The sequence below is a fragment of the Ochrobactrum teleogrylli genome, assembly GCF_006376685.1.
In the GTDB taxonomy this organism is placed as follows: domain Bacteria; phylum Pseudomonadota; class Alphaproteobacteria; order Rhizobiales; family Rhizobiaceae; genus Brucella; species Brucella teleogrylli.
In genome coordinates this window covers 56,749-172,091 of record NZ_VEWL01000008.1, presented here as the reverse complement: position 1 = coordinate 172,091, position 115,343 = coordinate 56,749, and the positions used below count along the sequence as shown (strand labels likewise).

Below are 115,343 nucleotides of genomic sequence, written 5' to 3'. Positions count from 1 at the left end.
GATGCAATCTCGCCGGTGTGAATTATCGCGCGAGAAATAGGACAAACATTGTGCGGGCTGATCCCATAGACGAGCAAAAGCCCGTGCCGTGGCAACGAGTTCTCCTGTTACAAGGACCGGTTGGGCCTGCGTTCCGCCTGCTTCGGAGATATCTGACGCAATTACGCTATCATTGCATTCAAGTGTTGTTCAATCCGGGTGATCGGCTATTTGCCGGGCGACGGAACGGCACACTCGTTTACACGGGCGGTATACATGGTCTCGAAAACTGGCTGTTCGTTCAGGCGAGCACACAGAAAATCACACACATGGTTCTCTTCGGTTCAGAACGTCCGGTTCACATCATCGCGCGCCGAGTGGCCGCGCAACTGAGCATAGTCGTGATATCTCTTGAAGAAGGATATATCCGCCCCGGTGCGATCACACTGGAATTCGGAGCAAACAACGCCTTTTCTCCAATTGCCGGGCAGCTTCCGCCGCGCAGCTTCCGAATTGATCGTGAAGATACTTACCCTGACAATCGGGGTCATTTCTCCGCTATGTGTATCTATGGTGGGCTATATTACGCGTCTGTCGCGCTTTTTGCGAAACGCAGACAACGGCAGCTTTTGCACCGTGATATCGGCATTCTCCGTGAGTTGCCCCACTGGGTCAAAAATTTCCACCGTTGGTTTTGGGGGCAATCGAAGAATAGCGCAATCATCGAACGCCTGCTGGAGCACAGTGTCGGTCAATATTTTGTGGTGGCTTTGCAGGTTTCACAGGATACCCAGTTGAAACGCTCCGCCCGAGGGTGGAACAATGCGCGTCTGATAACTGAAGTGCTTGATAGTTTTGCGGCATCGGCTCCGCAACATCTGCGGCTGGTTTTCAAAATACATCCGTTGGAGCGCGGTTATGACAATGATCGCAAGCTGATAGACGAATTGTCGGTTAATCTCGGCATCAGGCATCGGGTCGATATTGTGGATGTGGGCTCTATCGGTTCTCTGACACGCCATTCAGCAGGCATGATCACTATCAATAGCACATCCGGGTTTTCGGCCATCCATCACGGCGTTCCCCTGCTGGTGATTGGCGAGGCCGTTTATGCAAATCAAAGAATTGCCACTTGTGCATTCGGAACGCCCGACTTTGATGCCTTTTGGAAAGGCGGGCTGATTGCTTCCGCGCGGCTTCGAAAACGCTACATTGCATGGATTAGAAAGCGCTGTTTGCGACCGGGCGACTTTTTTACCGCACGCGGAATAGCAGCAAGTTACAAGGCAATCATTGATGCAATCAACACATCGGCTGTGCCGCATGACGACATGAGGAGTGCAGCGTGATGATCAAGACTGCGCCTCTCATTTTTGCTGCGATCGCTATTCCTGGCTTGTTAGGGTGTACCGCTGTTCCTGGCAGCGGTCCATTAACTTCGACCGTGAAAACCGAAACGACGAATAGAACGAACGGTAGCAACTATGCTGTCGTGCCGCTCGATACCACCATCCTGTCGGTCTTGAGAAATTACCGTTTCAGCGGCATTCCGGAGAGTTTCAAAGGCAAACTGGGCAACCGCCAATCCATGACCATCGGTGCGGGTGACGGGCTTGCCGTGAATATCTGGGAGGCCGCCCCTGACGGGTTGTTTTCGACGGCGGAGCGGAAAAGCGCCACCCTTCAACTGATTGTCGACGAACGCGGAATGGTATTCATTCCCTATGTCGGTCAAGTGCATGCTACGGGCCTGACGACCGAAGCGCTGCGCAAATCGATTGAGGCGGGTTTGAAAGGAAAGGCGGTTGAGCCGCAGATACAGGTCCTTGTCAGTGAAAACCGAAGCAAGGTGCTGATTGTGGTGGGAGATGTGACCAGTCCCGGTCCATTTCCGGTGCCGCTGCGAGGGTTGAAACTTCTGGATGCGGTCGCGCTTGCAGGCGGAACCCGAAAAGCGATGTTTGAAAGTACGGCGACAGTGACCCGTGGTTCGACCAGTGCGACCCTGCGACTGGAAGATGCTGTCAGCCATCCGAGCGAAAACATCTGGCTTGCATCGGGGGACAATATAACCGTAACGCACCAGCCACGCAGCTTTTCAGCCTTTGGCGCGGTGAAGAGCAGTCAACTTGTTCCGTTTCCCACAGAAAAGCTCGTTCTATCTGAAGCACTGGCGCAAGTCGGAGGGCTGAGTGACCGATCAGCCGATGCGGGTGGTGTCTTTATCTTCAGGTTCGAACCGCACGATCTTGTGCAACAACTGATAGGTAAGCGCGCCGACCATTTGCCCACGGACGATACGCGACGCTTGCCAGTTATATACAGGCTTGATTTCAACAAGCCGGAATCCTTCTTCCTTTCCCAATCATTTCAGATACGGGACAAGGATGTTCTCTATGTCGCAAACCATCCTGCTGCGGAGTTGAGCAAGTTTCTAACGCTGATCGTCTCACCGCTTCTCGGTGTCACTCGAACGGCTGAGGCGCTTTGAAACACGCGCCCGTCAGGCAGGCATAAACAAACTTAAGAGAAAACAAAGCGCTTCCACAATCCGGTTTCGTACGGAAACGCTCCGACAATCTATGTGGGGGCTCATGAAGGTACTAACAGTCTTCGGTACGCGGCCGGAAGCGATCAAGATGGCGCCGGTCGTGCGACGTCTTTCAAACACCGAGGGATTTCAAGCGCGGTTATGTGTTACCGCCCAGCACAGGCAGATGCTGGATCAGGTGCTTCAGCTTTTTGAGCTGACGCCGGACTACGATCTCGACATCATGAAGCCGGGCCAGACGCTTGGCGACATCACCAGCGCCATTCTGCATGGCATGGACGCTGTATTCGAAGATTTTGCCCCTGATATTATTCTGGTACACGGCGATACGTCCACCACCTTCGGTGCAAGTCTGGCTGCCTATTTCCACCGCACGCCCATCGGGCATGTCGAAGCCGGTTTGCGCACTGGCAATCTCTATTCTCCTTGGCCGGAGGAGGCCAATCGCAAACTGACCGGCGCATTGGCCGCACTTCATTTTGCACCGACCGAAAGCGCGCGAACAAATCTTTTGCTGGAGGGTATTCCGGCGCGAACAATCGCGGTTACAGGCAATACCGTGATTGACGCGCTCGTCCATACCGAGCAGCTATTTGGCAGGGATGCCGAGCTGGAAGGCACAATGCGCCAGCGCTTCGATTTCCTGCGGTCAGAGGCGCAACTGGTCCTCATAACCGGCCACCGACGTGAAAACTTCGGTACGGGTTTTGAGAACATATGCGAGGCCATATGCGATCTGGCCCGACATTTCCCGGACGTGGATTTTGTCTATCCGGTGCATCTGAACCCCAGCGTTCGGGAGCCGGTTGGGCGGCTTCTTTGCGGGATTTCAAACATTTATCTGATCGAGCCGCAGGACTATCTCCCATTTGTCTGGCTGATGAAGCGATCATACCTGATATTGACGGATTCCGGTGGCGTACAGGAAGAAGCGCCGACTTTCGGCAAGCCGGTTCTGGTGATGCGCGAGACAACCGAGCGGCCCGAGGCAATAGCTGCGGGAACTGCCAGACTGGTCGGCGCAGAGCGAGACCGCATTTTCAACGGCGTTAGTCAGCTTCTGCTTGATCCAGTCGCCCACGCCCAAATGGCAACCGCCCAGAACCCCTATGGCGACGGACTGGCGGCTGCAGAGATCGTCAAAACCCTTCAAGCATTCTCGACTGGTCTTGGTCGCAAACATGCCTCCGCATTGCTTTCCTGACAGGACCACTTTCATGCAGCGTTCTTTTGCCTATGAAACCCTATGTGTAATCGGCCTTGGTTACATTGGACTCCCCACTGCCACAGTCTTTGCCCAACATGGGCTCAAGGTACAAGGGGTGGATGTCAATGCAACCGTGGTCGCGACGATCAATAGGGGGGAGGTGCATATTGTCGAGCCCGGTCTGGAAAAATGCGTCAAACAAGTGGTGCTGAACGGAAACCTTCGAGCGTCAACTTTGGCTGATCCCGCCGATGCATTTCTGATTGCTGTGCCAACGCCTTTCAAAGGGTCTGATCACGAGCCGGACTTGTCTTATATCGAAGCCGCTGCGCGGGCAATTGCACCTGTTTTGAAGGCTGGCGATTTGGTCGTTCTGGAGTCGACTTCACCAGTTGGTGCAACACAAAAGATGGCGGACTGGCTGGCGGAATCTCGACCCGATTTGACCTTCCCACAGGATGCGGCTGAAGCTTCCGACATCAGGATTGCCCATTGCCCGGAACGGGTTCTGCCCGGCAAAGTTCTGGATGAACTTGTACATAACGACCGCATTATCGGCGGAATGACACCGCTATGTGCGGCGGCTGCGCAAGCGCTCTATGAGGTGTGTGTGACAGGTGAATGCATCGCCACGGATGTGCGCACCGCCGAAATGTGCAAGCTCGCCGAAAATGCGTTTCGCGACGTGAACATTGCATATGCAAACGAGCTTTCGCTGATTTGCGACCGAAGCGGGATCGATGTCTGGGAACTGATCCGTCTGGCGAACCGTCACCCGCGTGTCGATATTCTCCGGCCCGGTGCGGGCGTCGGAGGGCATTGCATTGCCGTCGATCCCTGGTTCATCGTCGCAGGGGCGCCAGATTTGGCGCAGGTTGTGCGCACGGCGCGCAATGTGAACAACGCAAAGCCCGAATGGGTCCTGCAAAAACTGCGCATCGCAGCTGAGCACTTTGAACTGGCCCATGAGGGACGAAAGCCCATCATCGCCGTATGTGGCCTTTCCTTCAAACCTGACATCGACGATCTGCGCGAAAGCCCGGCGCTGGAAATAGCGGTTGCACTTCAGGAAGAGTTCGACGCGCAGGTGATGGTCGTCGAACCCAATATTGAAGAGCTTCCGCCGCGCCTGTCAGCGGCCCGACTGGTGGACATTGCTGTGGCAATGGAAGAAGCCGACATATTGCTCGTTCTGGTCGGGCACCGGTCGTTCCAATACCTCGCGGACCATCCTCTTCGCCCTAACCAGAGCATCATTGATGTGGTGGGATTGCTGGCGAACAAGCGAACCGCCTTGCACGATAATGCGCTTTTGAACTTGATCGAAGGCTGAACACGACATGTCCCTTCCATCGTCAGATGCTGCTGAACAAACCACGGTCAACGAGCTTCCTGCCGGCAAGCCGTTGCCCGACCTGCATGATCGCATCACCGAAGCCTATCTCGGGCAGCTGGGAAAAGATTTTGCCCAGTCCACGCGGGAGCGCATCCATTGGATATGTGCCCGCGCCATGGGCATGCGTATTCTTGACGTCGGCTGCAGCCAGGGGATCACATCGATCCTGTTGGGGCGGGAAAGACGGTCCGTCGTCGCTCTGGATATCTCCAAGAGAGCCATCGACGAGGCGCGGCAGTTCATCTCGCACGAACCGGCGCATGTGCAGAACAGCGTCAAATTCGTTCATGGCGATTTTATCGGCGCGGATTTCGGAGCCGAAACATTCGACACCGTCATCATGAGCGAAGTGCTGGAGCATCTGACGAAGCCGGAGGAATTCGTCGGTGCCGCCGCCCGCCTTCTCAATGAATGCGGAACCGTCATCGTCACCGTGCCCTTTGGCGTCAATGACTGGCCGGACCACAAACATACATTCTATCTGCTCGAACCGTGGCGTCTGCTGGTTGCCTATTTCATAATCGAGGAAGTGAAATTCTTCGGTAAGTGGATCGGTTTTGTTGGCCGAAAGCGCCAAGAGCAGCTTTTGCTGGACGAAGTGCCATCGGTGGCTTTGCTTGCAGAGGTGGAGCAGGCCTTCCAGTATGTCGAACGCGATCTGATTGCAAAATCAGGGACCTTGTCCTCCAAGATCAGCAAGTTGAAGGCGCGACTTCAATCCGCCAATGAACAGAATGCTACCCTGATAGACACAATTTCCCAGGCAGAGATAATCCAACTGCTTGCTGAGGAGCGTGTTGCGACGCTTAGCGCCGAGATCGATTTTCACCGAAGCAAGGACGCCGAAATAGCCGACAGTGTTGATGTGTTGGAAGACAGTTTGCAGAAAGCAAAACTGGAGAAAGCGGCATCCGCGCAGGACATTACGCGCCTCAAGGCAGAACATGCAGCCCTTGAAACTCTGACTGAACGTTTCAGGCGCGAAGCGGAAGGACTCGCCACAACGCTTGAGAGCGAGCGCCGAGAACGGCTTGTGGCAGAGAAAAAAGTGGTCCTCGCCGAAGGTCGCCTTGAAGCGGTCGAGACCTTGCTGAAGGAAGCAAACGAACGGCTGGCCGCTCAGACAAGCGAGGCCAATATCGCCGCAAGCCGGTTGAAACAGCTTCGCGCTGAGCGGGACGATCAGGATCAGGAAATCGCCCGCCTTTCGGGAGAGTTGAAAGATGCTCTGGCTGCGGTCAGTCAAGGAAAAGCCGAACTGGAGCTCTTCGCAAAACTACAGGAAAGCGAACGATTCCAGCGCCGGGTTCTTGAATGCAAAATCAGTGAGCTACAAATTGATCTTACCGAAAAGGATGAGAAGATCGCATCGCTGACATCCAGTCTAATGGATGCGGAACACGATCTTGTTCGATTGCGTACGGATGCGGTACAGCGGAAGCTTGTCCACGACCAGACTCAAAAAGAGCTGGAGGCCGAAAAGGACCTCCATAAGGAGACATTCGGCAAGCTGGAGGCCGCGCAACTGGATATGCGCAGCGCCGGTATCCGCAATGATGAATTGCAGCGGCAGGTGCAGCGCTCCAGCGCCCACATCATGAGTTTGCAAAATAAGGTTGAAACCGCAGAGCGAGCTCGTGTCCTGGCGGAAGCGAAAGCCTTGCGAACGCGCAATATGATTTCGTTTCAGCTTGGCTATGCGCTCATCCAGGCCAGTAAATCGTGGCAAGGCCTTGTTCTCCTGCCGCAGCGCCTTCGGGATATATCGAAAGACGCAAAGCGCCGGACCAAGGGTGAAGCCAAAACGGCCCGTTTGGTTCCCGCAGCCCCTAAATTGCCGTCGATTACCTTTGATAAGGCAGGCTACAGCGCTCAACAACTTAAGGCCCTGAAAATTGCCTGCATCATGGACGACTTCACCTATGCATCCTATGAGCATGAAGCGGTCCTCATGCAGTTGACACCGGATGAATGGCGTGAACAGTTGGATACGTTTCAGCCCGAAATTCTGTTTGTGGAATCCGCATGGCGCGGAAAAGATGGGCTTTGGGGCAATCAGGTCGGGCATCGCAGCAATCAACTGGTCGAGCTGGTGGAATGGTGCAGACAACAACACATACCCACCGTCTTCTGGAACAAGGAAGACCCTGTCCATTACGAGACCTTTCTGAACACCGCTGTGCTGTTCGATCACGTTCTCACGACGGATATCGATTGCATTGGCCGCTATAAGGCAGCGCTTGGGCATGATAATGTCTGGCTCCTGCCTTTTGCTTGTCCGACTGCCCGGTTCAATCCAATTGAAACCTATGCGAGAGAGCAGGCGTTCTCATTTGCAGGGGCTTATTATGCCCGTTATCCGGAACGCAACGGAGACTTGGCCAGTGTCATTTCGGCGCTTGCCGAAAATCATAAGGTCGCAATCTATGACCGCAATTACGGTCAGGATGATCCGCGATATCAGTTCCCACCCGAATTTCAGCCATTCATTGTTGGGCATCTCCCCTATGATCAGATCGAAAGAGCCTATAAGGCCTACACCCATGCCATCAACATGAACTCGATCAAGCAGTCACAAAGCATGTTTGCGCGGCGCGGTTTCGAACTGCTTGGCAGCAACACAATAACGATCAGCAATTTTTCACGTGGCGTGCGCAATCTTTTCGGCGAACTGGTTGTGTGCAGCGACAATGGTGCGGAAATCATCCGGCGGCTCGACAAAATTTCAGATGGAACGACGGAGCGAAAATTCCGGTTGGCGGGTCTTCGCAAGGTTATGAGCGAACACACCATGCAGGATCGTCTCGCTTACCTTGCCTCTAAGGCACTGAAAACCCAGCAGGCCCAACTCCTGCCGGATATTCTGGTGGTTGCCTATGCAAGCGACAGAGACGAATTCGACCTGATACTGGCGAATTTCCACCGTCAGGCATACCGACAAAAGCGCCTTATGGTCGTGACCAACGAATTTGAGGTCGAGTCCAAGGTGGATGATATCGTTCATGTGGTTGCGAGCGAACGTCTAAACCACGCGCAATTCGCATCGCTCACCGGCAGCGCACGCTATGTCGCGGGCATGGTTGCAGCGGATTATTACGGGCGCCATTACCTCACCGATCTTGCTCTGGCGACGCGCTATTTCGACGGTGAAGCTATCGGTAAACATGACCATTATTATTATGGGCAGGATTCCGCCGATGGGATCATACTGAACGACACCGGCCAGCGCTATCGTTGCGGTCATAAGGTGATGGCGAAGGCAGCCCTGATTGCGGTTTCGGTGATTGAGAGTGAAGCTGTTTGCGACTGGACGGTCAGCCTTCCCAAAAAGGTCGTCACCGTCGATCGCGCTCTGTTTATCGATGAATTCAATTATTGCGAAAACGGAGCATCGGTCAGCGCGGATAATTTGAAACAGGTTGACGATGGGAGTTTCGATACCGGGTTCGACATGGCGGCCATTATCGCAAGTGCCGAAGCGATCGAAGCTGATGCGATGCCGTTTGGATCAGACGCGGTGATTGGGGCTCCAGAACTTGCCAGTCTTTTCAAGACAACCGGTAGCGAATGTCTTGCACTCGCAGTTGAGGGCCAAAGCTGGCACATATCTTCAACGCTACCAGATGGAAAACATGAATATGTTTATGCCGCCAGGGAACTGGAGCCAGCAGCGCTTGGCTTTGCGGGTTCTGCAAAACTCCATCTGGAAACGACGCCGGGACTAAACGTGCAGTGTGTTCTGGTCTATCTGGATGCAAGGAAACAGAAGCTGAGCCATGAAATATTCCATGCGAACCAGAACGCCACTTGCACCTTGCCCGAAGGCGCAGCGCTTGTCCGTATCGGTTTGCGCCTTTACGGTCCCGGAACCACCGAAGTCAAAAGGCTCTTTAAAGGTCACAAAGCAATGGTGCCCGGTGCGCTGCTGGGAAAAGCGCGCCACCTCGTTTTGACCAATCATTATCCCCGCTATGACGATCTGTACCGGAACGGCTTCGTCCATAGCCGGGTGAAACACTATTTCAAACACGGTGTACCGGTCGATGTCTTTCGGTTTCAGCCGAACGCGGTTCTTGGCTATTACGAATTCGAAGATATTGACGTAACGACCGGTGGCGCTGAGGCGCTGGACAAGCTGATCGGGAACCGGCAGCTTGAAAGCATAGCCGTGCATTTTCTCGATCCGGCCATGTGGCAGGTGTTGGAACGTCATATTGATAAAGTCAGGGTAAATGTCTGGATTCACGGTGCCGAAATTCAGCCCTGGCATCGCCGGGAATTCAATTTCCGCAACGATATGGAGCGTCAGGCCGAGAAGGCTAAAAGCGAGCAAAGGTTGACGTTCTGGCGGAAGCTTTTGGCCAAGCAGCACGACAATCTGCACATCATCTTCGTATCGAAGAGTTTTTCCGAAGAGGTGATGGAGGATCTAGGGTTTCGTCTCGCAGAGTGGCGATATTCCATCATTCACAATCCGATTGACACAGAGCTTTTCGCCTATCGCAAGAAAGATATTTCTCATCGGCAGCGGATTTTGTCGATCAGAACTTATGCATCCAAGAAATACGCCAATGACCTATCCGTCGCAGCGATACTGGAGCTGCAGAAGGAGCCCTTCTTCTCGGCTCTCGAGTTTCGCCTGATCGGTGACGGGCAACTGTTTGATGAAGAGACATTGCCCTTGCAGGGTTTCAGGAACGTGTTTCTGGAAAAGCGCTTTGTTTCTCATACGGAAATTGTCGCAATTCAGGAGAATTATGGAGTTTTTCTGACGCCTACCCGGTGGGATTCACAGGGTGTTTCCCGCGATGAGGCCATGTCTTCCGGGCTCGTTCCGGTCACCACCGCAATATCGGCGATACCTGAATTTCTGGATGAAACCTGCGGCTATCTGGCCAAGCCGGAAGACTCTGCTGGATTGGCAGGGGCAATAGCCGACCTATACCAACATCCGCAGAAGTTCCTGGACATGTCGCGGGCTGCGGCCAAACGCGTCCGCAACCAAAGCAGTGCCAACGAGATCATACGCCGGGAATTGGCGCTTATCTGCCGCCTTGATGCAGAGGCGTTCGCATGAACTCGCCGCGCTCCATTTTCGCGAGCCTTAAGGTTGCCCTGATTGCGGACGAACCGACGCGCATCTGCCTTTCCCATGAGTGCCGGGTGATGAATCTCACCCCATGGAACAGCCTTTACATTTTTGACCATTGGAAGCCGGATCTTCTGTTGGTTGAATCCGCCTGGGAAGGATACCGGGGCAGCTGGAGATATGGCATTGCGTCTTATCCTGATCACCCGGAGCGCAGCAACGCCTTGCTGGACTGTGTGGTGGGCCGTGCGCGGGACGAGAGTATCCCGACTATATTTTGGAACCGCGAAGACGGCGTGCATTTCGACCGCTTCGTCGCTTCAGCGAGGCTGTTCGAGTATATCTTCACGGTCGACGAGAATACGCTTCCACTTTACCGCGTCGCACTAACGGACGCGGCAACGCTAGGTGTGCTGATGTTTGCAGCGCAACCAGCAATCCATTTTCCAGCACCAGCCGAACCGGTCCGGCGACTTGCTTTTGTCGGCAGTTATAGCCGACATATTCACGCCCAGCGCCGCCGCTGGCAGGACATGGCTTTTCAAACGGCGAACGATATCGGGCTGACAGTCTACAATCGCAATTCCAATCGACGGTCAGAACAGTATTGCTTTCCAAACGAGCCCTGGATTCGCGTCAGGAAGGCCATAACACATAGGCGCACCGCGAGTGTCTATCGCAGTTATGTTGCCAGCCTTAATGTCAATACGGTCGAAAATTCGCAAACGGCTTTCTCGCGGCGACTGGTGGAAATCATTGCAAGTGGTGGTCTCGCCGTGACCAATACCACCCCATCCGTTATGCGCCATTTTCGAAATTTCTGCGAAACAATCGATTCCGAGGATGAGGCGCGGGGATTGTTCGACAGGCTTGCAAGGGATGGCTGGTCACGTTCAGATCGCGAGCGCATGCGGGCGGGCGCGGACCATGTGCTACAGCATCATACCTGGCGGCATCGGCTTGGACAAATCATGGAGAGAGTGAGTTGATGGCCCCCTCCTTGAGAAGAGTAGGGCTCCTTTCCGTAAGGGCTTCGCGATTGCCAAATCTCGCCGCACTCCTCAATGGAGAACCGCACTATCTTCCGCTCAGCGGATTGCGAGATATCAATGTTATTGCAGGGTGGGGCAGGGGATTGCATGCGCGTGCTGCGAAGCAATTGGCCGCGTGTTGCGGTCTGCCTTACGTAACACTGGAAGACGGCTTTATACGCTCGGTTGAACGTAGCGAGCCGCCTTTGTCCATCGTGCAGGATGATTTAGGCATCTATTATGACGGGACGAAGCCAAGCCGCTTTGAACATTTGATTTCGAAGCCACTTTCGGCGCCCGAGGCGGCTCGCGCACAAAAACTTATCCAGTTATGGCGTCAAGGGCGCGTCTCTAAGTATAATTCGGCGCGTGAGTATGACGGCGATCTACCAGATCGCTATGTTCTTGTGGTGGATCAAGTATATAGAGACCGATCGGTGGCTTATGGCTGCGCCGGTGATCAAACGTTTCAGCATGTGCTCTTTGCAGCACTGAACGAAAACCCCGATTGCATGGTTCTGATCAAGACGCATCCAGATGTCTTTGCGCGCAGACGGAGAGGCTATTTCAGCGCTTCACGGCTTTTGGAAAATCCGCGTGTCTTGATGATTACGGAAAACTGCCACCCCGTTCGCCTGATTGAAAAATGTGAGCGGGTTTATACAGTTACATCCCAACTCGGTTTTGAGGCACTGATATGGGGCAAGAATGTCCGATGTTTCGGTATGCCTTTTTATGCGGGTTGGGGCCTCACGCAAGATGGGTTGCCGCGGCCGAGCAGACGACAGAAAGAAAGCATCGAACAACTCGTCCACGCGGCGCTGATCGACTATGCGCATTATGTCGATCCTGAGACCGGGCGAAGCTGTGACGTGGAGCGCGTCCTTGATTATATCGCATTTCAACGTCGCATGCGGGAACGGTTGCCCAAAAAACTTCACGCCATCGGGTTCAGTCGATGGAAGCAGCCGGTTCTTCGCCGTTTTACCGCTGGTGCTGAAATCGAATTTCATAGGACCGCGAGAACAGTTCCGGCCAATTCGCATATTCTTGTATGGGGAAATCAACGGGTTAGAGATGCGCCTGCACCGTCGTCCATCCGCCATGTTGAGGACGGCTTTCTTCGATCTGTGGGGTTAGGGGCGGAGCTGACACCTCCGCTCTCATGGGTGCTCGACGATGCAGGCATTTATTATGATGCAACGAAAGCATCTGGCCTCACGCGTACTCTGGAGAGCGTGGATGCAGATGAAAAACTTCTGCAGCGAGCCGCAGCATTGCGCAGCAGCATAGTTGCCGCCGGACTCACCAAGTACAATGTTCAGCGATCGGCGTGGCGTCGCCCCGATGGACCTTCACCCATCATTTTGGTGCCGGGGCAAGTCGAAAACGATGCATCGCTGCGATGCGGCGCTCCGTATATATCGACAAACATAGAATTGTTGAAAGCGGTGCGTCTATCGAGACCAGATGCCTATATTATCTATAAGCCCCATCCTGATGTAGCCGCTGGTTTGCGTGATGGAGGAACCAGTGGCGAACAGTTCAGCACCTACTGCGACGAAATCGTGAGGGATGCTGGAATGCCTCAACTGCTTGGCGCGGTTGACGAGGTCCACACAATAACGTCGCTCGCGGGGTTTGAAGCGCTGCTCAGAAACATTCCTGTCACCTGTTATGGACTGCCATTCTATTCCGGTTGGGGGCTTACTACTGATATCGTCCCTTACGCAAGGAAAAGACAGTTAAGCTTAGATGAACTTATTGCCGGAACCCTGATCCTTTATCCAGTATATGTGAGCCGCGTGACGGGGCATTATACAACGCCGGAGCGCGTCGTGCTGGAACTGGTCGCATGGCGCGATGAGCCTCCATGCCACGTTCCATTGTGGCGTCGTCTGTACAGGCTGGGTGTGCAGACACTAAGAGCCGCAAAGGCAAAGTCCTTATCTTTGAACTCGGTAAGGGTTTGCCACCGAGAGGTCACACGGTGGTAACGAAAATTGAGCGAAGCCCTCAATAGAGTTGTATCTCTCAAAGTACAGCAACCGTCTGCGGCGGGAGAAACTCCTATGGCTAAGCAAACCCGCCCCCAAAAGCGAAGGCGTCGCTTACTGGCGATTTCTTTCGTTCTATGCGTGATTATCCCTTCCATTCTCGGAGCGCTATACTTCACATTCATCGCTTCTGACCGTTATGTGGCGGGCGTTGGCTTCGCCGTCAGAAGCATGGATGCGGGTAGTGGTGGCGACTTTTTTGGGACATTCACCGGTATAGCAAATGCCGGAAGCACGACGTCGGATTCATACATTCTGCTCAAATATATCAAGAGCCGAAGCCTGGTCGAGAAGCTTGAAAAGGATTTTCCGTTGCGGTTGGCTTATGCTTCCGACGGTCCTGATATTATCTCGCATCTACGTCCACAGAGCGATATTGAACACGTCGTTGAATATTGGGGTGGGATGATCCAGACATCCTACGACAATATTTCGGGTGTCATCACGTTCAAAGTCAATGCTTTTACGCCGGACGACGCCAGGAAAGTAGCAGATCTGGTTTTGCGCTATTGTACGGATCTGGTGAACGAACTGTCGGAACGCGCAAGAACCGATGCTGTTTCTTTTGCCAATGGCGAGGTGGCTCATGCCGAAGAGCGACTTCGTAATGCTTTGGGGAAATTACGATCTTTTCGCGACGATGAACAATCGATCGACCCAACGCGAAGTGCCCAAGTCCAGATTGAGATTGTTGGAGGGTTGGAGAAGGAACTGGCTGACCGGCGGGCGAGAATTTCCGCACTTGTGGGAACCGTCGATGAGGGTTCACCGTCACTCAAAATCCTCAGACGTCAGACAGACGCGCTTGAGCAGGAAATAGCGGCAAAGAAGCTCGAAGCAACGAAAGGCGAGGGCAATAAAAGCCGGTCTTCCAACGCGTTATCTGGGCTTCTGGCCACCTATGAAACCCTCGAAGTCGAACGAAACTTTGCGCAACAAGCCTATGCTTCGGCGCTTTCGTCGCTGGAAAAGGCGCGTGTGGAAGCTGGCCGACAACAGCGCTATCTGGCGATCTATGAAGCGCCACTCCTGCCGGAATATCCGCTTTATCCCAAACGCTTTCTCAACAGTCTCCAGCTTGGCGCCATACTCACAATGCTGTGGGGGCTTGGTTCCCTCATAATCTATTCCATCAGGGATCATCTCTCGTGATGACACTGTTGCGGTTGCAGATACATGTGATGGGAGCGCTAGTTCTACGTGAGACGCGTGCCGCCCTTGGCGCCTCTCATATAGGCTATCTATGGGCAGTAATTGTCCCGTCCACCAGTATAGCGGTTCTGGTGGCCGTGTTTACTTTCGCAGGGCGAAATCCACCTTATGGATCGAGCTTTGCACTGTTCTTTGCAACAGGCGTTCTGACGCTGCAGTTCTTCAGCAAATTGTCGTCTTCATTGATGGTGGCGTTCGAAGCGAACAAAGCGCTCCTGACCTATCCGCCGATAAAAGAGCTTGATGTTTTGTCTGCTCGCGCCATGCTTGTAACAGCAACATATGCTGTTATTTTCATGGTGGTATTCTGGGGCATCATGGTTTGGGACGGCGGCGACATGCCGGCTCATCCGGGACGAACTATGGGAGCATTTGTTGCGACCGCGTCGTTGGGCACAGCTTTTGGCGTTGTGAACGCCGTCATTCTGTCGATGTGGGATTCGTGGCGCCACATTGAGAAGATTCTCACCAGCCCGCTTTTTTTCCTGTCAGGAATTTTCTACGTGCCGAGCCTGCTACCGACGGTGTTGATAGAATATTTATCCTGGAACCCCATCTTGCATGCAGTTGAATGGATGCGTGATGGTTTCTATCCAAACTATGACAGCACAGTTCTCGATCGCACCTATCTGATGAAAACCATCCTTGTCCTTATGGTGGCGGGCTTATCTGGCGAGCGGCTTTTCAGGAAAAGGAGAGCGGTTTGATTGATCTGATCAATGTCTCCAAATCCTATAAGACGAACGGGATAAGGAAAATCATTTTCGATGATCTTAGTTTTTCTTTTCCGGAGAACAGGAATGTCGCCATTGTCGGCCCCAACGGAGCCGGGAAGTCGACCTTGATACGGCTGATTGCCGGGACTGAATTGCCGGATCGAGGGCGCATTGTAAGGCGTGGTCGCGTATCGTGGCCGCTGGGGTTCTCAAGCGGATTCAATGGGGGAATGACGGGCCTCGAAAATATTCGTTTTGTTGCCCGGATATATGAACAAGATACGGAGGCGATGATCGACTATGTCAGCGATTTTTCCGAACTGGGTACTTCGCTTCATCTTCCGGTTAAAACATATTCCAGTGGAATGAAAGCGCGTCTGGCTTTCGGTATGAGTCTTGCGATAGATTTCGATTGCTATCTGATCGATGAAATTATCGCAGTGGGTGATGAACGTTTCAAGGCGAAATCCAAAGCGGCGCTTGACTCTAAAATCTCGCATGCACGGGTGATTATGGTTTCGCATTCAATATCGCAGATCACGCATTATTGTGATTGCGGAATTATCATCCGCGAGAGCCATATCGTCTATTATGATGATATCGCGACGCTGCGGACCAGCTTTGCAGAGGCTCGATCTTGAAAGCCGGCCCTTCCGGCCCGACTTTTGCTTCCGATGGCAAGTTGTTAGCTTGCCTTTTTTGTAATCAGCGTCAAAGCGCCATTTTCCGAAAGACTGGCTGCAATGACATCTTGTTCGTTCATGCCCTTCTTTTGTAGGGCGTCGCGCGCCTCGGGGAACGTCTTCACTGATGTGCGCAGTTTGGTGAGGTCATCGGCGCTGCGTTTATCGACAACGGCTTGAACCTCTTTCTGGCTTTCAGCCGGGAGTTCCTTGATATCTACCACAGATACAGTCTGTATGGTTGGGGCTGTTGAAGGTTGCTGAGCCGCTGGCGCTGAGTTGGCCGGAGGCTGTGGCGCCTGTTGCTGAGCCATTGCGGAAGGGGTCAGGGCGACGAGAGTTACGAATGCAAGCGATGCAATTCTTGGCATCATCTTTCCTTTCCAGAAATTCTGCTAGAGGCCATTTGGGCGACGAAGCCAGTGCACAGGTCGAATGTGACCGTAAAGAGTTTCTTTCGGGGCGATTCCGAGGTTAAACCATGGTTCGGCCAAGGCGCCCGCGTCTTAACAAATTATGTGGGCGACATTCATTGCGTCGTATTTGACCTGTATGTCATGACAAAAATTGCTATAACAGTTCAATCGACACTTTGTCATGATGGAGCCGGTAAGCCTATGTGGAAACCTGTATTGGAGCTGCGCAAAGGCGCAACCAAACACCGACTTCTAACAGAAAAAATTGTCGATGATATCGAGGGCGGTATTCTGCAACCGGCAGCACGGATGCCTACGCATCGCGAACTTGCGCATCAACTCGGACTTTCTGTGCAGACTGTCAGTATCAGCTATAAGGAAGCAGAACGACGCGGTTATCTGCGTGGTGAAGTTGGACGCGGAACTTACGTTTGCAATCGCGTCACCGAACGTGCGGACCGTTTCATGCTCGATCGTGATCCAAGCGGCACCGCTGATATGTCGATCATACGAGCTGTCTATACGGAGGCGCATGAGCGGGCTTCCAAACATTTGTTTGAACAATTGAGCCAAACGGAAAACGCCAGTTTCATGCGTCCATGTCGGCCAATCGCCGGGCTGGATCACCATCGCGCTGTTGCTCAGGAATGGCTGCGTAGCTTATCTGTTGATGTTGATCCGGGCCGTATCGTCATTACCAATGGAGCGGCACATGGCCTGTTTCTTGCGGTCGCGACAATTGTTCAGCCGGGCGAGGTGGTGCTGACGGAACGCTTGACCGACCATGGCATTATTGGGCTCGCAAATGTGCTGGGATTTACCCTGCGCGGCCTGCCAATCGACGAACAAGGTGTCATGCCGGATGCTTTTGAGATGGCGTGCAAAGCTGGTGATGTCCGCGCGCTCGTACTGATACCGACACTGGGCAATCCTACAAGTCATCTCATGTCTGCGCAACGGCGTATGGCGATCGCGGAAATCGCTGCAAGATACGATGTTTGTGTTATCGAAGACGAAGTTTACAAACCGATCCTCGAAGAACGGTTGCCTTCAATGCCGGAATTGCTGCCGGATTTGGGCTTCTTCGTAACAAGCTTCACGAAGACTGTTATGACGGGGCTTCGCACCGGTTATCTCGTTGTTCCATCGCAATATTCCATTCGTGTTGCATCGATTTTGCGCGTGACAAGCTGGAGCGGGGTCAATCTTCTGGGCGAGATGGCAAGCCGATGGATTGAGGATGGCACCGTCAAGGAACTCATCGAAATCCAACGGGGCGAATTGCGTACAAGACAGGCGCAGGTGAGTGACGTCTTGGGGCCTCTGATCGCAGGGAGTAACCCGTTGTCTCTGTGCGCCTGGCTCAAAATCCCGCGCCACTGGTCGGAAGACGGGTTGGTAAGAGCGCTGGCCAGTAAGGGGGTCGCAGTGACGCCATCCGATCCGTTTGTAGCCGGGGCCGACCGCGGCCAAGGGGGCATTCGAATTTGCCTTGGCGGACGGCTGTCACGCACAACCTTGCACAAGGCTCTTGAAACCATCCGTGAAACCGCTGCACAACTTCCACCAGTTTATGATGTTGGCGCTATAGCCTGACCCTAAAGGACAGACTGGAGAAACTCCTTGGTGCGCGCTTCTTTCGGTGCTTGAAATATCTGTTCGGGCGTGCCCTGTTCGCAGATGCGCCCTTTGTCGAAAAAGCACACACGATCAGAGACTTCTCGCGCAAAGCGCATTTCGTGGGTAACCAGCAGCATGGTGAGATCATGCTCCTGCGCAAGACTGCGGATGACTGACAACACCTCGCCAACAAGCTGCGGATCCAGCGCCGATGTCGGTTCATCAAACAGCAGGACACGCGGACGCATTGCCAGTGATCGTGCTATGGCAACACGCTGTTGCTGACCGCCCGATAATTGGGATGGATAGTGATCCTTCTTGTCCGAGAGGCCGACAAGAGAAAGCAGGTCCAGCGCGCGTGCTTCGGCTTCCGCACGTTTAAGACCAAGGACATGGACGGGCGCTTCGATGACGTTGCGCAATACGGACATGTGGGGGAAGAGATTGAAGCTCTGAAACACCATCCCGACATGCGATCTGATCTTCCGCAAATGTGCTTCGCTGGCATAAAACGGTTCTTTGCCGCCGGTCTCATGATAGGGCACGCCACCCAATTCCAGCGTGCCTTCCTGAAAGGGCTCAAGTGTCATGAGAATGCGCAGCACGGTAGATTTGCCGGATCCGGATGGGCCAATGAGCGTAACTTTTTCGCCTGTTGTGACCGAGAAATTGAACTGATCCAATACGGTCAGTGCTCCAAAGCGTTTGACGACGTTCTGAAAGCGAATGATTTCCTGCGTCATTTGAGAGCGATCCCGTTCTTTGGAAGTGTTCGTTCAAGCAGACGGATGGCTGCTGAACAGATGAGTGTTAAAATGAGGAAGATCAGGCCGACCATCGATAAAGGTACGAGATATTCAAAGGTACGGTCGCCGATAAGGTTGGCAAGATTGAGCATGTCGACGATGCTGACGACCGAGAGAACCGGCGTTTCCTTTAGCATCGAGACCAGATAGTTGCCCATGGCCGGAATGATCCGGGGAACCGCTTGCGGTATGACGATATCGCGATATGTCCTCCACGGCGTCAGATTGAGCGCGCGGGCCGCTTCCCATTGTCCACGAGGAATGGCCTCAATGCCGCCGCGATAAACTTCGGATGTATAGGCTGAGTATTGCAGGCCGAGCGCCAGAGCGCCGGTTAAAAATGCTGGCAAGACAATGCCATAGACTGGCAGTACGTAATAAAGAAAGAAGAGCTGCACCAAGAGCGGCGTATCCCTCAAGAACTCCACCACAACAGCCGTGGGCCAGGAAACGATTTTGTAACGGCTGCGCCGTAAAAGCGCAAAGACCAGTCCAAGCGCCAAGGCGATGGCAAAACCGGTTGCTGCAGCTTTCAGCGTTACGGTCAGACCGATAGCCAGGATCGGCAAGATCGATATGGCGAAGGACAGTGTGGACGTGGTGTCCCAGGCATAACCATAGATCATGCGAAACCTCCAGCCATGGTCTGGCGGCGAAGGCGTCGTTCCAGCCATCTTATTGCAGTCGCAAGCAAAAGAGCCATCGCGAAATAGCCAAGCAGTGTCAGGGAATAAATGGTCACGCTATCCAATGTCAGGTTGCGCAATCTTTGGGCCTGAAATGTCAGGTCGCTGATAGCGATCAGGGACGCAAGAGCGGTATCCTTGAGATTATGGATGGCGAGATTGCCAAATGCAGGCATCATCTCGACAATAGCCTGCGGCAAGACAATGTGGAACAGCGTGTGTTTTTTGCCAAAATTGAGCGCGCGTGCCGCTTCATGTTGGGCTTCTGGTACGGCCTGCAGCGCACCGCGCACGACCTCGGCACCGTAAGCACCGATATTCAGGCCAAGACCCATGACGCCCGTGGTGATTGGGTCAAAAGAAATGCCGATCAGCGGCAAGGCATAGTAGAGCCAGAACAGCTGTACCAGAAGCGACGTGCCCCGGAAGACTTCGATATAGACCACGGCGATCGCCGACAGGACTCGCCCGCCTGCAAAGCGCGCTATTCCCGCCGCAAACGCGAATATGGTGCCTATCACCATCGAGCTCAGAGCAAGTACGATGGTGACTTGGGCACCTTTGAAAAGGGCGGGTAAATATTCCGTCCAATGCATAGGGTCGTCTCCCGGGCAGAGAAACCCGCCGATATTATTGAGATCGGCGGGCGCTGATAAGCTTACTTTGCGTTGCACAGTGCTGCTGTGTCTACAGCGCGTGCAGCTTCTACGCTTTCTTCGCTAAGTCCATATGTTGTCAGGATTTTCTTGTAGTCGTCGGTCTTCTTGAATTCGATAAGCTCTTTGTTAAAAGCTTCAAAAAAGTCCTTGTCTTCAGGGCGGAAACTAAAGGCGCCGAAGCTTCGCGCAGATTTCCCGTCAACGACAGGGTCGGTGAATGGATGAGCCTGTTCCAGCTGAGGGGAGTTTTCGACAAGCTTTGCAACCGTCAATTCGGTTGCAGCATAAGCATCGGCTCGTCCTGTCTGTACGGTGGAGGGCGCATCGGCATTGCCCTGGATCATTACAATTTGGGATTCGTCAATCCCCATTCCATGCAGGAAATCGATTTGGTCGGCTCCCGATACGATGGCAACCTTCAGGGATGGGTCCTTCTTGATGTCGTCATAGGAGTGAATTTTTTTGGGGTTTCCTTTAGGCACCAGAAGACCTTCACCATAGCTGGAATTGGCAACGGTAAACTGCACCTGCTTGCATCGTTCCGGCAAGACATTCTGTTCGGCAGCGACGAATTCAAAACGCTTGGCTTTCAAGCCCGGGATAAGCGAGCCGAATGGCGTGACCGTCCAGTCGACTTCTTCAATGCCAAGCTTTTTGAAGATCGCTGCCGCCACGTCGGGGCCAATACCCTTCGCCGCCCCGCTTTCGTCCATGTAACCGTAGGGCATCTCGTTGGCGGTTGCGCCACGAACAAAGCCAGCGCTTTTCAGGTCGTCGACTGTGACGGCCTGAGATGGCAGGGTGAGGGCAATGGTTGCCGCCGCAGAAAGCAGGGTAGAAATCGTATAAAGTTTCATGCGCATTGTGTTCACTCCTCTTTGAAATTACCGGTTTGTTTTACTCCGGCTTATTGCTTCGGTAGCTCAATGGGTTTCGGTTAACGCACTACGGGTTCCTCGCAGATTGTGGCAATGACCGCGAGGCAGTCACCCATCTTGACGAGCCCCGGAAAGTGGCGGGCAGCCAGAACACCGTCGAGCTTGGCGCGGTGTTCCTGCGGTGCACTGCCGGTCCGCATTATGTTATGGACTCGGGCGATGAGGTCACCCTTCCGAATTTCGGAACCCAGATCGACGAGCGGTTCCAATAGGCCGTCTGTGTCTGCAAAGCCGAAACAATCCTCTGACGGCATATCGAGCCAGACCGTCGGCGACTGTTCAATCTCACCTTCCAGAATGCCGGAATGGCGCAAAAGGTTGCGCACGCCGCGTTTGGCAATGGCAGCCGTGCGGGCGGATATGGTTCCACCACCTGCGAGCTCGGTTGTCACAAAGACCTTCCCAGCTTCTTCCGCAGTGGTGTCATACATGCCCACCGCATCTATCTCGATCATGCGCATGGAATAGGGCGCGGAGAAGGCCTTGACTGCGGCAAAGCAGCGGCTTTCCTGTACCTTGTCGGGCAGAGCATGTGCAGCCGCATAGGGTAGGAAATCCAGCGTGCGCCCCCCTGAATGGAAGTCCAATACGATGTCGGCTTCTGGCATAAGATAGCGCGTGAAGTAGTCGGCGATTTTCTCCGTGACCGTACCGTCAGGACGGCCCGGAAAACTGCGATTGAGATTGCCCTTGTCGATTGGGGAGGTGCGGGTGCCCTTCTGAAAGGCTGGGAAATTCATCGCAGGAACGATGATGACGCGACCATTGATTTGCTCCGGCTTCAGACTTGCTGCGAGATCATAGAGCGCCACAGGCCCTTCATATTCGTCGCCGTGATTGGCGCCGGTCAGCAGTGCCGTCGGACCATCACCGTTGCGGATCACGCAGATTGGGATCATCACTGAGCCCCATGCGGAATCGTCCCGCGACCACGGCAGCCGCAAATGGCCATGCTGGATTCCATCCCGCGTAAGATCGACAGTGGGTGTGATCGGGGAGGGGCGTGGAGGTGGCGTTGTGTGTATCATGAAACTAGTCTTTGACCACCAGCTTGCGTGGTACGTTTGAAAGGCATTCGACGCCGGTTTCGGTGATGACGATGCTTTCTGTGATTTCCAGCCCCATGGTTTCAAGCCAAAGCCCCGTCATGAAGTGAAAGGTCATGCCTGGCTGCAATTCAGTGCGATCACCAGGTCTCAGGCTCATCGTGCGCTCACCCCAATCTGGCGGATAGGAAAGACCGATCGAATAGCCTGTGCGATTATCTTTAATGATGCCATATTTTTTGAGAACACCGAAAAATCCAGAAGCAATGTCTTCACAGGTGTTGCCGGGCCGGGCAGCCGCGAGACCAGCCTCCATCCCCTCCAGTGTGGCCTTCTCGGCATCGAGAAATGCCTGTGTCGGCTTGCCCAGGAAGACAGTTCGAGACAGCGGGCAATGATAGCGTTTGTAACACCCTGCAATCTCGAAGAACGTACCTTCGCCGGATTTCATCGGCAAATCGTTCCATGTGAGGTGGGGGGCGGAAGCATCTGCGCCAGAGGGCAAGAGCGGTACGATGGCTGGATAATCACCGCCAAATTCGCCCACACCACGTATTCCGGCGTCATAGATTTCTGCCACAAGATCGCATTTGCGCATGCCCGGTTCTATCGTATCGACGATGCGTTTGTGCATGGCTTCGACAATGAGGCCCGCCTTGCGCATGTAATCAATCTCCGTGGGGCTTTTGACGGCACGTTGCCAATTCACCAGTCCCTGAGCGTCCTTGAACCGTGCATTCGGCAAGTGCCTTTGCAGAGCGTGATGGGCCGCCGCCGTATACCAATAATTGTCGAACTCCACCGCAATCGTCTTGTTGCCCCAACCCTTATCGTCAAGGATGGACGCCAGTAAATCCATAGGATGGCGTTCCAGCGACTGCACATAGTGATCCGGATAACCAATAATACTGTCGTGGCTGATCCAGGCCGTGCGTTTTGCGCCGTTTCCGTCTTGACGGCGCCCATACCAGATTGGTTCTCCATCCATCGCAAGGACAACGCATTGATGAACATAAAAGGACCAGCCGTCATAACCGGTCAGCCAATGCATGTTGGACGGGTCGGTTACAATGATGATGTCGAAACCAGCCTTCTCCATGGCGCGTCTGGTCTTGGCAATTCTGGCGTCATACTCGGCGCGGATGAAATTGAGTTCAACGCTCATTATTTGGCTCCAGCAGATTTGTTCGAGTCGATTTTGGCGCCAGCGTCGCGCTTGGTTGCGCGTTCCGTGGCAAGACGTGCAATGGCCGTGTCCTGAACGCCGGTGCCCGTCAGGTCGCAAAATGTGATGTCTTCGGCATTACGGAGGAAATTGCCCCCCTCTGAAATGATCTGTCCGAGTTCAGGGAAATGGGCATCGGCAGCAACGATCCCGGCGTCGATTGCGTGATGCAATTCCCCCAACCTGCGCGTCTGGCTGAGGCTGTCCGCGACATACAGGATCGGTCGGCGAAAGATCGCGGGTTCTATTTCGTTCTTGTGTTCGGCATCCGAACCCATGGCGGTGAGATGTTGCCCCGGCTCCAGCCAGTCAGCCTCGATGAGTGGCTTTTCTGACGGTGTGGTCGTGACGATGATATCGGCCCCCGCACAGGCCTTTCGCGCATCTTCAACGGGAACGACCGGGATTCCTAGCTTCTGTTCCAGGACCGCCGCTGCGCTTGTCGCTTTCTTGAAATCGCGTGCCCAGATGCGGGCTTCCCCGATCCGGCGCACCAGAGTGAGGGCTTCGAGCTGCAATTGGGCCTGTATACCCGCGCCAAAGATTGCGGCTGTGTTGGCGTCTTCTCGGGCCAGATATTTTGCAGCGACCGCGCCCGCTGCTGCGGTGCGCAAGTCAGTCAGATATCCATTGTCGAGCAGCAGGGCTTCGATCAGCCCGGTTTTTGCAGAAAACTGGATCATCAGGCCGTTGGTCGAAGGCAAGCCAATGGAAGGATTGTTGAAGAATCCAGGGCTGATCTTGATCGCGAAACTATCGAGCCCCGGAATATAGGCGGTTTTAACATCGACTTCCCCGCGCTCGGCGGGAATGTCGAGCCGTAGGATCGGCGGCATACGGACGTCCCCACCTGCAAGCGCGCGAAACGCATCTTCGACACAGGCGACTGTTTCCAGATCGAGCGCAATGAACTGACGAAGATCTGCTTCGCTTAATATCCGCATTTCAGCCATCAGCTCGCTCCCCCACAAAGCCATTCATGATCATGCGATGTTGTTTGGGATCGATATTGCCACCAGAAACAATAATCGCGGTTGGGGTTGAAACCTCAAGTTTGCCACTAAGAAGCGCACCAACACCAACGGCGGCTGCGCCCTCGATGACTTCATTTTCGTGAAGGGCCATGTGTTTCACACCTGAGGCAATCTCTTCTTCGTCAAGCAAAAGCACGTCATCCAGCAGATCGCGGCACATGGCGAAGGTCCAGCGATTATCAAGACCGATGCCGCCGCCTAGCGAGTCCGCCAGCGAATCCACTTCTTCTACATAGACAGGATGGCCGACGGCGAGACTTGCCTGCATTGCAGCGCCCCGCCGCATTGAGATACCAACTATTCGGGCTTTGGGTTTATGTGCTTTGACTGCGGCGGCGATGCCTGCCGCCAGCCCACCACCGGAAAGCGGGATAAGCACGGTTTCCATGTCAGGCATAGTTTCCAGCAACTCAAGCCCGATGGTTCCTTGGCCCGCGATCACGTGTGGATCATCGAAAGGCGGAACCGCATTCATGTTCTCATCGCGCACAAGACGGACGACTTCCTCCATCGCGTCATCTTGAGACTTTCCGACAATGCGAATATTGGCACCCAGTAGCTCAATCGCCTCGACTTTGTTTCGCGGAACGAGTGAGGAGAGGCAGATAGTGGCTGTGAGACCTTGCAGAGAAGCCGCATGGGCCAATGCGCGGCCATGATTTCCTGTGGAAGCGGTGACAAGTCCAAACTTTCGCTTGGAAGCAGGCAAGCTGAGAACGGCGTTCGTTGCACCACGCAACTTGAAGCTGCCGGTGGTTTGGTGATTTTCAAGTTTGAGGAAGATCGGTGCCCCGGACATTTCACTGAGGCGTTTTGTGCGAACGAGCGGGGTCCGCACAATTTGGCCACGCAGCCTGTCGTGCGCCTGTTCGACTTCCCGGATACTCACCATTGCGGACACGTCTTTCGCCTCTCAAAACTAGTCGAGGAACGGAAAGGCTGCGGCCAATTGCATTGGTGCTGAAATGCAGGACGCAATAATGCACCATATGCGAAACCGTGTGGTCGCAAGCTCGTTCCCCATGTCTTGATTATTTTCGTTGCAATATGTGTGAAAGACAGGAAAGATCATGTCAATGATTATATTGGATCATTACAATTAGATTTGCGCACTGTTCTGGCGGCTAGCCTTGCCAGCCCTGTCTGCTCATGCAAGGAAGAGCGCACTGAATTCTCACTGGAACCGGATCAACCGAATGAAATCTGCCCTTAAGCTCGATGCTGTTGATCTGCGTATTCTCGATGCGGTGCAGGAGAATGCGAAAATCACAAAACTTGCATTGGCGGAAAAGGTCGGGCTGTCGCCGACGCCGTGTTGGCTGCGCCTTCGCAAACTGGAAGAAGCTGGCATAGTGACCGGTTATCATGCGCATATCGCCTACCGTAAAGTCGCTCCCATCGCGCATGTCATTGTGCAGATTACACTTGGAAATCATCGTCAAAGTGACTTTGATCGGTTTGAACGTGTCGTTGCGGCGTTGCCGGAAATCATTTCGTGCTGGTCGGTTGGTGGTGGTGTGGACTATTTCCTGATGGTCGCTGCGCGCGATATTGATGGCTACCAGCGGCTGATCGACCGGCTTTTGGACCAGAATATCGGTATCGAGCGCTATTTCACCTATATCGTGACCAAGCTGGTCAAGGATTGGAAGGGCGCTGCGCCACTATCGCTTCTTGCCGACGATCAAGCGTAGACCAAGCGGACTATGCACTGGGCCAAGTTTGGTCCAAATAACCAGTGGCGTCGGTCGCTTTGGTCCAAATCAACGGTGCTCCTATGAGATGCTTTTCCTGAATTGGGAGAAGCACGATGAATGCCGTTCTGGATCATCCGATACAACATGACGGGCTCAAAAGGCTGCGTGACAAACATCTCTTTCGCGAGCTGGCCTATATCAACAGACGTTGGGTGGCTGGAGAGAAGGCGGAGACATTTCCGGTTGTGGACCCCGCGACAGGACAGCGCCTGGCACGGGTCGCAAGCCTGAATGAAACCCAGACGCTTACAGCAATAGATGCGGCGGAAAAGGCATTTCCCGAATGGGTGCAACTGCTCCCACAGGAGCGGGCGCGAATTCTGCGGCGATGGTACGAACTGATCGTCCAGAACCGGGATGACCTGGCAGTACTGATGACGCTTGAGCAGGGCAAGCCGTTTCCGGAATCCCTCGGTGAAATCGATTATGGCGCGTCTTTCGTTGAATGGTTTGCAGAAGATGCAAAACGCCTGAACGGTGAAACAATAGCGAGCCATCTGCCGGATGCAGAGATGCTGGTACGTCGCGAGGCTCTCGGCGTTGTGGGGCTGGTAACGCCATGGAATTTTCCAAACGCGATGGTTACGCGGAAGGCCGCTGCTGCTATTGCAGCGGGTTGTCCGGTCGTTGTTCATCCGTCATCCGAGACGCCGCTTTCCGCACTTGCTCTCGCGGAACTTGGCGAAAGAGCGGGCTTTCCCGCTGGCATCTTCAACGTTGTGACAGGTAAGGCGGCGCCAATCGTCGATACGCTTTGCAATGATACGCGCATACGCGCTTTGAGCTTCACGGGTTCTACTGAGATCGGTAAGCTGATCGCTTCCAAATGTGCGGCAACGGTCAAGCGCCTTGTCATGGAACTTGGCGGGCATGCACCATTGATCATTTTTGATGATGCCGATCTGGAGCGAGCTGTAGACGTGGCCATGGCCGCGAAATTCGCAACCTCCGGTCAGGACTGTTTGGCTGCAAATCGTATTTTTGTTCAGCGCGGCATTCTCGTGTCATTCACCGAAGCCTTTGCGGCGCGCATTGCAGCGCTCAGGGTGGGCCAAGGCTTTGAAGCGGGAGTGGATATCGGGCCGCTGATGCATAGCCGAGCGGTCGAGAAGGTCGAAGAACACGTGGCGGATGCGCGTACGCGAGGAGCGCGGGTACTCGTTGGCGGCAATCGCATCGGTGACAATACGTTGTTTTATGAACCGACATTGCTTGTCGATGTGCCGGACGGTGCGGCTATCATGCACGAAGAAACCTTTGGCCCGGTTGCAGCTATTGCTGCATTCGATCAGGAAGATGAGGTCATCGCGCGGGCCAACGATACAGAATATGGCCTTGTCGCTTATGTCGTGACCGCCAATGGTGCACGGCAGCTGCGGATGGGGCGTGCTCTCGAATACGGCATGGTCGCCATCAATCGCGCCAAGATCACTGGTGCGCCCATACCCTTCGGCGGCTGGAAACAGTCCGGATTGGGACGCGAAGGTTCCCATCACGGCATCCACGCTTTCACCGAACTCAAATATCTCTGCATCGATACCGCCGCATGAATGTGTCGCGCAATGAAAGGAAACTGACAGTGTTAAACAACAGCAACGAATTGACCGCCTGGGACCGCGATCATTTTTTCCACCCATCGACACATATGGGAATGCATGCACGTGGTGAGACTTCAACCCGTGTGTTGGACGATGGTAAGGGTGTGTTTATCACCGACGTGAATGGACGTCAGAGCCTTGACGCCTTTGCCGGACTATACTGTGTGAATGTCGGCTATGGCCGTAAGGAGATCGCCGATGCGATCGCTGAACAGGCCCATAAACTCGCCTACTATCATGCCTATGTCGGCCATGGTACGGAAGTGTCAATTACGCTTGCCAAGATGATTATCGATCGTGCGCCCGATCATATGAGCCGCGTCTATTTCGGCTTGTCGGGTTCCGACGCCAATGAAACCAACATCAAACTGATATGGTATTACAACAATATTCTGGGGCGCCCCGAGAAGAAGAAAATCATCTCGCGCTGGCGCGGTTATCATGGCTCCGGCGTTATGACCGGTAGTTTGACCGGTCTTGCGACTTTTCATAACGCCTTCGATCTACCGCGCGCGCCCATCTTGCATACGCAGGCGCCTTACTTTTTCCGCCGCGAAGATCGCTCGACGAGCGAAGAGCAATTCGCGCAATATTGCGCCGACAAGCTTGAAGAGATGATCCTGGCGGAAGGGCCTGACACAATTGCTGCTTTCATCGGCGAGCCTGTGCTGGGTACGGGGGGTATCGTGCCGCCTCCAGCAGGATATTGGCAGAAGATACAGGCCGTGCTCGACAAATACGACATTCTGCTTGTTGCAGACGAAGTCGTGACAGGCTTTGGCCGCCTCGGCAGCATGTTTGGCTCAGACCATTACGGGATGAAACCCGATCTGATTACCATCGCCAAGGGATTGACATCGGCCTATGCGCCACTTTCCGGATCGATCGTTTCGGATCACATGTGGGAAGTGTTGGTCAAGGGATCAGACAAGATGGGACCGATTGGTCATGGCTGGACCTATTCCGCGCATCCGATCTGTGCTGCTGCCGGTGTAGCAAATCTCAAGCTCATTGACGAACTGAAGCTGGTAGAGAATGCTGGGTCAACCGGCGCTTATTTCCGCAAGGCGCTTCGGGACGCTATCGGCGATCACAAGCATGTCGGAGATGTGCGCGGTGAGGGGCTGATGGCCGCTATCGAGTTTGTGGAAGATCGCGATGATCGTCAATTCTTCGACCCGTCACTCAAGATTGGCGCACAAATTTCGGCCGCCCTTCTTGCCAATGGCGTCATCGGGCGTGCAATGCCCGAAGGTGACATTCTGGGCTTTGCGCCTCCGCTTTGTCTGACGCAGGAAGAAGCGGATCAGGTCGTTTCTGCAACGAAAGCGGCGATTGAAAGCGTTTTCGCAGACCGGTGATAACAAGGCCGCACGGGGCCAACTTCACGAGGGAGTGGCCCCACCTTGTTGACGATATTTCTGCATTCTGCGACATTCGCTTTATGCAGAACTCCATCCCCATTAATCAGGACTACCTCGTTACAAGGCTTAAAGCGCTTCTTTCGATACCAAGCCCAACGGGTTTTACGGATGAAGCCGTCCGCTATGTCGCCCGTGAACTGGAAATGCTCGGTCTGGAAGTGATGCTGACCAGACGCGGTGCAATTCGGGCCCGTAGACCGGGCGCATCCCGGCGCCCGGCGCGGGGTATCGTATCGCATGTGGATACATTAGGCGCGCAGGTTAAGTACCTGAAAGATAACGGTCGTCTTGAACTGGTCTCTATCGGAAACTGGTCTGCCCGTTTCGCAGAAGGCGCACGGGTTTCCATCTTTTCCAGCAAGGGAACCTATCGCGGGTCCGTCCTGCCATTAAAGGCGTCCGGGCACACCTTCAACGAAGAAGTCGACACTCAGCCGGTCGGCTGGCCACATGTCGAGTTGCGGGTTGATGCACTGGCACGCAACAAGGAAGACCTTGTTCAGCTTGGGATTGATGTGGGCGATATTGTTGCTGTCGATCCCGCGCCAGAGTTTATTGATAACGGCTTCATCGTCTCTCGCCATCTGGATGACAAGGCAGGCGTGGCCATCATGCTCGCCTCACTCGAAGCCATGCAGCGAGGCGGGATCGAAACGCCGGTTGACACCTATTGGCTCTTCACCATCGGCGAAGAAGTTGGGGTCGGCGCGTCGGCTGTGGTGGTTCCCGATATTGCCTCTCTCGTTGCCATCGATAATGGAACGACCGCGCCGGGGCAGAACTCGTCGGAATTCGGCGTAACGCTCGCTATGGCCGACCAGACCGGGCCGTTCGATTATCATCTGACCAAGAAGCTTTATGAACTCTGTGGCGAACACGATATCCAGGTACAAAAAGACGTGTTTCGATATTACCGTTCGGATGCGGCTTCAGCCGTGGAGGCAGGGCATGACGTGCGCACCGCGCTGTTAACATTCGGCGTTGATGCGTCCCATGGGTATGAGCGCATTCATTTGAGCGCCTTGACCTCAATTGCTAAACTGGCCGTTCATTATGCAATGAGCGACGTGGAAATTAAACGTGACGCCGAAGAAACAGCCAAGGGTTTGAAGGGCTTTACGCATCAAAAATCCACCAAAGCCGAGCAGGATTTGAAGCCTGAAGACACTCCCGCCGAATAGCGGAAACCTTCACAGTTTATGGGCGGGCTGAGGTCCGCCTTTTTCAGCAGTATGAAATTTATTATGATAATTTGTTGATCCAGAACAGTTTATGCCTATAAATTAGAGTTAGCTAAATTGGCATAACGAAAGGGGATCGCTCGATGAGAAGATTATTTCGTGCTGCGCTGGCGGCAATGGCGCTCGCAATTGCGGGACCGGCAATGCCGTCCTTGGCTCAAACGCCGCCCAACGTGTTGATCGTGGGGCAGATTGCGGAGCCACAATCGCTCGATCCGCATACGGTGACCGCAACCAATGATTTCCGTATTCTGGTCAATATCTATGATGGTCTCGTGCGCTATAAGGATGGGACGCTCGAGGTTGAACCTGCATTGGCCGAAAGCTGGACCATTTCAGATGACGGCAAGACTTATCGGTTCAAGCTGCGTCAGGGTATCAAATTTCATGATGGGTCCGATTTCAACGCCGAGGCGGTGAAGTTCAACTTTGATCGGATGTTGAAGGTGGATCATCCTTTCTACAACACCGGGCCATTTCCGCTTTCGTTCAATTTCTCCTCGATTGAAGCCGTCAATGCGATTGATCCGACAACAGTCGAGTTCAAATTGAAAGAGCCATTTGCGCCATTTCTGTCCAATCTGGCTTATCCGACGGGTCTTATCGTTTCGCCCGAAGCTGTGAAGAAATATGGCAAGGAGTTTGGGCGGCATCCATCGGGAACAGGTCCGTTCAAATTTGCCGAATGGCAATCCGGTCAACGCGTTGTGGTGGAACGAAACCCCGATTACTGGGACGGCGCGCCCGCTTTGGAAGCCGTTGTGTTCCGCCCAATAACTGATCCGAATACCCGCGTTGCAGAAATGATGGCTGGTGGCCTCGATGTCATGGTGGAAGTGCCGCCAGACAATCTTGCCACGTTCAAACAGGACGCGAATTTTGCCGTAGCGGAACAGGCCGGACCTCATGTCTGGTTCACTATTCTGAATGCAAAAACTGGCCCTTTCGCTGATAAGAAGGTACGGCAGGCTGCAAATTATGCAGTCAACAAACAGGCGCTTGTCGATAATGTTTTGCAAGGCTCCGCGACTGTTGCAGCCGGTCCCATTCCACCGGCGTTCAACTGGGTTGAAGACAAGACGGAGGCTTATCCCTATGACCCCGAAAAGGCCAAAGCATTGCTGGCCGAGGCCGGTGTCACCAATCCGGAAATCACTTTCTATGTGACAGAGGGCGGCTCTGGCATGCTTGATCCCATCACCATGGGGGCGGCGATCCAGGCGGATCTTCAGGCCGTTGGGTTCAAGGTTAAAATCGAGACTTACGAATGGAACACCTTTCTGGGCCGCGTGAACACGGGTCTCGAAGGCAAAGCCGATATGGCCGAAATGGCGTGGATGACCAATGACCCGGATACGGTGCCGTATCTGACGCTGCGGACTGATGCCTTGCCTGACAAGGGCGGATTTAATTCCGGCTATTATTCCAACCCGCAACTGGACGCGCTTCTTGAAAAAGCGCGCACGTCGAACAGCCAGGCCGAACGCGGCAAGCTCTACGGCGAGGTACAGGCGATTGTGCATGACGACGCGCCATGGCTTTTCGTAGCCAATTGGAAACAGAATGCGGTGACAACCGCTGCCGTCAAAGGCTTCAAGCTGCAACCGTCCTTCCTGCTGCATCTGAAAACGGTGACAAAGGAGTAAGCCTCAAGCCCGCTTGCCAAAGTCTAGGGCAGCAGTATCTCGGATTTAAAGGAGGGCTTGAAATGCCAGCCTATATTTTAAAACGCCTTGTAGCGGTGATCCCGGTGTTGCTGGGACTTTCGATCATTGTTTTTCTCGTGATGGCCATGATCCCCGGCGACACGGCAACCGCATTGCTCGGCTCCTATGCAACGCCTGAAAACGTCGAGCGAGTAAACCGCGATCTTGGTCTGGATAAGCCTCTCGTGCAGCAGTATTTCATCTGGATCGGCAATCTGCTGCATGGCGATTTCGGCCGTTCCTTCGTTCTCAACAGGCCGGTACTCGATGAGGTTCTGGAACGATTTCATGCGACACTGATCCTGGCTGGCGTGGCGCTCGTCCTGTGTTCCATCGTCGGATTGCTGGCGGGCATCGTCTCAGCCGTACGTCAGTTTGGTTGGGCGGACAGGGCGATCACCTTCGTCGTTCTTGCTGGAATTTCCATCCCCTCATTTTGGCTCGGTCTCCTGCTGATTTATCTTTTCGCTGTTCATTGGCGAATTCTGCCCGCATCCGGTATGTATGCCGTCTATGGCGGCGGTGATCTGAAGGACTTGATCTGGCACCTGATCTTACCGGCTGCAACACTTGCCGTTGTGGCGGCGGGTGTTATCGCCCGATTGACGCGCAGCGCGATGCTGGAAGTTTTGCGACAAGACTATATCCGCACCGCCCGCGCCAAGGGGCTGAACGAGCGACGAGTGATCTACCGCCATGCGTTTCGCGCTGCACTTGTCAGTGTCATTCCCGTGATCGGTATACAGGCAGGGTTTGTGCTGGGCGGAGCGGTCTATATCGAAACCGTATTTCAATGGCCGGGCATAGGCGCGATGCTGGTGAAGGCAATATCCACGCGCGATATTCTGCTGGTCCAAGGCGGTGTGCTTGTGGTGGCTGCGAGCTACGTCCTTTTCAATCTGGTTGCCGATATTTTCCAGACCATGCTTGATCCGAGGATTCGCACATGAGTTTGCTGACACCAAGTGCGGCGGTTGCGGCGCAGACACGATTGACCTCATGGGGGCTGCTCATGAGCAATCGGCTGGCCGCTTTCGGCTTTTTTCTGCTGGTCGCGATCTGCCTTGTCGTTCTGGCGGCGCCTTTGCTGCCGTTACCCGATCCGGATGCCACGTCACCCGCGACGCGCTTGCAGCCCTTGTTCACGTCCGGCCATTTGCTTGGAACGGATCAACTGGGCCGGGATATCCTGAGCCGGGTCATCTGGGGGACGCGTGTATCGGTGGCAGTGGGTTTTGCTGCTACTTTGATCGCGGCTGTTATCGGTTCTTCTATCGGTCTCGTCGCTGGCTTTGTGGGTGGGCGCACCGATAATCTCATGATGCGCGGTGTCGATATGCTGATGGCATTTCCCTATATCCTGCTTGCTTTGGCGATTGTCGCAGTTCTTGGCCCCGGACTGATGAATGCGCTGTTTGCAATAGCCGTCGTCAATATCCCGTTCTTTGCGCGCAATGTACGCGGTGTTACGCTGGGTCTCGCACATCGCGAATTCATCGACGCGGCGCGGCTTTCTGGAAAAAACCCCATCTCGATATTAGCGAGCGAAGTCCTTCCCAATGTGATGCCGGTAGTCGTCATCACCATGTCTACGACTGCCGGCTGGATGATCCTCGAAACGGCTGGTCTCAGCTTTCTCGGTCTGGGCGCGCAGCCGCCACAAGCTGATCTGGGTTCGATGCTGGGTGAGGGCAGGGCGCAGCTCTTCAATGCCCCGCATGTGTCGATTGTTCCGGGGCTGATGATTTTCCTGCTTGTGATTAGCTTGAATGTCCTTGGAGACGGTGTACGCGACGTTCTTGATCCACGCCTACGGTCCGGTGCCCTTGCGCGTCCCGGTGCACGAACCGAAGTCGCAAGAGATCGAGTTACAAAACCCGAAATATTGGGCAATGCGGCATTGTCGATTGATGGGTTGGAAACAGGGTTCGTCAGCGGCGGGCATTTCTCCCCTGCCGTCAAAAATGTTTCTCTCCAGTTGGAACGGGGGGAATGTCTTGGCCTCATTGGGGAAAGCGGATCAGGAAAGAGCGTTACTGCACTTTCAATCATGGGGCTTGTCGCATCGCCGCCCGGGCTTATTCGCAACGGCTCCATATTTCTTGAGGGCAGGGATGTGCTTTCCATGCCGGAGACGGAACTGACGGTCCTTCGCGGCAGCAAGGTGGCCTATGTGTTTCAGGACCCGCTCACGACATTGCATCCGATGTATTCCATCGGCTGGCAGGTCGAGGAAGCGATCGGAGCGCATCGGCGCATCACTGCAACGGAGCGGCGCGCGCAAGCAATAGCACTGCTTGAAAAAGTTGGCATTCCAGACGCCAGAGAACGCGCCAGTCACTATCCGCATCAGCTTTCCGGCGGCCAGCGCCAGCGTGTTGGCATTGCAATGGCTCTGGCAAATGATCCCGATATCATCGTCGCCGACGAACCGACGACGGCGCTCGATGTAACGGTACAGGCCAGAATTCTTGATTTGCTGCGCGAATTGCAGCGTGAACGCGGCATTGCGCTGTTGTTCATCACCCATGACTTTGGCGTGGTTTCAGAAATCTGCGACCGCGTTGCGGTGATGAAGGATGGCGAGATTGTCGAGACTGGCACGGCGAGGGCAGTCCTGTCCAACCCGCAGCATGACTATACCAAGCGGCTCATTGCGTGCGTGCCAGAACTCGGACAGGGCGCAAGTTTTCTGGACAAAGTAGCTAAAGTCTTTGGACGCAGGAATAAAGGCATGACAGCATGAGTGAAATTGCGATCAGTGCACGTGAATTGACCAAAACGTTCGGCGGGGGACGAACGCTCTTCGGTCGAAAACGCCATCAGGTTGATGCCGTTAAAAAAGTATCTCTTGATCTGCGGCGGGGGGAGACCCTTGCGGTGGTCGGCGAAAGCGGCTCCGGCAAGAGCACCCTTGCGCGCATGTTTGTCGGGCTGACGGAACCCACAAGTGGGAACATGACAATCGCGGATCGCGATGCGACCGATCTGCGCAAAGCCGGGGCTTCAGCATTTGGCAAGGTCATCCAATACGTCTTTCAGGACCCTGTCGCTTCGCTCAACCCGCGCAAGACGATAGGACAAATTCTTGACGTTCCGCTTAAGCTTCTGGGCAAACTCGACACGGCGCAGCGCAAACAGAAGATGGTGCGACTGCTTGATGCCGTGCAGATGCCAAAAGACACGCTGGAACGCTATCCGCATGAGTTCTCAGGCGGGCAAGCACAGCGGATTGCCATAGCGCGAACACTCGCAGCGGAGGCCGAGATTATCGTGCTGGATGAACCAGTCAGTGCGCTTGATGTTTCGGTGCAGGCTCAGGTTCTATTGCTCCTGGACCAGCTCAAACGGGAGTTCGATCTCTCTTATCTTTTCATAAGTCACGATCTTGCGGTTGTGGAAGCAATTTCAGATCGGGTGGCGGTGATGTACTTCGGAGAAATTGTGGAAGAAGCCCCGACCCATGATCTTTTCGCTCATCCGCAACACGCCTATACGCGACAATTGCTGGAAAGCGCACCCCGCATCAGGAAAGAGTAGAAGCGTATGGTCAAGACGGACCTTAAAAACAAGGACGAAACACGGGCGCTTGCCCGCGTGAATAAAGCCAAGCGCAGGCCGGAAGAGATCGCCGACCGCATCAAGGATTTCATTCGGGCGAAAACCTTGGAGCCCGGGGACCGGTTGCCTCAGGAAAAGGAATTGATCGATCAGTTCAAAGCCGCCAAGGGGACTGTTCGTGAGGCAATGAAAGCACTTGAAACGCAAGGCCTTATCTATACGCGTAGCGGGCCGGGCGGCGGCGCATTTGTGGCGGAGCCATCGGCACGACATGCTATGGAAATGCTGGGCAGCTTCTTCTTCTTTGATCAGCCGAGCTTGAGCGAAATCTACTCCATCCGCAAACTTCTGGAACCGGAAATTGCCGCATTGCTGGCAGGCAGGCTCATGCAACGCGATATCATCCAACTGGAAAATACCATGCGCCTTTATGATCGCCCGCCTATCGATCTGGACGATCAGTACCAGCAGCGTGTGGCGGAACTCGATTTCCATTCGCTGCTGGCGCGATTGTGTCCTGACCGACTGCTCGGTTTCATCTGCGGGCTGACGCACCATCTTCTGCGGAACCTGCCTGTCGCAAGGGGCATCTATGCAGATCCAACGCCTGCATCCCGCGAAGCTGGCCTCGTTTTCCAGCACCGCCTGCTGGCCGCACTTATAGAGAACAGACCAGAGGATGCACGACGCATCGCCTACGAACATATGCTGGCCGCCGAAGATTATATGCTCGCGAAGGCCAAGACAGTTGGCGGAGCTAATTAGGAAAAACCGATAAAAATGGGAACCATCCCGGCGCTCTTGCATTTGCAACTATGAGGGCCGCCGCCAGTTGATATGCGACGGCCCCTTTCGTGAGGGCATTGCCCGTAAGCTGTAAAGCAGTTTTCGGGCTGTGCAATGAACGAGGGCAGGGACAAACGGATTCCCGTTTGAAATCGCTCTCGTGATGACAATGGAGGTTTTGACCCTTTTTATGTGTGGAATTTGCGGAGAAGTCAGGTTCGATGGCGGTTCGCCATCGGTTTCGGCAGTCTCGAAAATGGCGGATGTTTTAAGCCCCCGAGGGCCGGACGCATCTGGTATCGTCATCCGGGGCAATATTGGCTTCGGTCACAGAAGACTGAGGATCCTCGATCTTTCCGAAAAATCGCAGCAACCAATGATCGACGCCGACCTCGGTCTCACACTGGTTTTCAATGGATGCATCTACAATTTCCGCGAGTTGCGTGCAGAACTTGAAGCAAAGGGTTATCACTTCTTCTCCGATGGAGACACGGAAGTGATCCTGAAGGCCTGGCATGCGTGGGGAGAAAATTGCGTCTCCCGATTTTTGGGTATGTTCGCATTCGCAATCCACGAACGGGATACGGGAAGGATCATTCTCGCTCGCGACCGTTTCGGGATAAAGCCGCTCTATCTTGCCGAGGTCCGCGGCGCGTTGCGTTTTGCGTCTTCGCTGCCAGCATTGGTGAAAGCTGGCGGCGTTGATACTTCGATCGACCGCGCTGCTCTCCACAATTACATGAGCTTTCACGCGGTCGTTCCACCGCCGCGCACGATCTATGAAGGTGTGCGTAAGCTTCCACCTGCAACGATGCGCGTCTATGAAGCCAATGGCAATTTCAAAGACCGGATTTACTGGCAGGCGCCCTATCGCCGACTGCCGGGTGACAGCGCTCTGAGCCGTGAGGAATGGCAGGAGCAATTGTTGGACATGCTCCGTGTGGCAGTCAAAAGACGCATGATCTCTGATGTTCCGGTCGGCGTTCTTCTTTCCGGCGGCGTGGATTCCAGCCTCATTGTAGGGCTGCTGGCTGAAGCAGGTCAGACCGGCCTTATGAGTTTTTCTGTCGGCTTCGAAGAAGCCAATGGTGAGAAAGGCGATGAGTTCGTCTATTCGGACCTGATAGCCAAGCATTTCGGCACGGATCACCACAAAATCTTTGTTCCGTCGGCGGATCTCATGGACGCCTTGCCTGGAACCATTGCCGCCATGTCGGAGCCGATGGTTTCCTATGACAATGTGGGCTTTTACCTTCTCTCGAAGGAAGTGTCGAAGCACATCAAGGTTGTCCAATCGGGGCAGGGCGCAGACGAGGTGTTCGGTGGCTATCACTGGTATCCGCCTCTCATTGATTCCAACGATGTGGTCAGCGACTATGCCAAGGGATTCCGCGACCGGACGCATGCGGTGCTTGCAACGCAATTGTCTCCAGAGTGGATGTCCGAACAGGATTACAGCCAGCAACTTCTCGAACAAAGGCTGCTTGAGGATGGCGCCGATACGCCCGTGGATCGCGCGTTGAGGCTCGATACCAATGTGATGCTCGTGGACGACCCGGTCAAACGCGTCGATAACATGACGATGGCATGGGGGCTGGAAGCGCGGGTGCCCTTCCTTGACCATGAACTCGTTGAACTGGCAGCGCGGATACCTCCTGAGGAAAAGCTGCGCGATGGCGGCAAAGGCATCCTCAAGGACGTTGCGCGGAAGATCATCCCAAGCGAGGTCATCGACCGGAAGAAGGGTTATTTTCCGGTGCCGCAGCTCAAATATATCGCAGGGCCCTATCTCGACATGTTGCGCGATGCGTTGTCATCCCAGAAGGCGCGCGAACGTGGGCTTTTTCAGCGCGATTACCTGGAGCGTCTGTTCACAAAGCCCTCAGACCACATCACGCCACTGCGTGGATCGGAATTGTGGCAGGCGGGCCTGTTGGAGATGTGGCTCCAGACGCAGGAGGCATAAATGCATAACCATGGTGAGGACCGTATGACCCGGCAGAAAGCCAGGGGCGGCAAGGCTCTTTCGCATCGTCTGACCCGCTTGCGCACGCCTGAAAGTGCAGGGTTTTACCAGGAGCATTCTCAAGGCCATAAGGCGGAAACTGATAGCAGGCATCGCAATGTAGCACTCGATTGTGGATGGGGCCGTTTGTTGTTTGCTCAGACATTCGACAGCAACCAAGCCATTGTTGACGCGATGCGGGCCGAAGCTCCGGCAAGTAGAGATATCCTGTTTTATGTCAGCGATCCGCATGTGCTATTGTCGCTGGCACCGCACGAGATTTTTCTCGATCCGTCGCATACTTACCGTCTGGAACTGTCGACCTACCGGGCTGGCGGGCGTCGCACACGTGGCATCACCATTCGTCGCGCCATTTCGGAAATTGATGCAGATGGTATCAACGGGGTCTATGCAGCGTGCGGGATGGTTCAGCTTCGGGAAGATTTCTTTTCTGCCGAGCGGGTCAACCGCGCTGTGACCTATTTTGTCGCTCAGGACGACGCCACTGGCGAAATTGTCGGAACGGTCACTGGCATCGACCATCAGCGCTTGTTCGACGATCCTGATCGCGGGGCGTCCCTCTGGTGCCTCGCGGTTCATCCGCAGGCGCGTCAACCCGGCATTGGTGAAAAGCTGGTGCGCATGCTGGCCGAACATTTTCAGGCGCGTGGGTTGCGTCATATGGATTTGTCGGTGCTCCATGACAATGAAAACGCTATCCGTCTTTATGAAAAACTCGGATTCAATCGCGTTCCGCTTTTTGCAGTGAAGTGCAAAAACGCAATCAATGAAAAGTTCTTCGCATCTCGTCTCGAAGCCGTTGAGGCGCTTAACCCCTATGCGCGGATCATTGTGGATGAAGCAATGCGCCGGGGTGTCCAGGTTGATGTAACAGATGCGGAAGGCGGCTTCTTTCGTCTCTCTTATGGGGGGCGTTCGATTCATTGTCGTGAGAGCCTGTCTGAGATGACCTCCGGCGTTGCGATGTCGATCTGTGATGATAAGGCCGTGACCAGACGGGTTGTTGAAAAAGCGGGACTGGTCGTGCCTGCACAGATTTCTGCCGACGCACGCCCTGAAATGCTCGAAGCTTTCTTGCGTCAACATGGGAAGCTTGTCGTCAAACCGGCGCGCGGAGAACAGGGCCGGGGGATATCTGTTGGAATATCCGATATGAAGCAGCTGCAAACGGCAATCAAACAGGCGCGCACTGTTTGTGATCGGGTTCTGCTGGAAGCTTGTTTTGATGGTGAGGATTTGCGTCTGGTTATTATCAATTATCAGCTTGTCGCAGCGGCGGTGCGTCGCCCGCCACGTGTGGTGGGTGACGGAAAGACATCTGTTCGAAAGCTCATCGAGATTCAATCACGTCGTCGCTCTGCCGCTACTGGCGGTGAAAGCCGCATCCCTATCGACGCTGAAACTAAAAGATGTCTCCAAGAGCAGGCGCTATCGCTCGATAGCGTACTAGAAGACGGCCATGAAATCACGGTGCGCAAGGCTGCCAATCTGCATACTGGCGGGACCATTCATGACGTCACATATATTGTCGATCCCGAGCTAGTCAATGCGGCTTGTCGTGCCGCGCGTGCAATCAATATTCCGGTGGTGGGCATCGACTTTATGGTCAAGCAACCGGATAGTCCAGAATACATTTTCATTGAGGCCAATGAGCGACCAGGGCTAGCCAACCATGAACCAAGACCAACAGCGGCCAAGTTTGTTGAGTGCCTGTTTCCGCAGCTTCACCACGACGGTTGAAATGGTTCTGCATCAACATATTACATGAGTAAGCCATGTTAAGCTGTTATCATGTAACGGTAACTTCTTGGGATAAATAGACAAAAAGGTGGCCCGCTTTCCGGCGGGCCACATGTTTTGTGTCATGGTCGGGTTGGGGCAGGGGCTGCCCCAAGGGAGTTGTTTGTTATGCCTTGCCGAGACGCTTGCGCAGTTCGGTGTTTTCGGAGCGAAGCTTTGCAGCCAGTTCCTTGCGCAGCTTCAAGTTTTCAGCTTCCAGTGCAACAAGCGCCTTGAGATCGTCGCTCGACGATGCCTTGGCAGCAGCCGGTGCTGCGGTCTTTCCAGCAGCATTCTTCCAGTTGTAATAGGTCTGTTCGCTGACTTCAGCCTGCTGCAATGCAGCTTTCAACGTGACCTTGCCACCCTTGGTAGCCTTTTCAACAGAGGCAAGAATAGAAGCGCGTTCAGCTGGCGAATATTTCTTCACCTTGCGACCAGCTGGTGCTGCGGCAATTGCAGCGGCCTTGGCTGCGCTCTTGGCAGCTTTGGGAGCCTTGGCCGCAGGCTTTGCAGCGGCTGCCTTAGGCTCGGCCTTCTTGCGCGGTGCACGGGTTTTCGGCTTGCTGCTTGCAGGCTCTGCGGCAGCGGTCTGGTTTGCTTCTACAATGGTTTCATCAGCCATGTTCAGTTTCTCCTGAATTGATACTCGGGTAAGCTTTCCGGGCGCCGAATATATGGGACAATGCTTAATGCAACCATAAGTGCCATTACTTTGACAATTTGTGAAGAGATGCCATCCAAAGACATGCGGCGAGCGATCTATTGTGAAGGCGGATTGATTGTTGAAAACGGGGCCCGAAATCTATAGGTAGAGCGCAGTACCTGTCGTACACTTCCATGGAATTTGATCGAGAAAGCTATTTTCGGATGAAGAATCCAATCCGCAATGTTGTGGTTGAATATAAGAACCGGCGTGCGCGCAAGAGCGGCAACTCTCTTTGGGGCAACCTTGATCTGAAATCGATTGCCCGTGAAGTGGATGAGGATGTCAAGGCACCGCTCGCAGCCGAGCCGTCAAAGCCCGCTATCCCGCAAGCTGGCAGCAAGCCTGCTGAGACCATCCAAGAACCCACCCCACAGGGGAAAGCCGTTGTTGAGCCAGTAATCTTGGAAGCAATCGCGTCACCGCAAGAAACCGAAACGCTTCCGGCTATCGCCACTCCCGTCTCGGCAACGCCTGAAAAGAAAAAGCGAATTCCTCGCCGTCACTTGAAGGCAATTGCTGACAAGCCGGTAAAGGCAAAACCATCTCCGCGCGCGAAACTTGATATTCTGGATGAACTGCAAGCACTTGAGGCCGAGAATGCTGCACTAAAACGACAGCTGGCTGAAAAGCTCAACGCCGAAAACCAGAAAATGCGAAAAATGCTTATGAGGTAGAGGTTAATAATTTATCCGATTGATTGTTTGAATATCTTTCCCGGCGCCTAAACCTGTATTCCTGCCTAAGCAGTAATTATCGTGTCTTATTTGATTTGGAAAAATATGTCGATTTAGTATAAACAATCCGGCGACTGGGGAGTTTTTCGACTTCTTCAGCATCGGAAAAGGCGAGACATGGATGCAAAGTCAGTCTATATCACAGTGATGCTGATCATTCTTGCGAATGGCGGCGTTCTGAGCGCAATCCTCTCCGATTTTCCGACCACGTTAAGACCTGCTGCTCGTATCTGGCAATGGGCTACTCTGCTCGTCGCGCTTGGGTGTGGGATATTCGCTGCCGAAGTTTACTTGCCGTCGAACCTGGCGATCATTACGGCAAATGTGGTTTTGATGATAGCGCTGAGCATGTATCATCTGGCCATCAGACAGTTTCACGGTTTGCCCCTTTACTCGCACGTTCTGTTGGTGCCGGTCTTGGGTATGCTCCCGTTTCTTTATTACGTTGTCTTCGTTCCAGACATCAAAGTGCGGGTGATCATCGTTTCGATTCTTTGGGCTATCATCATGTTGGCCTCGACAGCTATCCTGATCAGTCCCGAACACTCAAAGGAGTATCAATCCCGTAGTCGGTTTGCGATGGCTGTAATTTACATAATGGCGGCGCTTACTACGATACTGCGCGCAATCCTTTACGTTTCGCTAGATACACAACCGAATTTCACGATTGCGGACAACACCCACTGGATGAACAGCGTGACGCCAGTGTTTCTATCTGTATTGCCGGTTATTGGAACCACAACATTTTTGCTCATGTGCTCCGATCAGGTCAAACGCCGTTGGCAGAATGCTGCATCACGCGATTATTTAACAGACCTGCCAAACCGGCGTTCGCTGATTGCGTATGGTACGTCGATCATAGGGTCCACCGAAGAAACATCCAGTCACCGGGCAGTTGCAATCCTCGATATCGATCAGTTCAAATCCATCAATGATAGCTATGGTCATTTTTCAGGCGACGTCGTTTTGCAAACGCTTGCACAAAGACTAAAAGCCATTTTGCAGGCTGATGATTTTATTGCTCGTACAGGCGGTGAGGAGTTCGTAATCATTTTTGGCGAAAAAAGCAGCCGTGATGCAGAAATGGCCGCCGAACTAGTCCGTAACGCCGTTGCGGGAAACGTGTTTTCTATAGGCAACGCGTCAATATCAGTCACGGTGTCGATCGGACTTGTCGTCCAGAACAAATCGATGAAGTTCGATGACGTGATGATACATGCTGACAAGGCGCTGTATATCGCAAAGAATAATGGACGCAATCGGATTGAAGTGGTTGCGATAGACACGGCGTGAAACCTCGGCCGCTGCAGGTGAAGGTTCCATAAGATAGATTACGCGATTGATCTATTATAACAGGGTGGGTTCTAGCTTGAAGTGCGACTTGCAAACGATAACAATGAGTTATCCTAAGCAAGGAACCCGTCATGGAACGCACCTACGCGCATATTGATCTGGATGAACGCCGCAAGATCGCCCGCTGGCGCGCTGCAAACCTCTCCGTTGATATTATTGCCGAGAAACTTGGACGACATCGCTCAACCGTTTTCCGCGAGTTGAAACGCAATCGATTTGTCGACGATTAGATCACGGACCTGACTGGGTATTACTGCACGGTTGCCGATCAGAAAGCACGTGAACGTCGCTCGAAACGACGCAAGCTCATCCGGTTTGATCATTTGCGTCAATCCGTGATCAAGCACATCAGCGATGGATGGTCGCCGCAGCAAATTGCCGGGAGAATGCAACTGGAGCGCCACCCCATCTCTGTCAGTCATGAAACGATCTATCAGTTTGTTTATTCCGACGACGGTCGAAAAGAAGGGCTTTGGAAATATCTGCCTGAACAGCGTGCCAGGCGGCGTCCACGTCATGCCCGGCGCCACCATGGACGCCGCTTCCCGCCGGAACTGAGCATCTTGCACCGCCCGGACATGATCGCCAGACGTAAGCAGTTTGGCCACTGGGAGTGTGATTTGATCCAGTTTCGCAAGACGTTCGGCAAGGCCAATGTAACGTCTCTGGTCGAACGGGTGAGCCGCTTTACCGTCCTGTTGCGCAACAATGATCGTCAATCAAGGCCGGTGATGGACGGTGTGATTAGGGTACTCCAACCCCTGCCCCAAATGGCGCGTCGCTCGATCACCTTTGATCGCGGCACTGAGTTCACGGAATGGGCTTACCTGCAGGCCGGGATCGGATCACAAACGTGGTTCTGTGATCCGCAGTCGCCCTGGCAAAAGGGAACGGTCGAAAACACCAACAGGCGAACAAGACGATGGCTCCCCAGAGACCTTGATCCACTAACGTTGAGTGACCGAGATCTCGTATTCATCAGTCATCGCCTCAACAATACGCCGCGCAAATGTTTGGGGTACAAAACGCCAGCAGAAGTCTTCCGACAAAAACTCATCGCAAACAGACATCGTTCTACATAAACTCAAACTGTAAAAGTCGCGCTTCAGCATGACCTCACATTCTGCTGAAAGCGGATCAAACCGAACGGGTGATCCCGCCGTCGACGCGCAGGTTCTGCCCTGTGATATACCCCGCGCCGTCCGACACCAGAAACGCGATGGTCGCAGCGATTTCCGCCGCCGTGCCGTAGCGGTTCATTGGCACACTGTCTCGTCGTTCATCGGTTGATGGAAGACTATCGATCCAGCCCGGCAAAACATTGTTGATACGAATGTTCTTCGCTGCATAATCGTCGGCGAAAATTTTGGTAAAGCTGGCCAAACCCGCCCGGAATGTCGCGGAGGTCGGGAACATCGCCGAGGGTTCGGAAGCCCATGCCGTCGAAATGTTGACAATGGCGCCGCCACCTTGCGCTTCCATGATCGGTGTGACCAGACGAATTGGCCGCACGGCGCTCAGGAAATAGACTTCCATGCCCTTGTGCCAATCTTCGTCTGAAAGTTCGAGAATGGGTGCACGGGGGCCATGTCCGGCCGAATTGACCAACGCGTCCACTCGCCCCCATTTGTCCGTCGTGAGATCAACGAGCCGCTTTATGTCGTCGTTGACAAGGTTCGATCCTGTGACGCCAATGCCGCCCAGTTCCTTTGCCAGTGCTTCACCCTTGCCGGACGAAGACAGAATAGCGACGCGGTAGCCATCCTGCGCCAGTTTTCTCGCGGCGGCAGCACCCATGCCCGAACCGCCAGCCGTAATGATTGCTACTTTTTCTCCAGACATGAAAGTCTCCTTCATCAAAATGTTGAACACACTATGCCAAATTTCGCATGAACTTTCGCGCCAGAAAGAAACACGCTATGCTGTAGAAAATCTACAGGATTTCTCATGGACCAATCACGCCGTAAATTACCCCCGCTGAATGCCTTGCGCGCCTTCGAAGCGTCAGGCCGCAGACTGAATTTCCGCGCCGCTGCTGATGAGTTGTTTGTTACGCAAGGCGCGGTCGCGCAACAGGTTCGGGCGCTGGAAGATCATCTCGGTTTAACGCTGTTTCATCGTCTGCCGCGTGGACTTGCTCTGACTTCACAGGGGGCGAACTATCTTGCAGAGGTGACCCGGGCTTTCGACACGCTTGGAGAAGCAACAGGTCGGCTGCTGGATCGACCGGAGGCCGTCACGATCAGCGTCACGCCAACCGTTGCCGCCAAGCTGCTAATCCCGAGACTTGCAAAACTTCAAGCCGACCTTTCCGGCATAGAGCTGCGCACTGTTGCGACAGAAGCTATTTCCGATTTCGACAGGGACAATGTGGACATAGCAGTGCGCCTTACCCGTCCGCCCTTCCCTTCCACGCTGGAAGCAAAACTGCTGTTTCGTCAGGAACTGGTCGCCGTCGCGAGCCCGTATCTTGTGGGTAAGCGGGTTTTGCCCCTGACAAGCGAACAGCTTCGGGAGATGCCACTTTTGCACGATGCGCATAATCATTGGCACGAGCTCTTGGGGTCGAAAGCAAAACTGCTGGGCGCAATGTTCAACCAGACGGCGCTCGCTTTGGATGCTGCATTGGCTGGTCAGGGTGTCGCCCTGGCGTGCAGGGCTTTCGTTGCGTCCGACATTGCCGCCGGGCGGCTGGTGCAAGTGGCCGAACCTACCATCAGGATAGAACCCGATTATTATCTTGTCCGCAAACGGTCTACATCACCAAGGAAAGCTGCCGACGCTGTTTGGGAGTGGTGTTCAGAGCGGTTGCTCTTGCCCGAAATGAAATCAGCGTCGGACGGCTGATTGTTTTTCCCCTTCATTACACCAGCATTGCAAGGCAGCGCTTTTTCAGATCAGCCAATATGGACGCGCTGCGGTCCCGCGGACGGGGTAATCCTACGTCGAAGACATCACGCACCCGACCGGGATTAGGCTCCATAATTAAAACGCGATCAGCAAGATAAAGCGCCTCCTCCACATCATGTGTGACAATAATGATCGAGACCTTGTTCTTCTCCCAGATCGATAACAGTTCGTCTTGAAGGCGCATCCGCAAGATCGAATCCAACGCTGCGAACGGTTCATCCATCAGCAAAATATCGGGTTCCTGTGCCAGCGCTCTGGCTATCGCCGCACGTTGAGCCATCCCGCCTGAAAGCTGCTTCGGATAGGCCTTCGCATAGTCGCTGAGACCAACGAGCGCGAGGTAATGCTGTACTCTTTCGCGCTTGGATGCGGGCGAAAGATCAGACTTGTCGTAAGCGAGTTCAACATTGCGCTCAACGGTGAGCCATGGATACAAACGGTGATCCTGAAAAACCATGCCGACCTTTGCCGTTGACTGAGCGTCGCCACGTGTAATCGAACCTCGATAGTCGCCGTCCAATCCTATAATCAATCGCAGCAGTGTGGATTTTCCGCAGCCGGATGCACCGACGATGGAGAGGATTTCGTTGTGTCCGACCTCAAAATTGATATCCTTCAGCACCGGGCGTGGAGCACCGTCGAGAACGAAGGATTTACTGACATGTTCGATTGAAAGAGCGTTCATTGGGTCTCAACTCCAGGGGGAAATGATCGATGTGGCGCGGCGAACAAGCCATGACAACAAAACACCGCCCGCAGCCAAGGTGAATACGCCAACGATCACGATATCCATGCGAAATTGATCACGCGCGCTTGCAATATAGCTGCCGAGGCCGCGACCATTTCCGATTGCATATTCTGCGCCTATCGTTCCGATCCATGCCGATAGAGCAGCAATTTGCAAACCGACATAGATGCTCGGAAGCGCCGATGGCAGATAGAGACGACAGATGCTGGTCCGGCGTTTCAAGTGCAGCGTTTTTGCAACTTCGATTAGCGAGGATGGAACCTGTCGCACGCCCTGCTCTGTCGCTAGAAAAAGTGGGAAGAAGGTAGAGAGTGCTGTGAACACCAATTTTGTGCCTTCACCGTTTCCGAACCACGCGGTCAGCAGCGGAATCCAGGCAAATAGTGCGACTTGACGCACCGCATGGATGGATGGTGCGAGCGCCAATCCGGCCCAACGATAGCTCCCAACCACAAATCCGAGTACGAGCCCTGCAATGCCGCCGATGCTGCCACCGACAGCTACACGGACGATGCTTGCTGCAAGTGCCGCCCATAATTCTCGCCCGGAAGGATCGAGAAACGGTGCTTCCAGAACCTGCAGGGGATGAATAGCCATGGGGCCAGAGATCAGGCCAGCGGATAACGCAACCCACCAAACGATCAATGCAGCGATTGGCACCACCGCACCGCGAGGAAATGGTGGGAGTAGCGACGAACGCTCAGCCATTTGCGCCGCTCTCCCTGCGCATCAGTGCCTCGGCACGCTTCAGAAGAAGGTCGAGCAGAAAGCCCACAACGCCCACCACCACCATGCCGACGATAACAATGTCGAGCTGGAAAAGTGTACGCCCCCAGACCATCATGTACCCAAGACCATCGGTACCCGCGAGCATTTCGACGACGATCAGGGAAACGAATGCCTGACTGAGCGAAACCCGGACACCACTTGCAATATAGGGTGCCATTGCCGGGATCGTCAGCTTGAAAAACCGGGTCCGCGTGCGCAGGCCAAGAATGTCGGCAACCTCGTTGAACCCTTTGGGGACGTTTCTGGCTCCCTCTGCGGTGCTGATAGCCATCGGCACAAAACAGGCTTTCGAAAGGATGATGATCTTCACGCTTTCTTCGATGCCGAATAGCAGGATCAGGATGGGCAGCCAGCCAAGAGATGGCACAGCGGCAAGCGCCCTGAAACTCGGCCCGAGATACGCATTCGCGGTTTCGGATTTGCCAATGAGAAAGCCGAAGGCGAAGCCGAGGGACGAACCAATCAGAAAGCCCTCTGCAATGCGTTTGAAGCTTACGATGGCGGCAGAAAATATGTCGCCGTCGGCCAGAAGATCCAGAAAGGTGTTAAAGACCCAATCCGGACGTGGAAGCACCTGCGGCGAAACCCAGCTATTCGCCGACGCGGCCCACCAGAGAACGAGCAAGCACACCGGGCCGGACAGAGCCAGCACGTAGCTTGCGACGCGCGTTTGCAATCGCGCTGACCGCTCGCCTTTAATTCTCCGGGAAACGCGAAAGCCGGCACCAGCTTCGAACGTCGCCATAAGCTTCTCCGATCAGTTCAGAAGGCCGCCTGTCGCGGACCGATCCGGCCACAACGACTGAAGGTTCAGTGTCTTCACGGCATTATCCACGTAGCTGCGGTCAACCCAGGCATCGAGATCGATGTCACGGCGGATCAGCTTCTGCTGTTTGTTGAATTCGATGCCGCTGCGATAACGAGCCGCGAAGAAACCGTCGAGCCGGGGATTGTACTTCTTGCCGAGCTGGCCGCCTTCATTCGACTTGCGGATAACCTCAACTGGCGACCCTGCCCGCGACCAGATTTTGAAGGCCTCTTCCCGGTTTTTCTCGTCCGACAGCCATTGCGCGGCTTTGACAAAGCCCGTCACGACTTTTTGCGTTGCTTCCGGGTAAGCTTTGCGGAACTTGTCGGTGACGAGGAAAGCACCAAAGCCATCACCAGTCGCGCCAGCAGCGGATGACTTGTAGAAAATCTTGGCCAAGCCCTTATCTTCAAGCGGAAGCAGGAAATCAGCGCCGAACACGGCATCGACGCTCTTTGCTGCAATAGCGGCGAGCTGATCGGCATTCTTCAAATCGACGATGGTGATATCTTTTTCGGACAGACCTGCATTATTGAGGGCTGTAATCAGCGCCCAGTGAATGATGGTTGCTTTCTGGATTGCGACTTTCTTACCCTTCAGGTCGGCGATGGACTTGATGTCGAGATCGGGTCTCGACGCGCCAAAAATCGTGGTTCCGCCATAGGATGCCAGAATGACAGTATCGAGACCGTTCGCCTTGCCGATGATATTGGGAACCGCGCCATAGGATGCAAAGTCAAGTTGACCGTTGGACAGTGCTTCGTTGATGGCCGGGCCTGTCCCCGTGAAATAGGTAAACTCGACTTTGGTGGGAGTTCCCTTGAATTCATCCGCGATGAAGCTTTTGGCGTCCGCTATTGCCTGAAGGCCGACGCCGAACGGCGTACCAAAGCCGAAGCCCACATCACCGAAACGAATATTTGCGGGTGCATCCTCGGCCAGCGTAGGAGCAGCCGTGGTGGTTATAACGCCGACCGCCAGCAGGAAGGTCGATAAAAATCGTCTCATAAATTTCTCCAGTCAGGGTATGATTTTTCCGGTCTCGAAGATCCGGTAACTCCAGTCGCCAGCCGTTCCGCGCGGCTTGGCATTTTTCCATCCCATCTCTCGACGGAAACTGCCCATCACGCCACGCGCAATCAGCTCGCTCTCGGTCGCGCCTTCAATCGCCTCGGAAAGCGGTGATACGTAGAGCGCGTCGGTTGGGCAGAAAAGCTCGCACAGGAAGCAGGTCTGGCAGTCCGACTGGCGCACGATGATGGGCGCGCTGTCGGGAACCGCATCGAACACATTGTCCGGGCAGGCGTCGACACACAGGTCGCATTTGATGCAGCGATCTTCACTGACGATCTCTATCATGACGCTGCCCTCAGTCGATTATCCGTCTCAAACGAAGCCCAGATGTTTTCAATGCCCCCGGAGTCAATTGGCTTTGCCATATTCGGGTTCGTCTCCGGAAAATCTGTGCGGCGCTGCAAGCCACGGCTTTCCTTGCGTAACAGCGCACTTTGGGTCGCCCATCGGGCAGTCGCGATAAGCGCTTCGACCTCTCGCACCTTTGTCGTGCGGTGCAATCGCCAACTTTCGTCACGCCAAAGCGAGGCCAGTTTTTCGGACACTACCGACAACCGATCATGGTTTCGGAAGAATCCACCATCCAGCGGAAGAACCTGCTGCTTAACGTCGTTCAAAACTGCATCGACATCGCGGGTCGCATGATCTGCCCGTTCTCCCAATTGACCATTGGCGGAACGCACTTTCCTATCGCGCCAGTTCGCGCCCAACGATTGAACGAACGTCGCGGCATCCTCACCAGCCCAGGAACCTGTCGCCATCGCCCAGCTGGAGTTTGGGCCGCCGCCACCGCTGGACGCGCCCGACATTCCCTGCCGGGTTGCCGCGTCTCCGGCAGCAAACAAGCCGGGGATCGTTGTCGTTGCGCGACCGTCGATCTTGAGACCACCGGTGCCGCGAACCGTCCCTTCGTGGCGAAGAGTAATTGGAAAGCGCTCAGTGAAGGGATTGATCCCCATGCGATCAAACGGCACAAAGATATTCGGCTGGCCGCGACGAAATCCTTCTTGCAAACGCGGTGGCGCTTTATCCAGAACGGCGTAGACCGGCCCTTTGATCAGTTCTCGCGCGACAATGCTCTGGCGGTCTCCTGCCGAGGAAAGTTCATTGCCCTGCTCGTCGCTGAAAGTGCCCCAGAAATACACCACGCCTTTCGTAACGCTTGAATAGGCTGGCGAAATACCGAACTGGGCGGAAAACTCCATGCCTGAAAGAACAGCACCAGCTTCTGCGGCCATGAGATAACCATCGCCGGTGAGGTTGTTCGTGCCAAGCGCGCCGCTGCGAAACGCGCAGCCGCCTGTCGCAATGACCACCGCGCCAGCGCGGATGTGCAGCAACTCACCCGACCGCCGATATCGCGCTATTGCACCTGCAACCGCACCGTCGGACACAAGCAATTCTTCTATCGGGCAATGATCGATAACCCGCACGTGCGCCTTGATCAGCTTCTGTCGCATGAACCGCAAATAGTCCGGACCGCGCAGCATTCCGCGATAGGGCCTGCCATCCTCGTAAGTTGGAAAATTGTAGCCCCATTGGGCGAGCAGATCGAGGTTCTCGACAGTCCGGTCAAGCACGCGCTCAATACGTTCCTGTTCCGCGAGGCCCTGCCCGAGCCGCACCCTTTGGGCAACGGTCGCGCTCCGTTCGGCGGTGCCGCGATGGGTGTATATCGTGGTGGTATTGCCTGCCGCCGTGGCGCCGCTGGTGCCGACATAACCCTTTTCGACAAGAACGACGCTCGCGCCCCTGGCAGCTGCATTCCAGGCGGCCCAGCACCCGGCTGGTCCCCCTCCGATCACAAGCACGTCCGCTGATATTTCTACTGTATCTATATTCATGGTCTCTCGCATTCGCGAAAAACCTATAATTTATATAGAATTTATCAAGGAAGGTTTGATTGGCGTCAGGGAGGTGGGTTAAAATAGTTTTCCATAATGATAAAACGCGCCGCAAAGACTTAAAGGTCTGCGGCGCGAAACTGAAATATTAGGCAGCGGATCGTGGTCGTGTCGGGATTTGCCTTAAAGCACCATTTTTGGCATGCCCTCGGGCCTGATGTAGCGCCTCAGAGCCGCGATACGGAAGATGGCGTTCACGGCCCCATAACCCTTGTAGCCGCGCCGTTGCACGACCTCGAAGAAGAAGCCCTGATCGTCTGTCGGACTGTACAATTGAAAATATTCGCCGGTTTCATCGCGATCATAAAGAACATTGGCTGCTTTCAACTGGTCCGTAAAATCCGGATCGAGGCCAAGTCGTGCCTCAAGATCGTCATAGTAGTTGGGCGAAATTTCCAGCGTGTGAAAACCATTGGCTTTCAACGCGGCAGCGGTTGCAAAGATATCGTCGGTCGCGAAGGCCAGATGCTGAATGCCGGAACCAAAGGTTTCTGCAATGAAGCGGCCAGCCAGTGTACGCCGGTTTTCAGCGCCATTGAGCGTGATGCGCAGTGATCCGCTGTCATTTTCCACGACCTGACTGCGCACGACACCAGCCGGATCGACAATGTCGACCATAGGCGATTTTCGCGATTCCGTAAGCGACGTGTAGAACAGGAGCCAGGTCAGAAGTTCGTCGAACTTCATCGTCTGCGCCACATGGTCGATATGGGTGAGGCCCACGCCCTGGAAGTTGCTGGTCTCCGCGACAGGTTCGAACTCAATGTCGAAGATACGAGCAAGATCGGTCTTTTCATCAAGGAAATAAATAAGACCGCCCCCAACGCCACGTATTGCTGGCATGCCAATTTCGCCCGGATCGAGCGGCTGTTCGAATGGCTCTGCGCCCAAGGCAATCGCGCGTGCCTGCGCCGCCGCAGCATCATCGACAACGAGGCCCATGGCATAGGCCGTTGTGCCGTGAACAGCATAGGCCGAGCTTGCGAAGCCGCGTATATCAGTGTTGACGACCAGATTGATGTCGCCCTGACGATAGAGCACGACATCCTTGGAGCGATGCTTGCCCGCCAGCTGAAAACCAAGAGCGCCGAGCACCGATGCGAGTTTATCGGCGCTTTCGGCATGCGCGGTAAATTCGATGAACCCAACCCGATCCACTTTGGCTCTCGCGGGCATTTCGGTCACCGTAAGCCGGCTTTCCGGCTCCACACGACGGACCTGATCGCCGAGATAGATCAGCGAGCGACGGCCATCGGCGGCGATAGACGCGGGCAACCCACCACGGAACTGATCGTTGAAAATCTCCAGCGAAAAATAGCCGTCATAACCGGTGGCGGCTACTGCGCGCATGAAATCCAGAACCGGCAGATCGCCCTCGCCCGGCATGTTGCGATAATGACGGCTCCAGTAGAGCAGATCCATATCGATCAGCGGCGCGTCGGCCATCTGAACGATGAAGAGTTTTTCCTTTGGAATGGAACGGATCGAATTCACGTCGATCTTGCGCGCCAGCGTGTGGAAACTATCAAGGATCAGGCCAACATTGGGATGATCTGCGCGACGCACAATCTCCCAGGCATCGCGATGATCATTAATGTGGCGACCCCAGGCGAGCGCCTCGTAACCCACGCGCAAATCGCGGCGGGCGGCACGTTCGCCAAGCTCGCGGAAATCATCGGCAGCGCGATCAATCCCGCCTATGGCCACCGGCGATACATTCGAGCACACCAGTACGAGGTCTGTACCAAGTTCCTGCATCAGATCGAACTTGCGCTCGGCCCGGTCGAACGTACGGCTGCGCAATGGTTCAGGCATGCCTTCAAAATCGCGGAACGGCTGGAACAGAGTGATTTCCAGTCCCAGATCGCGTGCCATACGCCCCACCTGACGCGGACTTTCGTCAAAGGTGAGAAAGTCGTTCTCGAAAATCTCGACACCGTCGAAGCCAGCTTTGGCAATGGCTTCGAGTTTCTGTGGCAGATCACCACTGATCGAAACCGTTGCTATCGAAGTTTTCATGAGAGGCTCTCCTGGTCCGGTTTACTGTATATCCGCGTTTAAAGGGTTGGTGCTGCTATCGGCGCTTTTGGATTATCAAGCTCGACATGTCCGCCAAGGAACAGCTGCCCCACGCGCGGATCAGCAAGAAGCTTTGCGGCTTCGTCGTGCATCCGCGTTTGCCCGAGCTCGAGAACCAGACCGTAATCCGACATGGCAAGTGCTGCCTTGGCGTTCTGCTCGACCATCAAAATGGTGACGCCCTGATCACGCAGGCGAATGAGTGTTTGAAACACCTCTTGAACGAGATTGGGTGACAGACCGATGGACGGCTCATCGATCAAAATGAGCTTCGGATCAAGCAAAAGAGCGCGGGCGACCTCCAACTGCTTCTGTTGGCCGCCTGACAGCTCGATTGCCTTGCGGTCGCGGAACTGTCGCAGCATAGGAAACTGGTCCATGACCTGTTCGATACGGGCGCGGACCTTGGCAGGATCGGGCGATGTGATGCCCCCAAGTTCAAGATTGTGGTAGACGGAAAGCTGCGGCACGACATTGCGCCCTTGCGGCACATAGGTCACGCCGTTGGCGATCATCTGGCGCGGCGTATTGCGGGCGACGTCTTTTCCGTCCAGCAGGATTTGCCCCGAATGGATGTTCAGGAGGCCAAAGATCGCCTTGAATACGGTCGATTTACCGGCTCCATTAGGCCCAATCACGGTCGTGATGGTGCCCTTTGGAATGGAGAAAGACACGCCGTTCAAAATGGTGATCTTGCCATAGCCGCCGTGAAGGTCTTTGAGTTCAAGCATATGTCATCCTCCCAGATAAGCGTCGATAACCATCTGGTTTGACCGGATTTCTTCGGGTTTGCCTTCAGCAATGATGCGGCCTTCCGCCAGCACAATAATCCGCGTGCAAAGGCTCATGACGAACTCCATATTGTGTTCGATGACCACGAAAGTCGTTCCATGTTCGGCATTATAGGCGACCAAACGATCTTTGAGATTGGCAAGCATCGTCAGATTGACGCCGCCGGCCGGTTCATCGAGCAGAACAAGACTGGGGCCTGCCATGAACGCCATCGCCGCATCGACCAGCTTTTGCTGGCCATAAGAAAGCGACCCTGCCAATTCATCACGCAGATGGTTGAGACGGAAGAACGAAATCATCTGTTCCGCTTCTTCGGTCAGTCCGGCATCGCCCGGTCCAAACAGCCGGGAAACCATGGTTCCCTTGTGTTCCTGACCTGCCAGAATGATGTTCTCAAGCACGGACATCTTCGGGAAGACGGAAAGCTGCTGGAAAGTGCGTCCGACGCCAAGCTTGCTGAGGTCGGATGCCCGCATGCCGGAAACGTTCTTGCCGTTGACCTGCACTTCACCGCCATTGGGCTGAAGCTGGCCAAGAATGCAGTTGAACAGAGTCGACTTGCCGGAACCGTTCGGCCCGATCAGCCCGAGTATCTCACCCTGATTGACGTCGAAGGACACATCGCGAACGGCGTGAATGCCGCCGAAACGCTTCTCGATATTGCGTACGGAAAGTACAGGACTGCTCATTTCAGCCGTGCTCCTTCGCTCATGTCACCGCGCACTTGGTGCTTCGGCCAGAATTTTTCGCGGAACTTGCCCCACACTCCGATCAAACCCGAAGGCACGAAGACCAGCATGACAATCACCAGTACGGAATAAATGATCAGATAGTAGCCTTCCGTGAAGCGAAGCACTTCCGGCAGCAGAATAACGACTGCGGCTCCGATGAAGGGGCCGAAGAAGAAGCCTGCACCACCCACAACGACCATCAGCAAAATGCGCAGTGAATGGACGAGACCAAAGGAACCCGGCTCGATAAACTGAACCAGCGGTGTGATCAGCGATCCGGCAAGCCCGCCATAGACCGAGCCGATGGCAAACGCCAGAAGCGTGATGCGGCGCGTGTCTACCCCCAGACTTTCAGCGCGGATCGGGTTCTCGCGCAGAGCTTTAAAGGCGCGTCCCCAAGGGGAACGCACAATGCCCCACATGATCAACGCGGCTATGATCGTCACGCCAAGCGTAAAATAGTAGAATGGCATCTGCTTGGTCGTTGCGAAAAGACCAAGATCAGGACGCGGCATGCCGACAAGACCGTAATTCCCGCCGGTCAACCATTCTTCGTTGCGCAACACCAGAAAGACCAGAGTGTTGAAGGCAAGCGTCACAAAGGCCAGAAAGTGTCCTTTGACGCGCAAGGCTGGATATCCCAGCACAAGGCCGACAATGAAACACAGGACGAGGCCGAGCGGCATTGCCAGAAACCAGTGCCATCCGGCCAGTGTCAGAAGCGCCGTCGTATAGGCGCCAATCGCCATGAAGGAAGCCTGCGCCAGTGAGATCTGACCTGCATAACCAAGCGTCAGGTTAAGCCCCATCGCGGCAATGGAGAAGATCAGCCAGGATGTCAGCACGTAGATGATATAGTTGCCCTGCCCAATCGGTGCGAGCAGTGATAAGAGCAACAATATGGCAATAGAAATAATGCGTTTATGTGCGGTCATCACACGGTCCTCCCCTCGGAAGTGCCCATGATGCCCTGTGGCCGCACGAGGATGATCACGATCAACAGTACCAGCGGCAGCGCCGCGCGATATTGCGCAGTAACATAAGCCGCCGTCAGATTATCGAGAACGCCGATCAGCAATCCGCCAACGAGCGCGCCACGGATCTGGTTGAAACCGCCGACGATGGCCGCGATGAAGGCGATAAGGCCAAGCGTTTCGCCATTGGAGAATTTGGCGAGATAGACTGGGCTGATCAGATAGGACGCAAGCGCCGCCAGAGCCGCATTGATCAGAAACGTATAGAGGATCATGCGCTTGACATTGACGCCGAGAATTTCAGCCACCGCCGGATTTTGCGCGGTTGCCTGCATGCAGCGCCCCGTACGTGTCCGGTTGAGGAACAATGTCAGCAAAACGACAATACCCAGCGACAATCCCAGATTGAGCATGTCTCGCAGCGAAAGGACCGCGCCGAAAACATCAATGGGATCGTTCGGGAACATTGACGGGAACGGTTGCGCTTCTGCCGAATAGAACTCTTTCACGCTCTCTTTCAGCAAGATGCCCAAAACCATCGTCGCGATGATCAGCGTGATACCCCCATGGGGCAGGATCGGTTCGACGATCAGCTTCTTGAACAGAAGCCCAAGCACGATCAAGGCGACCACAAGCCCGATGAGCAAAGCAGGCCAGAACGACACGCCGAAAATGGTCATTGCCGCCAGAACGAAGAAGGCCGGCAGCATCACGAATTCACCCTGCGCGAAGTTCACGGTCTGGGCAGCCTGCCAGACCAGCGTGAAACCGATCGCAACGAGTGCGTAAATGGAGCCGGTCGCAAGACCGGATAACAAAACCTGTAGAAACTGGGACATGACTTTACCCGTCTGAGGCGGCAGCCAGGCCGCCGCCTCTGCTGAAAGGATTGATCAGTTTGCCGGGACAGTACCAATGACCGTCGGCACACCGTCCTTCACCTGAACCATGAAGCTTGGGCGGGACATTTCTCCGCGGTCATCCCAGCAGGTGTCGAGAAGCACTTTCGGATAATCTGCCGCCTTCAGGCAAAGACCATGCATCTTTTCAGCAAATGCTTCCCCGTCGAGCTTGCCCACCATGTCGGTGACATATTTGGTGGTCCAGACGCCGACATAGCCCTTGAGCGCGTCATGCGTCGGCTTGCGCTTGTAGGCTTCTTCGAACTTCTTGGAGAATTCGCCGATACCCGGCACCTCGGTTGCGGCAGCGGTGATGCCGACATGCGCGATAGCACCGTCAGCCGCACCACCGGCAAGCTCAACCACCTTGGCTTCCGTCAGCGTCACTTCGCCAACCAGAGGCATTTTCAGGCCTTGCTTCTTGGCTTCGATCAGAAAACGCGCGGACTCTTCCTGGTTCATGTAGACGAAGATCGCCTCGGGATTGGCCTGCTTCAGTTTGGCAACGTCGGCGGCATAGTCAGTTTGCGCCTGCTCGGAGGCAACGTCGGCAATGATTTCGATCCCCGCCTTCTTCATTTCCTCAACGAAAACGTCATGGCCACCCTTGCCGAATTCGTTGTTGAGCCACGCGACACCGACCTTCTTCGCCTTCAGCGTGTCGGTGAAGTAGGACGTCAGTGCTGGAACGCCCTTCTGAGCGCCGGTCGAGGTGCGGAACACGAAAGGGTTGCCCTTTTCGACAATGCTCGGCGATTCAGAACCGACGAATTGCGGAATGCTGTTTTGCTGGGCAACCAGCATATTGACCATGGTTGAGCCGGAATAGATCGTGCCGAGAATGGCATAAGCGCCGTCGTCGATGGCCTTCTGCACCAGTGCGCGCGAGACCTGCGGATCGGTCTGGGTATCATATTCACCCAGTTCGACCTTCTTGCCGAGAATGCCCCCGTCAGCATTGACTTCGTCGATTGCGATCTTGATGCCATCGCGCCAGTTCGTGCCTGCCGGAGCACCCGGACCGGACAGTTCGACCACCATGCCGAGCTTGACCACGTCTTCCGCCTGTGCAGCTCCGATAGTCGCGAATATCGCCGTCGACAGCGCCAGAAGTTTCTTACGATAATGCATTCTAGTTCCTCCCCTTAAGTTCATAGAGATCAAGATATAGAGATAAGCCTACCCTTTCGTGGACGTCGGCAACGGAGCGCGACCGCTATGGTGCAGATGCCCGTCGTGACCAGTCAGAAAATCCGCCAGGACCTCCGCCTGCGCATCGAACATTCCAGCACCAATCATCGTCTGGCAGCCCCGTTTTCTAGCTTCCTCAATAAATGGCGATACGTGCGGTTTGGTAATCACGCAAGCAGCAAACTGCTCTGAACGCAACTTTGTTACGTTTACCGGTAAGGGATCGTTCGATTTCATGCCCATCGGTGTCGCATTTGCAATCAAATCGAACCCGGATGGGTCGTCGCTCCCCATAGCGACCTTACCCGTATAACGAGCATCAAGCTTGCGGATCACAGAATCACGTTTCTCTCCGTCAACATCGTGAATAGCGAGGCGGGCGGCACCCCGCCTCAGCATTTCCAGCCCAATGGCCGTTCCCGCCCCGCCGCACCCGACGAGAAGCACAGTTTTCCCCTGGACATCGAACCCTTCCCGCTCAATCCCGTTGAGAAAGCCGATCCCATCCGTATTGTCGCCATACCAACCATTTTCGACCCGTCGAACGACATTGACCGCCTCAATGCAAACCGCATTGTCCGTTAGCCCTGTGCAGAGCTGAAAGGCCTGCTGCTTATGCGGTATCGTGACCAGCAAGCCGCCGACGTTATCGACCTCTGTTAATGTGCTGAAAACGGCAGACAGACCGAATGATGAAACATGGAATGGAACAACAACCGCATTTTCACCGCGCGCCCGAAACAGTTCCGTCATGATTTCTGGCGAACGCACCTGCTCAATGGGGTCGCCCACCACGGGGAAAAGACGAGATGCTCCATTAGGAAACGGCTTCAAGTTTTTCAAATGTCGGGCATTATCGTCATGCGTCATTTCTGTACTGATCCCGGTCTGCGCGCTCGTTCTTGCGTCCTTCCATGATCAGCTTAGCGAATGGTGGAGATAATATCGCCTACCAAATCAACAGCAATCCATAACATTATGTTAATTCACACGCATCAGTCTTTGCGACTGAATGAGCTCACAGCATTCATCTCCTGACGCAGCACATCAATGAAATGTTCGGCGTAGACGGAAAGCGGCAGATCGTTGCGGTAGGCGATGTAAGTATGAAAGGCGCTCTCGGCGTCAATTGGAATGCTCTTCAGCCCCCGTACCACGCCATGCGCGACGGTAAACTCGTCGATGATTGCAATGCCGAGCCCTGCCGCCACCAGACTGCACACGGTCGTTCCAAAACGGGCTTTGATATTCATGCGATAATCGAGGCCTGCATTGGTGAACATTGCCGCCATGATGGCTCCATATGGATCTTTCGGATTGATGCCGATCAGCGGATATTCCGACATTTCCTCCGGCGTTATCTTTTCCCTCGAAGCCAGCGGATTTGCTTCCGGCACAATGCAAAGCAATCGGCCCTTCGCAAGCGGCTCGAACTTGATCAGCGGATGCTCGAAGCGCGATGATATTGCAACGATCTCACCGCGCCCTAACAGAAGATAATCAACGGCTTCTTCGATTTTGAGAATGTTCAGGTCGAGGATGAGGTCGCTGTAACGCTCCCGTACCTTTGCCACAGCACGCGGCACCATGACATTGGCGATGCTCGGCACGGAAGCCACGCAAAGCTCCTGCGCTTTGCCTTTGCTTAAATCTGCAACAGCCGATTGCAGGTCGTCGATTTTCCGATGCACCGTATCCAACAAATCGAAGATGTTGCGGGCCTGCGACGTTGGAACATAGCGCCCGCCACGGCGGTCGAAGAGCCGGATGCCAAGCGAATCTTCTGAATATTTCATCAGTCTGCTGATGCCCGGAGCGGAGACATTCAAGAGCTTGGCCGCGCCGGCAATCGTCCCGGTCACCATGATGGCCCGGATCACTTCGATTTGTCGCAATGTCAGCATTTGTTTCCCGCCTGTTTATTCATTATACAGGCATATTCAACAAATGTAGCCGGAATTGCCACAGCTTCCTACAAAACCCATAGAATCCTTAAGTCACCGACTGGATCATGACATTCGAACGAGGCAGCTAAGGCATGTTCTTCATCATTTCTGGGCTCATCGGCATCATGTTCTCATTGAGGTGATGCATAACCCAAAGTGATCCAGCCAGTGCGATGCCGACAATGATGAGTGTAAAGATCAGCGCCATCAGCGTCCACCCGCCTTCGGAGCGGGGGCTCATGTGCAGGAAATAGACCATGTGAACAACAATCTGCACAGCGCCAATGCCCATGACCACCATGGCAGTCAACTGCCTGCTGGCGAATACATCGCCCATGACGAGCCAGAATGGGATGGCGGTGAGAATAACCGACAGGACAAAGCCTGTCATGTATCCGCCAAAGGTCGCATGGACTTCATCCGCGCCCGACCCATGATTGTCGTGATGGCCCGATTGGACTCCGTGGTGCTCGCCTTGTACGCTCATCCCAGAACTCCCAACAAATATACAAAGGAGAATACGCCAATCCATATAACGTCGAGAAAATGCCAGAACATCGAAAGGCACATCAATCGTCTGCGGTTCTCGACAATCAGGCCATGACGTACGACCTGCAACATCAGCGTGACCAACCAGATGATGCCGAAGGTGACGTGCAGTCCGTGGGTGCCAACGAGCGTGAAAAATGAGGATAGGAATGCCGAACGGCCCGGCCCGGCGCCTTCGCGAATAAGATGGCTGAATTCATAAATTTCGATTGCAAGAAACAATGCGCCGAAAATGCCGGTAATGCCCAACCAGAACAGCGTTGCCGTCTTGTCATCGCGCTGCATCTGCAACATGGCGAAACCATATGTGATGGATGACAGGAGCAGCATTGCGGTGTTGATAGCCACCAGATTAAGGTCAAACAGGTCTGCCGGCGACGGTCCGGCAGCGTAGTTGCGACCAAGCACGCCATAGGTAGCAAAGAGAACAGCAAAGATCAGGCAGTCGCTCATCAGATAGAGCCAGAAGCCCAGCATGGTGCTGTTTTCCGGATGATGCTCTTCCGTCAGATAAAACTGCGGCTTCTCGGTTTGGTCCAGATGTGTTTCTGTCATGGTGCGACCTGTCCAGCGAGAAGTTTCGAACGTGCATCTTCTGTCGCCGTCACCGCTTCAGCGGGGATATAGAAGTCACGCTTATAATTGAATGTGTGCCCGATCGCGGCGAACAGCAAAGCAACGAAAGACACAATCGCCAGCCACCAGATGTACCAGATCAAGGCAACCGCAAGAACGACGCTCAACCCGGCAAGAATAACGCCAGCACCCGTATTGCGCGGCATATGGATGGAGCGATAGCCAGTAAGCGGGCGTTCGTAGCCGCGATTTTTCATGTCATACCAGCTGTCGTGATCATGGACGACAGGGGTGAAAGCAAAGTTATAGTCCGGCGGCGGTGATGATGTTGACCACTCAAGCGTTCGTCCGCCCCATGGATCGCCAGTCAGATCGCGCAGTTGTCCCCGCTTCAAATAGCTGACCACCAGCTGAATGAGAAAGGATGCAATGCCGAGCGCAATCAGAAACGCTCCAAAGGCAGCCAGAACAAACCATATCTGCAACGATGGATCTTCAAACTGGCTGACGCGGCGAGTAACGCCTTTAAGGCCCAGAACGTAGAGCGGCATGAAGGCAAAGAGAAAGCCGATCTGCCAGAACCAGAAGCTCATGGTGCCCCAGAATGGATCGAGTTTATATCCGAAGGCCTTCGGCCACCAGTAGACAAGTCCCGCCATGAGTCCGAAGACAACGCCACCAATAATCACATTATGAAAATGCGCAATGAGAAAGAGCGAATTATGCAACACGAAATCCGCAGGTGGAATGGCGAGCATCACGCCAGTCATGCCACCGATCACGAATGTCACCATGAATCCCAACGTCCATAGCATTGGCACTTCATAGCGGATGCGTCCACGATACATCGTGAAGAGCCAGTTGAACATCTTCGCGCCCGTGGGGATGGAGATGATCATCGTCGTTATGCCGAAGAACGCATTGACAGACGCGCCCGACCCCATGGTGAAGAAGTGATGCAGCCACACGAGATAGGAGAGGATCATGATAACGCAGGTCGCATAGACCATTGAAGCGTAACCGAACAGGCGCTTGCCGCAGAATGTCGCCACCACCTCGGAGAAAATGCCGAATGCAGGCAGAACGAGAATGTAGACTTCCGGGTGCCCCCATATCCAGATGAGGTTGATATACATCATCGGATTGCCACCAAGATCGTTGGTGAAGAAATTTGTCCCTACATAACGGTCCAAGGATAGCAGTGCGAGCGTTGCAGTGAGAATGGGGAACGTTGCCACAATGAGAATGTTGGTGCACAAAGACGTCCAGGTGAATATCGGCATCTTCATGAACGACATGCCCGGCGCGCGCATCTTGACGATTGTGGCTATCAAATTGATGCCCGACAGGGTGGTGCCGACCCCCGCAACCTGCAAGCCCCATATATAATAATCGACCCCGACATCGGGACTGTAATCAATACCGGACAAGGGTGGATAAGCCAGCCAGCCCGTGCGTGCAAACTCTCCAACAAAAAGCGACATCATGATGATGATTGCGCCGCCGGTCGTCATCCAGAATGAGAAATTATTGAGAAACGGAAAAGACACGTCCCGCGCGCCGATCTGAAGCGGCACCACATAGTTCATCAGGCCAGTCACGAATGGCATCGCCATGAAGAAGATCATGATAACGCCATGGGCGGTAAATATCTGATCGTAGTGATGGGGCGGCAGATAGCCCTCATAACCATTAAAGGCGATAGCCTGCTGGATACGCATCATGATCGCATCCGCAAAGCCACGCAAAAGCATGACCAAGGCCAGAACGACATACATGATGCCGATCTTCTTGTGGTCCACGCTGGTGAACCACTCGTGCCAGAGATAACCCCACAGCTTGAAATAGGTAATCAACCCAACAATGGCGATCCCACCAATTGCTACCACGATGAAGGTCAGCAAAAGGATGGGTTCGTGATAGGGTATCGCCTCAAGAGAGAGACGCCCGAAAATCATACTCGTAGGACTGTTTCCGCCAATCATGATAGAACATTCCCGAAGTTATATCTGAAGCGATCACCGCTTTTCCAACTGTGTGGTCTTGTATGTAGGACTGAGACGCAATTCAGCTTCAAGGCATGTTGTGCATGTCATGGCCCTGCTCCTGTTTTGCGTCCGGGGTGGCTGGAACGACCGCCCCGCCCGATTGTGTTTCGTCTTGGCTATATCGATTGTCGTGTTCAAGCTTCGCCTTGTTTTCACGACTGTCGATGCCACCGCCGCCCATTCGATCAATATGCATCATGTCGCTCATGCACATCTGGCCGGAACGAACGCACATATTCAATATGGCTTGAAAAAGCCCGTTTTCGACTGCGCCAAAATACCGAACGGGCTCCCGGACACTGGGCTTTTCGAGCTTCAAATAGGTATCGCGGTTTAGCGCGGTTCCGTTCTGCTTGACCTGACTGATCCAAGTGTCGAAGCCGGAATCATCGAGACCGTGAAACTGGAAGCGCATATGTGAAAAGCCTTCACCGCTGTAGTTCGATGAGAAACCTTCATATTCACCAGCCTTATTGATCACCGCATGCAGTCGTGTCTGCATTCCGGGCATGGCGTAGATCATGCCCGCAAGTGCTGGAATATAGAAAGAATTCATTACAGACGAGGCGGTGATCTTGAAATCAATCGGCCTGTCGACGGGGGCCGCCATCTCGTTGACTGTGGCCACACCGTACTCCGGATAGAAGAATAGCCACTTCCAGTCGAGCGCCACAACCTCCACGGTCAGCGGCTTTGTTCCCGCCTCGACCGGTCGTGTGCTGTCTATTCTGTCCAGCGGCCTGTAGGGGTCGAGCTTATGCGTGTTGACCCATGTGATCGCACCCAATGCAATGATAATGAGCAAGGGCGCGGTCCAGATAACCACTTCCAGCGCGGTGGAATGATGCCATTCAGGATCGTATTTGGCCGAACTATTGGATTGCCTGTATCGCCACGCAAAGAAAAGCGTGAGGAAAATAACCGGCACAATAATGATCAGCATCAGGATCGTCGATATGACGATAAGGTCCCGCTGCTGGGCTGCAATGTCTCCTGACGGGGACATGACGACCATATTACACCCGGCCAGCCCCAAAAAAAGTGAGGCCAGTATCGTATTTCGTATGAAACTAAAGAATGCGTCCATGTTAAACCCGACCTACATTCTGTTCCTTTAATCATGATAAGGCACAATCGCATTTCGGGAAGACCCATTTTTCAGTTTATGAAATTTTCACGGCAAAGGAGCTTTTAAGCAACTATATCTGCTTTTTTTTTGCCCTGTTCCTTGATATCGTGCCACCGTGCGACATCATAAAGCACATGATACGTTTCCCTCGGAGAGTTTCATGAGTTCGTCCGCCACGCCGACATCGACAGGTCTTGAACAAGACGCGCGACGCATCCACAGCGACGGAAAACCCTTGTCTCCGGGAAACGTCGCCATCGGTGTCGTCATCGGTCGCACATCCGAATTCTTCGATTTTTTCGTTTATGGGCTCGGTTCCATTCTGGTTTTCCCCAAGCTGATTTTCCCGTTCGCTCCTGATGCGGTATCGGCGACATTGATGTCATTTGCCGTCTTCTCGCTCGCATTCATTGCGCGTCCCGTCGGTTCTTTCATCTTCATGTGGATTGACCGCCATTACGGACGAGGAACAAAACTCACGCTCGCCCTCGTTATTTTGGGTGGCTCAACCGCTTCTATCGCGTTCTTGCCCGGCTATGAGACGATCGGTTATTGGGCCGTGTTCCTGCTTGCCCTGTTCCGGTTGGGGCAAGGCTTTGCGCTTGGCGGCGCTTGGGATGGTCTGGCTTCGCTGCTCAGCCTGAGTGCGCCCCAGAATAAACGGGGCTGGTACGCAATGATACCGCAATTGGGAGCGCCCATCGGCTTCGCGCTCGCCAGCATTCTCTTCGCCTATTTCGTACATAATCTCAGCGAAGCAGACTTTCTCGCTTGGGGTTGGCGCTATCCATTCTTCGTTGCCTTCGCGATCAATGTAGTCGCGCTCTTTGCGCGCCTTCGCATCGTTGCGAGCAGTGAATTCGGCGCGGCGATGGAAGCGCAAGAATTGCAGCCGCGACCGGTGTTTGAAATGCTGAGCAAGCATAGCATCGACGTCCTGCTCGGCGCATTCGTGCCGCTGGCAAGCTTTGCCATGTTCCATCTTGTGACGATTTTTCCACTCAGTTGGGTTGTCCTTTCAGGAACGCAGCCGGCAGAACGTTTCCTCTGGGTGCAGGTAGCTGGCGCTGCAATCGGCGTCATCGGCATCATCTTGTCGGGCTTTGTCGCCGATCGCATCGGACGACGCAGCGAATTGATGGTCGGCGCCATCATCATCGCGATATTCAGCTTCTCCGCGCCCTTCCTTCTCGATGCGGGCAGCGCGGGACAAGATGCTTATATCTTGATTGGTTTCGGCGTATTGGGGCTGACATTCGGCCAGTCTTCTGGTGCGGTCTCCTCCCGTTTCACGCAGTATTATCGCTATACCGGTGCGGCACTGACATCGGATCTTGCCTGGCTCGTCGGAGCAGCTTTTGCCCCGCTCGTCGCTCTTGGCCTTGCAAGCAGCCTTGGGATAATTTTCATCGGCGGGTATCTGATATCCGGTGCAATCTGCACGCTGGCTGCCTTGCGCCTGTCGCGGGTATTGGATCACAACTGACGGATATCTCGGCAAGCCAAATCAAGATTGTCTTGCCGAAGATTACTATCGTTTATGCCAACGGCTTATAGGCGATGACGTCCATTTCCACCTTGGCGTCGACCATCAATGGCGATTGCACCGTGGAACGCGCTGGCGGATGGTCGATAAAGTGCTTTTGGAACACAGCATTGAAGCTGGAGAAATCGCGCGCATCATCCAGCCAGACATTCACCTTGACGACATCAGCCAAAGTACAGTCAGCGAGAGCCAGCACGTCCTTGATGTTGGTGATCACCTGCTCGGTCTGGGCAACGATATTGCCCAGCACCACCTCACCGTTGAGCGTTGGCACCTGTCCCGAGACATAAACGAAATCGCCGGCCCGAACCGCTTTTGCAAAAGGGCGGCGCTGACCGCCTGCCTGATTGTCAGCCGTCTCGTAACGGATCAGTTTTTCGTTGTTCATATGTCATGCTCCTTATTCAACGATTGAGGTCGCTATCATTCACGCAGCAGATAAGCGTCCGCCCCATTCCGTGAAATCCTGCACCAAATGCCCAGGAGAAACCTCGATATAGTTGCGTTTTGGGGGAACATAATCGAGCGGTCGCAATGGGCTTTTAATTTCTTCGCCAAGTTCCGGGCGCACCAGTCCTCGTGAAGCCGGGTCGGGAATCGGGACGGCCTCTATAAGACGGCGCGTATATGGGTGCTGGGGGTTGCCAAAGATCGCTTCGCGCGGACCAATCTCGACAATTTCGCCGAGATACATCACTGCCACGCGGTGGCTGATCCGTTCCACGACAGCCATGTCATGGCTGATGAAGAGATAGGCAAGATCATGCTGCTCCTGCAAATCAAGCAGGAGATTCGCCACTTGAGCCTTGACCGAAACATCGAGGGCCGAAACCGCCTCGTCCGCAACGATCAGCTTTGGCTTCAACGCCAAAGCGCGCGCGATGGAAATTCTTTGTCTTTGCCCGCCTGAAAATTCATGCGGAAAGCGGTCTGCAACCGAAGCCGAAAGCCCGACCTGCTCCAGCAGTTCCGCAACCCGCGCCCTCGCCTCACCTTTGCCCATCATTTTGTGGGCCAGAATGGGTTCGGCAATCGCCGCGCCAATGCGGATACGCGGATTGAGCGAGGCAAAAGGGTCCTGAAAAATCATCTGCGCATTACGCCGCATTGCGCGTAATTGCGATGCGCCAAGCTTGGTCACGTCCTGTCCATCAATGACGATATTTCCCGACGTCGGTTGGAGCAGACGCATGATCGTGCGACCGGTCGTTGATTTCCCGCAACCGGATTCTCCTACGAGTGCCAGTGTCTCGCCGGGGCCAAGGTCGAAAGAAACGTCCTCCACGGCGTGAATGCGACCGTTTGGAAGTTCAAACCGAACCACAATATTGGAGGCTTGGAGAAGCGGCGCTCGATCCGCAGGCAGGGGCTTTGTCTGCGCGCCCTCGGCAGCTTGTCCGGTTTTCGGATCGACTGCCGGGAACCGTTTAGGAGCCGTTGCGTCTCCCATGGTTCCCAACCGGGGAATGGAAGCGAGCAGAGATTTTGTGTAAATTTCTCTTGGCGCAGCAAAGAGTTCTTCCGTACGGCCAGTCTCGACCATATCGCCACGGAACATGACCACTGTGCGATCTGCAACCTCGGCAACCACGCCCATATCATGCGTGATGAAGAGAACGGCCATGTTCTCTTCCTGCTGCAATTCACGAATGAGATGGAGGATTTCGGCCTGTATTGTCACGTCCAGCGCTGTCGTCGGTTCATCGGCGATCAGAAGCTTTGGGCGGCACGCAAGCGCCATCGCAATCATTACCCGCTGGCGCATGCCACCGGAAAATTTATGCGGATATTCTTTCAAGCGGGATCGCGCTGCTGGAATGCGAACGCGCTCCATGAGGCGAACGGCTTCCTCTTCGGCCTGCTTCCAACTCAGTTTTTGATGAAGCACCAAAGCCTCGGCCAATTGATTGCCAATCGTGAAGACGGGATTGAGCGATGTCATCGGTTCCTGAAAGATCATGCCGATGGAGCCGCCGCGCACCGAACGCATTTCCGCTTCCGATACTTGCAGAAGATTGCGCCCATCGAGCAGAATTCGGCCTTCTGACTTTGATTTTGCAGGCGGCAGCAATCGCATCGTGGAAAGCGCGGTGACACTTTTTCCTGATCCGCTTTCGCCGACAATGGCAACCGTCTCGCCAGCATTCACATGGAAATTGATATCGCGGATGACGGGCCGCCAACCCTCTGCGGTCTTGAACGATGTCGTGAGGTTCTCCACCGACAAAACCGGGCGGGTACCACTGCTGGACTCTTGATGCATGGTCAGCTTTCCTTCGCGAGACGCGGATCAACCAGATCGCGCAGGCCATCGCCGACAAGTTGCAGCGAGAGGACGGAGAAGACGATGGCAAGGCCGGGGAACAGCATGAGCCAGGGCGCGTTGTTCATATATTCCCGCCCCGACGCCAACATGGTTCCCCAGGTCGGCATATCCGCCGAAACGCCAACGCCTAAGAACGACAGGCTTGCCTCTGCCAGCATTGCAGATGCGAAGACGAATGTTGCCTGTACCAGAATGGGAGAGGCCAGATTGAGCAGGACATGACGTAACAATATCTGCCAGGTGGGAAGTCCCAGCGAAATTGCCGCCTCGATATAGGGCATCTCGCGGATCACCAATGTCGAGCCGCGCACGATACGCGCAAGTCGTGGCGCATAGGTGATCCCAAGCGCAATGATGACGGTCATCAACGAAGGGCCAAGTGCTGCAACAAGCGCAATCGCAAGCAGAATATCCGGGAAGGACATCATCGCGTCGAGCAGTCTGGAGATAGGCGTATCCAGCTTGCGAAAATATCCGGCCGTTACGCCGAGTATGACGCCCAGAATGGTCGAGATCATAACCACACCAAGACTGACGAGCAGCGAAACGCGTCCCGCAAAGATCGCGCGCGAGAAAATATCGCGTCCGAATTCATCAGTGCCGAAAATATGCTTCCAGGAAGGGCCTTGAAGCTTGTTCACGATAGAAAGTTTGTTCGGAGCATAAGGCGCAACCCAAGGTGCGAGAACAGCTGCCAGCACCACGGCGAGCAGGATCAGCGCACCGAGCAAGATCGCCCGATTGCCGAACAGACGTCGAAAGCCCGACGCAAAGGGCATGGAGAAAGAAGCGAGCGTCACAGGCGTACCCTCGGATCTACGAGAATATAGAGCATATCGACCACAAAATTGATCAGCACATAGATAGCGGCCACGACCAACAGCGTTCCTTGGATCACCGGATAGTCGCGGCGCAGCACCGCCGACACCACCAGATTTCCAATGCCCGGCAGACCGAATACCGTCTCCGTTACGACGGCGCCCGCGACCAGCATCGCAATGGAAAGTCCAATGACGGTGATGATGGGCACAAGCGCATTCTTGAAGGCATGCTTCAGGATCACGCGGCCTTCGGTAGCGCCCTTTGCACGCGCCGTACGCACATAGTCGTCCCCCAGCACATCAAGCATGGCTGCCCGGGTAAAGCGGGTAATGAGTGCGGAATTGACCACGCCGAGAGCCACGGCAGGCAAGATCAGATGATGCAGGCGTTCCAGAAAGCTCGTGTCGGGACCACCATAACCGGATGCCGGGAACCAGCCATATTGAACCGCGAAAATCTGGATAAGGAGCAAGCCCAACCAGAAACTTGGCACGCTTGCAGCCACCATGGTCAGCACGACCACAGTCTGATCGAAGAAGGTTCCTCGTTTCACGGCTGAGAAAACCCCGACCGGCAAGGCGATCAGCACCGCGATCAATATGGAGAACAGCGTGAGAAAGAATGTCGGCTCCGCACGCGAAGCAAGGGCTTTCGTCACCGGCTGGTTGAGAAAGATGGACTGACCAAGATCGCCTTGGAAAATGCCCAGCACGAACTGGCCGTATTGCACCAGAAGGGGCGCATCCAGCCCCATCCGTGCTCTCAAATCTGCAATGTCCTGCGGGGTCGCGTCAGACCCCAGCATGACGGCAGCGGGATCGCCCGGCGTAACCCGGACAATGACGAATACAACTGTCACGACAAGGGCAAGCACAACGGCCATGCCTATCAAGCGGTGCAACAGTGCCCGGGCGATCCTCGACATGGTCTGCCTCACTTCTTCGGGGCTACATTCCAGAAATGCGGCCAGTAGGTTGGCGTGTAACCGGCAACCCCGTCCGCAACACCGGAAACTGCATTGAAATTGCCGACCTTATAGAGCGGTGCGTCATCATAGATGACGGTCTGGATGCCTGCCCACGCCTTCTGCTTTGCTTCATCGGTCGTCGCATCCATATAGGTGGCGACGGCTTTGGCTTTCTGGTCCGACACATACCAGCCCGGATATGTATCCGTGATGGTGTTGATCGTTGTCGGATCGCCTGGGAAATTCGAATGGGTGATGAAGATATCCCATTCCTTCGGATCGGCGCGACGCGTCGTCAGCGTAGCCCAGTCGACAACCTGCATATCAACCTTGAAGCCTGCCGCTTCAAGATAGGCTTTCGCCACCTCACCGATCTTGTAATGGAACTCATATTGGCGGCTGGTCAAGAGCCGGATCGGCGTGCCGTCATATCCGGCATCCTTCAGGAGCTTGGCAGCTGTTTCAGGGTCGCCTTCGCCATAGCGGGCCACGCCGGCTTCAGTGTGCCAGAACGACCCTTCAGGGAAGATGGAGCCATCGACGCTGTAAAAACGGTCATCGGAGAAAGCTGCGAGCATCATGTCGGATGCATTGAGCGCGGCCTGAACCGCCTGACGCAGTTCCTTTTTGACGAGCGCGCCTTCCTTCATGTTGATATTCATGGAGGCCCAGCCCGAGTTCTTGAAGATGACTGGTTTGGCCTTCCCGCTTGCTTCAACACGCTCATAGGCGCTGACGGGAAGCGAGTCTGCGAAATCAAACTGTCCGGAAATCAGTCCTTCAACGCGGGTGTTGGCATCGGGAACGGGCACAAAGCGCAGTTCCTTGGCAATGGCCTCGCGCTTACCCGCATAATTGCTCGGCTCGCCTTTGGGAGACTTATAATCGTCAAAGCGCACGAGCTGCGTATACTGATCGGGCTTGCGCTCCTTGAGCGCATAGGGGCCGGTGCCGACGAACTGCGTCAGCGTGTCGGCGATGGTCTCGGATGGAATGATGATCGACGCTTGCGACAAGGTCGCCAGCAATGGCGCATAGCGCGACTTGAGTTTGATGATGACCGCATGGTCGCCATCTTCGCTCAGGCTTTCTACGATGCCAGCAACCTGCTTGCCCTTGGAATTGATTTCCATCCACCGCTTCAAGGATGCGACGACGTCCTTGGAGTCAAAATCGCTGCCATCGTGAAACTTTACCCCTTCTCTTAAGGAAATCTTGTAAGTCAATCCATCTTCAGAAATTTCCGGCATGCCAGCAGCGAGCAACGGAACCGACTTCCACTGTTCATCATAGGTATAAAGCGTCTCAAAAATATGCTGGTCAATCGTCAGGACAATATCGGTTGGGGTCTGCATCGCATCCAGTGTTGGCGGCTCGCCGATGGTTGCGATGGTCAGAACGCCATCCGACGATTGCGCGAAAGCCATCACGCTTGAACATAGAAGTGCTGCAGTAGCCCCCAGCAGAAAACGTTTTTTCATGGTTACTCCCCTTTTTTGTAATCGAACCGACTGAGTGTTCGCTGTGGTTAGTCCAGCCCGAGCGGGTCGGCGACCCGTGGCCAGAGTTCCAGACTTGCTTTTCGATATGGTGTGACCGCTGGATTGGTCGGGTATGAAGTTGGAGCCGCTATATAGACAATCTCCGAGGCGACAGGCTGGAATCCGGCCTGAAAGTGGTTGGTCGATTTGACGACAAGGAAATCCTTTCGCGCAAAATCGATCCCCATATTGGAGAAGATATCCGGCTCATAGGTCTGTGAGCGGCTGGTAATCAGAATGATATCGATCTGTGTTCCGACAGGACGGATTACCGCGACACGTCCCAGATTGACCCGGCTGTTGCGAAAGCTCTGCCAGCCTGCGTCCACGACCTTCTCGATGGTAACACGCAGATCAAGCGGCTCGCCGCCTTGCCATGACGACTTTCCACCGACACGGATTTCGAGCTCGGCCCCCTCACCTGCCGCATGACAGAAAGCCACGGCGACAGGATCCCAGATGGTGGCTACCGCAAAATTGTCGAGCTTGCGCTCCAGCATGCGGCGCAGAATATAGGTGGCATCACCCGCCACGCCCCCGCCCGGATTGTCCCAGATATCGGAGACAACAACAGGACGCGATGGGTCACTGGCGCGACGTTCCAGGACGCGATCCAGACCAGCTTCCGTATCCAGCATCTCCATGGCCGTAAGCTTTCGCATACGGTACAGTTCATGGCCCAGTTGACGCGCAAGTTGGTCGCCTTTGACCTTGTCATTATCGGTGACAACGATAATCCGCGTCCCCATGTCGGGCGCGTCGCCAGCCATGAAACCATGGATTACGGAAATCGAAAGGATGCCATTCTTGCCCTGCATAGCCACGAGGCGATCCACATAAGATCGCATTGGCTCGCGATTGGTGGGATAAATGGTGATCATGCGGCAATCGAAGGTCGAAATGACAGGCTTGATTTCCCCACGCAGCGTCCTGAGAGCCAGATCAACGACATGTTCTCCGCGCTCTTCGAAATCCGTATGCGGGAACTCCAGAAACGTTGCCATGACGTCGAGATTGGTTACACGTTTTGCAGTCAGGTGACTGTGGGGATCGAACTCGGCTGCGATCAGAACATTAGGGCCGACAATTGCCCGCACTTTTTCCAGAAAGTCCCCTTCCGGATCATCATAGCCCTGCGCCACCATCGCGCCATGCAGTCCGAGAACAACCGCATTCAAGGGGAGCGCGGCCTTCAGTTCAGCCAATATGGTATCGCGCAATGTCTCATAGGTCTGGCGTTGAATGAGACCCGCAGGCTCGGCCCAGCACGAGGTGCCTTCGACAACGGTAAAGCCCTCAGCTTTGCCGCGACGGCGCAAAATCGGCACAACGGATGAACACAAGGTCGGCGTTTCCGGGTGCTCGCCGGGCTTGGCGTAAAAGGCTGCCTTAAACGCCTCCATATCCGTTGGAACGGGTGAAAACGTATTTGTTTCCGTAGCCATCGAGGCCGTGAATATGCGCATGGTATGGTTCCAGGTGTATGGCTTGATCAAAAGTCGTGTCGGCATCTGTTCGCGCGGAAAACTCGACGCCCGTGCGCGCGCTCGTTTCAGGTTTGTCACTCACGTCGCGTCGCAAAAACAGTTCACGCAGACCGGCGACAATGCCGACGCAACAATTGAAATCGGGATATGATGGTGGTCTCCGCCTCGTGTTCGCCCTTTGATTATTTTTGTAATTTATTTTCTTGATAATGCGTCGAATAATGTCCATGTCAACAGGATATCGCGCAATAAGCTGCGCCGTCGGCGTTAAGATGAAAATTTATGAAATTGATTTTCATGAAGCGGCGGCGGACACACCGCGATGATGAGCGGAAAATGCATGCCCATTCAATGCCTTTAAGGCGGCTCTCAATGCTCCATGTGATATAAATTTACTTATCAGATGAAAAAGGAGCCGAAAAATTCGGCTCCTTTTTCATGTTTTCCGCGCACTTTTTTCAGCGTTAGGCCGTCATTTCACGCCACCATTGGCGCACAGTTCACCAAACGGTCCCACGTGCGGCAACATCTTCAACACGAGTCACCACACCGTCACGATGAAAAACAATGCGATCGAACAGGTTGCTGACGACACACGTGTGATTGGGGATGACACGAACAACAGCCCCCACCGGCGCGAAATCTTGTTTGCAATCCGTCAGATCGACCACACCGTGCTCTTCCGAAAGGGAAACAATCCGCGCGCCCTCAAAGCCTTCGATAACGCCATGGTCAACAAAACCAAGCAGGTCCGATGTCAGAGCTTTGGAACCGCAATCCAGCACGGCCCTGCCCGGCGCGGGTCTGGAAACTACAGTTGCAAGAATATGCATGGCAAGATTCTCATTGGTGCAGTGCCCTGCCCTAACCATGCTGCGGTCGTTATAGACATAGGTGCCAGCGCGGTGTTCAGTCGCTGACGGCACGAGATGCGCGGAATAGAGGTCCGGCGAGCCGCCATTCGACCGGATCGGGCAATCTATTCCTTTCGCGGCCAGCTTTTCCATCGTCTCGACGATGAAATTTTCGACTTGCGCCGCGCCTCCCGCCGCCGGGTAAGTCAGGATGCCTGCAAAACGAAGACCGGGCTTGGCGGAGATCACTTCAGCCAATGCCACAACGGCATCCGGCGTCTGGACACCGCATCGCTTGCCACCTGTGTCGCATTCCACCAGCACCGTCAGCGGTCGCTCGGCATCAAAGGTTTCAGCAAGTCCCTTGATCGTGACTTCACTATCGACAGTCACTTTTAAAGCGCCGATTTTCGCATTGAGCACTTTCAACCGCGCGAGCTTTGCAGCTCCGAGAATATTGTAGGTTATCAAAATGTCATCGAAACCGGCCTCGGCAAAAACCTCCGCCTCGGTGATCTTCTGGCAATTGATGCCTTTGGCGCCCGCTTCAAGCTGTAGCCTTGCGATGGAAGGTATCTTGTGCGTCTTGATATGCGGACGAAAAGCCTGCCCGTGCTGGTCGAAATAAGCCTGCGCGCGGGCAATATTCGAGGCCATACGGTCTTCATCGATGATGGGCATTGGGGTCGGGATATTTTCAACAGGCGTGCCTGCTTCTGGCCAAGGGAACGTCATGGATTGCCTCTTCGGGTACGGTGCGCGATTGTTTTAGGCGGTGTATATTATTTTCTTGATTAACCTCGTGTGAGAGATAACCATTGATCAGAACGTGGAAAATTTCCATAGTCATGTAATTATTTTTCATCAGTATAGATATGGAAAGCGCTTTCAAAGTGCGTTTCCTTCTCGACCGGAGTTCCAATGGACGTCATTCACGCATTGTCGGACAAGGAAGGCAAACTTTCCGGTCTCGAAAAAAAGCTCGCAGCCGTGGTGCTGGAAAATGTCGATTTTGTCGTCAATTCCTCGATTGGTGAACTGGCGGAGAAGGCAGGCGTTTCTCCGCCAACCGTAACACGGTTTTGCCGGCGGATAGGCTGTCAGGGCTATTCCGACTTCAAGGTGCAACTGGCAAAGATAACCTATGTCGGATTGCGCTATCTGATGCCGGAAACCGAGACCAGCTCTGTGGAAGAAGTTGCCGAAGACATTATAACCAAGGCGCAAAATGCGCTCTTCCAGTTACACCGGCAACTCGATCTCGCCGCAATAGAACGGGCCGCCCACCTGATCCGTGGGGCTGAGTTTATTCAGGCCTTCGGCGCGACGGGCAACTCAGCCATGATTGCCAATGAACTCCACAACCGGTTGTTCCGCCTCGGTTGTCGCATCAATGCATCGACGGACCACAGCATGAACCACATGCTCTCAGCTGCTGCGCAGCCGGGAACGGTTGTCATCGGCTCATCGATTACAGGGCGAGATCGAGAGCTGGTGAATTGCATGAATTTGCTGCGCGCTCGGGCCATTCCCACCATTGCGATAACGCAGAGCAATTCGCCTGTCGCACAGGCTTCCGATGTGTTGATTGCAATTGATCTGGACGAAGGCAAAAATATCTTCCGTCCCACATCCACCCGCTACGCCTATCTGGCCACAATCGACATTCTGGCAAACATGGTTGCCTATGCAGACCGTAACCGCTCCGCGCATGTTCTCCGACAGATCAAGGAAGAGCTTGTCCGCTCCAGGGATGGCGACGACAAACAGGTGCTGGGAGATTAAGCGTTTGTCTCTCAGGCCGCAGTGGTTGCGGCCTGAGAGTTTTAAAATGCGCAGGCGTTAGCGCTGCGCCACCGGCCTGACCAGCGGTGTCACTCGGCGAATGGTAACACGGCGGTTTTCCTGCTCTGGCCCGTCGGTCTTGATCTTCAGGAAGCGCTCACCATAGCCCTGCGTGACTAGATTTTCGGCAGGAATATCATAGACTTCCGTTAGCAGGCTTGCGACTGACTCTGCGCGCTTGTCGGAAAGAACGAGGTTCGATCGATCAGAGCCGACAGCATCCGTGTGGCCTTCGATGAAGAAGGTTTCACCCGGGTCCTTGGAAAGAACCTTCTGCATGGCATCAGCCACTTTGCGCAGCGTCTTGGCCTGCGATAGCGAGACTTCCGCGCTGCCGGTGGCAAAGTGGATGGTGTCCAGATCAATGCGGCGCACCTTATCGCGCAGACGTGCCGAATGACGCACCTCATCAATCGTATAGACGCGTTCAACCCGCTCTACCGGAGGCATGGCCAGGAAGTCATAGAAATCGCGGTCGCGGTCGTCTGTGACGTCAATGATATAATCGCTGACAGGAATTGTGAGACGCATCGGCGGTAGCTCGTAGCCGACATCGGCAATAGCTGCACGGGGTGTATCTTCATAGTCGGGTGCGTAGACCATGAGATATTCGTTGCCGTCGCGATCAATACGGGAACGTTGCACAACATCACCATAGCGATCATAGACAGTCACCACGCGATAGCCGCCGGGGCGCACAATCGTTTCGCGCGTGCGGCCGCGCGGAAGCTCATCATAATAGGCTTCTTCAGCGTTGCGGCGCAGACGTGGGCGGTCATCGCCGCGCACAAAAATTCGATCTCCCACATTCATAACAACGCGGTTGTCGATTTCTTCAAGCACTTTCACATTGCTGACGTTGTTCGTCACATTGTTGACTGTCGTGTTATTGACGACCGTGTTGTTAACAACGGTGTTGTTCACAATGTTTGTGGTTTCCGGGACGACGAAAGCGGGTGCTTCGTCGACGCGTTTTCCCTTTTCCTTCAGATTGGCTTCAATCTTCTTGGGGAGATCGGCTTTGATTTCTGCAGGAATAGCAACCTGAGCGGATGCGTCGTCTGCGGGGGGCGGCGCTGAGGCTTCGGCTTCGCGCTGTTGTCCACGCTGCTTGCGACGTTCCTCGCGAGCCTGATTGCCACCGCTATTATCGGCATCCTTGTCGCTGTCGAGAATCGCAGCACCGTTCTCGACCGGAAGAACCAACGTTTCGTCCGTCTTCGACGGATCTTTCGCGATGGCTTCCTTTTCTGCCGCGGAACGCTCGTCGACGATTGCAGGAACAGGTTCTGGCTTCTTCTCAGCCTCCTCAGGTTGTTCCGCTGGTTGCTGTTCTACCGGCGACGGCTCGCGCTTCTTCTTTCCATGCTGTTCTTTGACAGCTGGCTGTTCCGCAGGTTGAACGGGAGTGACTTCACCAGTCTGCGGTTCGGTCGGTTGCACTGGAACAGGTGCAGATTCCGGCTGTGGCGATGGCTTCTGGGCCTGTGCATCGTCGGCAGGAGCGGGCCTCTTCTTTGGCCGTTCCGCAGGCTCCTTCGTGATCTCTTCCGATGCATCGTTTGCATCGGGCGTCTTCGCTGCTGGCTTCTTGTGGGCAGGAACCTGTTGTTCTGGTTCAGCCTCGCCTTTCGGCGCGCTTTCTTCCGATGCAGGCTTCTTCTCTTGGGCTTGGCGCTGCGTCTCTTGCTCTGCCGCCTTCTTTTGCTCGACAGCCTGCTTTTCAGCCTCGTCGGCAGCAGCCTTCTCCTGCTTCTGTTTCTCAGCCTGGCGTTCCGCTGCTTCCGGCTCAACTTTACGCTGCGCCTGTTCTGCCGCCTTCTGCTGTGCGGTAGCTTCTTCTTCGGCCTTTTTCTGTTCAGCCGCCTGATGCTGCGTTTCCGCTTCAGCCGCCTTGCGTTCTTCAGCCTGCCTTGCAGCCTCTGCCTTTTCCGCCTGCTGCTTTTCTATTTCCTGGCGCTGCGCTTCCTCACGTTCAGCATGCTTCTGCTCCTCAGCCTGACGATGCCCCTGACCTTCCTCAGAAGGACGCTCGCCTTCTGCCTGTGGCTGTTCAACGGGCTGTTCCTGCGGCGCTTGCTCCTCGCTGTTTTCCTGAGCCACTTGATAGGACTGCGACAGCCTATCCGCGAAAGATGGCTGCGCCAGAACACAGACCGATATCACTGGGATCGCAACAGTAGTGCGAAGCTTGGAACGAATAGACATATATCCTTCTCCTTCTGGAAGGCAGAACTGATAAGCAAAGGACCTGCTTCCGATTCCGCACATGCTGGAATGCGAATAGAGGCAAATTGCGGCAACTTCACAGAAGCGTTACCGCTGTGATCATGAACCGAGGCTGAATGCCGTTTTGGGAGCATTACGTTTGGCAACCGATGCACATCGCATCGATTTACGAGGCGCGGCGATGGCCACATCGTGCTTTCGTCATGGTCATCAAAGTGTGAGAATCTGCTCCGCGTGGGAGCAATCACCGACCCAGCAACTGATGTTCCGTTGCGCCATTAATCAAATGTCTTTTTTGTTTTAGCTGCATGGCCGTTCGCTGCCATGCCCGCAGAAAAATTCTGCGCAATATCCGCAAGGGTCACACCCTGCAATCGGCTCAAAAGCAGTTGCTCTGCTTCCTTGAAGACACTTTCAAGCTTTTTATTAACCGCTTGTTCTATAACGCAACCGGGCATGTCATAGGCGGGGCCGACAGCGAAAATAGAAGGTTCCCCGACCGCGCGGTAAATGTCCAAAAGTGTCAGCTGGTCGAGTGGCCGCGCCAGTGTCCAGCCGCCTCCGTGCCCCTTCTCTGAATGCACATAGCCCTCTTTACGTAACCCGGCCATCGTGCGTCGGATCACCACCGAATTGGTATCCAGCATCGCTGCAATTTCTTCAGACGTCATCGCGCCATCATGATGATCCATGTGGATCAAAACATGCAACATGCGAGAGAGTCGACTATCCTGCCTCATATGCGTTCACTCTTTATATCTGCCTGATAGGACTGACCCGTTTATCGAACATTTCCTGTCAGAAAGCAATTTGACACACCGTAAGTTACATGACTATTGACTCGAGGATATCATGTAACTTATGATGTGCCATGTCGATTTTAACCCGCTTGATGTCCTGCCGAGGAGCTTCGTGCAGACAGCTCTGGCGCGCCATCGTCAACGGCTATCAAATGACCGGATAAACAATCATGCAAAATTACGAGACCATCATCATTGGCGGTGGCCCTGCGGGGCTTTCCGCAGCCTTGATCGCCGGACGCGCTCTGCGCAAAGTGCTCGTCATCGACGGAGGCGAGCCCCGAAATCGAAAAGCGCCCGCCATGCACAGTTACCTGTCACGGGATGGAATTCTGCCACAAGAATTTCGGAAGGTGTCGCGTGAAGAGCTATCGCGTTATGACACAGTGACCTATCGCGACGGTCTTGCCCAGGCGATCAGGCCAACAGATGGAGGCTACTCAGTAGAATTGGTCGATGGAGACATTGTTTCTGCGCCCAAAATTCTTCTCGCCCTTGGCCTGTCGGACCAGCTCCCGGCGATCGAAGGCCTGGCGAAGAACTGGGGACGAGGTGTTCATCATTGTCCATTTTGCGATGGTTTCGAACATCGCGGCGAGCATTGGGGTGTACTTGCCGAGAACGCCGCCATGCTGGAACATGCACCGTTTTTCAAAAACTGGGCGGGGCGTCTGACTGTATTGACCAACGGCGCTGATCTTCCAGCCGACAAATTGACCGATTTATCGCGCGTCGGAATCAACCTGGTACCGACACCAATTAAAGAGGTTCTTAGCGGTGATGGTCACACCATCGGCGGCATAATGCTCAAGGACGGTCGTCGAGAGGATATCCAGTCGCTATGGATCAGACCATTTCAAAGCCAAGCACCCATCGTCACGGGACTGGCACTCAATTTGCGCGAGGATGGGGGCCTGTGGCGCAATGAGATGAATGAGACTTCGTTGAAGGGAGTCTATGCCGCGGGTGATTGCGCGGCAGGGCCAATGCAGCAGGCCATCCTTGCCGCAGCCGATGGCGCCCGCACGATGTTTTCGATCATTCATAGCCTTGTGACCGCGCATTAAAGACATGCTTCACGAAGGCAGCTTGAAACGGCTGCCTTCGGGTCAGATAATGCTTGAACTTAATCCAGCACGTAGCAGGCTTTTCCTTTGCCCGGTGCCGGATCTCCGAACGAATAATTGTCGCAATCGACTCCGTCACGGAAAGTCCGTTCGATAAAGCGATCTTTCGCGCCATAGCGAACCCGTTTGCGCCCGTAGAAGTCGCAATATCCGCCTTCCTTCGCGCAAGGCCGCCAATCGCGATCCCGATCATAACGGTCGGGGCGATCCGGACGACCGGGGCGGTCGTAACGGTCACGGACAACGAAAGAGCAGCTCTTCTTCTTGCCCGGTGCTGGATCGTTAAAGACGCGGTTCGAGCACGGCACTTCCGGGCGATCAATAAAGCGAGAGGTGTTGCGTCCGCCTGTTCCATAGACCACTTCAGCCGGGTAAGGCAGTCGGCAAATTCCGCCTTCACTTGCGCAACGCTGCAATTCTGCCGCCGACGCGGATGTTGCGAGCAGCGGCGAAACCATTGTCATCACACCGCCGAGACATAGCGATGCAACCATCTTTTTAACTACAGATACCATACTGGGGTCCCTCCATATGCGCCGGACTATGCTTTAAATCCAACAGTTTGAATAGAGGATGAATGAGGTCGTACGCTTTGCGCTTAAGATAATTGCGTCGCCATATGGCGCAGACCTTTTACGGCACCTAAAACAGAAAAAGCCCCGCAAAACGGGGCTTTCCTAAAAAGACTAGAGCGGAGTTCGCTTAGCCCTTCGGGCTCAAATTCATGGAGAACCACTTTTCCGACATCTTGGCGAGCGTGCCATCTGCCCGCATTTCGCCCAGTGCATTGTCGAGCTTGGCTTTCAGTTCTGGCTCTTCCTTGCGCAGGCCGATGCAGACATTGGTTGCCTGAATGCCACCAACCAGAAGCGGCCCGGTGATCTTCAGCCTGCCATTGCTCTTCTCAGCACGGTCACGCGCGAAAACCACATTATCGTACTGACCGTCAACACGACCGGATTCGAGATCCAATTTAACCTGTTCCGATCCCTTATAGGTGCGGACCTGAACGGCATCACCGAAGTTCTGTTCGACAAACTGCAACTGGCTGGTCGAAAGCGACGCACCAATTGTCTTGCCTTTCAACGCTTCTTTGAGATCAGCAATCGCCTTTTTGCCTTCATCTGTATCTGTGGAAAGGCTTTCACCCGTATGCGGCAGATTGGCCAAAGGTCCATCAGCTGGCACCAGGAACGTATTCGGCGTAATCACATAAGGATCGGAGAAATCGATGACCTTGCGACGCTCTGGGTTTGGGCCCATCGTCAGTACTACGTCGAATTTTCCGGCCAGCAGCGACGGAATCTGGCTGTCCCAATCCTGCGCAACAATATTGCATTCAAGCTCGGCGCGCTTGCAAACTTCCTTGATGACATCGAGGTCAAGGCCCTGAAGCTCTCCGCCCGGGCTTGTAAGGTTGAAAGGCGGAAAGGCGCCCTCGACACCAACGGTCACAGCTTTCCAGTCTTTCGCCAAAACGCTGCCACTGTAAAGCATCGATAAAGTGCAAAGGCCAATGGCCGCAATTTTCTTCAGCATAGTTCCCTCGTGCTTATTTGTGTTTTTTATCTGCAATGCGGGCGGCGATTACGCGCTTTTCTCTGCCCGGTTGCTAAGAGTTTGAACCCGCTAACCAGCGATGAAAAGCGGAATTTGGTTCATATATATGAACTTTGTTCTGCTTTATGAAATCCGTGCATGACCGGCACACGTAAACACACCCGGTCCAAAAATCGGGCCAAAGTTAGTTTCAGCTGCACCACAAAGTTCTAGTTATCAACCATTTAGCTTGGCATAGCGTGCAATATCCGCGTGGGTCGCAAACCATATATCCTTATGTGTGCTAATATGCGCAATCAGTTCTTTCAGTATCCAGATTCTCGAACGGTGCCCGACGATATCTGGATGCATGGTCAGCTGGAAAATGCCCCCCTCTTCGTAAGCTGCATCGAACTCCCGGAGAAATATGTGGAGAATATCGTGCGGTGCGATCTGCGGGCGTAACCCACCCCATCTGTCCATGACGAGATAGGCTGCGTCATCTCGAATCCACTCCACAGGTAGTTCGGTGACACCACACGGCTCGCCATTAAGCAAAAGCTCGTAGCAATCTACATCCGCCATAAGCGATGAATCGTAGATCAATCCCATTTCTGAAGTGATCTGCAATGTGTTGTCGCTGAAATCCCAGGACGGCGTACGAATGCCGACCGGGCGAACACCGGTGATCTTTTCCAGCGTATCAGCAGCACGATGTTGAAGATCGCGCTCTGTTTCACCGTCAAGCAATGTGTTGCGCTCGTGTATCCAGCCATGAAGGGCAATTTCGTGCCCCTCGCCGATCAGGGCGCGTTGCTCATCAGGATAATGCATGGCCGAAATGGCAGGCACGAAGAATGTTGCCGGGATGTTATCGCGGCGCAGAATTTCGCGGATACGAGGGATGCCCTGCCTTGGGCCAAACTGCCCCTGCGACAAAGCCGATATTGATTTTCCGCCATCACGCAGTTCAAACGTGTCATGGTCTGAATCGAAGGACAAAGCGACTGCGCATCGAGCGCCGCCTTGCCAGGAAGACGGTTTGAAACTGCGGCCAGCGCGGGCACGATTCATGATGGTCTGAAGCCGTTCTTCAGACCATGTCCAGGTTGGAACAGGCGCGTCAGTTGTCATGATGTCGGCCCTCCACTGACCGATAATGTCTGGCCCGTGATCCAGCTCGCAAAGGGAGATGCGAGAAAAAGCACAGCATTCGAGATGTCTTCCGGCAGTCCGATCCGGCGCAACGGAATTTCGTTGATCATTGCGGCCTGCCCCTCATCACCATAGGAAGCCCACTGACGCTCATAGTCAGGGCTGGTGCGCAAAAAGCCGGGAGCAACGGCATTGACGTTGATCCCGAATGGTCCAAGCTCGTGACCCAGCTGGCGGGCAAGACTGATCAACGCAGCCTTCGCGCTCGCATAAGCCTGAATGCCAGTGAGGCTAACGCCAAGACCGGCGCCGCTGGAAATGAAGACCATTTTGCCCGTGCCCCGCCGCTTCATGGCCGGGACAAGTGCCCGGGCGACCAGAAATGCCCCGCGCACATTAATGTCGTAGATGCGATCCCAATCAGCGGCTGGAACGTTCTCCACCGGACGCTTCTTCTGTCCGAGGACACCACCGGCAACATGGACGAAGATATCAAAGCCTCCATTGGCCTCTTCTACCGCCGCCAATGCGGCTATCGCGGCTTCATCGGTCACATCCAGATGTACTGTTCTGATCGAGCCGCCACGCCCGGGCTGTGCCTCACGGGCCAATTCTGTCAGCTCATCGTCCAAAACATCGGTAGCAGTAACGATTGCACCGTCCGCAGCAAATGCCTCGCAGATAGCCCGCCCAATTCCCCTTGCGGCTCCGGTCACCAGAACCCGCTTTTCTTTGAATTCTATATCCATGTTATTGCTTGTCTGCTGTTGTTGGTTTGTATCCAAGGCGCGCGCTCAACTCTGCCGCATGCTTGACGACAGCGTCGATCATGCGCTGACGGCATGCGGTAAAGCGCGATGAGATGGTGGCCATATTGAGCGTTGCGACCACTTCGCCGCTGGCATCAAAAACTGGAGCAGCGACGCCGGACCCGCCGACAACCGCCTCTTCGTCACAGATTGCAAAGCCGTCCTCGCGGGCAACTTCAATGATACGACGTATCTGTACGCGATCGATCACGGTCTTATCCGTCAAAGGAACGATCCGTTCTTTGGCCAGATAGGAAGATGTCTTTTCCGGCTGCCAATGCGCCAGAAGAACCCGCCCCATTGCCGTGCAATAGGCAGGATCAGACCCTGTCAGATCGGAATCGAAGCGGACCGCCTGATGACTGACGCTCTTGGCGAGAAGCTTAACCCGCCCATCCTTGCGGCGTGTGCCGAGAAAAACGGTTTCGCCCTCACTGTCACGCATGGCGTCCATAATCGGCTGAGCCGTCGCGATCAGATAGGCATCGCTGCCGCTCGACCAGCCCGGCCCGTCACGAAACGCCTCATGGATGCGATAGGACTCGGTATCGTCCCGCACCACATAGGCGCGGGCTACCAATGTAGCCAGCAGATTGAACGTGCTGCTTTTGGGATAACCAAGCTCAGCGACAATTGCTTTGAGCGTCACCGGCTTATGCGCACGACCGAGGAATTCGAGGATCTCGAGAACCCGAACGGCCGACTTAACTTCACCACTGTTTTCAATGTTCATATATGTGAACCAAATTCCTATTGTGGAATAATGTGGCAGACATACGATCAAGTGGCAATACAAAAAGGAGCGCATCTGGAAATGAACTCACAAAACAAGGTTGCCATTGTTACTGGCGGGGCAAGAGGCATCGGAAAGGCTTGCGCTCTCGATCTGGCGCGTGCGGGCTATGACATTGCGCTGGTTGATCTGCTGGAAGTGGAACTGGCGGCAACCGCAGCCGAAATTGAAGGCCTCGGCGTCAAGGCGATCTCCTGCGTGGCCGATGTTTCCAGCCACAAGCGGGCTGGTGAAGTCGTCGCACAAACCGTTGAAACATTTGGCCGTCTTGACTTTCTGCTCAACAATGCAGGCCGTTCTGCCCCGGTTGGCATTCTCGACATTTCGGAAGATGAGTTCGACCGCGCGATCGCCATCAACCTGAAAAGCTGCTTCAATTATATCCAGCATTCGGCGCCACATATGCTGAAACAGGGCGGCGGCCGCATTGTTTCCATGTCGTCGCTCAATGCACTTTCCGGGGGGGTGACCGCAGCCGTCAGCAGGTTTGCCTATGCTGCCGCAAAAGCCGGCATTCTGGGCATGACCCGCTCGCTCGCCAAGGAACTCGGCCCGAATATCGCCGTAAATGCGATCTGCCCCGGCGTCATCCGCACCGAGATCGACACGAATGTTACCGAACGCGCCGATGAAGTCATCAAGGGCATCGCGCTCGGTCGCCTTGGTTGTGCTGACGACGTGGCACGCCTTGTCACGTTCCTTGCCACATCCGAACCGTGCTTCATAACCGGTCAGGCATTCACGGTTGATGGCTTTCAATTCAATGTTTGACATGAACGCAGAAGGAAGTAATCAGCACCACTTCAGATTACTCCCTTCGACGGGATTGCGCTGAAAAGCGCAATCCCGAACATAAGGGCGACAATAACGGACCTCAATACAATGGGAGCCAGACGATGGAGGGGCGAGCTATGGCGAAGAACCATCACGATATCTGGGATATTGTGGACGGCAAAAGTGCCGCTTATTTCGAACTCAGCGACACGGTTTGGGATCATCCTGAGACCAATTATGAAGAATATGAGTCCAGCGCAGCTCATGCTGCAATGCTTGAAGCTGAAGGGTTTCGCGTCTCGCGCGGCATCGCAGGACTGCCGACCGCCGTCATGGGCGAAGCAGGTGACGAAGGTCCGGTCATTGCCATTCTTGGCGAATTCGATGCCCTTCCCGGCTTGAGCCAGATCGCGGGCATTGCAGAAAAACAGCCCATCGAGGCAGGCGGACACGGCCATGGCTGCGGCCATAATCTGCTTGGTGCCGGTTCACTTCTGGCAGCGGCGGCAGTGAAGCAATATCTCGAAACACATGGGATCAAGGGACGTGTGCGCTATTACGGCTGCCCGGCGGAAGAAGGCGGATCAGCCAAGGGCTTCATGGTGCGCGAAGGCCTTTTTGACGATGTCGACGTCGCCTTTTGCTGGCACCCGGCACCTTTCGCAGGCGTCAACGACCCCGTATCGCTGGCCTGTAACGAAATAAGCTTTCATTTCACCGGTCGCGCGGCCCATGCAGCCTCCGCCCCCCATTTGGGACGCAGCGCTCTCGACGCCGTTGAGTTGATGAATGTCGGCGTCAATTACATGCGCGAGCACATGCCTTCTTCGGCCCGCATTCATTACGCTGTGACGGATACCGGCGGTTTCGCGCCCAATGTCGTGCAGGCCAAGGCCAGCGTGCGCTATCTCATCCGCGCGCTGAGCCTGCCCGTGATGCAGACCTTGTTGGAGCGGGTTAAGAAGATCGCCGACGGCGCAGCGCTTATGACGGAAACGACGGTACGCAGCGAAATTGTTAGCGGCGACGCCAATCTGATCGGCAACAAGCCGCTGGAACAGCTTATGCAGCGCGAGCTGGAGCGTTTGGGACCACCCGTATTCGACGCAAAAGATCAGGAAATGGCACAGCGTTTTCAGGCCACGCTGACCAAGGAAGACATTTCTGACGCTTTTCGCCGTTTCGGCGTCGAACCGAAGGAAGGCCTTGCTCTTTGTGAAGATGTTTATGAACCCTATAAGGGAGACAATTCCCTCGTTGGTTCGACAGACGTTGGTAGCGTGAGCTGGGTTGTCCCCACCGTGCAGATGCGTGGCGCTACCTGCGCTATTGGCACGCCGCTCCATTCGTGGCAAATGGTGGCGCAAGGTAAATTACCTGTGGCTCATAAAGGAATGGCTCATGCTGCAAAGGTCATGGGAAGCACGGCAGTGGAACTGTTTTTGCATCCCGAACGGATTGTAGAAGCCAAACAGGACCACGTGAAAAGGCTTAACGGCGATGCTTTCGTCAATCCTATTCCAGATAGTGTGCAGCCTGCCCTGCCCGTCGCAGCGAAATGAAACATGGTCCAGCGCGACCGCCGGAAAGTGAAATGAACTTCAATCAATCCTTCAAGAATTGGCCTCTCGCATCATGAAGGCTTTTTTCGACATTCTAAGCTTCGGCCCCGACGGCTGGGGCTATGTTCTCGTGATGGCGGCTTTGGTAACGGTCTCGCTGGCCGTTGTCGGTTTCCTGCTGGGTGCAACCATTGGCGTATTCGCCGCCTGGGCAAAGATTTCCGGCGGACGCACACTGCGCGGCGTTGCTGATGGCTACACCACCATCATTCGTGGCGTTCCCGATCTTCTGGTGATCTATCTGTTTTATTTCGGCGGCAGCGCCGCCGTTACGGCGCTTGGAAAGTTCTTCGGCGCTCAAGGCTTCATCGGCTTTCCCGCTTTTCTGGCTGGCGTGCTGGCCATTGGCATTTCCTGCGGTGCGCATCATACGGAAGTGTTTCGCGGCGCATTCAGAGCCGTATCCAAGGGAGAGCTTGAAGCTGCATCGGCCTGCGGCATGGGTCAGGCGCTCAAATTTCGTCGTATTATCGCGCCACTGGCCCTGCGCCATGCGCTGCCCGGTCTTGGCAATGTCTGGCAGGTTGCGTTGAAAGAATCTGCTCTGATCTCTGTTGTCGGCGTGGTCGATATTCTGCGTCAGGCGCAGATCGGCGCAGGCTCGACTGGACTCCCGTTCAACTTCTTCCTGATTGCAGGCGCGCTCTATCTGCTGATTTCCTCGGTTTCCGGCAGCATCCTGCAAGCCGCTGAACGTCACTTCTCGCGTGGCGTCAGGAGGGCAAAATGAACCTTCAATTCTACACAGAATCCTTTCTGGCAATGATGGGCGGGTTGCCGTTGACGTTGCAGCTTGCGGCCATATCCATCGTGTGCGGCGCAATTCTTGCCCTGCTGTTTGCTATGATGCGGTTGTCGGGAATAAAGGTCCTCGACTGGTTTGCTCGGCTCTATGTGTTCGTGTTCCGTGGAACGCCGCTTCTAGTGCAAATCTTCATCATCTATTATGGTCTCAGCCAATTTTCGACGATCCGCTATTCGTTCTTGTGGCCCATTCTCCGTGAGCCATACTGGTGCGCAATCATCGCGCTGACGCTGAACAATGCAGCCTATGCCAGCGAGATTATTCGCGGTGGTCTGCTGTCTGTGCCGCACGGCCAGATTGAGGCGGCAAAAGCCTGTGGCATGTCGCGTTTCACCTGCTTCCGCAGGATCGTGATGCCGCTTGCTATCCGACAGGCGCTACCCAGCTATGGCAATGAAATGATCTCGATGATCAAAGCAACCTCGCTTGCCTCCATCATCACGCTCATGGAAGTCACCGGCATTGCAGCCAAGCTCATTGCCGAAAGCTACCGCGTGATTGAGGTGTTCGTGATTGCGGGCGCGATCTATCTTGCTATCAATTTCGTTCTGACACGCTTGCTGCTGATCGCCGAATACAGGCTCACGCCCTATTTGCGCCAGCCCGTCGCTCGTATCTCCACCGAAGGAAAAACATCGTGAGTAAAGCCATCTCTCCCAACGCACCGGTGGCGCTAAAAGTCGAAAACCTGCGTAAAAGCTTTGGCGCGAATGAAGTGCTGAAGGGCATTTCGCTTGAAGCGCGCGAAGGCGAAGTCATTTCTATCCTTGGCTCTTCCGGCTCCGGAAAATCCACTTTGCTGCGTTGCATCAACCTTCTGGAAATTCCAACATCCGGCACCGTCACCGTTTCTGGCGAAACGATCCGGATGGCCAAGAACTCCAAGGGCGAAGCCTATCCCGCAGACAAGAAGCAGGTCTCGCGAATCCGCTCCGAACTGGGCATGGTATTCCAGAGCTTCAATCTCTGGTCACACAAGACTATTCTTGAAAACATCATCGAAGCGCCGATCTATGTTCAGGGTCGGCAGCGCGCGGAATGCATTGCAGAGGCCGAAGCGCTACTCGCCAAGGTTGGCATCGCAGATAAGCGCGACTTCTACCCCTCACATCTCTCCGGTGGTCAGCAACAGCGTGCCGCCATTGCCCGCGCATTGGCAATGAAGCCAAAGGTGATGCTGTTCGACGAGCCAACCTCCGCGCTCGATCCCGAACTCGTCGGCGAGGTACTGCGTGTCATGCGCGGCTTGGCCGAAGAAGGACGCACCATGCTCGTCGTCACCCACGAAATGGGCTTTGCCCGTGATGTGTCGAACCGGGTCATCTTCGTCCATCAGGGGCTGGTCGAAGAAGACGGCGCGCCCGAAGATGTGTTTACAAACTCCAAATCAGAGCGTTTTCGCAAGTTTATCAGCCATGAAAACGCTGGCTGATTATTTCAAACGTCACTGATTTATGCCAAAAGACCGCTCAGCACTTAACTGCAGTAAGGTAATTAAGATGAAGACCAAGGGATTGTTCAAAGCCCTTCTCGTTTCGGCCCTCGTTGTGACCGCTGCTTCGGCCCATGCCGAAGAGAAGAAGTGGACCAAGCTCACCATCGCGACCGAAGGCGCGTTCCGTCCATATAATTTCACCAAGCCAGACGGTACGCTGGACGGTTATGAAATCGAACTGAGCAAAGACCTCTGCGCCCGCATGAAGGTTGAGTGCACCATGATTGCACAGCCTTTCGACGGCATCATCCCGGCCTTGAATGCAGGCAAGTTCGACGCGATCATGGCTGGCCTTACCGCTACGCCGAAGCGCGAAGAAACCATCGACTTTTCCGTCTCTTATGGCTTGACCCCGCAGACCTTCGCCACGCTGAAGGATAGCCCATTCGCAAAGCTGCCACATACGGGCGAAACGCTCTATCTGGCCAAGGACGAAGCTGCCGCTCAGAAGGCGATTGACGACGTCAACGCTGAAATCAAGGGCCGCACAATCGGTGTACAGACTGCCTCGCTCGGCCTCTCGCTGCTCGACAAGTATTTCAAGGATTCTGCCGATATTCGTGAATACAAGACCACCGATCAGCACGACCTCGACCTCAAGTCGGGCCGCGTCGATCTTGTCGTCGCTTCATTGGCTTATCTGAGCGATGCGGCCAAAAAGCCCGGCAATGAAGATATTGTCATGACCGGTCCTTTCTTTAAGGGCGGCATTCTGGGTCGCGGCGTCGCCGTTGGTCTTCGCAAGAACGAACCTGAACTTCAGAAGATGTTCAATGAAGCCATTGAAGCCGCTAAGGCCGATGGCACCATCAAGCGTCTTTCTGAGAAGTGGTTCGGTTTCGACGTGACACCGTAATCGGTTCGTCAGCGATACTGTTGAAAGGCCGCCTCAAGGGCGGCCTTTTTTATGTCAAGAAGCCGCTTGATCAGGCGCCGTATTTCGACTCCACCGGCCACACTGACTGGAGCTTTTCACCACCTAGAATACGGTCACGGGCCGAAGCTTCGTTTGCGCCCAGCTTGTCGGCCTGATCCGCGACGGCAGCAACCATGGCCTTAGGGATGACGACAACGCCATCGATATCCGCGAAGATGACGTCGCCCGGCATGATCTTCACGCCGGCGATTTCGATTGGAACTTGCGAGAGCTTCGGTTCCATCTTGCCGGATACCGAAACCGGAGACCGCGCGCGACCGAAAAGCGGATAGCCAAGATGGCGAACCTGCGCGATATCACGCACCGTTCCGTTGACGATCGTGGCAGCCGCGCCCCGCGTTTTCGCGCCTGTGCTCATCAGCTCTCCCGAGCAGGAACCCTGCGCGCAGGACGCATCAACGACAACAATACCGCCCTTTGGCGCGTTGTCGATGGCATTGTGATAGACATCCTGCGGCTGATTGCGTCGTTCGCTTGGCGCAAACTGCACCGTGACTGCGGGACCGCAAACCACTTCGCCCGGCTTCAATTCACCCTGTAACGATATACCGTCCAGATAGCCCCAGCCACCCAGTTGTTCAAGACTGTCATGGACATCGCCGGAATACCATTTCGAAAGACGCTCGATCGACGCCCAGTCTGTATCGGAATAATCGAAGTTGCTCATTTGGTTTTGACCTTGTTCTTGAGATTTGAATTGTCTAGCGCCACCTTGAGATAACGCGAACTTTCATCGATCTGTCTGCGAATGGATTGCCGGGCGGTCTCGGGTTCTCTGGCCTTGATGAGGTTGTAAATTTCCTCATGCTCGGCAAACCCATCTTCCAGCGATTTGTTCGGCACGCGGCTCGTGACCCGGATGACGTCGATGATGATCGAGAAAAGATTGTCATAAACGACATTGAGGATTTCGTTGCCCACGGAATGTACGAGCCCAAGATGAAAAGCGGCATCGCTGTCGGTAAAACGGGCCATGTCATTGGCGTCAGCCGCAGCCCTCATACTGGCAAGCGCTTCGTCAACTTCCGGCGTCATCACCAGGTCTTCCGAACTCAGTCGCGTCACGACTTCCGTCTCGATGATCCGGCGCACATCCATGAGTTGGACGAGATAGTCGGAATTATTGGCAAAGAGCTGTTTGACAGTCGTTGCAAGCGAACCGAGAAATTCTCCGACATCGTCACGTACAACAAGCGCTCTTTCACCGTGTTTGCGGCGAACGAGCCCCTTTGTTTCGAGGATTTGAAGCGCTTCACGAACAGATCGCGTGCTTACATTGAATTCACGCGCCATTGCGGCTTCGGCAGGCAGACGATCGCCAATCTTGAGCTTGCCGGAAAGTATCTGAGCTTCCAGCGCCTCAACGACCGAGACGTGCAGCTTGTCACGATCAGGTAACGCGCGCCTCGTCAGATATCGATTGTCTGCCTGTTCTGTCACCATGCCGTAAAGCCTCCATCCACAACGACATTCGAACCTGTCATATAGGACGAGGCATCGGATGCCAGAAACTGTATCACGCCATTATATTCATCGATCTCTGCTTGTCGGTTCATCGGAACGCGTTCGAGAAACGCATCCACAAATTCCTTGTCAAAGTTTGCGGTTTTCACGCCACCGAACGAAATCAGGTTTACTCGGACATTTTTGGTTCCCCAATAGGTGCCAAGATAGCGGGTCAAGTTGACAAGACCGGATTTGGAAGCCGCATAGGAGACGGCCTTGATGAACGGCTCGCCATCTCGTGCTTCGCGATATGCATAGAGCGCCTGATTGGGCGACACGATGCCGTAGATCGAACCGACATTGATGATGCTGCCGCGTCTGGCGTCGGCCATCTTCGAGCCGATGACCTGACAGCACAGCATCACACCCGTCAGATTGGTCTCGATGATCTCGTTCCAGTATTTCTGCGGGTAAATTTCAAAAGGGCTGTTCTGGTCGGCAGAGCCAGACGGCTTTGAATCAATGCCAGCATTATTGACCAGAATATGCGGCACACCCCAATCGGCGATGAGCTGTTCGGTTGCCTGCTCAAGGCTGGCCTTGTCCGTAACACTCGCGACATAAACGCGAATGTTCTTCGTCAAGCCCGGAAACTTCGCTTCGAGATCGCCAGCGTCGATAGCCCGGCGGCTGAAGATCGCCACCTTGGCGCCAGCTTCGGCAAGCGACTTGCTGAACTGGGTTCCGAGCTGCCCCAACCCGCCTGTTACAATGGCGATCTTGTCTCTCACACTGAACTTGTCTGTCATAATTTCATTCCTGCACCTTAGAGCTCGTTTCGATCTGACCGGATCAGATCGGCGCTCTAAATGTTTGTTTTAACACGCATCTTTTCCGAAAGCTGTTTCATGCTTTTCGGGATGCGCTCCAATCTGCTGGCTTCGGGGTCGTCCAAGTTCTCAAGAGCAAGGTTCCGTTCCATCAGTATTCAGACCAGCACTGTGGCGGGTTGTGTCTTTCACAGCCCCGCCACGGCAGTTGTGTCACGACCGAGGCAAGTCACTGGCCAGCAGTTTCTGCGGGTCCAGACGAGCGCCATGATATTTTTCGTAAATGTCGATCAGCTTGCCGTTGTCGAGATTGGTCTTGATCCACGCGTCGATCCATTCCTTGAGCTTCGGCTCGTTCTTGCGGAGTGCAATACCCAGCGGGTAAGCCTTGGCGACAAACTTTTCTTCGAGGTCGAGCTTGGGATTGGCCTTGATCAATTCCGTCAGAAGCGGGCGGGACGTTGCATAAATTGCAATCTGGCCGCTGGTGACTGCCGCACTCGATGTTGGATCGTCCTCAAACCGCACGATCTGGACGCCGGCAACATCCGCCGTCTTTTCCGTCAGATTGGTGTCGTTGACCGTACCGCGCGTGACCGCAACCGATGCATCAGTTAGATCCGCATAGGATTTCACTTTTGCTTCTTTGGGTGCTGCAACGACGATTGCGGTTTCAGCATAGGGAATGCTGAAATCAACGACCTCCAGCCGCTCCTTTGTTATTGAAAGCGTGGACACCGCCAAATCAGCCTTGCCGGAGACAAGAAACGGAATGCGACCCGAGGTTGGAACCGTCAGGAACTCCACATCCACGCCCAGGTCCTTGGCCAACAGCTTCGCTGTTTCGACTTCCGAGCCGGTCGGCTGGAACTGTGCATCGCGCATCGCATAGGGCGGGTTGCCGAGATCAATGGCGACCTGCAGCTTGCCTTTCTGGCGGATCGTATCCAGTTGATCGGCAAAAGAGGTCTGGGGCATCATGGCCGCCATACCGATGCCAAGTCCCATTATTGCCAGAAATTTTCTCTTGTTCAGAATAGTCATATTTCCTCCTCCTGTTGTTGATGATGTCGCTCCTCATCGACACCACATGCTCATGATCGGATGTTCAGTGATGCGCGCCAACGAAGCTGCGCAATTCAGGTGTTTGCGGATTTGCCAAAATTGTCGGCTCGCCCTGTTCGCAAATCTGGCCCTGATGCATGAAGACAATTCTGTCTGCCACGCGCTGGGCAAAATCCATTTCGTGGGTGACGAGCAGCATCGTCATGCCACCCCGCGCCAGATCTTCGATGACCTTCAGCACTTCTCCGGTCAGTTCAGGGTCCAGCGCCGAAGTGACCTCGTCGAACAGCATGACCTTCGGCTTCATCGCGAGTGATCGGGCAATGGCTACACGTTGCTGTTGTCCGCCGGACAATTGCTCGGGATAGGAATCTATCTTTTCCGCCAGTCCAACCTGCCGCAAAACCGTCTCGGCTATTTCGCGCGCGGCGGGTCTAGTCAGTTTCTTGACCCAGCGCAGCGCCAGAGTGATGTTTTGTTCAACCGTCAGATGCGGGAAGAGGTTGTAGCTTTGAAAGACGATGCCAACATCCTGTCGGAGCGCGCGCAGATTGATATTGGGATCACTGACACGATGATCGCAAACCCAGATATCTCCGTTGTTGACGGTTTCGAGCCGGTCGACACAGCGAAGCGCTGTGCTTTTGCCGGAACCGCTTCGTCCAATCAGAGCAACAACCTGTCCCTTCTCAATTTCGAGATTGATACCTCTCAGCACTGGCAGCGAGCCATAGCTTTTATGAACGTCAACAAACTTAACGACGGCTGACACTGTACATCCTCTCGAATTTCCGGCTGGCCGCTGAGAGCGGGAAGCAAATGCAAAAGTAGAAGAATGCGATCACGAGATAGGTCGTGAAGGGCTGGAACGTCGAAGCGTTGATTTCCTTGCCGATATAGGTCATCTCGGCCATGCCGATGATCGATGCGAGCGACGTGTTCTTGACGATCTGGACCATGAAGCCGACTGTTGGCGGCGTTGCGATGCGAATAGCCTGGGGCATGATGACGAAGAACAGCCCCTGCAATCCAGTCAAGGCCAGACAATCGGATGCTTCCCACTGCGTGCGTGGCACGGATTGCAGGCTACCTCGCCAGATGGCGCCAAGGAAGGCGCTCGCGAAGATCGTCATCGCAACGCTGGCCGCAAAAAGTGACGAAACTTCAATGCCGAAGACCGGCAAACCGAAGTAAACGATGAACATCAGGATCAGAACCGGTGTGCCCTGCACAAGAACGGTATAACCATCGACCAGAGCAACCAAAGCCTTGTTCTTTGCTATTCCAGCCAGCGCCACGGCAAAGCCAAGCAGGCCCCCGAATATGAAGGCGATGATCGAAAGCAGAACTGTCCAGACCAAGCCTTGAAGCAGAACTTCGATGTGAATCCAGGAGAAATTCGTAAACATCCCGACCTCCTAAAGATTGGTGCCAAGACGGCGTTTGCGTGGAAACAACGCCAACCCCAGAATCTTGAACAGTCCCCGCATCAATAGGGAAAGAACGAGATAAATCACCAGAATGACGAGATAGACTTCGAAAGAACGAAAGGTCATCGACTGGATTCTGGACGCAGCTCCGGTCAGCTCTTCAGCCGATATCTGCGATGCAACACTTGTTGCCAGCATCAACAGCACATACTGACTGACGAGAGCGGGATAAACCTTCTCAAGTGCTGGCGGCAGCATAATCCCTGCAAGCATTTGCAGCCGGGACAGTCCCAGTGTGTCAGCAGCTTCCAGCTGGCCGGGGTGAATGGCCTGCAAGCCCGCGCGAATGATCTCGCTGGAGTAAGCGCCAACATTGATGGTCAGGCCGATTAGCGCCGAGGTCTGGGCGGAAAATTTGACGCCCATGGAAGACAGTCCGAAATAGACCAGAAACAGCTGCACGAGCAGAGGTGTATTGCGGATCGCCTCGACATAGATCGCCACGAGAATGCGCAGGAACTTGTATTTGCTGATGCTGGCAACCGCACAGATCGTGCCCAGCACGAAGCCCAGCGCCGTGACAATCAGGGACATTTGGATCGTCGCCAAAGTACCTTTGAGCAGCAGCGGCCAATACTGGCTAAGGAAGCTGAAACTGAACTCGTAACTCATAGAGACTTCACCAGTTCAGGCGAAGAACCCTGCAAGGCACAAGTCAGTTTCTGTTCCACGCCCAACCACAGACAGGCAGATGCTCCGCCTGAAACACAGCCGCACGCGATCACACAATCGAAGATTGCAGTGTACAATCCAGTCACAAATATTTCCTCCCAAGCTCGATGTGCTCCACCCTCACAAGGGTCTCCTCGAAGCGACATCTGCTCAATTTCAACCAAGCTAATTCCAACTTATGACATATGTCAAGATCACGGGCGGATTTCTTTGCTATGGGGATGAAACTTACATTTCCACCCGAAACTTATTCCGCTTTTGGTCGAAAAATCGCCGTGTGCGCCATAGGCAGACGGTACAAAAGCAAACCAACCGGCAATAACCGGTTGGCTTACTTTGCTAACAACTCATTGAAATATTTTAGTAATAGCGTATCCGCCATCAATCACAACGGCTACGGACGAAAAAGAATATCGCCCGTTTTCCGTTCACTCCCATTTAGGCAAGTGCGGCACTTAAATCATGGGAGAGATCATTGATTTCCCGCAGGTCGAGCTCGGATTCCACATGTTCAAGGTGGTGTGCCATCAGATCGGCGGCCTTTGTGACGTCGCCATGCAGAATCGCTTCCACAATCTCCGCGTGTTCATCAGGCCCGCAGTTGAAGCGGTTGGTATTGCGGTAGACAGCCGTGATGAGAGAGGTGCGCGAAATGAGATCGCGCATCGTTGTGAACAGAAAATCAGACCCCGTCAATTCGGCCAGCAGCAGATGAAAACCACCTGACAGCTTGATAATATCGGTCGTGACATTGTTCTTGTTGGCGACACGTTCTTTCGCAACATGGTCGCGCAAAATCTTGATCTTGTCCTTTGACGGAGAACGCCCAAGGCGCTCGACCACACAACGCTCAACAGTCCGGCGTACGAAGAACACATCCCGCGCTTCTTCCACGGTCGGCTTGCAAACAAAAGCGCCGCGATTGGGAATAATCGTGACAAGCCCTTCCCGTTCAAGCGCGGCAAGCGCCTGACGGATACGCGCACGGCTGACGTGAAAAATCGTCGCCATCTGCTCTTCTTTAAGCTGCACCCCCGGACGCAGACGGCGCTCGGCAATGGATAGCCATACTTTCTCAACAATCTGCTGCGTCGAGACACCTGTCTGATCAGTCATGGTCTTGCTCCCGTTCCGATTCAGGAAGCGTGATGCGACCGAAAAAGTCAACTATTGCAACCGCAAAGCGCCTACAAAATTGTCAACAATACATCGTGATGCTTCTATTTCAGGCACATATTCCGCAGATGGCGTTCGTATTGCCCGTCTTCACACGCGGATAGTCATAGGTGTTCACCTTCGAAGTCGCGTAGCCCGCTCCGACCAAAGCTTCGGCAAGCTTCACCGCCGCCGCAACGCCGTCGATCACCGGAACGCCCGTTGCATCCCGCAACCGGTCGCACAAGGACGTCATGCCCGCGCAGCCGAGAATGATCGCCTCCGCCCGATCTTCGCGTTTGGCGAGTTCGATCTCGTTGATCAAAAGCCGTTCTGCTTCCGCAGGATCATCTTCCAAGCCGAGTACCGGCAAATTGATCGCACGCACTTTTCTGCAATGACGATCTGCGCCGTAATCACTGACCAGATCTTCGATGATCGGAACCGACCGCGGCAAGGTCGTGATAATTGAAAAGCGCCGGCTGATCGTCATAGCCACCTGTACCGCCGCCTGACAAATACCCAGTACCGGACCCTTCGCGATCTCGCGCGCCGCATGCAGGCCGGGATCGTCAAAGCAGGCGATCACATAGGCGTCCACACCTTGCGCTTCACCTTTTCGGATTTCCGCAAGCATGCCCGGCACAGCCAGTGCTTCGTCGGTTCCGCCTTCAATGCTGACAGGCGTGTCGGCAGGATTTGAGGCTGAGACCGTGGTGCTGCTGTGTTTGACGAGCAGAGCACTATCAAGAGCTTGCTCTGTCATAGACGCTGTTGAGTTAGGATTGATCAGATGAATGTGCATGGTAAAAATTCTCGAAGAACCGTCGTTCTGGCCTAGTTTTCCGGCTTCACGAAATCGGCGATGGGCGGTGCCTTCAAAACGAACTGACGATCTGAAGTGATGTAATTGTCGGCGTGAAGCCGGGCAATCGGTTGATAGAATTCGGGATCGACGTAGTGGCCGTCGGCATCCAGACAATTGCGACGAACGTGCATATGCACCACCTCACCCAGGATAAGCGCGCGACGCGGATAATCGATCACACGTTCGACACGGCACTCGAAGGTGCAAGGTGCCTGCTCAGCAAAAGAGACATCGATTTTCTGGCAGGGTGTCGCTGACAGCCCCGCCATCTCAAGCTCATCGACCTCGCTGTCGAAACCCAATCCGCAGATCAGCATCTGTTCCGACAATGCCATGTCGATCATGCTGATTGCGAACTCGCCAGTGCGACGGATATTCGCCAGCGTGTCCTTCTCCTCACCGGAAAGACGTGGTTGAATGCCCAGAACGACAATGGCCGGGTCGTGCGAAAACACGTTGAAGAAACTCATCGGCGCGGCATTGCTATGGCCTGCTGGTGAACGGGTTGTCACAAGTGCTATCGGTCGTGGACCGATGAAATTCGTCAGAAGCCTGTAACGGCTTTGAGGGTCCAACTCTTCAAAATCGAATTCCATCACGTCCCCAGAACCTGATTTATTATCTACAATAATATTTCATATTGTCGACAATTTAACAACCCGCTTTAATCCCGACTGGAGCACTTATCCGCAGATCTCGGCACCTGCTTTAAACGTGCAACAGTAGCCCAACGCGGTGCCTGAACACCCTACCTATATCAGGCAGCTGCTGCGGCCTCTTCCACCAGATGACAGGCGACGCGTGTGCCATTCGACAAAGTCTGCATCTTCGGCGCTTCTTGCGCGCAGCGCGCCACCGCAAACGGACACCGCGGATGGAATGTGCAACCCGAAGGCGGTTTCAGCGGGCTTGGAACTTCACCGCTTGCCGGTGTGCGGTTGCGATTGGGAGATTCAATGTTGGGGATCGTCTGCAACAAAAGCTGCGTATAGGGATGACGCGGCTGCGCGAAGAGTTCTTCCGTATTACCCTCTTCAACAATCCGCCCCAGATACATGACCGCGATACGATCGGACATGTGGCGAACGACGCTCATATCATGGCTGATGAAGAGGTAGGTCAGGCCCAGCTCATCCTGCAAGCGGCGCATAAGATTGAGCACCTGCGCCTGCACCGAAACGTCCAGCGCCGAAGTCGGCTCGTCGCAAACAAGAAACTCAGGCTCGCTCGCCAAGGCACGCGCAATTGAAATGCGCTGCCGTTGCCCACCGGAAAACTCATGCGGAAACTTTTCGCCGTCGGAGGGTGAAAGCCCGACAGTACGCAGAAGTTCCTCCACGCGCTCGGTGACTTCCGCCGCTGTTTTGCGCAGTTTCAATTCGCGCAATGGTTCAGCGATGATGTTCTTGACGCGCCAACGAGGATTGAGCGAGGCATAAGGGTCCTGAAATATCATCTGCGCCGTCAATGGCGCACCACTTTTGCCGGGCGCAAACCGCATTTGGCCGCTTGTTGCACCATGCAATCCGGTGACCAGTCGGGCCACGGTTGACTTTCCGCATCCACTTTCACCAACGATACTCAGACAACCACCTGCTGGCACCGTAAAGCTGATATCGTTGACAGCCTGGAGGTACTGGCGCGGCTTGCGCTCTATCACTCTGTTGAGCCATGGAGCCGAGACATCAAATGTCTTGACCAGACGCTCGACGGTCAAAGCCGCAGTTTCTTTCGACGGATTCGTCATACGCTGCCTCCTGCGTTGAGCCAACAAGCGCTTGCGCCAAGGTTGGGGTTTTGACTGATAAGGTTGAGTTCGGGGCGCTCCTCAAGACAGCGTGGCACCGCGACCTTGCAACGCGGATTGAAAGCGCAGCCCTTGGGAATAGCGTCAAGACGCGGCATTGAGCCATCGATCTGATTCAGCTTTTCCACGCGCGCACCAAGCGAAGGGATCGAGGCCATCAAGCCCTGTGTATAGGGGTGACGCGGCTTATGCAGAACCTGTTCGACAGGCCCGATCTCAATCAGTCGCCCCGCATACATTACGGCAATGCGATCAGCGGCTTCGGCAATCACGCCCATATCGTGCGTAACGAGCATAACGGCGGTTTGCTTTTCCTTGCAGAGTTTCCGCAGGAGCGAAATGATCTGTGCCTGGATCGATACGTCCAGCGCCGTCGTCGGTTCATCGGCAATGACGAGCTTAGGGGAAGCGGCAAGTGCAAGTGCAATCACCACGCGCTGCCGCATACCGCCCGAGAACTGATGCGGATACTGGTTGACGCGGTCCTCCGGCGAAGGAATGCCAACATCGCGCAGCAACTGGATAGCCCGTTCACGCGCCTGAGCCTTGCCAAGACCAAGATGCCGCCGGATCGTTTCGACAAGCTGCGCGCCCACCGTGAACAGCGGATTGAGCGAGGTGAGCGGATCCTGAAAGATCGCGCCGATTTCACGTCCGCGAATTTTCTCCATGGCGCGGTCATCCAGTGTGTCTATCCGGCGCTTGCCAAGCCACACTTCACCGTCGGCGATATGCCCAGGCGCTTCCAGCAGGCCCTGAATGGCCAGACCGGTCATCGACTTGCCAGCACCGGATTCACCCACAACACCAAGGATTTCACCGGGCCGGATCGACAGGCTGACATCTGACAGAGCGGTAACCGTGCCATGACGCCCTGGAAAATCCACGCGCAGATTGCGCACTTCAATGATTGGTTCTTGCATGTCATGCATTGAAATCACCTTCTATCGGATAGCTGGAAGGGAAGATTTCCGCGACAGGAGGATGGTTCCAGCTGCGCTCGGGATATTTGGCGATAAGTCCGTCGAACTGGGCCTGTGCCTGACGACGAGCTTGTTCCATATCCAACCCTGCAAGCTTTCGATTAATCATGGAAGCGCGGCCATCGACAAAGACCGCGCGCGTGATCTTGCCCGAACCGCCTGTGACAATGGTCGTGATGGGGTCAACTGTCGCGGCCATGATGGTATCGTCGAGATCGAAGATCGCTATATCCGCTCTCGCACCCCGTGAGAGGTGACCGAGATCATCGCGTCCGAGTGCTTTTGCGCCACCAATGGTCGCCGCGTCAAAAAGATCGGCTGACCGCAAACGGTCCGGCGCACCATCGGCGATGCGGCCAGCGATAAGGCCCGTCAGCAAATTCATGAGCATATCTGGAGGCGTGGTATCTGTGCCCATGGCAATATTGATCCCCCGCTTGCGGCAAGCGGAGAAGGATTTGAGGATCGAACCGCTGCGTGCCGATACCAGCGGACAATGCACAATGGAAACGCCATTGGCCGCATAGAGGCCCAGATCTTCATCTGTGGCATTCGTCGCGTGAGGTGCAATCATCCGGTCGCTGAGCAGACCATGTTTCGCAAGCCAGACCGGAGCAGTCGAGCCATGCAGCATCCGCACAGTATCGACTTCCATCGTGCCTTGAGCCATGTGAAGACGGAACTTGCAGCCAAGGTCGCGCGCCGCTGCATCAGTGCGTTGCAACAATCCAAGTGTCGAAGTCTCGACCCGATCCGGGGCCAACATACCGCGCACCAGATCGCCGTGACGCCCATTCTGGCGCTCGATATAGGCAATGGCGTCTTTCAGCCCCTGAAAACCACGCTCTTCGTCGAAAACCGGAATAATCTTTCCCGGTTCTTCCAGAACCATACCGCCGGAACGGTAGGCAGGACTCAGGTAAACGCGTAGCCCCAGTTCACCAGCCGCCTCGGCAGCAGCATCGAACTCGGCAACTGTTTCGCCCCATTCTCGATAGAATAGAGAGGCGATAGGCGCTGCCGTGGTGATCCCGTTCAACAGGAGTTGGCCGAACGCAAAGCGCTTTTGAAAAGCCAGCTCGTCCTGACTGTACATCTCATAAGGGCCAGCCTCGATATAAGACCGTGGCCAGACGCGACCCTTGGCCCAACCAGGATGGTTGTCTATGCCAAGAATGGTGGTGTCGAGGTCCGACAAGGCATCAAGATCAATGAGACCCGGCGAGATTAGCGCATTGCCGAAATCGATGCGGCGCGCCAGTTCCCCGGTGAAGCCATGTCCAACAAAGACAATCTCGCCGTGTTCAAAAACGACTTCACCATTGCGTAAAAGCGTATGGCCGCCATCCTTGTGCCCAACCACCCAACAGGCGGTAATCAAAGTCCGTCCATCAGGACGCTGACCGAGGGTTAATGTGTCAATAGCATTGTTCATCACGGCATCTCCACCACAGCAACGCCGTTGCGTGCAGTGACGCGACCGTTCTTGACCACCAGAGGGCGCGGTGCGATATCCACCACGGCATGGGCCAATGTTTCACCCGTCAGAAGGGTAAAGTCGGCATTGCAGCCCACATCCAGACCATAGTTTTCAAGACGCATCACATCCGCGCCGCCTTGAGAGACGATGTACAGGAGATGTTCCAGATCATGGTCCGAGCGGACACCGTTTTTCATGCCAATAATCTTGGCACGGTCTAGCATATCCGGCTGGCCCCAAGGTCCCCAGGTGTCGCGAATGCCATCACAACCACCACCAATGCGCACGCCCGCTTCCTTCAGGCGCTTGATCGACGGCACCGTGGCCGATGGCGCGCCGGTCGTCAGAATTGCGACATCCAGAGCCGCGATCTGTTCGATCAACTGGCCGACGCGCAAATAATCATTCATGCCGAGCGCGAAAGCATGGCTGATCGCCACCTTCCCTTCCATACCGTTGGCGCGAATGCGCTCAAAGATGAGTTCCATCGTGAACGCGCCAAGATCGCCGGTCTCATGCAGATGAATATCAATCGGTACGCCGTGCTTGAGTGCGAGCGCGAACAGAATATCGAGCTGACCCTTTGGGTCGCGATCAATACCGCATGGATCAATACCACCCAGAACTTCACAACCCTGACGCAAGGCCTCATCGAGCAATTCTTCCGTACCAGGCATGACCATCAGACCCGACTGCGGGAATGCAACGATCTCGATATCGATGATGCCTTTCAGCTTCTCGCGTGTTGCCCAGACGCCTTCGACCAATGACAATCCATGAGTGGGGTCGATATCGACATGGCTGCGGATATGCGTTGCGCCATGGGCAGCAAGACCGATTGCATGACGCATTGACTGACGATGCGGATCAAGGCCGATTTCCAGTCGGTGCTCGCGTTCGAAGTCGATACGTTCGCGCAGGATCGCGGCACGATTATTGACATGCCAGGGCATGCCCCAGGTCGTCTTGTCGAGATGCGTATGCGCATCAATCAGGCCGGGCGCCATGATTGCATTGCCACCATCTTCGATGGCCATGCCCGGCTCTGCCTCGAACCGTCCGAAACCCGCAATCTTCCCATCCTTGATCAAGACATCGCACGTATCGCCAGCCATAGGGCGCACATTGCGGAGCAAAAGATTGTTCATCGATATTACCTCAGTTTCGGATTGAGAGCATCGCGCAGCCAGTCGCCAAGCATATTGACGGCCACGACCAGCAGGCAGAGCTGAATGACAGGGAAGAGCACGATCCACCAGGAACCGGAAAACAGGAACTGGTTGCCGATGCGGATCAGTGTCCCGAGAGAAGGCTGGCTCGGCGGCATCCCGATGCCGAGGAAGGACAGCGTGGCTTCGGTAAGAATGGCCATGCCGAAGTTAAGCGTTGCCGCCACCATGATGGGGGTCAGTGTATTGGGCAGAATATGTCTCGCCATGATGCGGCGCGCCGGAACGCCGATCAGACGGGCGGCGGATACATAATCCTTGCCGGTTTCAACGATGGCCTGAGCGCGGACAGTACGGGCATATTGCACCCATGCGGAGAGCGCGATGGCCAGAATGAGAACCGCGGATGCTCCGACCTCGCGCAAGCTGACAGGCAACATCTGTCGCACGACGGTTGAAACCAGAATGGCGACCAGAATGGTCGGGATCGACAGCGTGATATCGCCGATGCGCATCAGTAGATTGTCGATAAAACCGCCGAAATAGCCTGAGACCAAACCGGCACTCATGCCGATGACCAAGGAAAGCACAACGGAAGCGATGCCGATAACGATGGAAATGCGCGTGCCATAAAGAATGGCTGACAGCATATCGCGCCCTTGCGTGTCGGTGCCCAGCAGGAAGGGCCATTCGCCGCCGTCTTCCCAGATAGGCGGCAGCTCTGCTTTCCACATATCGAGTGCAGCGCCATCATAGGGGTTTTGCGGTGCAATGAGGGGTGCAAACAATGCCGTCAGGATCAGGATTGCGAGCAGTGCTGCGCTGATCATTGCGGTCTTGCTGTGTGAGAACGACCACCACAAGTCGCTTTTACGAATCCGCTGTACAACCGACGGGCGGGAGATGGTAGTGGTTTGCGTGGTTGGGGTGCTCATCGGCTTTGACTCCACAATCGGTTCCATGGGTAACTCAACGCGCCGTGCGCAGGCGTGGATCAATCACCGCATAGGCAATGTCCACGAAAGTGTTGAGTACAACGAAGATGAAGGAAATGATGCAGAGATAGGCTGCCATGACCGGGATATCGAGGAAGGTAACGGCCTGAATGAACAACATGCCCATGCCCGGCCATTGAAACACGGTTTCGGTGATCAGCGCGAAGGCGATCAGCGAACCGACATTCATCGCTGTCATCGTTACAACCGGCATAAGGCAGTTGCGAAGCGCGTGACGGAAATAGATACGCCAGCGCGGAATACCGCGGGCACGGGCGAATTTCACGTAGTCCGAACGCAGCACTTCCAGCATTTCTGCGCGAACCAGACGCATGACAAGCGTGACTTGATAAAGCGAGAGCGCAATGGCCGGTAGCAAAATCGCGATACGACCGGAATGCGTCAACAATCCCGTGGACCACCAGCCAAGCTGTACGACATCACCCCGCCCGAATGCCGGGAACCAGCCAAGCGTGACCGAAAAAACCAGAATGAGCAGTATACCGACCACAAAGCTTGGCAGCGAAACACCGACAATGGAGAGAAACTGCAATCCCTCCGTATACCATTTGCCACGTTTAATTGCTGTTAGTACGCCAAGGGGAAGGCCAAGCAACAACGAGATCAAGGTGGCCACCAGCACCAGTTCCAGTGTTGCCGGAAACCGCTCGGCGATAAGGCCAAGCACATCCTGACCATTGCGATAGGAAATGCCGAAATTGCCCTGAGCGGCGTTCACCACGAACCGGGTATATTGTGTCATCAGGCCATCGTTAAGCCCCAGACGCTCACGCAGATTATCGCGGTCGGCCTGTGTCATCTGTTCGTTGGCCATCATCTCGACGGGGTCGCCCGCCAGACGAAAGATCAAAAAGGCCAGCAAGGCAACAGCCAGCATGACCATGATGGCATTGGCCAGACGCTTGATGATAAAAACCAGCATGTGAATTCCTTGGGAACAGGACGCTCCGGAACGGCGTGCCCCGGAGCGTCTTGATGAGACTATTCGGCAAAATGCGTCAGCCAGTGACGCGGCTTGTTGTCTGGCAACTGGACGATATGATCAATCTTATTCGACATGACCCACGCCATCGGCTGTTGATGCAGCGGCAACATGACGATCTCGTCCTTGACCATTTGCAAGGCCTTTGTCTGCAACGCCAGCCGCTTGCTGCGATCCATCTCCGTGGATGCCTCAATGATCAGCTTGTCGATTTCCGGATAGCTCCAGCCACCCCAGTTGAAAACACCAGCATTGTCTGTCTTGGTTTCAATCATTTGCAACAGAATGGAATAGCTGTCGAGCATGGGCTCTGTCGCCCAGCCTATGATATAGACATCGGCCTTGCCGCCCGTGCGTTTCGGTGCCTGCGCAGCCGTTGGTGCAATATCAAGCTGCGGCTTGAAACCGCCCCGGCTCAGCATGTTCACGAGCCCCTGGCACAGTTCTTCCTCGTTCACATAGGCATCAGTTGTACAAACCAGTGTGAACGGAAAATCCGTGGCGCCAGCCTCGGCCAGAAGCTTCTTGGACAAGGCCGGATCATAGGCCAGAGTGGTATCCAGTTCCGGCGTGTAGCCCGGAATTTCCGGCGCAACCACCGCACCTGCCGTGCGCGACTTGCCGCGCATGATGCGCTTCTGTATCAAATCACGATCAAGCGCATGTGCGAAAGCCTGACGCACACGCAAATCGTTGAATTTATTTTCCGATCCATTATCGAGCTTCGGCTTGCGATTGAAACCCATCATGACTGTACGCAAATCGGTACGTTCCATGACCTTCAGGTCAGGCTGTGCCTGAAGGCGCAGCAAATCCTGCGATGGCGCACTTTCCGTAAAATTGACTTCTCCAGAGAGGAGCGCCGCCACGCGTGTCGCAGCCGAAGTGATCGGATTGAACTCGATGCGGTCGATGTTTGATTTCGACGTTTTGTCCCACCAGTCCGGGTTCTTAACCAGAATGGTTTTGGAATCCGGTACGCGGCTTTCCAGCTTGAACGGACCCGTACCATTGGTGTGGTAGGTTGCATAACCTTCAATCTTGGCACCAACGTCAGTCGGCTTTTCCGAATTATTGGTCTTCAGCCAGCCCGCATCGAAGATGTGAATATTGGTGAGGTCGTTGAGGAGCAGCGGATAAGGGCCGCTCAACTCGATATCGATTGTGTAGTCGTCCACTTTCTTTGAGGACTTGTAGGCAGGCAAATTACCACGCAGCGGCGAAACCGGATCGCTCACGCGCTTCAACGAAGCGAGCACATCGTCGGCATTGAAATCAGCGCCATCATGAAACTTGACGCCCTTGCGCAGATGAAAGCGCCAAACCGTCTCGGAAACATTTTCCCAGGATTCAGCAAGGGCAGGCTCGATCTTCAGCTCGGCGTCGTAGCGCACGAGGCCTTCATAGATGTGATTGAGGAAGGACAGTGTATAGCTGTCGCCATAAGAATAGGGATCAAGCGAATAGATATCGCGCGCAGCGCCCCATTTGAGCGTTTCGGCGTGGCCAGCCAAAGTCAGCCCAGCCAGCATTGTGGCCGCGAGGCCAAGTTTTTTTAACATAGATTTTGCTCCGCTTCTGGAAATTTGCGCCTCCTTTTTGGAGGTCTGTTTTCATGCATCGCCGCATCCGTTTCGGTGCTGCGTTTCAGTGTCTGCTCACGCCATGCAGGCGGGTAATACTGATTTCTCCTTTTTTGGGTGACCTGCCTCCCAGATCACGAAATGGAGTATTGCCAGTCGATATAAGGTTGTCAACGTAATTGTAGACAATTTTTTGGGTTTCAATAACCTATTTGTCGACAACTATGCTCTACAATTGGTCAGGCGCTGCCACATTTCTGAGCAGCAATCAAAGTGCGGCTTTTGAATGAGCGTCGTCGCATCTCCAAATTGTGCGCCACATAAAAAAAGCGCCTCACCAAGGTGAAGCGCTTTTCGGTTTTCGCTTTGCTGGCCTTACTCGGCCATTTGCGTGCGCCAATGACGCGGCTTGTTATCGGCCCGGAAATCCACGCTCTTGACCTTGTCCAGCATGCCCCAAGCGATAGGCTGCTGATGAAGCGGGATCAGAATAGCCTTGTCCTTGGCAACTTTCAGCGCCTGTTCTTCCAGCGCCAAGCGCTTCGCCGTATCCGGCTCCTGCGCCGCTTTTTTCATCAGCTCATCGAGTTCAGGATAAGACCAGCCACCATAGTTGGATACGCCGGTCGAACCGCTGCGCGTAGAAAGCACCTGCGAAAGCAACGAATAGGCATCGAGCGTCGGCTCATTGGCCCAGCTCAGATTGAACATATCGGCCTTGCCATTGGTGCGCTTAGGCTGCTGAACGGCACGCGGCCCCATATCGATGGACGGTTCGAACCCGCCACGTTTCATCATATTGGCGATGCCCGAGCAGATATCTTCCTCGTTGATGCTCTCATCATTCATGCAAAGATAGTTGAAAGTCAGGCCTTTCTGACCAGCATCTTCAAGCAGCTTTTGTGCGAGCTTGGGATCGGCTGGCTGATAAGTGTCGAGCGCTTTCGAATAGCCTGCGATTTCCGGCGCAATCAGCGAACCGGAAGGACGCGCCAGACCGCGCATGATTTTCTTGTTGATGAGGTCACGATCGATACTTGCCTCGACGGCCTGACGCACGCGGACATCGAGAAACGGGTTCGGACGCCCATCCTCAAGCTTCTCCTTGCCGTTAAAGCCGATAAACACCGTGCGCAGCTCGGTGCGTTTGTCGACCTTGATGCCCGGCGTCGATTCCAGACGAGGAATATCCTGAATGGGTGCTGAATCGACCAGGTCAATTTCATTGGAAAGAAGCGCCGCAACGCGTGTCGCAGCCGAAGAAATCGGAATGTATTCGATGCGATCCAGATTGTGCTTTTTCTGGTCCCACCATTGATCATTGACGATCAGAACCGTCTTTGAATCAGGTACACGGCTGTCGAGCTTGAACGGGCCCGTGCCGTTGGTGTTATGCGTAGCATAATTCTCGGTCTTGGACGCGATATCGGTCGGCTTTTCGGCGTCATTATCCTTCAGCCACTTCGCGTTGAACATGAAAATATTGGTCATGTCATTGAGGAACAGCGCCGACGGTGCCGAAACCTCGATATCCACCGTGGAATCGTCCACTTTCTTGACACCAACATAGAGCGGAATATTGCCGCGCAGAGGTGATGTCGGGTCGGAGACACGGTTCATCGAGGCCACAACGTCATCAGCCGTAAAATCTGCGCCATTGTGGAACTTCACGCCCTTGCGAAGGGTAAAACGCCAGAACTTGTTATCGACCAGCTTCCATTCGGTAGCCAGCGCAGGCTCGATCTCGAAGTTCGGGCCGTAACGGATCAGACCTTCGTAAATGTGGTTCAGGAAAGCCAGATTGGATGTGGATGGAACAGAATCTGGATCGAGCGAGTAGATATCCGCACGACTGCCCCAACGTAACGTAGCCGCGTCGGCAGAACTGGCCAGCGCCGGCGCCGCAATGGCAGCTGCCGTCAGGGCCGATATAAAAAACCTATTTAAACGCGACATGCTTTTCCCCTCATCTATAACGATAAGATTGTTGGACTGAATTTCGTCGCAGTATCTTAATCCATTCTTTTATTGTCAACGATATTGTCGCCAATTAAGTTCAAAAACATCGACACATCGATATGAGACCGCACAGTGTCAAACGCTGTCGTCTTGGATATAAAAAGGGGAAGATATGACTGGATTGCTGCTGCTTCACGGGACTGTCGTGACAGTCGATAAAACACGGCGGATCATCGAAGATGGAGCTGTAGCAATCGAGAACGACAGAATTGTCGATATTGGCACATCGCAGGACCTCGCTCCTCGCCATACTGACAAGAATGCAATCGACTGCCGTGGCAAGATGCTCATTCCGGGCCTCATCGACGCGCACGGCCATGGCGGTCATGCGCTGTTACGCAGCATTGCCGCCGACACCAATTCACTCTGGATGCGGATTGTCACGCCAACCTATTATCATTATGTAACCCGCGACTACTGGTACGCAGATGGTCTCGTTTCCGGTCTGGAGCGACTGCGCGCGGGCGTAACAACCTCTGCCAGCATCATCACCTCCATGCCGCGCAGCGACGATCCGGTCTTTGCAGCCAATCACGCGCGCGCCTATGCGGAACTCGGTCTGCGCGAGATCATCTGCGTTGGCCCCGCTGGACTGCCTTGGCCGCAATCGGTGACGCGATGGGAAAGCGGCAAGCCTGTTCGTCACACTGTTTCATTCGAAGAAATGATTGCGGGCGCTGAAGCCACCATCGAAAGCCTTGAGGGAACAGCCGAGGGCCGCATCAAGGTTTTTCTGACGCCTTTCACAATCGTCCCTTCGGTCGAGCCTTCTAACGCTTCCACACCGGATTTCGCGGTCAATCTGACGCAGAACGACCGGATGCAAGCGCGTCGTATTCGCGAAACGGCACGCAAATGGGGTGTGCGCATCCATTCGGATGCCTTTGCCGGGCAAATTCGGATGGCTTATCAAGATAAGGAAAACGCGCTGCTGGGTCCTGACGTGCATTTGCAGCACTGCTGGGGCATCTCTCATGAGGAAATTGATATCCTCGCCGAAACGGGCACCCACGTCACCCATGCGCCGCCCGGACGTTCCACGCCGATTATGCAGATGCTGGCGCGGGGCGTGCCTGTCGCTATTACGTCCGATGGCGCAGCACCGAGCCGCCATTTCGATATGCTGCAGGTCGCGCGGATCGCGCAATCGACCCAGCATATATTGCACAATCACGACCGCTACCTTCTGCCGCCCGGCAAAGTTTTCGAGATGATCACCATCGACGCAGCGCGTGCGATTGGTATGGATCATGAGATCGGTTCTCTTGAAACTGGCAAGAAAGCGGATATCGCGATCATCGATATGCGCAAACCGCATCTGACACCCAATTGGATGCCCGTCCATCGGCTGGTTCATCAGGTTCTTGGCAGCGATGTTGATACCGTCATCGTCGATGGCAAGATTATCATGCAGGACGGCGTGGTCCTAACTGCTGATATGCACGAGGCGCTTGCCTTCGGTGAAGCAGAGGCACGTGCGCTGGTTGCAAGAGCCGGACTGGACGCCCATATGCACGATCCGGGCTGGGGGCAGTTGCAGCGCACTTTCGAACAGCCGGTCGTACCGCCCTCACCGCCCGAATGTTGAAGGTAGCGGCCATAATCCGTCGGTCGATAGCGCTTACTGAATAGGTTTCAGCTATCCACAATATTACTCAATGGCGATCCGAAAGCGCCGTTGAACCCGCGATAGCGCTGATGGCTGCGATTGAGATGTGCCTGCATCGCTTCACGTGCCTGCTCTGCATTTCCGGCGCTGATCGCTTCACAAATCGCGCGATGCTCGATGACCGTGTTCTGGATATAATCAGGCGTGATAAGCGAGGGGTTCAGATCCCGCGAAAATGCTGGCTGTGGCAGTATTTTCAGGCTCATGACGCTGAAAAACTCGATAAACGCCAGATTATTGGTTGCCTCCGATATGGACCGGTGGAAAATGAAGTCCAGTTCATCCAGCGCTTCTTCATTTTCAATAGAAGCCTCGAACTGCTTCAGCGCATCCCACATGTTTGCTTCCTGCGCCCATGACCGGCGCTGTGCGGCCAATCCGGCGGCATGGACTTCAAAAGCCATACGCAACTCAAGCAAATCCATAAATGGAAGCGAAAGCCGCGCCAACGGCTCCAGCATGGAATCGTCTGAGACGGCAGGCGCTGCCTTTCCGGGATCGCGAATGAATATTCCGACCCCGTGCTTTGCTTCCAACAATCCGTCAGAGCGCAGAGCCGCCACAGCTTCCCGGATAACCGTGCGGCTGACACCAAGCTTGTCCCCAAGTTCGACGAGGGTCGGCAACTTGTCGCCGACCTGAAGCGTACCGTCACCGATCAGTGTCTTGAGGCTCTCAATCGTTCGCGCAGTCAGTGTTTTCAATATGAGGCTACCCCGGTGAAAATATCGTCTTTCCATGGTGATACGCGGTTAGCACGCTCAAGACAAGATACTATCATCATATCAGTGATAATATCACTTAAAATCACGCTTCGCTTTACCACTCAATCTGATACCCCGTGGAGCGCCTAACAGGCACTATCGGAACAAAATGCCTCGACAAAAGTAGATATTCAGCCACTTAGCGCAGCCCTCTGAATTCGTTCAAAGATTGGTCAACATGCTGTTTTCCATATCGTAATGTCCAGTATCAATCGCTTTCTTACCAAAATAGACGCCCGAGATTCATTCTTGACAAGAGATATTATTTCAGCAAACCTAACATCACAACAAGACGCCATGTGATATTATCACTACGCAGTTGCCGGTAGTTCCATGCTACAGCAATTGCAGAACAGGCGAACAAAAACAGGGGAATTCGAGATGGGAATCGTTTCTTCCAGACTGGCGGAGTTGGGCCTTGCCCTGCCCAGTGTGACGGCCCCGAGCGGAACCTATGTTCCGTTTCGGTTGAGTGGAAGCACACTCTACATTTCCGGACAGGTGCCGCGCGTCAATGGCGTTGACCGTTATCTGGGCGTCGTCGGCGACACTATGGATATAGCGGAGGCTTATCAGGCAGCGCGTATCTGCGCGCTCAATCTTCTGGCACGCGCCTCAATAGCCGTTGATGGCGATCTCGACCGCATTTCAGCCTGTTTGCAGGTGCGCGGCTTTGTAAATGCCGTGCCCAGCTTCAAAGACCATCCCGCCGTTATCGATGGCGCCTCCGATCTTCTGGTCGAAGTTCTCGGCGAGAAAGGCCGACATGCCCGCACGGCATTGGGAGCAGGCTCTCTGCCACGCGGATTTGCTGTCGAAGTCGACGCCATTTTTGAAGTTCAGCCCTGAGCGGGCAATTTCCGTTCTGCCTACACATATGAAGCGAGAGATAGATGTCTGAACAAGCCATCACGATGAGCGCGGTCAATAAATGGTATGGCCAGCTTCACGTACTCAAGAATGTGGATCTACACGTGAAGCGGGGCGAACATATCGTTCTGTGCGGCCCTTCCGGTTCGGGTAAATCAACGCTTATTCGCTGTATCAATCATCTTGAAGAGATTCAGGACGGCACCATCGATGTGAATGGAACACGACTAGGCAACAAAGGGGCCAATGTCGATCATATCCGGCGCGACGTCGGTATGGTGTTTCAACAGTTCAACCTTTTCCCCCATATGACCGTACTCGAAAACTGTATGCTGGCGCCGCGCCGCGTACATAAAGCTTCAACAGCCGAGGCCAAAGAAAAGGCCATGCATTTTCTCAAGCGGGTGCATATCGCCGAACAGGCCAACAAATATCCAGCCCAGCTTTCCGGAGGTCAGCAGCAGCGTGTGGCCATTGCTCGCGCGCTTTGCATGGGGCCAAAGATCATGTTGTTCGATGAACCCACATCAGCGCTTGATCCTGAAATGGTGAAAGAAGTCCTCGATACCATGATCTCGCTTGCGGACGACGGTATCACGATGATCTGCGTAACACATGAAATGGGTTTTGCGCGCGCCGTTGCGCACCGTGTCATCTTCATGGATCGCGGGGAGATTATCGAAAGCGCCCCTCTTGCAGAGTTTTTCGGCAATCCCAAGCACGAACGCGCCAAGGCATTTCTGGGCCAGATCCTCAATCACTAACCACCATGGGGAACCAGACGAAATAACGGGAGTTTGCCATTATCAGCGTCGACAGTGCCATTGAGTTTCCCGTTCGTCTGCTTGAATCCGGACCGGCGGGCGGCGCGATATTCGCAGCCCATATCGCAGCCAATCACAAGCTTAATCAGGTCGTGTCCTACGATATGGGCGGCACTACCGCAAAAATCTGCCTGATTGAACGGCAGACGCCGAAAACGTCGAAGACCTTTGAAGTGGCGCGTACCTATCGCTTCAAGAAGGGCAGCGGCATGCCAATCTCTATCCCGGTCATCGAAATGGTTGAGATTGGCGCAGGCGGCGGTTCGATTGCAACCGTCGATTCCATGCGTCAGATCCGCGTCGGTCCTCATAGCGCAGGCTCCGAACCGGGACCGGCTTGCTACGACCGCGGCGGTGTCAACCCAACCGTAACCGACGCCGATGTTATCCTTGGTCGCCTTGATCCCGACAGCTTTGCTGGTGGGTCGATGAAACTGTCGCGCTCGGCATCCGAAAACGCCATGGATGCAGATATTGGCAGCAAGCTGGGTTCAGATATCGCAACCTCGGCTTATGGTCTTAGCGAAGTTGTCGATGAGAACATGAGCAACGCCGCGCGTATGCATGCGGTGGAAAACGGCAAGGAACTTTCCGAGTTCACCATGATCGCCTTTGGCGGCGCGGCCCCAGTTCATGCCGCGCGGCTTTGCGAAAAGCTTGGTGTCAATGATCTGCTGATCCCGCCTGGCGCCGGTGTCGGCTCTGCAATCGGCTTCCTGCGTGCGCCTTTTGGTTTTGAATCGGTCCGCAGCGCTTATAGCCGCATCAGCCGCTTCGACGCCAATGCGATCAATACTGTGATTGCCGAGCTGGTGCAGGAAGCAACCTCCTTCGTGCGCTCGGGCGCACCCAGCGCCAATCCTTCACTCGAATGCACCGCTTATATGCGCTACGTTGGTCAGGGATGGGAAGTGCCGGTCACCATCGAAGTTCGTGATTATACTCAAGCGGATGCCTCACTTTTCAGCTCGCTTTTTGATGAGTGCTATGAACGCTTCTTCGGTCGCGTAATCGATGGGCTGGATGTCGAAATTGTCAGCTGGTCGCTGCGCGCCAGCGCCGATGCTGCGGCACCAACCCCCGCCAAACCTGTCACGAAACAATCAACCGCAACAATATCCGGCAAGCGCAAGGTGTTCGACGTTCTCGAAGAACGTTTCCTTGACGCAAGCGTGGTTGATCGCAGCGATATGAAACCGGGTGACTGGATCGCCGGGCCAGCCGTCATCACAGAACGCGAGACATCGACCATCGTGACCTCAAGCCGCGAAGCGATCATGCAGGCCGATGGTTGCCTGTTGCTGCGCGCCAAGGCTGCCTGAAGGAGTTTACCCATGTCAGTGAAACCAATTTCCGATGTCCACATGCAGATCATGTGGAACCGCCTGATCTCGGTCGTTGAAGAACAGGCCGTAACGCTCATTCGCACAGCTTTCAGCACCAGCGTGCGTGAATCCGGCGATCTTTCAGCTGGCGTGTTCAATCGCGCCGGGCAAATGATCGCGCAGGCCGTGACCGGCACGCCCGGCCATGTGAATGCGATGGCGGAAGCCGTTGGCCATTTCATTAATGATATCGGGCGAGAGAATATCTTCGAAGGTGATGTCTACATCACCAACGACCCATGGAAAGGAACTGGTCACCTGCACGATTTCACCGTCGTCTCGCCAAGCTTTCGCGATGGCGCGCTGACAGGCTTTTTCGCTTGCACCGCCCACGTGGTGGATGTGGGCGGACGTGGTTTTGGCCCCGATGCCAACGAAGTTTACGAGGAAGGCATCTTTGTGCCGATCATGAAATTCGCGGAACGGGGGGTGGTCAACAAAGATCTCGTGAACATTTTGCGCAACAATGTTCGCGAAAGCCATCAGGTCGTCGGCGACGTCTATTCCCTCGCCGCCTGCAACGAAATCGGTCATCGCCGCCTGATGGACATGATGGATGAGTTTCGGCTCGACGATCTGGAAGGGCTGGCCGAATTCATCTTCAAACGCAGCTATGATGCAACGCTTGAAAAGCTGGCGGCATTGCCGCACGGCACTTATTCCAACGTGATGCGGGTTGACGGTTACGGCGATCCTATCGATATCGCGGTGCGTATCGATGTCCATGCCGATCACATACTTGCGGACTTCAACGGCACATCTGCACCAAGCCCCAAAGGTATCAATTGCCCGCTGATCTATTCAGCTGCCTATGCCTGTTACGGCCTGAAATGCTCGATTGCGCCGGAAATCCCGAACAATCACGCATCGCTTCTCCCCTTCAAGGTGATTGCGCCGAAGGATTGTATCTTGAACGCGCAGCACCCTGCTCCCGTTTCCGTCCGCCACGTGCTCGGCCATCTGGTGCCCGATGCAGTGCTTGGTGCTGTCCATAAGATGCTGCCCGGCCGAGTACCGGCGGAAGGCTCAGGCGCGCTTTGGAACCTTCATGTTAGTGCGCGTCCGCTTTCCGGCGACAAGGCCCCAAAAGATGGCGGCCAGCGAGCCGAGGTTCTGCTGTTCAACAGCGGTGGAGCCGGTGCTCGCTCCCATCTCGACGGACTGAGCGCCACCGCTTTTCCAAGCGGTGTTCATTCGATGTCCATCGAGGCGACGGAACATGTCGGTCCGGTTATTTTCTGGCGCAAGGAATTACGCGACGGTTCCGGCGGCGCCGGAAAATTCCGTGGCGGGCTTGGTCAGGTTGTCGAGATCGCGCCGACTGACGGACATGAGATCTACTTCAATGCCATGTTTGATCGCATCAAACACCCGCCGCGCGGGCGTGAAGGTGGCGAGAACGGCGCACCGGGCGCCGTCCTGCTTGATGACGGTTCGGTGCTCAACGCCAAGGGCCGGCAGCATGTCCCAGCAGGACGCAGGCTGATCCTGCAATTGCCGGGCGGCGGCGGCTATGGCGCTGCGGATGAACGGTGCCCGGATGCCAAGCAGCGCGACAGAGAATTCGATTATGTCGTGAATGGTTGACCAGCAGATCCTGTCAGAAGCCGCCTTTAGG

At 54.6% G+C, this 115,343-nt stretch carries 100 protein-coding genes and 2 pseudogenes (1 of these 102 running past the window's edge); 40 read left to right on the top strand and 62 right to left on the bottom strand.

Annotated features, from left to right (window positions below):
• The 10 genes from FIC94_RS14240 to FIC94_RS14195 form a co-directional block, all read left to right on the top strand.
• A protein-coding gene (locus tag FIC94_RS14240; RefSeq protein ID WP_140025320.1) for a capsular polysaccharide export protein, LipB/KpsS family crosses the window boundary here: on the top strand, positions 1-1,328 show its 3' portion. 49 nt of this gene lie to the left of the window's left edge; 1,328 of the gene's 1,377 nt are visible here — the last part of the coding sequence; the start codon falls outside the window, past its left edge; the stop codon is at positions 1,326-1,328.
• On the top strand, positions 1,328-2,470 hold the full coding sequence (locus FIC94_RS14235) for a polysaccharide biosynthesis/export family protein (protein WP_235892017.1): 1,143 nt from the start codon (positions 1,328-1,330) through the stop codon (positions 2,468-2,470). Before FIC94_RS14240 ends, FIC94_RS14235 begins: the two co-directional genes overlap by 1 nt.
• A gap of 103 nt (positions 2,471-2,573) precedes the next feature.
• The gene (gene wecB / locus FIC94_RS14230; RefSeq protein ID WP_140025318.1) at positions 2,574-3,734 is read left to right on the top strand and encodes a non-hydrolyzing UDP-N-acetylglucosamine 2-epimerase; all 1,161 of its coding nucleotides are present in this window, start codon (positions 2,574-2,576) and stop codon (positions 3,732-3,734) included.
• On the top strand, positions 3,640-5,070 hold the full coding sequence (gene wecC, locus FIC94_RS14225; RefSeq protein WP_328592138.1) for a UDP-N-acetyl-D-mannosamine dehydrogenase: 1,431 nt from the start codon (positions 3,640-3,642) through the stop codon (positions 5,068-5,070). The genes wecB and wecC overlap by 95 nt, the downstream gene beginning before the upstream one ends.
• Positions 5,071-5,077: 7 nt before the next feature.
• Positions 5,078-10,210 carry a methyltransferase domain-containing protein gene (locus tag FIC94_RS14220; RefSeq protein ID WP_140025317.1) on the top strand — a complete coding sequence of 1,711 codons (5,133 nt, stop codon included), beginning with the start codon at positions 5,078-5,080 and terminating at the stop codon, positions 10,208-10,210.
• A complete protein-coding gene (locus FIC94_RS14215) occupies positions 10,207-11,211 on the top strand; it encodes a CgeB family protein (protein WP_140025316.1) in 1,005 nt (334 codons plus the stop codon). Before FIC94_RS14220 ends, FIC94_RS14215 begins: the two co-directional genes overlap by 4 nt.
• Positions 11,212-11,261: 50 nt before the next feature.
• A complete protein-coding gene (locus FIC94_RS14210) occupies positions 11,262-13,250 on the top strand; it encodes a capsule polysaccharide biogenesis protein (RefSeq protein WP_210237296.1) in 1,989 nt (662 codons plus the stop codon).
• A gap of 6 nt (positions 13,251-13,256) precedes the next feature.
• Entirely contained in the window at positions 13,257-14,462 is a 1,206-nt protein-coding gene (locus FIC94_RS14205) for a KpsE/RkpR family capsule polysaccharide export protein (RefSeq protein WP_140025314.1), read from the top strand.
• Complete coding sequence (locus tag FIC94_RS14200) at positions 14,462-15,229, top strand: ABC transporter permease (protein WP_140025363.1); 768 nt, start codon at positions 14,462-14,464, stop codon at positions 15,227-15,229. The genes FIC94_RS14205 and FIC94_RS14200 overlap by 1 nt, the downstream gene beginning before the upstream one ends.
• The gene (locus FIC94_RS14195) at positions 15,226-15,879 is read left to right on the top strand and encodes an ABC transporter ATP-binding protein (protein WP_140025313.1); all 654 of its coding nucleotides are present in this window, start codon (positions 15,226-15,228) and stop codon (positions 15,877-15,879) included. The genes FIC94_RS14200 and FIC94_RS14195 overlap by 4 nt, the downstream gene beginning before the upstream one ends.
• Before the next feature lie 44 nt (positions 15,880-15,923).
• Here the strand turns inward: FIC94_RS14195 and FIC94_RS14190 are convergent, their stop codons facing one another.
• Positions 15,924-16,295 (bottom strand): hypothetical protein, encoded by a 372-nt coding sequence (locus FIC94_RS14190; RefSeq protein WP_235892013.1) that lies wholly within the window; start codon positions 16,293-16,295, stop codon positions 15,924-15,926.
• Positions 16,296-16,538: 243 nt separating this feature from the next.
• Here FIC94_RS14190 and ehuR point away from each other — a divergent pair, with 243 nt between their 5' ends.
• A complete protein-coding gene (ehuR, locus tag FIC94_RS14185; RefSeq protein WP_140025361.1) occupies positions 16,539-17,933 on the top strand; it encodes a MocR-like ectoine utilization transcription factor EhuR in 1,395 nt (464 codons plus the stop codon).
• Positions 17,934-17,935: 2 nt separating this feature from the next.
• Here the strand turns inward: ehuR and ehuA are convergent, their stop codons facing one another.
• From ehuA to eutB, 8 genes are all read right to left on the bottom strand, one after another.
• Positions 17,936-18,700, bottom strand: a complete 765-nt coding sequence (gene ehuA, locus FIC94_RS14180) for an ectoine/hydroxyectoine ABC transporter ATP-binding protein EhuA (protein WP_140025312.1) — start codon at positions 18,698-18,700, stop codon at positions 17,936-17,938.
• Positions 18,697-19,389: an ectoine/hydroxyectoine ABC transporter permease subunit EhuD gene (gene ehuD / locus FIC94_RS14175; RefSeq protein ID WP_140025311.1), complete on the bottom strand. Its 693-nt coding sequence runs from the start codon at positions 19,387-19,389 to the stop codon at positions 18,697-18,699. Before ehuD ends, ehuA begins: the two co-directional genes overlap by 4 nt.
• Positions 19,386-20,045, bottom strand: coding sequence for an ectoine/hydroxyectoine ABC transporter permease subunit EhuC (gene ehuC / locus FIC94_RS14170; protein ID WP_140025310.1), 660 nt, complete (start codon positions 20,043-20,045; stop codon positions 19,386-19,388). Before ehuC ends, ehuD begins: the two co-directional genes overlap by 4 nt.
• Positions 20,046-20,107: 62 nt before the next feature.
• On the bottom strand, positions 20,108-20,971 hold the full coding sequence (ehuB, locus tag FIC94_RS14165) for an ectoine/hydroxyectoine ABC transporter substrate-binding protein EhuB (protein ID WP_140025309.1): 864 nt from the start codon (positions 20,969-20,971) through the stop codon (positions 20,108-20,110).
• Positions 20,972-21,045: 74 nt separating this feature from the next.
• Positions 21,046-22,074: a N(2)-acetyl-L-2,4-diaminobutanoate deacetylase DoeB gene (gene doeB / locus FIC94_RS14160; RefSeq protein WP_140025308.1), complete on the bottom strand. Its 1,029-nt coding sequence runs from the start codon at positions 22,072-22,074 to the stop codon at positions 21,046-21,048.
• 4 nt (positions 22,075-22,078) lie between these two features.
• Positions 22,079-23,257 carry an ectoine hydrolase DoeA gene (doeA, locus tag FIC94_RS14155; RefSeq protein WP_140025307.1) on the bottom strand — a complete coding sequence of 393 codons (1,179 nt, stop codon included), beginning with the start codon at positions 23,255-23,257 and terminating at the stop codon, positions 22,079-22,081.
• Positions 23,257-24,270 (bottom strand): cyclodeaminase, encoded by a 1,014-nt coding sequence (locus tag FIC94_RS14150; protein ID WP_140025306.1) that lies wholly within the window; start codon positions 24,268-24,270, stop codon positions 23,257-23,259. The genes doeA and FIC94_RS14150 overlap by 1 nt, the downstream gene beginning before the upstream one ends.
• Positions 24,263-25,243, bottom strand: coding sequence for a hydroxyectoine utilization dehydratase EutB (eutB, locus tag FIC94_RS14145; protein ID WP_140025360.1), 981 nt, complete (start codon positions 25,241-25,243; stop codon positions 24,263-24,265). The genes FIC94_RS14150 and eutB overlap by 8 nt, the downstream gene beginning before the upstream one ends.
• A gap of 304 nt (positions 25,244-25,547) precedes the next feature.
• Between eutB and FIC94_RS14140 the strand changes: the two genes are divergently transcribed.
• From FIC94_RS14140 to ngg, 11 genes are all read left to right on the top strand, one after another.
• Positions 25,548-26,045, top strand: coding sequence for an Lrp/AsnC family transcriptional regulator (locus tag FIC94_RS14140; RefSeq protein WP_140025305.1), 498 nt, complete (start codon positions 25,548-25,550; stop codon positions 26,043-26,045).
• 116 nt (positions 26,046-26,161) lie between these two features.
• Positions 26,162-27,658, top strand: a complete 1,497-nt coding sequence (locus tag FIC94_RS14135; protein WP_140025304.1) for an NAD-dependent succinate-semialdehyde dehydrogenase — start codon at positions 26,162-26,164, stop codon at positions 27,656-27,658.
• Between the two features lie 29 nt (positions 27,659-27,687).
• Positions 27,688-29,067 carry an aspartate aminotransferase family protein gene (locus FIC94_RS14130; RefSeq protein ID WP_140025303.1) on the top strand — a complete coding sequence of 460 codons (1,380 nt, stop codon included), beginning with the start codon at positions 27,688-27,690 and terminating at the stop codon, positions 29,065-29,067.
• An 83-nt stretch (positions 29,068-29,150) separates the two neighbouring features.
• Entirely contained in the window at positions 29,151-30,311 is a 1,161-nt protein-coding gene (locus tag FIC94_RS14125) for an osmoprotectant NAGGN system M42 family peptidase (RefSeq protein WP_140025302.1), read from the top strand.
• Positions 30,312-30,454: 143 nt separating this feature from the next.
• Positions 30,455-32,017, top strand: coding sequence for an ABC transporter substrate-binding protein (locus tag FIC94_RS14120; protein WP_140025301.1), 1,563 nt, complete (start codon positions 30,455-30,457; stop codon positions 32,015-32,017).
• Between the two features lie 62 nt (positions 32,018-32,079).
• Positions 32,080-33,027: an ABC transporter permease gene (locus FIC94_RS14115; RefSeq protein WP_140025300.1), complete on the top strand. Its 948-nt coding sequence runs from the start codon at positions 32,080-32,082 to the stop codon at positions 33,025-33,027.
• A complete protein-coding gene (locus tag FIC94_RS14110) occupies positions 33,024-34,823 on the top strand; it encodes a dipeptide/oligopeptide/nickel ABC transporter permease/ATP-binding protein (RefSeq protein WP_140025299.1) in 1,800 nt (599 codons plus the stop codon). The genes FIC94_RS14115 and FIC94_RS14110 overlap by 4 nt, the downstream gene beginning before the upstream one ends.
• Positions 34,820-35,617 carry an ATP-binding cassette domain-containing protein gene (locus FIC94_RS14105; protein ID WP_140025298.1) on the top strand — a complete coding sequence of 266 codons (798 nt, stop codon included), beginning with the start codon at positions 34,820-34,822 and terminating at the stop codon, positions 35,615-35,617. The genes FIC94_RS14110 and FIC94_RS14105 overlap by 4 nt, the downstream gene beginning before the upstream one ends.
• Positions 35,618-35,623: 6 nt before the next feature.
• Complete coding sequence (locus FIC94_RS14100; protein WP_140025297.1) at positions 35,624-36,403, top strand: FadR/GntR family transcriptional regulator; 780 nt, start codon at positions 35,624-35,626, stop codon at positions 36,401-36,403.
• Positions 36,404-36,614: 211 nt separating this feature from the next.
• On the top strand, positions 36,615-38,390 hold the full coding sequence (locus FIC94_RS14095) for an N-acetylglutaminylglutamine amidotransferase (RefSeq protein WP_140025359.1): 1,776 nt from the start codon (positions 36,615-36,617) through the stop codon (positions 38,388-38,390).
• The gene (gene ngg / locus FIC94_RS14090; RefSeq protein WP_140025296.1) at positions 38,391-40,190 is read left to right on the top strand and encodes an N-acetylglutaminylglutamine synthetase; all 1,800 of its coding nucleotides are present in this window, start codon (positions 38,391-38,393) and stop codon (positions 40,188-40,190) included. It begins immediately after the preceding gene.
• 166 nt (positions 40,191-40,356) lie between these two features.
• Here the strand turns inward: ngg and FIC94_RS14085 are convergent, their stop codons facing one another.
• On the bottom strand, positions 40,357-40,854 hold the full coding sequence (locus FIC94_RS14085; RefSeq protein WP_140025295.1) for a transposase: 498 nt from the start codon (positions 40,852-40,854) through the stop codon (positions 40,357-40,359).
• Positions 40,855-41,069: 215 nt separating this feature from the next.
• On the opposite strand from FIC94_RS14085, the gene FIC94_RS14080 reads away from it, so the two are divergent.
• From FIC94_RS14080 to FIC94_RS14070, 3 genes and pseudogenes are all read left to right on the top strand, one after another.
• Positions 41,070-41,612, top strand: a complete 543-nt coding sequence (locus FIC94_RS14080) for a dihydrolipoyllysine-residue succinyltransferase component of 2-oxoglutarate dehydrogenase complex (RefSeq protein ID WP_140025294.1) — start codon at positions 41,070-41,072, stop codon at positions 41,610-41,612.
• 177 nt (positions 41,613-41,789) lie between these two features.
• Positions 41,790-42,965 carry a GGDEF domain-containing protein gene (locus FIC94_RS14075; protein ID WP_140025293.1) on the top strand — a complete coding sequence of 392 codons (1,176 nt, stop codon included), beginning with the start codon at positions 41,790-41,792 and terminating at the stop codon, positions 42,963-42,965.
• A gap of 131 nt (positions 42,966-43,096) precedes the next feature.
• A pseudogene (locus FIC94_RS14070) lies at positions 43,097-44,107 on the top strand (IS30 family transposase).
• Between the two features lie 55 nt (positions 44,108-44,162).
• On the opposite strand, the gene FIC94_RS14065 reads toward FIC94_RS14070, so the two are convergent.
• Positions 44,163-44,867: an SDR family oxidoreductase gene (locus FIC94_RS14065; protein ID WP_140025292.1), complete on the bottom strand. Its 705-nt coding sequence runs from the start codon at positions 44,865-44,867 to the stop codon at positions 44,163-44,165.
• Between the two features lie 105 nt (positions 44,868-44,972).
• On the opposite strand from FIC94_RS14065, the gene FIC94_RS14060 reads away from it, so the two are divergent.
• Positions 44,973-45,872 (top strand): LysR substrate-binding domain-containing protein, encoded by a 900-nt coding sequence (locus FIC94_RS14060; RefSeq protein ID WP_140025291.1) that lies wholly within the window; start codon positions 44,973-44,975, stop codon positions 45,870-45,872.
• 16 nt (positions 45,873-45,888) lie between these two features.
• Here FIC94_RS14060 and FIC94_RS14055 read toward each other — a convergent pair whose 3' ends face one another.
• The 18 genes from FIC94_RS14055 to cyoA form a co-directional block, all read right to left on the bottom strand.
• Positions 45,889-46,620, bottom strand: a complete 732-nt coding sequence (locus FIC94_RS14055) for an ABC transporter ATP-binding protein (protein ID WP_140025290.1) — start codon at positions 46,618-46,620, stop codon at positions 45,889-45,891.
• A gap of 6 nt (positions 46,621-46,626) precedes the next feature.
• Positions 46,627-47,391: an ABC transporter permease gene (locus FIC94_RS14050; RefSeq protein ID WP_140025289.1), complete on the bottom strand. Its 765-nt coding sequence runs from the start codon at positions 47,389-47,391 to the stop codon at positions 46,627-46,629.
• Entirely contained in the window at positions 47,384-48,217 is an 834-nt protein-coding gene (locus FIC94_RS14045; RefSeq protein WP_140025288.1) for an ABC transporter permease, read from the bottom strand. Before FIC94_RS14045 ends, FIC94_RS14050 begins: the two co-directional genes overlap by 8 nt.
• Before the next feature lie 12 nt (positions 48,218-48,229).
• Entirely contained in the window at positions 48,230-49,288 is a 1,059-nt protein-coding gene (locus tag FIC94_RS14040) for an ABC transporter substrate-binding protein (RefSeq protein WP_140025287.1), read from the bottom strand.
• A gap of 12 nt (positions 49,289-49,300) precedes the next feature.
• The gene (locus FIC94_RS14035; RefSeq protein WP_109365989.1) at positions 49,301-49,639 is read right to left on the bottom strand and encodes a 4Fe-4S dicluster domain-containing protein; all 339 of its coding nucleotides are present in this window, start codon (positions 49,637-49,639) and stop codon (positions 49,301-49,303) included.
• On the bottom strand, positions 49,636-51,198 hold the full coding sequence (locus tag FIC94_RS14030) for an FAD-dependent oxidoreductase (RefSeq protein WP_140025286.1): 1,563 nt from the start codon (positions 51,196-51,198) through the stop codon (positions 49,636-49,638). Before FIC94_RS14030 ends, FIC94_RS14035 begins: the two co-directional genes overlap by 4 nt.
• Before the next feature lie 183 nt (positions 51,199-51,381).
• Positions 51,382-53,277, bottom strand: coding sequence for a bifunctional sugar phosphate isomerase/epimerase/4-hydroxyphenylpyruvate dioxygenase family protein (locus FIC94_RS14025; protein WP_140025285.1), 1,896 nt, complete (start codon positions 53,275-53,277; stop codon positions 51,382-51,384).
• Between the two features lie 38 nt (positions 53,278-53,315).
• Complete coding sequence (locus FIC94_RS14020) at positions 53,316-54,068, bottom strand: ABC transporter ATP-binding protein (RefSeq protein WP_140025284.1); 753 nt, start codon at positions 54,066-54,068, stop codon at positions 53,316-53,318.
• A gap of 3 nt (positions 54,069-54,071) precedes the next feature.
• Positions 54,072-54,818: an ABC transporter ATP-binding protein gene (locus FIC94_RS14015; protein ID WP_140025283.1), complete on the bottom strand. Its 747-nt coding sequence runs from the start codon at positions 54,816-54,818 to the stop codon at positions 54,072-54,074.
• Positions 54,815-55,795, bottom strand: coding sequence for a branched-chain amino acid ABC transporter permease (locus FIC94_RS14010; RefSeq protein ID WP_140025282.1), 981 nt, complete (start codon positions 55,793-55,795; stop codon positions 54,815-54,817). The genes FIC94_RS14015 and FIC94_RS14010 overlap by 4 nt, the downstream gene beginning before the upstream one ends.
• The gene (locus FIC94_RS14005; protein ID WP_140025281.1) at positions 55,795-56,673 is read right to left on the bottom strand and encodes a branched-chain amino acid ABC transporter permease; all 879 of its coding nucleotides are present in this window, start codon (positions 56,671-56,673) and stop codon (positions 55,795-55,797) included. Before FIC94_RS14005 ends, FIC94_RS14010 begins: the two co-directional genes overlap by 1 nt.
• 54 nt (positions 56,674-56,727) lie before the next feature.
• On the bottom strand, positions 56,728-57,867 hold the full coding sequence (locus FIC94_RS14000) for an ABC transporter substrate-binding protein (RefSeq protein WP_140025280.1): 1,140 nt from the start codon (positions 57,865-57,867) through the stop codon (positions 56,728-56,730).
• A 48-nt stretch (positions 57,868-57,915) separates the two neighbouring features.
• Positions 57,916-58,797, bottom strand: a complete 882-nt coding sequence (locus FIC94_RS13995; RefSeq protein ID WP_140025279.1) for a shikimate dehydrogenase family protein — start codon at positions 58,795-58,797, stop codon at positions 57,916-57,918.
• A 125-nt stretch (positions 58,798-58,922) separates the two neighbouring features.
• The gene (locus FIC94_RS13990; RefSeq protein WP_140025278.1) at positions 58,923-59,831 is read right to left on the bottom strand and encodes a LysR family transcriptional regulator; all 909 of its coding nucleotides are present in this window, start codon (positions 59,829-59,831) and stop codon (positions 58,923-58,925) included.
• A 127-nt stretch (positions 59,832-59,958) separates the two neighbouring features.
• Entirely contained in the window at positions 59,959-60,360 is a 402-nt protein-coding gene (cyoD, locus tag FIC94_RS13985) for a cytochrome o ubiquinol oxidase subunit IV (RefSeq protein ID WP_140025277.1), read from the bottom strand.
• The gene (cyoC, locus tag FIC94_RS13980; protein ID WP_109366000.1) at positions 60,357-60,977 is read right to left on the bottom strand and encodes a cytochrome o ubiquinol oxidase subunit III; all 621 of its coding nucleotides are present in this window, start codon (positions 60,975-60,977) and stop codon (positions 60,357-60,359) included. The genes cyoD and cyoC overlap by 4 nt, the downstream gene beginning before the upstream one ends.
• A complete protein-coding gene (gene cyoB / locus FIC94_RS13975; RefSeq protein WP_140025276.1) occupies positions 60,974-62,983 on the bottom strand; it encodes a cytochrome o ubiquinol oxidase subunit I in 2,010 nt (669 codons plus the stop codon). Before cyoB ends, cyoC begins: the two co-directional genes overlap by 4 nt.
• Positions 62,984-63,071: 88 nt before the next feature.
• On the bottom strand, positions 63,072-64,133 hold the full coding sequence (gene cyoA / locus FIC94_RS13970; protein WP_140025275.1) for a ubiquinol oxidase subunit II: 1,062 nt from the start codon (positions 64,131-64,133) through the stop codon (positions 63,072-63,074).
• Positions 64,134-64,335: 202 nt separating this feature from the next.
• On the opposite strand from cyoA, the gene FIC94_RS13965 reads away from it, so the two are divergent.
• Positions 64,336-65,661 carry an MFS transporter gene (locus FIC94_RS13965; RefSeq protein ID WP_109366003.1) on the top strand — a complete coding sequence of 442 codons (1,326 nt, stop codon included), beginning with the start codon at positions 64,336-64,338 and terminating at the stop codon, positions 65,659-65,661.
• Positions 65,662-65,713: 52 nt separating this feature from the next.
• Here the strand turns inward: FIC94_RS13965 and FIC94_RS13960 are convergent, their stop codons facing one another.
• The 7 genes from FIC94_RS13960 to FIC94_RS13930 all read right to left on the bottom strand — a co-directional run bounded on the left by FIC94_RS13960 (position 65,714) and on the right by FIC94_RS13930 (position 74,453).
• Positions 65,714-66,109: a RidA family protein gene (locus FIC94_RS13960; protein ID WP_140025274.1), complete on the bottom strand. Its 396-nt coding sequence runs from the start codon at positions 66,107-66,109 to the stop codon at positions 65,714-65,716.
• Positions 66,110-66,148: 39 nt separating this feature from the next.
• Complete coding sequence (locus FIC94_RS13955; protein WP_140025273.1) at positions 66,149-67,984, bottom strand: ABC transporter ATP-binding protein; 1,836 nt, start codon at positions 67,982-67,984, stop codon at positions 66,149-66,151.
• A gap of 2 nt (positions 67,985-67,986) precedes the next feature.
• A complete protein-coding gene (locus FIC94_RS13950) occupies positions 67,987-68,826 on the bottom strand; it encodes an ABC transporter permease (RefSeq protein ID WP_140025358.1) in 840 nt (279 codons plus the stop codon).
• Between the two features lie 17 nt (positions 68,827-68,843).
• A complete protein-coding gene (locus FIC94_RS13945; protein ID WP_371830807.1) occupies positions 68,844-69,794 on the bottom strand; it encodes an ABC transporter permease in 951 nt (316 codons plus the stop codon).
• Between the two features lie 8 nt (positions 69,795-69,802).
• A complete protein-coding gene (locus tag FIC94_RS13940) occupies positions 69,803-71,317 on the bottom strand; it encodes an ABC transporter substrate-binding protein (protein ID WP_140025272.1) in 1,515 nt (504 codons plus the stop codon).
• Between the two features lie 47 nt (positions 71,318-71,364).
• Positions 71,365-72,843, bottom strand: a complete 1,479-nt coding sequence (locus FIC94_RS13935) for a M81 family metallopeptidase (RefSeq protein ID WP_140025271.1) — start codon at positions 72,841-72,843, stop codon at positions 71,365-71,367.
• Between the two features lie 521 nt (positions 72,844-73,364).
• Complete coding sequence (locus tag FIC94_RS13930; protein WP_140025270.1) at positions 73,365-74,453, bottom strand: D-TA family PLP-dependent enzyme; 1,089 nt, start codon at positions 74,451-74,453, stop codon at positions 73,365-73,367.
• 186 nt (positions 74,454-74,639) lie between these two features.
• Here FIC94_RS13930 and FIC94_RS13925 point away from each other — a divergent pair, with 186 nt between their 5' ends.
• Positions 74,640-75,503, top strand: coding sequence for a MurR/RpiR family transcriptional regulator (locus FIC94_RS13925; RefSeq protein WP_109366010.1), 864 nt, complete (start codon positions 74,640-74,642; stop codon positions 75,501-75,503).
• Between the two features lie 57 nt (positions 75,504-75,560).
• On the opposite strand, the gene FIC94_RS13920 is transcribed toward FIC94_RS13925, so the two are convergent.
• Positions 75,561-77,771 carry an OmpA family protein gene (locus FIC94_RS13920; protein ID WP_140025269.1) on the bottom strand — a complete coding sequence of 737 codons (2,211 nt, stop codon included), beginning with the start codon at positions 77,769-77,771 and terminating at the stop codon, positions 75,561-75,563.
• Between the two features lie 299 nt (positions 77,772-78,070).
• Positions 78,071-78,532 carry an RrF2 family transcriptional regulator gene (locus FIC94_RS13915; RefSeq protein ID WP_109366012.1) on the bottom strand — a complete coding sequence of 154 codons (462 nt, stop codon included), beginning with the start codon at positions 78,530-78,532 and terminating at the stop codon, positions 78,071-78,073.
• A 230-nt stretch (positions 78,533-78,762) separates the two neighbouring features.
• On the opposite strand from FIC94_RS13915, the gene FIC94_RS13910 reads away from it, so the two are divergent.
• Positions 78,763-79,659: an NAD(P)/FAD-dependent oxidoreductase gene (locus FIC94_RS13910; protein WP_140025268.1), complete on the top strand. Its 897-nt coding sequence runs from the start codon at positions 78,763-78,765 to the stop codon at positions 79,657-79,659.
• A 59-nt stretch (positions 79,660-79,718) separates the two neighbouring features.
• Here the strand turns inward: FIC94_RS13910 and FIC94_RS13905 are convergent, their stop codons facing one another.
• The 5 genes from FIC94_RS13905 to FIC94_RS13885 all read right to left on the bottom strand — a co-directional run bounded on the left by FIC94_RS13905 (position 79,719) and on the right by FIC94_RS13885 (position 83,955).
• Positions 79,719-80,234: a hypothetical protein gene (locus FIC94_RS13905; protein ID WP_140025267.1), complete on the bottom strand. Its 516-nt coding sequence runs from the start codon at positions 80,232-80,234 to the stop codon at positions 79,719-79,721.
• 187 nt (positions 80,235-80,421) lie between these two features.
• Complete coding sequence (locus tag FIC94_RS13900) at positions 80,422-81,258, bottom strand: transporter substrate-binding domain-containing protein (RefSeq protein WP_124915448.1); 837 nt, start codon at positions 81,256-81,258, stop codon at positions 80,422-80,424.
• A gap of 237 nt (positions 81,259-81,495) precedes the next feature.
• Positions 81,496-82,392 carry a polysaccharide deacetylase family protein gene (locus tag FIC94_RS13895; protein WP_140025266.1) on the bottom strand — a complete coding sequence of 299 codons (897 nt, stop codon included), beginning with the start codon at positions 82,390-82,392 and terminating at the stop codon, positions 81,496-81,498.
• A complete protein-coding gene (locus tag FIC94_RS13890) occupies positions 82,389-83,162 on the bottom strand; it encodes an SDR family NAD(P)-dependent oxidoreductase (RefSeq protein ID WP_140025265.1) in 774 nt (257 codons plus the stop codon). Before FIC94_RS13890 ends, FIC94_RS13895 begins: the two co-directional genes overlap by 4 nt.
• A 1-nt stretch (position 83,163) precedes the next feature.
• On the bottom strand, positions 83,164-83,955 hold the full coding sequence (locus FIC94_RS13885; protein ID WP_109366018.1) for an IclR family transcriptional regulator: 792 nt from the start codon (positions 83,953-83,955) through the stop codon (positions 83,164-83,166).
• Positions 83,956-84,036: 81 nt separating this feature from the next.
• Here FIC94_RS13885 and FIC94_RS13880 point away from each other — a divergent pair, with 81 nt between their 5' ends.
• From FIC94_RS13880 to FIC94_RS13855, 6 genes are all read left to right on the top strand, one after another.
• Entirely contained in the window at positions 84,037-84,786 is a 750-nt protein-coding gene (locus tag FIC94_RS13880; RefSeq protein WP_109366426.1) for an SDR family NAD(P)-dependent oxidoreductase, read from the top strand.
• Positions 84,787-84,926: 140 nt separating this feature from the next.
• Positions 84,927-86,351, top strand: a complete 1,425-nt coding sequence (locus FIC94_RS13875; protein ID WP_235892012.1) for a M20 family metallopeptidase — start codon at positions 84,927-84,929, stop codon at positions 86,349-86,351.
• Positions 86,352-86,424: 73 nt separating this feature from the next.
• The gene (locus FIC94_RS13870) at positions 86,425-87,141 is read left to right on the top strand and encodes an ABC transporter permease (protein WP_109366020.1); all 717 of its coding nucleotides are present in this window, start codon (positions 86,425-86,427) and stop codon (positions 87,139-87,141) included.
• Positions 87,138-87,857: an ABC transporter permease gene (locus tag FIC94_RS13865; RefSeq protein WP_140025263.1), complete on the top strand. Its 720-nt coding sequence runs from the start codon at positions 87,138-87,140 to the stop codon at positions 87,855-87,857. The genes FIC94_RS13870 and FIC94_RS13865 overlap by 4 nt, the downstream gene beginning before the upstream one ends.
• Positions 87,854-88,648 carry an ABC transporter ATP-binding protein gene (locus FIC94_RS13860; protein ID WP_140025262.1) on the top strand — a complete coding sequence of 265 codons (795 nt, stop codon included), beginning with the start codon at positions 87,854-87,856 and terminating at the stop codon, positions 88,646-88,648. Before FIC94_RS13865 ends, FIC94_RS13860 begins: the two co-directional genes overlap by 4 nt.
• Positions 88,649-88,715: 67 nt before the next feature.
• Entirely contained in the window at positions 88,716-89,567 is an 852-nt protein-coding gene (locus tag FIC94_RS13855) for a transporter substrate-binding domain-containing protein (RefSeq protein WP_109366023.1), read from the top strand.
• A gap of 70 nt (positions 89,568-89,637) precedes the next feature.
• Here the strand turns inward: FIC94_RS13855 and FIC94_RS13850 are convergent, their stop codons facing one another.
• From FIC94_RS13850 to FIC94_RS13765, 18 genes are all read right to left on the bottom strand, one after another.
• Positions 89,638-90,315 (bottom strand): RraA family protein, encoded by a 678-nt coding sequence (locus tag FIC94_RS13850; protein WP_140025261.1) that lies wholly within the window; start codon positions 90,313-90,315, stop codon positions 89,638-89,640.
• Positions 90,312-91,091 carry a FadR/GntR family transcriptional regulator gene (locus FIC94_RS13845; protein WP_078337161.1) on the bottom strand — a complete coding sequence of 260 codons (780 nt, stop codon included), beginning with the start codon at positions 91,089-91,091 and terminating at the stop codon, positions 90,312-90,314. The genes FIC94_RS13850 and FIC94_RS13845 overlap by 4 nt, the downstream gene beginning before the upstream one ends.
• Complete coding sequence (locus FIC94_RS13840) at positions 91,085-91,903, bottom strand: SDR family oxidoreductase (RefSeq protein WP_140025260.1); 819 nt, start codon at positions 91,901-91,903, stop codon at positions 91,085-91,087. The genes FIC94_RS13845 and FIC94_RS13840 overlap by 7 nt, the downstream gene beginning before the upstream one ends.
• Positions 91,904-92,137: 234 nt before the next feature.
• Positions 92,138-92,968 (bottom strand): transporter substrate-binding domain-containing protein, encoded by an 831-nt coding sequence (locus FIC94_RS13835; protein ID WP_210237295.1) that lies wholly within the window; start codon positions 92,966-92,968, stop codon positions 92,138-92,140.
• A 64-nt stretch (positions 92,969-93,032) separates the two neighbouring features.
• Positions 93,033-93,761 carry an amino acid ABC transporter ATP-binding protein gene (locus FIC94_RS13830; RefSeq protein ID WP_140025259.1) on the bottom strand — a complete coding sequence of 243 codons (729 nt, stop codon included), beginning with the start codon at positions 93,759-93,761 and terminating at the stop codon, positions 93,033-93,035.
• Positions 93,745-94,398 carry an amino acid ABC transporter permease gene (locus FIC94_RS13825; RefSeq protein WP_140025258.1) on the bottom strand — a complete coding sequence of 218 codons (654 nt, stop codon included), beginning with the start codon at positions 94,396-94,398 and terminating at the stop codon, positions 93,745-93,747. Before FIC94_RS13825 ends, FIC94_RS13830 begins: the two co-directional genes overlap by 17 nt.
• A 9-nt stretch (positions 94,399-94,407) precedes the next feature.
• Positions 94,408-95,091 (bottom strand): amino acid ABC transporter permease, encoded by a 684-nt coding sequence (locus FIC94_RS13820; protein WP_140025257.1) that lies wholly within the window; start codon positions 95,089-95,091, stop codon positions 94,408-94,410.
• A gap of 498 nt (positions 95,092-95,589) precedes the next feature.
• Complete coding sequence (locus tag FIC94_RS13815) at positions 95,590-96,267, bottom strand: GntR family transcriptional regulator (protein ID WP_140025256.1); 678 nt, start codon at positions 96,265-96,267, stop codon at positions 95,590-95,592.
• A gap of 109 nt (positions 96,268-96,376) precedes the next feature.
• A complete protein-coding gene (locus FIC94_RS13810) occupies positions 96,377-97,111 on the bottom strand; it encodes an aspartate/glutamate racemase family protein (RefSeq protein WP_121537840.1) in 735 nt (244 codons plus the stop codon).
• A 32-nt stretch (positions 97,112-97,143) separates the two neighbouring features.
• The gene (locus tag FIC94_RS13805; protein ID WP_121537986.1) at positions 97,144-97,770 is read right to left on the bottom strand and encodes a flavin reductase family protein; all 627 of its coding nucleotides are present in this window, start codon (positions 97,768-97,770) and stop codon (positions 97,144-97,146) included.
• 161 nt (positions 97,771-97,931) lie between these two features.
• Positions 97,932-98,921: an ABC transporter ATP-binding protein gene (locus FIC94_RS13800; RefSeq protein ID WP_140025255.1), complete on the bottom strand. Its 990-nt coding sequence runs from the start codon at positions 98,919-98,921 to the stop codon at positions 97,932-97,934.
• The gene (locus FIC94_RS13795) at positions 98,918-99,913 is read right to left on the bottom strand and encodes an ABC transporter ATP-binding protein (protein ID WP_121537836.1); all 996 of its coding nucleotides are present in this window, start codon (positions 99,911-99,913) and stop codon (positions 98,918-98,920) included. The genes FIC94_RS13800 and FIC94_RS13795 overlap by 4 nt, the downstream gene beginning before the upstream one ends.
• The gene (locus FIC94_RS13790) at positions 99,906-101,399 is read right to left on the bottom strand and encodes an amidohydrolase family protein (RefSeq protein WP_140025254.1); all 1,494 of its coding nucleotides are present in this window, start codon (positions 101,397-101,399) and stop codon (positions 99,906-99,908) included. The genes FIC94_RS13795 and FIC94_RS13790 overlap by 8 nt, the downstream gene beginning before the upstream one ends.
• Complete coding sequence (locus FIC94_RS13785; RefSeq protein ID WP_140025253.1) at positions 101,399-102,592, bottom strand: amidohydrolase family protein; 1,194 nt, start codon at positions 102,590-102,592, stop codon at positions 101,399-101,401. The genes FIC94_RS13790 and FIC94_RS13785 overlap by 1 nt, the downstream gene beginning before the upstream one ends.
• A 5-nt stretch (positions 102,593-102,597) precedes the next feature.
• Positions 102,598-103,548, bottom strand: a complete 951-nt coding sequence (locus FIC94_RS13780) for an ABC transporter permease (protein WP_140025252.1) — start codon at positions 103,546-103,548, stop codon at positions 102,598-102,600.
• Between the two features lie 34 nt (positions 103,549-103,582).
• Positions 103,583-104,551 (bottom strand): ABC transporter permease, encoded by a 969-nt coding sequence (locus tag FIC94_RS13775; RefSeq protein ID WP_078337171.1) that lies wholly within the window; start codon positions 104,549-104,551, stop codon positions 103,583-103,585.
• A gap of 59 nt (positions 104,552-104,610) precedes the next feature.
• Entirely contained in the window at positions 104,611-106,173 is a 1,563-nt protein-coding gene (locus FIC94_RS13770; protein ID WP_140025251.1) for an ABC transporter substrate-binding protein, read from the bottom strand.
• Between the two features lie 396 nt (positions 106,174-106,569).
• A complete protein-coding gene (locus FIC94_RS13765; RefSeq protein ID WP_140025250.1) occupies positions 106,570-108,150 on the bottom strand; it encodes an ABC transporter substrate-binding protein in 1,581 nt (526 codons plus the stop codon).
• Positions 108,151-108,325: 175 nt separating this feature from the next.
• Here FIC94_RS13765 and FIC94_RS13760 point away from each other — a divergent pair, with 175 nt between their 5' ends.
• Positions 108,326-109,801 (top strand): amidohydrolase family protein, encoded by a 1,476-nt coding sequence (locus tag FIC94_RS13760; protein WP_140025249.1) that lies wholly within the window; start codon positions 108,326-108,328, stop codon positions 109,799-109,801.
• A 47-nt stretch (positions 109,802-109,848) separates the two neighbouring features.
• Here the strand turns inward: FIC94_RS13760 and FIC94_RS13755 are convergent, their stop codons facing one another.
• On the bottom strand, positions 109,849-110,586 hold the full coding sequence (locus FIC94_RS13755; RefSeq protein WP_140025248.1) for a FadR/GntR family transcriptional regulator: 738 nt from the start codon (positions 110,584-110,586) through the stop codon (positions 109,849-109,851).
• A 441-nt stretch (positions 110,587-111,027) separates the two neighbouring features.
• Between FIC94_RS13755 and FIC94_RS13750 the strand changes: the two genes are divergently transcribed.
• The 4 genes and pseudogenes from FIC94_RS13750 to FIC94_RS13735 all read left to right on the top strand — a co-directional run bounded on the left by FIC94_RS13750 (position 111,028) and on the right by FIC94_RS13735 (position 115,312).
• Positions 111,028-111,495: a RidA family protein gene (locus tag FIC94_RS13750; protein WP_140025247.1), complete on the top strand. Its 468-nt coding sequence runs from the start codon at positions 111,028-111,030 to the stop codon at positions 111,493-111,495.
• Positions 111,496-111,539: 44 nt separating this feature from the next.
• Positions 111,540-112,280 (top strand): amino acid ABC transporter ATP-binding protein, encoded by a 741-nt coding sequence (locus tag FIC94_RS13745; RefSeq protein ID WP_140025246.1) that lies wholly within the window; start codon positions 111,540-111,542, stop codon positions 112,278-112,280.
• Between the two features lie 38 nt (positions 112,281-112,318).
• A pseudogene (locus tag FIC94_RS13740) lies at positions 112,319-113,662 on the top strand (hydantoinase/oxoprolinase family protein); the annotation flags it as partial.
• A 12-nt stretch (positions 113,663-113,674) separates the two neighbouring features.
• The gene (locus FIC94_RS13735; RefSeq protein ID WP_113534213.1) at positions 113,675-115,312 is read left to right on the top strand and encodes a hydantoinase B/oxoprolinase family protein; all 1,638 of its coding nucleotides are present in this window, start codon (positions 113,675-113,677) and stop codon (positions 115,310-115,312) included.
• The last annotated feature ends 31 nt before the right edge of the window (positions 115,313-115,343 follow it).

Bases quoted from the DNA above. Each gene is read 5' to 3' on its own strand.
- doeA (WP_140025307.1), bottom strand. From the start codon at position 23,257: ATGAGCGTTGAACTCAATTTCATCCGCGCCGAGTATGACGCCAGAATT.
- FIC94_RS13845 (WP_078337161.1), bottom strand. From the start codon at position 91,091: ATGGTGACAGAACAGGCAGACAATCGATATCTGACGAGGCGCGCGTTA.
- doeB (WP_140025308.1), bottom strand. From the start codon at position 22,074: ATGATACACACAACGCCACCTCCACGCCCCTCCCCGATCACACCCACT.
- ehuD (WP_140025311.1), bottom strand. From the start codon at position 19,389: ATGATCTATGGTTATGCCTGGGACACCACGTCCACACTGTCCTTCGCC.
- wecB (WP_140025318.1), top strand. From the start codon at position 2,574: ATGAAGGTACTAACAGTCTTCGGTACGCGGCCGGAAGCGATCAAGATG.
- cyoB (WP_140025276.1), bottom strand. From the start codon at position 62,983: ATGATTGGCGGAAACAGTCCTACGAGTATGATTTTCGGGCGTCTCTCT.
- FIC94_RS14190 (WP_235892013.1), bottom strand. From the start codon at position 16,295: ATGATGCCAAGAATTGCATCGCTTGCATTCGTAACTCTCGTCGCCCTG.
- FIC94_RS13795 (WP_121537836.1), bottom strand. From the start codon at position 99,913: ATGCATGACATGCAAGAACCAATCATTGAAGTGCGCAATCTGCGCGTG.
- FIC94_RS14125 (WP_140025302.1), top strand. From the start codon at position 29,151: ATGCAGAACTCCATCCCCATTAATCAGGACTACCTCGTTACAAGGCTT.
- FIC94_RS14105 (WP_140025298.1), top strand. From the start codon at position 34,820: ATGAGTGAAATTGCGATCAGTGCACGTGAATTGACCAAAACGTTCGGC.
- FIC94_RS13815 (WP_140025256.1), bottom strand. From the start codon at position 96,267: ATGACTGATCAGACAGGTGTCTCGACGCAGCAGATTGTTGAGAAAGTA.
- FIC94_RS13945 (WP_371830807.1), bottom strand. From the start codon at position 69,794: ATGTCGAGGATCGCCCGGGCACTGTTGCACCGCTTGATAGGCATGGCC.
- FIC94_RS13935 (WP_140025271.1), bottom strand. From the start codon at position 72,843: ATGCGCATATTCACGGCCTCGATGGCTACGGAAACAAATACGTTTTCA.
- FIC94_RS14060 (WP_140025291.1), top strand. From the start codon at position 44,973: ATGGACCAATCACGCCGTAAATTACCCCCGCTGAATGCCTTGCGCGCC.
- ehuR (WP_140025361.1), top strand. From the start codon at position 16,539: ATGTGGAAACCTGTATTGGAGCTGCGCAAAGGCGCAACCAAACACCGA.
- FIC94_RS13950 (WP_140025358.1), bottom strand. From the start codon at position 68,826: ATGCCCTTTGCGTCGGGCTTTCGACGTCTGTTCGGCAATCGGGCGATC.
- FIC94_RS13905 (WP_140025267.1), bottom strand. From the start codon at position 80,234: ATGGTATCTGTAGTTAAAAAGATGGTTGCATCGCTATGTCTCGGCGGT.
- FIC94_RS13820 (WP_140025257.1), bottom strand. From the start codon at position 95,091: ATGAGTTACGAGTTCAGTTTCAGCTTCCTTAGCCAGTATTGGCCGCTG.
- FIC94_RS13885 (WP_109366018.1), bottom strand. From the start codon at position 83,955: ATGAACATTGAAAACAGTGGTGAAGTTAAGTCGGCCGTTCGGGTTCTC.
- FIC94_RS13995 (WP_140025279.1), bottom strand. From the start codon at position 58,797: ATGACGCATGACGATAATGCCCGACATTTGAAAAACTTGAAGCCGTTT.
- ehuA (WP_140025312.1), bottom strand. From the start codon at position 18,700: ATGACGCAGGAAATCATTCGCTTTCAGAACGTCGTCAAACGCTTTGGA.
- cyoD (WP_140025277.1), bottom strand. From the start codon at position 60,360: ATGAGCGTACAAGGCGAGCACCACGGAGTCCAATCGGGCCATCACGAC.
- FIC94_RS14140 (WP_140025305.1), top strand. From the start codon at position 25,548: ATGAAATCTGCCCTTAAGCTCGATGCTGTTGATCTGCGTATTCTCGAT.
- FIC94_RS13855 (WP_109366023.1), top strand. From the start codon at position 88,716: ATGAAGACCAAGGGATTGTTCAAAGCCCTTCTCGTTTCGGCCCTCGTT.
- FIC94_RS14120 (WP_140025301.1), top strand. From the start codon at position 30,455: ATGAGAAGATTATTTCGTGCTGCGCTGGCGGCAATGGCGCTCGCAATT.
- FIC94_RS13770 (WP_140025251.1), bottom strand. From the start codon at position 106,173: ATGTTAAAAAAACTTGGCCTCGCGGCCACAATGCTGGCTGGGCTGACT.
- FIC94_RS13760 (WP_140025249.1), top strand. From the start codon at position 108,326: ATGACTGGATTGCTGCTGCTTCACGGGACTGTCGTGACAGTCGATAAA.
- FIC94_RS13875 (WP_235892012.1), top strand. From the start codon at position 84,927: ATGGCGAAGAACCATCACGATATCTGGGATATTGTGGACGGCAAAAGT.
- FIC94_RS13870 (WP_109366020.1), top strand. From the start codon at position 86,425: ATGAAGGCTTTTTTCGACATTCTAAGCTTCGGCCCCGACGGCTGGGGC.
- FIC94_RS13805 (WP_121537986.1), bottom strand. From the start codon at position 97,770: ATGGAATTCGATTTTGAAGAGTTGGACCCTCAAAGCCGTTACAGGCTT.
- FIC94_RS14200 (WP_140025363.1), top strand. From the start codon at position 14,462: ATGACACTGTTGCGGTTGCAGATACATGTGATGGGAGCGCTAGTTCTA.
- FIC94_RS13785 (WP_140025253.1), bottom strand. From the start codon at position 102,592: ATGAACAATCTTTTGCTCCGCAATGTGCGCCCTATGGCTGGCGATACG.
- FIC94_RS13780 (WP_140025252.1), bottom strand. From the start codon at position 103,548: ATGAGCACCCCAACCACGCAAACCACTACCATCTCCCGCCCGTCGGTT.
- ehuB (WP_140025309.1), bottom strand. From the start codon at position 20,971: ATGCGCATGAAACTTTATACGATTTCTACCCTGCTTTCTGCGGCGGCA.
- FIC94_RS13895 (WP_140025266.1), bottom strand. From the start codon at position 82,392: ATGACAACTGACGCGCCTGTTCCAACCTGGACATGGTCTGAAGAACGG.
- FIC94_RS13825 (WP_140025258.1), bottom strand. From the start codon at position 94,398: ATGTTTACGAATTTCTCCTGGATTCACATCGAAGTTCTGCTTCAAGGC.
- FIC94_RS13955 (WP_140025273.1), bottom strand. From the start codon at position 67,984: ATGCATCAAGAGTCCAGCAGTGGTACCCGCCCGGTTTTGTCGGTGGAG.
- FIC94_RS14050 (WP_140025289.1), bottom strand. From the start codon at position 47,391: ATGGCTGAGCGTTCGTCGCTACTCCCACCATTTCCTCGCGGTGCGGTG.
- FIC94_RS13880 (WP_109366426.1), top strand. From the start codon at position 84,037: ATGAACTCACAAAACAAGGTTGCCATTGTTACTGGCGGGGCAAGAGGC.
- FIC94_RS14045 (WP_140025288.1), bottom strand. From the start codon at position 48,217: ATGGCGACGTTCGAAGCTGGTGCCGGCTTTCGCGTTTCCCGGAGAATT.
- FIC94_RS14025 (WP_140025285.1), bottom strand. From the start codon at position 53,277: ATGAAAACTTCGATAGCAACGGTTTCGATCAGTGGTGATCTGCCACAG.
- ngg (WP_140025296.1), top strand. From the start codon at position 38,391: ATGCATAACCATGGTGAGGACCGTATGACCCGGCAGAAAGCCAGGGGC.
- FIC94_RS13920 (WP_140025269.1), bottom strand. From the start codon at position 77,771: ATGTCTATTCGTTCCAAGCTTCGCACTACTGTTGCGATCCCAGTGATA.
- FIC94_RS13940 (WP_140025272.1), bottom strand. From the start codon at position 71,317: ATGAAAAAACGTTTTCTGCTGGGGGCTACTGCAGCACTTCTATGTTCA.
- FIC94_RS13915 (WP_109366012.1), bottom strand. From the start codon at position 78,532: ATGAGGCAGGATAGTCGACTCTCTCGCATGTTGCATGTTTTGATCCAC.
- FIC94_RS14095 (WP_140025359.1), top strand. From the start codon at position 36,615: ATGTGTGGAATTTGCGGAGAAGTCAGGTTCGATGGCGGTTCGCCATCG.
- FIC94_RS13960 (WP_140025274.1), bottom strand. From the start codon at position 66,109: ATGAACAACGAAAAACTGATCCGTTACGAGACGGCTGACAATCAGGCA.
- FIC94_RS14010 (WP_140025282.1), bottom strand. From the start codon at position 55,795: ATGACCGCACATAAACGCATTATTTCTATTGCCATATTGTTGCTCTTA.
- FIC94_RS13925 (WP_109366010.1), top strand. From the start codon at position 74,640: ATGGACGTCATTCACGCATTGTCGGACAAGGAAGGCAAACTTTCCGGT.
- FIC94_RS13890 (WP_140025265.1), bottom strand. From the start codon at position 83,162: ATGGATATAGAATTCAAAGAAAAGCGGGTTCTGGTGACCGGAGCCGCA.
- wecC (WP_328592138.1), top strand. From the start codon at position 3,640: ATGGCGACGGACTGGCGGCTGCAGAGATCGTCAAAACCCTTCAAGCAT.
- FIC94_RS14085 (WP_140025295.1), bottom strand. From the start codon at position 40,854: ATGGCTGATGAAACCATTGTAGAAGCAAACCAGACCGCTGCCGCAGAG.
- FIC94_RS14215 (WP_140025316.1), top strand. From the start codon at position 10,207: ATGAACTCGCCGCGCTCCATTTTCGCGAGCCTTAAGGTTGCCCTGATT.
- FIC94_RS13930 (WP_140025270.1), bottom strand. From the start codon at position 74,453: ATGACGTTCCCTTGGCCAGAAGCAGGCACGCCTGTTGAAAATATCCCG.
- FIC94_RS13810 (WP_121537840.1), bottom strand. From the start codon at position 97,111: ATGCACATTCATCTGATCAATCCTAACTCAACAGCGTCTATGACAGAG.
- FIC94_RS14035 (WP_109365989.1), bottom strand. From the start codon at position 49,639: ATGATAGAGATCGTCAGTGAAGATCGCTGCATCAAATGCGACCTGTGT.
- FIC94_RS13840 (WP_140025260.1), bottom strand. From the start codon at position 91,903: ATGACAGACAAGTTCAGTGTGAGAGACAAGATCGCCATTGTAACAGGC.
- FIC94_RS13775 (WP_078337171.1), bottom strand. From the start codon at position 104,551: ATGCTGGTTTTTATCATCAAGCGTCTGGCCAATGCCATCATGGTCATG.
- cyoA (WP_140025275.1), bottom strand. From the start codon at position 64,133: ATGGACGCATTCTTTAGTTTCATACGAAATACGATACTGGCCTCACTT.
- FIC94_RS13745 (WP_140025246.1), top strand. From the start codon at position 111,540: ATGTCTGAACAAGCCATCACGATGAGCGCGGTCAATAAATGGTATGGC.
- FIC94_RS13800 (WP_140025255.1), bottom strand. From the start codon at position 98,921: ATGACGAATCCGTCGAAAGAAACTGCGGCTTTGACCGTCGAGCGTCTG.
- FIC94_RS13990 (WP_140025278.1), bottom strand. From the start codon at position 59,831: ATGCTGACATTGCGACAAATCGAAGTGATCCGGGCCATCATGGTGACC.
- FIC94_RS14080 (WP_140025294.1), top strand. From the start codon at position 41,070: ATGGAATTTGATCGAGAAAGCTATTTTCGGATGAAGAATCCAATCCGC.
- FIC94_RS14235 (WP_235892017.1), top strand. From the start codon at position 1,328: ATGATCAAGACTGCGCCTCTCATTTTTGCTGCGATCGCTATTCCTGGC.
- FIC94_RS14005 (WP_140025281.1), bottom strand. From the start codon at position 56,673: ATGTCCCAGTTTCTACAGGTTTTGTTATCCGGTCTTGCGACCGGCTCC.
- FIC94_RS14220 (WP_140025317.1), top strand. From the start codon at position 5,078: ATGTCCCTTCCATCGTCAGATGCTGCTGAACAAACCACGGTCAACGAG.
- FIC94_RS14115 (WP_140025300.1), top strand. From the start codon at position 32,080: ATGCCAGCCTATATTTTAAAACGCCTTGTAGCGGTGATCCCGGTGTTG.
- cyoC (WP_109366000.1), bottom strand. From the start codon at position 60,977: ATGACAGAAACACATCTGGACCAAACCGAGAAGCCGCAGTTTTATCTG.
- FIC94_RS13765 (WP_140025250.1), bottom strand. From the start codon at position 108,150: ATGTCGCGTTTAAATAGGTTTTTTATATCGGCCCTGACGGCAGCTGCC.
- FIC94_RS14100 (WP_140025297.1), top strand. From the start codon at position 35,624: ATGGTCAAGACGGACCTTAAAAACAAGGACGAAACACGGGCGCTTGCC.
- FIC94_RS14150 (WP_140025306.1), bottom strand. From the start codon at position 24,270: ATGGCTGAAATGCGGATATTAAGCGAAGCAGATCTTCGTCAGTTCATT.
- FIC94_RS13850 (WP_140025261.1), bottom strand. From the start codon at position 90,315: ATGAGCAACTTCGATTATTCCGATACAGACTGGGCGTCGATCGAGCGT.
- FIC94_RS13735 (WP_113534213.1), top strand. From the start codon at position 113,675: ATGTCAGTGAAACCAATTTCCGATGTCCACATGCAGATCATGTGGAAC.
- ehuC (WP_140025310.1), bottom strand. From the start codon at position 20,045: ATGCATTGGACGGAATATTTACCCGCCCTTTTCAAAGGTGCCCAAGTC.
- FIC94_RS14110 (WP_140025299.1), top strand. From the start codon at position 33,024: ATGAGTTTGCTGACACCAAGTGCGGCGGTTGCGGCGCAGACACGATTG.
- FIC94_RS14030 (WP_140025286.1), bottom strand. From the start codon at position 51,198: ATGAATATAGATACAGTAGAAATATCAGCGGACGTGCTTGTGATCGGA.
- FIC94_RS14040 (WP_140025287.1), bottom strand. From the start codon at position 49,288: ATGAGACGATTTTTATCGACCTTCCTGCTGGCGGTCGGCGTTATAACC.
- FIC94_RS13835 (WP_210237295.1), bottom strand. From the start codon at position 92,968: ATGACTATTCTGAACAAGAGAAAATTTCTGGCAATAATGGGACTTGGC.
- FIC94_RS14055 (WP_140025290.1), bottom strand. From the start codon at position 46,620: ATGAACGCTCTTTCAATCGAACATGTCAGTAAATCCTTCGTTCTCGAC.
- FIC94_RS14135 (WP_140025304.1), top strand. From the start codon at position 26,162: ATGAATGCCGTTCTGGATCATCCGATACAACATGACGGGCTCAAAAGG.
- FIC94_RS13865 (WP_140025263.1), top strand. From the start codon at position 87,138: ATGAACCTTCAATTCTACACAGAATCCTTTCTGGCAATGATGGGCGGG.
- FIC94_RS13910 (WP_140025268.1), top strand. From the start codon at position 78,763: ATGCAAAATTACGAGACCATCATCATTGGCGGTGGCCCTGCGGGGCTT.
- FIC94_RS14015 (WP_140025283.1), bottom strand. From the start codon at position 54,818: ATGAGCAGTCCTGTACTTTCCGTACGCAATATCGAGAAGCGTTTCGGC.
- FIC94_RS14065 (WP_140025292.1), bottom strand. From the start codon at position 44,867: ATGTCTGGAGAAAAAGTAGCAATCATTACGGCTGGCGGTTCGGGCATG.
- eutB (WP_140025360.1), bottom strand. From the start codon at position 25,243: ATGGTGAGTATCCGGGAAGTCGAACAGGCGCACGACAGGCTGCGTGGC.
- FIC94_RS14075 (WP_140025293.1), top strand. From the start codon at position 41,790: ATGGATGCAAAGTCAGTCTATATCACAGTGATGCTGATCATTCTTGCG.
- FIC94_RS13790 (WP_140025254.1), bottom strand. From the start codon at position 101,399: ATGAACAATGCTATTGACACATTAACCCTCGGTCAGCGTCCTGATGGA.
- FIC94_RS14020 (WP_140025284.1), bottom strand. From the start codon at position 54,068: ATGCTTGAACTCAAAGACCTTCACGGCGGCTATGGCAAGATCACCATT.
- FIC94_RS13965 (WP_109366003.1), top strand. From the start codon at position 64,336: ATGAGTTCGTCCGCCACGCCGACATCGACAGGTCTTGAACAAGACGCG.
- FIC94_RS13750 (WP_140025247.1), top strand. From the start codon at position 111,028: ATGGGAATCGTTTCTTCCAGACTGGCGGAGTTGGGCCTTGCCCTGCCC.
- FIC94_RS14000 (WP_140025280.1), bottom strand. From the start codon at position 57,867: ATGCATTATCGTAAGAAACTTCTGGCGCTGTCGACGGCGATATTCGCG.
- FIC94_RS13900 (WP_124915448.1), bottom strand. From the start codon at position 81,258: ATGCTGAAGAAAATTGCGGCCATTGGCCTTTGCACTTTATCGATGCTT.